A 103,476-nucleotide genomic window follows, 5' to 3' on the forward strand; every position below is an offset into this window, starting at 1 on the left:
CGAAGTGGCCGAAGAAGTTCTGTCGACCGGTTGCGCCGACATGGTATCCTTGGCGCGGCCAATGCTGGCGGATGCGGATTTCGTGGACAAGGCCATCGCTGGCGACGGCGCAAAGATCGCGCCCTGTATCGCCTGCAATCAGGCCTGTCTGGATCATACATTCAGCGGCAAGCTGACCACCTGCCTAGTCAACCCGCGTGCCTGCAATGAAACTGAGCTGGTGATTTCCCAGGCGGAGGCGCCAAAAACCGTTGCCATTGTTGGCGCAGGGCCTGCCGGACTGTCCACCGCGATGACCGCCGCCCAGCGTGGTCACGACGTGACGCTGTTCGACCGCGCCGCCGAAATCGGCGGCCAGCTGAACATGGCAAAGCAGGTTCCGGGGAAAGAAGAATTCTGGGGCCTCGTCGACTGGTACCGCACCATGATGAGCGATCTTGGCGTGAAGCTGGAACTGAACCGCGAGGTGGAGGCAGAGGACCTGACCGGATATGACGAAGTGGTGATTGCCACCGGCGTCACCCCGCGCGATCCGCAGATTCCGGGGCAGGATCGGGTCAATGTCCTCAGCTATGTCGACGTATTGCGCAACAAGGCCAAGGTCGGGAAGTCCGTGGCCGTGATCGGCGCGGGCGGCATCGGGTTCGACGTGTCTGAGTATCTGGTCGAAGAGGGCCACAGCCCGACCACTGACCTGCCCGCTTGGATGAAGGAATGGGGTGTTACTGACCCGGCCAAGCACCGCTCGGGCCTTGCGCCGGAAGGGCCGCAACCCGAAGCGCCAAAACGTCAGGTCACGCTGCTGCAGCGCAAAAAACAGGCGCATGGCAAAGGTTTGGGCAAAACTACCGGCTGGATTCATCGAACGACACTGAAAATGAAGGACGTCAATTTCGTGGGCGGCGTGAACTATGAGCGCATCGATGATGAGGGCCTGCATGTCAGCTTTGGCGAAGAACGCGCCGACCCGACGGTGATTGCAGCGGACACGATCGTTCTGTGTTCCGGTCAGGTGTCCGAGCGTAGTCTGGCGGATGCGCTGATCGAACGCGGGATTACGCCACATGTCATCGGCGGCGCGGATGTGGCCGCCGAACTGGACGCCAAACGGGCAATCAATCAGGGCACGCGGCTGGCTGCGGCGTTCTAAGGAGACGACCCTTCGTTCGGCCTTTGTGGAAATTGGCCGCACACAGGTTTCGGTCTATATCTTAGGTTCTGTGCCCGTCTGCCGGGGCGCGGACCTGACCGGGTGCAACTGTGGAGAAGGCCATGGCAACGGGCGAAGACAATCGGCGCGGGTTTCTCACCGGCGCGGTCACTTTTTTCGGGGCGATCTGGGTTGCAGGGCGCACCGCTGCCGCGCAACTGACGCCGAATGCGGCAGAGGGTCCGTTCTACCCTACGGAACCGATGCGCGTCGCCGATGCGGATAACGATCTGGTCAAAGTCGTCGGTCTGGTTCGGGAAGCCGGAGGTGAGGTGATCACCCTAAAAGGACGGATCTCAGACAAGGCCGGGCGTCCCCGGGCAGGATACCGGATCGAGATTTGGCAATGCGACGTGAATGGAAAATACATTCACCCCGGCGACAGGCGGACTGTGCAATACGACCGGGGGTTTCAGGGCTTTGGACACGACATCACGGACGCGCAGGGTCGCTATAGTTTCCGGACAATCAAGCCAGGCAGCTATCCGGGCCGGACGCCGCATATCCATGTCAAGGTTTTAGAAAGAGACCGCGAGGTTCTGACCACGCAGTTCTACGAGGCGGGAAACCCCGGCAATAAGCGGGATTCGCTCTATCGGCGTATGTCCCCGGCCGAGGCCCGCAACGTTTCGATGACATATGTCGAGGTCTCGGGCGGGATAGAAACGACAGTCAACATAGTTGTCTGACAGGCAACGTTGTCAGCATTGCATGGCTCTGCGCGCCAAAAATTTGCCCGCCGTGGTTAACGGTGACTACCGCAAAGTTCGGGGTAAGGCGGTTACTCCACCGTAATCGTAATCACCTCGGACACAATCGGGGTCGCATGCGGTACGTGGCCCGCATCGCCCAAAACCAGTTGCAGCGTGTGTTCGCCCGGCGCAAGGTCCAGTGTTACCTGGGTCTGGCCGCCACCGAAATGCAGGTGATTGTCGTCAGCGGGCAGGCCATAGGACAGCTCGTCCGCTCCGTCCTCGCCCTCACCCAATGGCGGGCGGTCGATCAGCAGGTGGTGATGGCCGGTGTTTTCCTTTTCCGTCCCCGCAGGGGCAACCCCCATGCCGCTGAGGCCAAACACCACCGTGACCGGCGACTGGACGGTGTCACCATCTGCGAGATTGACAAAATAGACCCGGGCGTCGGGGTTTGACGGCGTCTCACCCTGGGCCAGCGCAAGCGAAGCGGACAGGCAAAGCGCGGCAACACCAAAAAATGTTTTCATGATTCCCTCCCTGGACACAAATTTGCCATTCTCAACATAGCACGATTGGGCAATTGCCCCCTGATTTGCTGACAATGCACGTCCTGTAGCGTGCATGGAAACCACTGTTTCAGCGTTTCCCATGTGCAAACGATCCGAATCAAATCCCAGATATTATCCCATGTCTGCCCCGTTTCCGCCCAAGTTCAGGGCCATGGTCAGGCAAAGAACCAAGACCTGGGGTACGCGAATGGACCGATTGACCGAAATGGAAGCCTTTTCCAATGTAGTGGATCAGGGCGGCTTTACAGATGCGGCCAAAAAGATGGGCATCTCCAAATCGGCTGTCTCCAAGCATGTATCGAGCCTTGAGGCACGATTGGGTGCTAGACTGCTGAACCGGACAACGCGCCGCGTTTCGCCCACCGAGATCGGGCTGGCTTATTACGACCGCGCCCGCCGGGTGCTGAATGACGCAGGCGAAGCGGACGCGTTGGTGACATCGATGCAGTCCGCCCCGTCGGGTCTGCTGCGGATCAGCGTGGCCACGGATTTTGGCGTGAATCACCTGTCGCCTGTGTTGTCCGGCTTTTTGTCGGCCTATCCCGACATCACCGTGAACATGGTGCTGAACAACCGGTACGTGGAGCTGATCTCAGAGGGGTTCGACGTCGCAGTGCGAATCGGAGAGCTGGAAGACAGCACGCTGCGCGCGCGCAAGCTGACCGAAACCGTCAAACGGATGGTTGCGGCCCCCAGCTATATCGAGAAATACGGACGCCCGCAGAAGATTGACGATCTGAACGAACACAAGTTGCTGCATTATTCCAGCCAGTCATCAGGCAATGTCTGGAAACTGACTGCACCTTCGGGCGAAAAGCGGCAGGTTCGCACCGCCGGATGGCTGAGCGTCAATGACGGGCAATCCCTGCTGAACGCCGCCATCTCAGGGTTGGGTATCGCCTATCTGCCCAGCTATCTTTATGCCGACGCGATGAAGTCCGGAGCGGTACAGGACGCGATGCCGTCCCTGCCGGATGAAGTACAGGGCGTCTATGCCGTCTACCCGCCCGGCCGCTTCACGCAGCCCAAGGTAAGGGCATTCATTGATTTTCTGGCTGATTCATTCAGCGACAAGGGTCCGATGGACTGGTAAATTCTCCCCGTGGAAACTGAACGGCCCGCACGCCTTTTGTGCGGGCCTTTTTTTGTCGCAGCCTAGGCAGGTCTGTTTGACACCTAATTGATCAGCAAAACCGCCTCGACCCGGCGATTTAGATCGCGGCCTTCCGGCGTTGCATTCGAGGTGATTGGTGCCAGATATCCAACCCCTTCCGCCTCGATCCGGTCCGGCGCGACGCCATGTGCCTCGATCAGGCGGGTACGGACCGACTGGGCGCGTTTTGTGCTGACCGAGATATTGGCTTGCAGGTCGCCGGTGTCATCGGTGTTGCCCACAAGCGCCAGGCGCAGGTCGGGATTGTCGCCCAGAAACCCCGCCAGCAGCGCCAACGAGGCAAACGGACCCTCACCCAAGGCAACTTCCCCTGTGTTGAAATGCAGGTCGTCCAGAATGACATGCCCATTCTGCTGCAAGTCCGCCAGCAGGCCACCTTCGGTTTCGACGGTTTCCTCGACCACGACCGGGGGCGGCGCGGTTTCCGCCACTGGTGTAACACGGATCATCTGCACGTACCCGTCGGGCGGATTGCGGCTGACCAGCAGGCTCAGCACTTCCTGATCGCGCGAGGCGGACAGAAAACGATAATCCTGAATGGCGACATACATGTCGGGTGTCGGAACCACTTCGATGCCAAAGCGGAAATCGAAACCGCCACAGGCGCGGGCCTCACATTCGAACCCAATATCAAATCCCTGCGCGACGAGCTGATCCCTGAGCGGGGCCAGAATCTGCAACGTCGTGCTGGATCCGGCCTGAAGCTTCCAGGTAAAGCGTTCGACCCGCCCCTCGACCTCGCGTGTCGGGACTGCGCCATCGGCGAACGGACCGGTCGGCAGCGCGTAACTGTCCAGCGGGCTGGTACGGTCGCTGATCTGACGGGCACCGGTAGGCATCGTCAGGTCCTGCGCCGCTGCCGGAGCGGCCAGCATCAACAGGCAAAGGGCAACGCGGCGGGTCATCTGAACTGGGAGTGGTATTCGTCGTTCGGGACCATACCCGTGGCGCTGGCCACCCGGTTCGACATGTTGAAAAAGCCGGTCACGTTGGCGATGTCCCAGATATCACGATCCGAGAAACCAACGTCACGCAGCCGCTGGCGGTCGGTTTCCTCGATCTCAGCGCTGGCTGTCGTCATTCTGGCGGCGAAATCCAGCATCGCACGCTGCTTGTCGTCCAACGGCGCCACGCGGTAGTTCATCACCAGCATCTCGCCCAACTGCGGGTTGCCGGACAATTGCCGGACGGCTGCGCCATGGGCCACAAGGCAGTAGAAACACTTGTTGATGGACGAGACCACAACCGCGATCATCTCGCGTTCCAGCTTGGTCAGCCCGCTGTCGGCCAGCATCAGATCGTTGTACATCGCGGTGAACGCGTTCAGCTTGTCGATATCAAACGCATTGGCCTTCAGCACGTTTGGCACCATGCCCAGCTTTTCGACGCAGATGTCGAAATACTTCTGTGTCTCGGGCGGCAGCGGGTCGACCATGGGCAGGTTCAGCGCTGTGGGCATGTCTTGATCGGGCACGGCTGTCTTTCTCCTCAGGCCAGCTGGCGGTAGTGATACTCTCCGGCGATCTCCATCCCAAGCGAGTGATAGAGACGATTGGCGCCGGTATTTGCCTTGGTGCAGATCACGCTAAAGGTATGGGCGCCGTTGTCCAGCGCCCAAAAGGCCGCGGCGCGCATGGCCCATTGTCCCAGACCCTGTCGGCGATGAGCGGGCAGGATTTCCAAAGCATGCATCATGGCAACCCCTTCATGTACAGCCACGAATCCAACTCCCGCCGGTTGGTCCTTGCGCCGCAGAAGCAGGCCGGTCTTCGGGCCATCCGCCCGATCCATGACGGCCAGACGCTGCGGCCCGATACTGGCCGTCGCCCAAATCTCGCACATGATCGCAAGCGGTTTCCAGATGGTAAACACGGTCACGCGCGGCACCGGCACGTCCGTCAAATGCCCGACCGGGCAGGCGTAGATGTTGACCGGATCAAGCACCGTGTAGCCGCGTCCGGCAAGCTGGGCATCCAGCGCGTCGTCCCCCGGAAGCAGACAGAAGAGGCGTTTCTGCCCGAGTGCCAGAATGGCTTTCTCGGCCGCATCAATATCGGCTTCGGTCGCGGAAGAGGTCGCACTGGCAGCGGACACCCGAGAGCCGCCCCCCTGCCCTTGCCGCAGCCGGAACGGCCCGATTGTTTCGTACGCGGCGGCTGGCCATGTGCCGTCCACCACGGCCTCCCAGTTGACGCTCAAAGCTGAAGCTCTTTCGCCAGGCGGGTGGTTGCGGCGTCGATGCGGGCACCGTCGGTGCCGCGCACAACGACGTTGGCACCAAAGACCCCGTTGATCTGGAACGGGTAGCAGCCGATGGTCAGATCGGAGAACTCCTCGGCCAGCGACGCCAAGGTTTGCGCGATGTCCCCTTCACCGCGGTCGATGCGCAGGGTCTGCGACAGCAACGGGCTGCCGCCGGTCAGCGTGGGCAGAACACTGGCCACCATGGCCTGAAAGACGGAGGGCACCCCAGCCATCACATGCACGTTTTCGATGGTGAAACCGGGCGCCGTCGAAACCGGGTTTTCGATCAGTGCGGCACCGTCCGGAACGCGCGCCATGCGCAGACGGGCAGCGTTCAGGTCCAGCCCCGACTTGTCGTAATGCGCCTCGAGCAGGGCACGTGCGTCGGCGCGAATATCAATTGGGGTTTCAAACGCGCGGGCGATGCAATCGGCGGTGATATCGTCATGGGTCGGGCCGATACCACCGCTGGTGAAGACATGATCGTGCGCATCGGACAGCGCCCTGACCGCCGCCTCGATGGCCGGTGCCTCATCTGAAACGATGCGGACCTCTTTCAGGTCGATGCCGTGCTTGGTCAGCTCCTGAGCAAGATAGTGCATATTGGCGTCGCGGGTGCGGCCGGACAGGATTTCATCCCCGATCACCAGCATTGCGGCGGTTGGATTGGCCATGTGCGCTCCCCTCTTGATCGACCGTTTGGGCAGGTATAGGCCGTGAGACATGCGATTTGAAACCCCTCTTGTCCCCGCCCGCCTGATCCGCCGATACAAACGCTTCTTGGCCGACTGCACGCTTGAGGACGGGCGCGAGGTTACAGCCCATTGCGCCAACCCAGGCTCGATGATGGGGCTGGCCGAACCGGGTGAGCAAATCTGGCTGGAGCCCAATGACGATCCGAAGAAAAAGCTGAAATACGGCTGGCGGCTGGTCGATCACGAAAACGGACATTTCACCGGGGTCGATACATCGGTTCCGAATAAAGCCCTGCGCGCAGCACTGAACGCCGGTGAAATCCGGGAACTGGCGGCATATGAAACCATCCGAGCCGAGGTGAAATACGGCCAGAACAGCCGCATCGATTTCCTTCTGACCGGGCCTGGCCTGCCGGACGCCTATGTCGAGGTCAAAAGTGTCACCCTGTCCCGCAAGCCCAGTCTGGCCGAGTTCCCAGACAGCGTAACCGCGCGCGGCACCAAACATCTGGGCGAGCTGGCGGCGATGGCCACACAAGGACACCGCGCCATTATGCTTTATCTGGTGCAGCGCACCGATTGCGACCGGTTTGCGCTGGCCGACGATATTGACCCCGCCTATGCGGCAGCCTTCGAGGCCGCGCAGGCGCAGGGCGTCGAGCGGCTGGTTTACGGAACGCGGATTTCGCCGGAAGGTGTTTGGGTAAACCTGGCATCCATTCGCACATAAGGACGCCTTGCACGGCGCAGGCGTTTCGTTTCAACCCAGATTTGGATCACCACAAAGATACCGACGGGTTACCTGCGTTTCCTGACACGGTGGAGTTCATAGGTCTCCTTGAATTTGGGCCTCTTACTTCACGGCGTCTTGAGCCTCTTCGTGCACATCCGGCCAAAGCTCCGCATCCAGTCGCTTCACAAATGGCGCCAAGTGATCCGCCACCTCGCGCCAACGACCGACCGACGACGTGCTGACGGGCCGGCGGACCTGAAGGCTGCTGGCGGTTTTGACCGCGTCCGATGAGGATTGCGGCGTCAGCATGCTTTCTTCGAACGACAGGTCGCAAACTTGGGCAAGCTCTGCTGCGGCGTCCTGCAGATTGTTGACCAGATACTCGTACCGGATGTCGTGAATACGGCCCGGCAGTTCCTTGTGCCAGTGCTGCATGTAGCGGCGGTAACGGTTGGCCTCGGCCGCCATCCATTTGAAGTCATGGGTGAAATACATCCCCTGCGCACCGAAATTCTCGCGCCACATCGACAGGGCGACGTCCCTTGGATCGCGCTGGACGTTCAGGATCAGCGCATTGGGAAAGGCCTGTGCAATCGCGCCGAGATAGGCGTAGTTGCCCGGCATCTTGTCCACAAAGGCTGTGGCGTCCCGGTTCAACTCGGGCAGGCGCTCGACATAGTAATCCGCCAGTGGTTGCGCCTGTGAATGCAGGCTTTCCTCTTTCATCACCCAGAACTGAACGGTGGCAAGCTCTCCCAGCCCCTGTACCTGTGAATGTGCCGACAGGATACGCTCGACCAGAGTTGTGCCCGATCTGGCAAGGCCGACAACGAAGATCGGGCGTGGAATGTCGGTTCGCGGGTCCGAAGATTCCTTCGGCAAAGGCGCAGCAAGACGGTCGCGGCATTCCTTCTCGCGGCTCTCCTCCAGACTTTCCAAACCGTCGCGCCGCAGTTTGTGCGCCTCGTCCAGATGATGCATTTCCTGCGCCAGGTCCTTGTCCAGACGCGCAAGGCTTGCGGCAGCGAAGTGAATCAGCGAGGCACTTTCACGGTTGGCGATCGGCCCCTCGCCGAAGAATTTTGAGACCTGAGCCCGCAAGGCAGGCAGATCGTCCTGCTTCAGGCCCGGCAGCTTGCAAATGAACTCCAGTGTTTCCGGATGACCGGGCGCCAAGGCAAGCGCGAGACCTGCGTGTTTCAGGGCTTCGTCCAGCCGACCGACCCCGGCCAGAGCCTTGGACAGGCGCAATTGCCCGTACTGAAATTTGGGATGCTGTTTGACAAGCGCCGTCAGGAGCCCGACCGCATCGTCCCAGCGGCGCAATTCGTCCAGAATATCGGCTTTCAGGCATTGCGCCTCGAGATTGCCGGGCTGGCGCTTCAGCACCAGATCAACGGCTTCCAACGCCTTTTGTTCCTTCTGCTCTCGCAGAAACGCCATCGCGCGAATGAACTGCTGGGGTGGCGTCAGGGGTGCGCGCGCGCCGATTTTGTCAATGAACGCCAGCGCCTTGCCAGCGTCGCCACCCTGAACAAGGCTCATGCCGTAATTCTGGATCAAATCCGCGTTTCCGGGTTCCAGCCGCCATGCCCGTTCGAAATAAGTCTGGGCCAGAGGGAACTTGCCCTGCTGGATCGCACACAGACCGGCAAGTCTTGGCAATGCCGACACGTTCGGCCATTTCTTGGCGGCCTTGGTTGCCCGTTTGAAAGCCCGATCGGCCCGGCCTTTCCTGAGCAGATCGCTGATGCTGGCGATTTCGGCCCTCAGCTGATCAGCTTTTTGCATTGCCATGCCTTTCTGTCATTTGCACAAACCCGGCGGCTTGCCATGTGCTATTTCATTCTGCCCGCGGGGTCTACCAGAGATAAGGCAACCCTCCGACTGCAGGTGCTACCCTGCACCCTCTGGTACTTTCTGCACAAGCAGCGTAAAAGGAATGCTGCGCGACATATTTGGAGCTTAGCGTCGATGAAAGAGCATCGTGGCCGTCTGACCAAGGACGGCATCCGCATTTATGAACAGGGTGACTTTGCCGGGATGCATGCGGCAGGGGCGCTGGCGGCGCGGATTCTCGACGACATTGCCGACCATGTTTTTCCGGGCCAGACGACGGGCGCGATTGACGGTCTCATCACGCAGATGGTCGAAGATGCGGGCGCGACTTCGGCCACTATCGGTTACAAGGGCTATCAGCACGCAAGCTGCATCAGCGTGAACCACGTGGTCTGCCACGGCATCCCCGGCGACAAAAAGCTGAAAGACGGCGATATCCTCAATGTCGACGTCACCGTCATTGTTGATGGCTGGTTCGGCGACACGTCTCGCATGTATGTTGCGGGCAAACTGCCGCGCAAGGCGGAACGGCTGATCCAGGTAACCCATGACGCATTGTTCAAGGGCATCGAAATGGTCAAGCCCGGCAATACGTTCGGCGATATCGGCCATGCCATTCAGACCTATGTCGAGGCCCATCGGATGAGTGTTGTCCGCGATTTCTGCGGCCACGGTCTGGGCCGGGTCTTCCATGCGCCGCCGAACGTTCTGCATTACGGTCGTCCGGGTACCGGAGCCAAACTGGAAGAGGGGATGTTCTTTACCATCGAGCCGATGGTGAACCTGGGCCGCCCCGAGACAAAGACCCTGGCCGATGACTGGACCGCCGTGACCCGCGACAAGTCTCTGTCGGCGCAATTCGAGCATTCGGTAGGGGTGACCTCGGACGGGGTCGAGATCTTTACCCTGTCGCCGGGCGGAAAGTTCCACCCGACCTATTCTTCCTGATCGGCAGCCTGCTCGCGCAGCAGTTTCAGCAGCATCGTCTCGTCACCCCATGGGGTGATTGCGTCATGGATAAACACGGGCGCGCGACGCGGTTTTGGCGGCGGGCCGGTCGTTGTGTCGGTATCGGATGTGATCGTCCAGAACGGAGACGGTAAGGCGCGGTCCATATCAGGGATGGTAGCACGCCCGGCTCAAATTCCCAAAAGCCGCGGGGCGTCGGCCATGTCGTGAAACACCTCTGCCCCCAGTTGCGCCAGGGATGCCCCGTCGTCATGGGCGGCAAACCCCAGGCACCGCATTCCGGCACGAATGGCGGCAGTGACGCCATTCACACTGTCTTCGATCACCACCGGGGACATCGAACCGAAACGTTCTGCGGCGGCCAGAAACATATCCGGCTCGGGTTTGCCGGTTCCCAGCACATGGGCGGAATACATCACATCGCTGAACCGGTCCCACAATCCATTCTGGCCCAATGTGATCCGCATCTTGTACGGGCTTCCATTGGACGCGACACAGAACGGAATGCCCTTCTGATCCAAAAGCGTCAGCAGGCTTTGCACACCTGCCACCAACGGCACGCCCGCTCGCAGCTTTTCGTATGTTTCCGCATAAACCTGATCGGTCCAGTCCTCGGGCAGGTCCGCGCCCAAAGCCTGCGCTTTGTCCCGGACACCTGCCATGGTTCCACCCACGAACAGAGACATACAATCCGGCAGTGAAAGGCTCAGCCCGTATCGCGCCAGATTTTCCATCAAGACCCGGTTCGAGATGACCTCACTATCAACCAGAACTCCGTCGCAATCGAAAATGACCAGATCGTGCATACGGTCCTCCGCCTGTTTTCGGTTGAGCTAGCCGAGGATCGACCAGCCTGCAAACCTGTAATCCGCGCAGGTCGTTTCAATCCGAAAAGCCACGCTGCATCAATGAGATATGGGTGTCGCCGTATTTCCGTGCATCCAGCAGGCTGAACCCCTCAGGTATAACCATGGCAGAGTTTTCTTCCCAGACCAGAACCGCGTGGTCGCTGATCCAGCCGCCGGTCAGGGCAGCGGCGATTGCCTTCTGGCCCAGCGCCTTGCCGTAGGGCGGATCCAGAAAGATCAGATCACAGGGTGCGCCGGGGTTTTCCTCCAACCGGGTCGCATCGCGGCGGATCAGGTTGGTGCGGTCGACACTGCGGGTCAGGTCGATATTACGTCGGATCAGCCCCTGCGCCACGCGCCCGTCATCGACAAAGGTCACATGAGATGCACCGCGTGACAGCGCCTCGAGCCCCAATGCGCCTGTGCCCGCGAACAGGTCCAGCACCCGCAGACCGTCAAAATCGATCTTGTGGGCCAGAACGTTGAACAGGCTTTCGCGGACCCGGTCCGTGGTGGGGCGCAAATGCGCGCCTGCGTCCCCCTTGCCGACCGGGGCCAGCGCGCGGCCCCGGAAGTCTCCGGCGATGATCCTCACGCCTTGAGCAGCGGTTTCAAGTCCGCGTCGGGGTCGGCCACAGTCGCCGGATCCGCCGTCTTGCCCATTTCGATCAGGCGCTTGCCGACCATGTAGGCGCGCGGGTCGTTCATCGCATCAACAGCAATCAGCCGATCCCCGCTGTAATACCAGAACGAAACGGTCTGACCCTCGCCCTTGCGGGTCACAACGCGGTCATAACCGGTGTTCAGCCCCGCGATTTGCAGTTTCACATCGTACTGGTCTGACCAGAACCACGGCGTTGCAACATAGTCCTTTGCAGCCCCCAGCATGTTCTGGGCCACGATCTCGGCCTGATCGATGGCGTTGGGTACGCTTTCCAGGCGGATTCGGTCGCCCTTGTGCGGGAAGGACGCGCAGTCGCCCGCCGCCCAGATCGACGGGTCCGAGGTGCGGCCATGGGCGTCGGTTTTTATGCCGTTGTCCAGTTCCAGGCCTGCCATTTCAGCCAGTTGGGTCGAGGGGGCGATACCAACGCCGACCACCACGAAATCAACCGCAAGCTCGGTACCGTCGGTCAGTACCGCGCCGGTGACCTTGCCGTTGTCGCCAACCAGACGGTCCAGCCCGACGCCTTCGCGGATGTCGGCGCCATATTCACTGTGCAGGGCGCGGAAATAGTCGCTGGTCTCGCGGGCAGCGACCCGTTGCAGGATGCGGTCGGCCATCTCGACCAGCGTCACCTTGACCCCGCGCTTGGCGCAGACCGCCGCAGCCTCGAGGCCAATGTAACCGCCGCCCACGATCAACGCGCGTGCGCCGTCTGTCACACGGGGCTCCATCTCGTCGATATGGGCCAGATCACGCACCACGTGCACGCCGTCCAGATCCCCGCCTATGGATGCGGGCAGGCGGCGCGGGTCCGATCCGGTGGTCAGTGCCAGCTCGTCGTAAGGAATGACCTCATCGCCCAGGGTCACGGTTTTTGCCTTTGGGTCGATGGCGGTGACACGCTGGCCAAGACGCAGGGTGATATTGTTCTCGGCATAGAAGCTTTCGGGTCGCAGGAACAGGCGTTCCAGCTCCATCTCACCCAACAGGTAGGCTTTGGACAATGGCGGGCGCTGGTAGGGCAGATGCGGCTCGGCCCCGATCAGGGTAATGTCCCCCTCAAACCCGTCCTTGCGCAGTCTGGCAACAAGCGAAGATCCGGCCTGACCGGCACCAATCACGACAATATGGCTCATGTTCCTCCCACCCTGTCGAATTCCCGTGGTTAACTTGATCCGCTCACCTATATTGCGGCAGGGACCGACTCTGCAAATCCAAATGACAGGAGCGCTAAAATGATTTCAACAGGTGATATGCTGCCCGAAGCCACGCTGACCCAGATCGGTGCGGAAGGCCCGGAAGAGGTTCGGGTGTCGGACAAGACCAAAGGGCGCAAGGTGGTGATCTTTGCCGTGCCGGGCGCGTTCACGCCGACCTGCCATTCGGCGCATGTGCCCAGCTTCATGCGCACCAAGGATCAGTTCAGCGCCAAAGGCGTCGACGAGATTATTTGCATCTCGGTCAACGATCCGTTCGTGATGAAAGCATGGGGCGAGGCGACGGGCGCCTCGGATGCGGGCCTGACCATGCTGGCCGATGCTGCATCCGAGTTCACGAAAGCCATCGGAATGGATTTCGACGCCCCGCCCGCCGGTCTGATCGCACGATCGAAACGTTATGCGATGCTGGTCGAAGATGGCCGGGTCGTGGCACTGAACCTCGAAGAAAGCCCGGGCGCATGTGAAATTTCGGCCGGCGAAGGTCTGCTGGACGTCATCTGAAATTGGCTGGCCCCGGGGGCAAGCCGGGGCCGGTTAAAGTGCATTTTACTTGATGCAAAGCCCCGAAGTGCGAATACTTGGCACATATAACCGGGGAGTTTGTTTATGATGCTAAAGATTTTTCCTTTGATTTTAGGTGGCGCAGGCTTGTTGGCGGCCTGTGGACCGGCCCCCACACCGCAGCAGCAAGCCGCACGGCAGCATGAGATTGCGTGCCTCAGCGGGACCTTGGGTGGTGCGCTGATTGGCGGGGCCATCGGCAATCAGTTTGGCGGCGGGTCGGGCCAGACGATTCTGACGGCAGCCGGCGCGGCAGCCGGTGGCGTGTCCGGTCAACGTTACGCGTGCTGAGGAGAGGCGGAATGAAACGTGGTATTATAGTGATCATGGCCATGATGATGGCCGGTGCCGTTTCCGCAGAAAGCGTCGCCGAATTGCATGAGGGCGAGTTGAACGCAATCGACGGAAACAACGACGGCTTCCTGTCGCGGGACGAGTTCAACGCCTTTTCCGACTATGCCTTTCAGGCAATGGATGAGGACAAGAATGGCACCCTGGGTCAGGCCGAAGCGAAACCCTTTCTAAGTCTCGACATGTTCCGGAAAGTGGACCGCAACAACGATAGCCAGGTTTCTCGTGCCGAATATGACGCACAGATGAACGAAGATTTTCTGGCCGCCGACCAGGACGGCAATGGCCAGCTGGACTGAAACGGACCGGCCCCGGAACAACCGGGGCTGATCTGATGGGACGGGAGCCTTTGATGAACAAATGGATTGGCCTTGGGATTCTGAGCGTGATGGCGGCCTGTGACGTCCCGCAGGCCCCGGTGGTGACGGGTCCCGACGGGCAGGCGCGTATCCAGATCAACACCAATGGTCTGACCTGTTATCAGACACGTTGTCTCGATATTAACCCGGCGGCGCGCAGCGTCCGGTCGATCGGCAACAAGACAACCCGGATTCCCGGCGGCATCAATGTCAGCGATGGCACGGTTACTCCGGCTGAATTCGAACAGATGGGCGTAGCCGCGTCATTGGCGGGCGGTGTGGGCTCGGGCAGTGACCGGGGCTAGAGCAGACTGTCCATCTTGCGCGCCAGCTTGGCATCCAGCGCGGAAAGGCCGCCTACGTCATGGGTGGACAGGACCACTTCGACGGTGCGGTAGATATTCGACCATTCGGGGTGGTGGTTCCACTTTTCCGCAAAGATCGCCACCTGCGTCATCCAGCCAAAAGCGTGGACAAAATCCTCGAAGATAAAGGTTTTTGTGATTGCATCCCGGTCATCGACCATCGTCCAGCCGTTCCTGAACAACGGATCCAGTAGCGGGCCGCGTGTCTCGGTCGACAGTAGTTCGGTCATTGCTGTTCCTCCGGGTTCGATTTTCTGAACGGGCCATAGTCCGTCAGAATCTCAATCTCTTCTCCCACCGCGCGGGCTTCGGCGTCCAGATAATTCTGCACAGCGTCCGCAAATCCCGGATCGCCGATCCAGTGCAGACTGTGCGTACGCGTGGGCAAATAGCCGCGGGCCAGCTTATGCTCGCCCTGCGCGCCCGCCTCGACCCGTTTGAGGCCATGAGCGATGGCGAAGTCGATAGCTCTATAATAGCACAACTCGAAATGCAGACAGGGGTGATGCTCGACACAGCCCCAATAGCGTCCGAACAGCGTTTCACGCCCGATGAAGTTCAGCGCCCCGGCAACCGGATACCCATCGCGTTCAGCCAACACCAATGCCATGTCATCTGCCATGGTTTCCTGTGCAATATCAAAGAACTGGCGCGTCAGATAGGGTGCCCCCCATTTGCGCGAACCGGTATCCTGGTAAAAGCGCCAGAAAGCGTCCCAGTACTCGGGGTGCAGATCCGCGCCTGTCAGTGTGCGAATGTCTCCGCCGAAGCCGTTTGCCTGTGCCCGTTCTTTGCGGATGTTCTTGCGCTTGCGGGACGACAGCGCCCTCAGAAACGCATCGAAATCGGTGTAGTCATCGTTGAGCCAGTGAAACTGCTGCGAGGTCCGGTGCATCAGTCCCATCTGCTCACCTGCACGCGCCTCATCATCGGTACAAAAGGTTATGTGAATTGACGAGATCCGGTTGTCGGCTGCCAGCTGCACCGCGCCCTGAACCAGCGCCGACGTGCCGACACCTTCATAGCCGGGGCGCACCAGAAAACGGCGCCCGGTTGCCGGGGTAAAAGGTACTGCGATTTGCAGCTTCGGATAGTAGCGCCCGCGGGCATTCTCATAGGCATGGGCCCAGCTATGGTCGAAGATATACTCGCCCTGGCTGTGCGATTTGGCATACATCGGGGCGGCAGCAATCAGCATCCCGTCCAGATAAGCCGTCAGATATTGCGGCTGCCAGCCGGTACCGCGCCCGACCGAGCCGCTTTCTTCGAGCGCCAGCAGGAACCGGTGCGTGGTGAACGGGTCCAGCGGACGCCCACCATCATCAGTCTCGGGACAAGCGCAACTGTCCCACTCGACCGCAGGTATCTGCGAGAGCGACCCAAGAACCCGAACCTCAATCTGTGCCTGATCCATATCCCCTCCCGCGTCTGTTCTTTATCTGTGACGGCCCGGGGCGGGATCAACCCGGATGTGCCGCCAGATACCCCTCGAAGGTCACGTTGTCGGCAACCTTGCGCGCCTCGGCCTCCTGCCCGGGCGCACGAACGGTCCAGCACAGGATCGGCACGCCACGCGCCTTGAGTTCAGCCACGCGGGGGCGGGAAAGATCCTCGGCCTCGTGACTGATGAAAGCGGCACCGACCCGGTCGAAATCCGGGATTTCGCGCAAGTGGTCGCAAACCTTTTGCGGCAGAAGCTCCACCTTTGGATCGTAGGAACACGTAACCAGACCACGTGGCAGATGCGGGGCAAGCCGCGCCAGTTCCGCAACGCTGTTGGGGTTGAAGGACATCAGCGCCACGGGGCCTTCATACCCGCGCAGTGCCCGCACGGTGTCGCGTTCCAACGGTCCGATATCAGTGCCCATGGCACCGTCCTGATCCTTGAGCTCGATCAGCAGTGGTACCTTGCCCCCAATCAGCTCCAGCACTTCGTCCAGCGTGGGAATACCGTCATCGCCATGCAGCAGATGCATGGCCTTCGCCTGAGCGCAGGTGGTCTGGCGTATCGGGCCAGGCTGCCCGGTCAGCCGGGTCATGTCATAGTCGTGAAATACCATGGCCCGGTCATCGGCCGTCAGTTGCAGATCAACCTCGATGCCGTACCCGGCCGCGACAGCCGCGCAAATGGCCGCCCGGCTGTTTTCCGGGCGGTGATCCGCAATGTCGTGCAACGCCCGATGTGCAATCGGGGCTCGCAGGAACTCTGCTGGCAGAGATGGCGTCATTGGACTTCGAAAATGCCTTCGATCTCGACCGCGACACCCAGCGGCAGGGATGCCGCACTGACAGCCGAGCGCGAGTGGCGGCCGGCTTCGCCCAGCGCCTCGACCAGAAAATCGGACGCGCCGTTGATGACCTGCGGCTGGGCCGTGAAATCAGCGGTCGAGTTCACAAAGCCGGTCAGCTTGATAACGCGCACGAGTTTCTCGATATCGCCACCACAAGCCGCCTTGACTTGGGCCAGCAGGTTAATGGCGCACACCCTGGCTGCGGCTGCGCCTGCCTCGACATCCATGTCGTCACCCAGTTTGCCGGTGATCAGATCGTCGGCCTTGGAAATCTGACCCGAGACATAGACGATGTTGCCAACACGTACGAAGGGCACGTAGTTCGCGGCCGGTGCGGGTGCGTCGGGAAGGGCAACGCCCAGGCTTTCCAGTTTCGCTGCAATGCTCATGTGATGATCCTCACCTTGTTTGACTCGGGCGGACGCTAACCGCGAACACGCGGTTGGGAAAGCTGGAAACCGTCATTTTTCATCGCTGAACGGCCTTGGCGAAACTTTTCTTATTCTGAACTGTTGAACTTGAGTCACTTTACCTACTTCCTTTCGGCGGGTTAAACGCTATGTGTTTCAAAGTGATTGCGAAACACATATGTGACGGCGAATTGGGCCTTGAAGCGCTGAAAAAGGCCACATTGATTAAGTATCCGGTGTACCCGCAACGGATGTATTGGAGTAACGAAGACCGTGTCGAGTAAATTCAGCCTGAAACCTCTGATCCTGCTGTCTGTGTTTGCTGTCCTGAGCGCCTGCGCATCCCAACCGCAGGACGAAGCCGCACGCGGAGAAATCTTTGATCCGTATGAAAACGCCAACCGGGGTATCCACAAATTCAACCTTGGCGTTGACCGGTTTCTGTTTCGTCCCGCCTCGAAAGGCTACGTGAAGATCGTGCCCGACCCGATGGTTACAAGCTTCAACCATTTCGCCGAGAACCTGACCATGCCCGGTCAGGCCCTGGACTATCTTTTGCAGGGCAATATCAAACAGTCCGGCAATGCGCTGTTGCGGTTTCTGATCAATACGACAGTGGGCGGTGTGGGCCTGTCCGACCCGGCAAGCGAATTGAACCTGCCGCCAGTTGACACGGATTTCGGTGAAACCCTGCATGTCTGGGGGGTCGGTGAAGGCGCCTATGTCGAACTGCCCTTCTATGGTCCGTCGACCGCGCGGGACTCGGTCGGTGTGATCGTCAACCTGTTCTCGAACCCGATCAATTTCAGCCCGGTCCGCCCGGTGGACAACATCGGCGTCTATGCCGAAGTTGTGCGCCGGATGGGCGACCGGGGTCGGTTTGCAGACACGGTCGACTCGATCCTGTATGAAAGCGCCGACAGCTATGCCCAGGCGCGCACGATCTACCTGCAAAATCGCCGCTTTGAACTGGCCAGAGACGATGAGGACGCCTATCTGGGTCTTTATACCGACCCCTATGCCGAAACCGGAACCGACCCTGTCAGGGACCCCTATCTAGACCCTTACGAGGACCCCTATGCCGAATAACCCTCTGAACAGACGCGATTTTGTTGCCACCGGATTAGCAGGCCTTGCGCTTGCCCTAGTCCCCCTGCCCGCGCTTGCCCAGACCGAAGCCAGTGCCAAGGCTTTGGTTGTCAGCGTTGTTGACGACATCAATCGCGTGATCGCCTCGGGCAAATCCGAAAATGCCATGTTGCGCGATTTTGAAAAGATCTTCGTGCAATATGCCGATGTGCCGATCATGGCGCGTTATGTGCTGGGCGCCGACGGCCGCGCGGCCAGCCCAACGCAGCTGAAACAGTTCACCAAGGCGTTTCAGGGCTACATTTCCACCAAATACGGACGCCGGTTCCGCGAATTCATCGGCGGCGAAGTGACTGTTCGCGACGCGCGGAAAATCAAGGCTGGCTACGAGGTCAGAACCTCTGTCAAGCTAAAGGGATCCGCGCCGTTCGATGTAACCTTTCTGGTCTCGGACAAATCCGGGCGTGACCGGTTCTTCAATATGTTCATCGAAGGGGTGAACATGCTGCTGACCGAACGGACCGAAGTCGGAGCGATGCTGGATGCGCGTGGCGGCGACCTGAACAGGCTGATCAAAGACATGAACCGGCTCAGCTGATCCCATTCGAGAGATCAAAAAAGCGCCGCGCGAAACACTCGCGCGGCGCTTTTTCATTTCAGTTGAGGCGTTCGCCGGTCTCTTCGGCGAAATAAGACACTTTGCTCATGTCGAAGGCCAGGTTCAGCATCTGACCAGCCTGTGCGCTGGTTTCCGCATGCAGGCGCGCCGTGACCTGTTTGCCGCCCAGTTCCGAGACCACATAAGTGTCCGCGCCTGCCGGTTCGACCATATCGACCATGCACGCGGCCTCCTGTACGCCCGCTCCGGCACGAAAGCCTGCTTCGGCGATATCCTCGGGGCGCAGGCCAAGGATCACATCCGTTGGCAGGGACAAGTCGCGGGCATCGTTCAACACCAGCGTCTCGCCCGCTCCGCGCGAGATAGCGATCTGGGTGCCTGACCCAGTGTTCGATGCTTTGGCCGGGATCAGGTTCATCGCGGGCGAGCCCATGAAGTCAGCGACAAACAGGTTGGCCGGATTGTTGTAGATCTCGGCCGGGCTGCCGATCTGCTGCACGATGCCGCCTTTCAGAACGACGATCTTGGTGGCCAGCGTCATCGCCTCGATCTGATCATGGGTCACATAGACGATTGAGGCATCCAGCGTCTGGTGCAACTTCTTGATCTCGGTCCGCATCTCGACCCGCAGCTTGGCGTCAAGGTTGGACAGGGGTTCATCAAAGAGAAACAGCTTGGGATCGCGCACCAGCGCCCGCCCCATCGCCACACGCTGACGTTGGCCACCAGACAACTGGCTGGGACGACGGTTCAGCAACTGCTCGATTTGCAGCAGTGACGCGACATCTTTCAGTTTCGCGTCCTGCGTGGCCTGGTCGACGCCTCGCACCTTCATACCAAAGGTGATGTTTTTGGCGACAGTCATGGTCGGATACAGAGCGTATGATTGGAACACCATCGCGATGTCGCGATCCTTGGGGCTGACATGGGTCATGTCGTTGCCACCGATGGAAAGGGTGCCGCCCGAGATCGGCTCCAGACCTGCAATGCAGTTCAACAGGGTGGACTTGCCGCAGCCCGAGGGGCCGACCAGCACCAGGAAATCGCCCGGTTCGATCGAGATGTTGATGTCCTTCAGAATCTCGGTCGCACCGTAATTCTTATACAGGTTGTTGATATCGAGGATGGGAGCCATGGGTTATCCCTTCACGGAACCGGCGGTCAGGCCGCGGATGAAATACTTACCGGCAACGACATAGACGAGCAGCGTCGGCAGCCCCGCGATGATCGCGGCAGCCATGTCGACGTTGTACTCTTTGACGCCGGTGGTGGAGTTTACGATGTTGTTGAGCGCCACGGTCACGGGCTGCGTTCCCGCCTGGCTGAACGACACGCCGAACAGGAAGTCGTTCCAGATTTGGGTGAACTGCCAGATCACGGTCACCACGATGATGGGCAGCGACAGCGGCAGGAAGATCGACCAGAAGATCCGCAGGAACCCGGCACCGTCGACCCGAGCCGCTTTGGTCAGTTCGGACGGAATGGTGACATAGTAATTGCGGAAGAACAGCGTGGTGAAGCCCAGCCCGTAGATCACGTGCACAAAGATCAGGCCCGGAATGGTCCCGGCAATCCCCATCATGCCCAACAGGCGCGCCATCGGCAGCAGGACGACCTGAAACGGGATGAAGCAGCCAAACAGCATCAGCGAGAAGATGATATTCGCGCCTTTGAACCGCCATTGCGCCACGACATAGCCGTTCAGCGCGCCCAGCAGGGTCGAGATGGCCACTGCGGGCACCGCGATCAGGACCGAGTTCCAGAAATAGGGCCGCAGACCCTCGCACTGGATACCAGTGCAGGCGCCGGACCACGCGGTTTTCCAGGCCTCAAAACTGACCTCGCGCGGTAAGGAAATCAGGCTGCCCGTGCGAATTTCCTCAAGGCTTTTCAGCGATGTGGTCAACATCACGAAAAGCGGCATCAGGTAATAGAGCGCGAACAGGCCCAGCAGGACATAAAGCAGCCAACGCAGGGCAATCTTGCCGGTGGCACTTTGGGTGCGGGTTTGGGTTTGGGGCATCGACAGATCAGTCATTTTTCGCCCTCAGCTCTGAGTAAAGGTAGGGAACCACGATCGCAAAGACGACCAGCATCATGATCATCGCAGAGGAAGCCGCCTGACCGATATCGCCACGCGAAAACGCCATGGCGTACATGTAGGTTGCGGGCAGATCGGTCGCGTAGCCCGGACCGCCACCCGTCAGGGCGATGACAAGGTCAAAGCTCTTGATCGCAAGGTGCGCCAGCACGATGAAGGCGGACAGGAAGATCGGGGCCATCGAGGGGATGATAATCGCCGTATAGATGCGCCATGTGGGGATACCATCGACCTGCGCGGCCTTGATGATCTCACCATCCACCGAACGCAAACCGGCCAGGAACAGCGCCATGACAAAGCCCGAGCTCTGCCAGATCGCAGCAATGACGATGGTGTAGATGGCGTAATCCGGGTTCACCAGCCAGTCGAATTCGAAGTTCGGAAAGCCCCAGCCCTGCACCATCGCCTCGATACCCAGGCCCGGGTTGAGGATCCACTTCCACGCGGTACCGGTCACAATCATCGACAGCGCCATGGGGTACAGGTAGATCGTGCGAATGGCCCCTTCGACGCGGATCTTCTGATCCAGCAGAATAGCCAGCAACAGGCCCAGCATCATCGCGATCACGATGAACAGCGCGCCAAAGATATAAAGGTTGTTGATCGCCGTATCCCAACGGGGCGAGTCGAACAGGCGTTCGTATTGAATGAAGCCCTTGATCTCGTATTTTGGCAACAGTTTCGATCGGGTCAGCGACACCCACGCGGTCCATCCGATAAATCCGTAGACAAAGATCAATACGGCGATGAACGACGGTGTAAGCACCACCTTGGGCAGGTGGTTTTCCAGCCATTCGGACATTTTTTCCTCCGGGGAAAGATGCTCTGCCCCGCAGTATAGGGGGCAGAGCGTGTTGGATCAGTAGCTGTTTGCCACCGCGTCCGCCAGTTGCTGAACCGCGTCAGCCGAGGACATATCCGAGTTGAAATGCGCGGTCACAACGTCGGTGATCGCACCAGCCTGCGCACCGCGCAGAGCCATACCATGCGCGTAAGACGGCAGCAGAGAACCTCCTGCCGAGGTCGAGCCCATGTCTTCGGCCGAAATCTGCGCGCAGATGTCGAACGCATCCAGTGCAACATCCGTACGGGCCGGGATCGAGCCTTTGTTCAGGTTGAACACTTCCTGAAAGTTCGGCGCAACGATCAGCTTGGCCAGCAGTTCCTGACCGGCGCGCTTGTCGTCACCTTCCACGTCAAACATGGCAAAGCTGTCGACGTTGTACAGATAACCGTCGCCGGGGGTCGAGGCGCACAGGAAGTCCTCGCCGGGCTTCTTGCCAGCCGCCAGGAATTCGCCCTTGGCCCAGTCACCCATGATCTGAAACGCCGCTTCGCCGTTCATGACCATGGCGGTGGCCAGGTTCCAGTCACGGCCCGAAAAGTTTTCGTCCACGAACCCGCGCAGGGTGCGCATCTGGTCAAAGACCTGAACCATGGTATCCGAGGTCAGCGTTTCAGGGTCCAGATCAACAAAGGCCTTCTTATAGAATTCGGGTCCACCCAGACCCAAAGCAACCGCTTCGAACACGGTCGCGTCCTGCCAGGACTGACCACCATGGGCCAGCGGGATCACACCGGCGGCCTGCAGTTTCTCGGCTGCAGCGTTGAACTCTTCCCATGTCGTGGGCATTTCGATGCCGTTGGCAGCCAGCACGTCAGCGTTCGCCCAGATCCAGTCGATGCGGTGAACGTTCACAGGAGCGGCGCACCATGTACCTTCGCACATCATGTGACCGGCGATCGACGCGGGCAGGACATCCGCCCAGCCTTCGGCCTCGGCCACGTTCGAGATGTCAGCCAGAACGCCTTCTTCGTACCATTCCTGAATGGCCGGGCCTTTCAACTGAACTGCAGTCGGAGCGTTACCGGCCAGAACACGGGCCCGCAGCGCGGTCATTGCCGCATCACCACCGCCGCCGGCAACGGGCATGTCAGTCCAGGTACCGCCATTTGAGGCGAATTCTTCCTGCAGAACGGCGACCGATTTGGCCTCGCCGCCGGATGTCCACCAGTGCAGAACTTCGGCCTGCGGCTCGGCCGTAACCGAGGTGCCTGCGACCACAGCCAGAGTCGAAACTGCGGACAATGCAAAACGTTTCATAAAGGGATCCTCCCAGATACTTTTTTAGCCACCGGACCGGCGGCGATGCGCGATACTACGAATAGCGGATGGCCGTCTGGCAATGATTATCCGGGGTAAATCCCGGCAATGGTGGAATTTTTCCCACCATTTGTTACAGCCTGTTACGTTGGACTTGAATCTGTTGCCGTTCGTTACAATTGGCGAGCCGGACAGAAACCGTGACAGGGAGGAGAAGCGTGACCATTTCGCGCTTGTTGGTGGTGGATGACGACCCGGAAATGCGGTCGATGATGACCCAGTTTCTGCAACAGAACGGGTTCATCGCACTTCCCGCCAGTTCGGACATGGAAATCCGCACGCACATGTCCTCGGGGCGCATCGACCTTATTCTGCTCGATGTCATGCTGGGGGATGAGAACGGCGTGGACATCTGCGCCCGATTGCGGCGCGAACAGGATGTCCCGATCATATTCGTGTCCGCCTTGTCCGCAGATCATCAGCGCATGGCCGGGTACGAGGTGGGCGCGGACGACTATATCGCCAAGCCTTTCAACCCGCATCTGCTGCTGGCGCGGGTGCGGGCCGTGATGCAGCGGACTCGGCGCACGCCGTCTTTGGCCTATCGGCGCCGCACCCGGACCTTTCGCTTTGCAGGCTGGGTATATGACGGCAAACGGGACGAGGTTTTTTCGCCCGAGGGCTATCTGGTGCCCCTTTCTCAGCGCGAAAGCGCATTGCTCAAGGTGTTGCTGGCCAATCCGCATATCCCGCTGACCCGGGGCGAGATCGCCGCAGCGTTGGACGTCACCGGTGATGGCGACAAGAGCGAGGCACAGGGCCGCGCCATCGATATGCTGGTGGGACGTCTGCGTTCGAAGATCGAGGCCAATCCCAAAGAACCGCAAATGCTGCGGACCGAACGGGGGCTGGGATATGTCTTTGCCACGGATGTTTCGGTGGAAGAGGACGCATGAACAGGCCTGCGTTGCGTCTGCGCAGCCTGGGCTGGATCTGGACAATCGCCGCGTTTTCCGCCGGTTTGGTTTCAGCCGGACTGTGGTTTGCGTCTGCGCAGGCGTGGGAGGGCTTCCTGACGCGGGCGCAAGTTGCGGGCTTCGCGGTCTATGAGGACCTGCGTGTCGGCAAAACCCCGCCCTCCGGCATCACGATAACCCGATTGCCCGTGCCAAGCGCCGCCCTGGCCGAGGTCGGCCGGTTCGAACAACTGCCCGGCATGTCGGACCGCAGTTTTGTCACCAACCTGTCGATCTTCACCGACAGTTCCGCCCCGCTGAGCGGGCGCGAACTGACCCTGACCGTCATGTCTGACCGCCTGGTTTACCCCGTTTCGGACATTCTCTCGGGCAGTGATCAGACTGGGCCGGAAAAGATGGGCAGCCTGACCCGGCTGCTGGCGACCTATTGCAGCGAACCGGTTCTGATCGCCCGCTTTGGGCGCAGTGCGTGGCAGATGGTGGACGGAACCGACGTCTGGGGCTGCGGTGCCGCACCAGCTGATCTCCGGCTGCCTGCAATTCTGGTGGCCGTTGTTGCGTTGGCGATCCTTCTCACTTCGGTCGGGAATGTCAGCGACACATTTACCCGGTTCTCACACGCACTGCGCGACCGAAAGCGGCGCGGCGGGCCGAACAGCTACGATACCGAGGGTCCCGGCGAACTGCGCGAAATCGTCGAGGCCGTGAACGACCATCTTGATGCGGAACGGGCGCAGCTGGAAAAGCGCGCCATTGTCTTGTCTGGCGTCAGTCACGATCTGGGCACACCGGCTACGCGCGTTCGGTTGCGCGCCGCCCTGATCCCCGACCGCGACCTGCGCGAGAAACTCGAGGCTGACGTGGACCAGATGACCGGAATGATCGAAAGCGTCCTGACATTGACACGGTCCGAACTCAGTGTCGAGGAACCACGTCAGATCTCGCTGACGGCGCTGGTTGAATCCGTGGTGGCCGATTACCAGGACATGGACCGGCCCGTCACCCTGAAACAGGCCGCCCCGGTTCTGGTCGAAGGCGGGCGTTCGGTTTTCATGTCGCGCCGCGGCCATGGCTCGATGCCCGAAACGCGGCGCATTCTGGTTATCGGGCGGCCAATTTCGCTGAAACGCGCATTGACCAATCTGATCGACAATGCGCTGAAATACGGGCGGCAGGCCGAGGTCGAGCTTGCGACAGATGCGCAGACGGCCACCATCACGGTCGAGGACAAAGGCGCCGACCTGACCGCCGCGGATATCGAGGCACTGATGGCACCGTTCCGGCGCGGGTCGAATATCGGATCCTCTGACGGCTATGGCCTGGGCCTGACGATCGCCGCAACCATCGCCGAACAGCATGGTGGGACACTTAGCTTCGAGGCCGGAGAACAGGGATTGCGCGCCCGCCTGCACATCACACGTCAATAGTGGTTCATGTCAGATCGCGTAACTGCGCACCAATGCGCCTGCGATCAGGGACCACCCGTCAGCGATCACAAAAAAGGACAGTTTAAACGGCAGTGACACGGTAGCCGGGGGAACCATCATCATGCCCATCGACATGAGAACCGCTGCGACCACAAGATCAATGATCAGCAACGGCAGGAAAATCAGAAATCCGATCTGAAAGGCCCGCGCAATTTCCGACAGCATGAAAGACGGCATCAGAACCGATACCGGCGCGTCCGGCGACAGCGCAATCGTGTCGCCGCCCGGACGCAGGGCCGCCATGGCGTGAAACGTGTCCGGGTCGAGTCGTGCGGCCATGAAGGCGCGAAATGGAACCAACGCACGTTCCAGCGCCGGTTCCACATCCATTGTCTCTTCAACCATCGGGCGTATTCCGGTTTCCCAGGCCTCGGTGAAAACCGGCTCCATGATGAAATAGGTCAGGAACAGGGCCAAGCTGACAATCAACATGTTCGGCGGTGACTGCTGCAGGCCGATGCCCTATCGCAATATGGCCAGAACCGTAACCAGAAACGGAAAGCAGGTGATCATGATGGCCAGTCCGGGCGCCAGACTCAGCACGGTGATCAACAGGATCAGCTGCACTGTGCGCGCCGAGATCGATCCACCCTCACCCAGCGACAAGGTCACATCCTGCGCCGCCGCCAAAGACGGGGTCAGCAGCGCCAGCGCCAAGGCAAGCCAGACCAGCGGACGCATCAACCGATCCCGCGCTGAAGGTCCGATATCTCGGTCAGGCGCACGGCCAGTTGACCGGCCTGATCGCCCTCCAATTCTTCCAGAAGCCCCCGCGCAACCAGCTGGTCGCCAACATACAGGTCAACGGGATCCTCGATACGCTTGTCCAGGGTCAGTACCGCGTTTTCGCCCAACGCCAGCAGGTCGCGGATCAATGGCCGCGCCCGACCGACCGAGACCGTCACTTCGATCGGGACGGTTTCAAACGGATTTGATTTGCCATTATTTAGGGTCTGATTTTCACTCATTTGACAATCCCTTTCTTGCCTCGAACAGATAAGCGTCGAATGCGTTGGAAATCGACGCCAGCAAGGCGTTGCAATCCACCTCCTGCTGCGACATGCCAACCTGCAGCCGCGCCTTCCCCGGTTCCAACGATGAATCCTCGATCACTTTTGGGGGTGGGCTCAGACCCGGCGGCACAAGAGCACCGACACCATCCGCCTGCCCCACAGGAACCAGTACTTGCATAGGCTGACCGATCTGCTCGCCAGCCAATTCGCACAACTGCTCCACCAGACGGGTACCAAAGCCCCGCTCCAGCGTTTCTGGCAGAACAAGACGGACGAGCCCCTCGAACATCGTCTCAAGTGACAGCGACATCCGGTTCAGCGCCTCGTGATAGGTGAAGGACATGTCTTCAAGCGACGCGGCCAGCGCAGCGGACGCCTGATCAAGGCTTTGCTCCTGCGCGGTCAGGGCATCCTCCCAACCTGCCTTGTAGCCGTGTTCAAATGCGGCAAGGCGATGCTCTTCCAATGCCTCCTCGTCCAGCAGATGCACCTGAGCACCACTGGCCTGTGCCGAGAAGTCTTCGAGAAGATGGGCAATGGACATCACACAGCCTCCTCACCTTCTTCAAGCCAGCTACGCAGAATTTCGACGGTTTCTTCCTGCTTTTCACCGATCATTGCGCGCAAGCGGTCAACCGGGTCAGCGCCGGCAGGCGACCCCAGCGCGGGAACCTCTGCCTGCTTCGCCTGACCGAGTATTTGCGCAAACTCTGCCCCATCCGCCGTCGCGATTTCACCAACAAGAAATGGAGCGGCCTCTGTCTCGAGCGTACGGTCCGCAGGCAAAAGCGCGGCGGCCGCAACCGGCTTTGTCAGAATCGGGCGGATGACAAACAACCCCAGGATCAGAGAGACAATCGCCAGCACCGCCATCTGAATCAGAGACATGGCGTCCAGATGGAGTTTCGGCCAGAAGGAACCGGAAACCAGCACTCCTTGCGGCTCTATCAAAGGCATATCCATCGATTTGAGTGTAATCACGTCGCCCCGCGCAGCGTCGAAACCAACGGCAGACGCGACCAGCTCGCGAAGCGCGTCCAGCTCGGTCTGCGGCAGTGGCACAAAGCTTTCCGCCCCTTCATCCGTCACTTCCCTGGAACCGTTGACGAGAACTGCCACTGTCAGTCTTTTGACCGCACCAGGGGCGTTATGCACTTCCAGTTCGGTCTCGGACACTTCGTAATTCACCCGTTCCCGGGTCTGGGTCGCAGTGGAGTTAGATTCGTCACCGCCCGCCGCGTCGCCATCCGGAAGGTTCGACGCGACGGTCACATCCGAGAACTGGTTTCGCGCACTGTCTGAACGTTCTTCTACATCCGTGCTGATCGCCACGCGCGTTTCAGGGTCGATGCGGCGTTCGCGGATCGATTCAGTTCTTGTCACCGTATCGACACTGACTTCGACCACTGCGTTTCCCGCACCAACGCGGGCCTCGACCAGGCGCAAAACCCGCTCGCGCAGGGTTCGGGCCTTGTCATAAGCCGTGTCTGCCGCGGCCTGACTTTCCTGGGCGCCGATCACCGCTCCGTTTGAATCGATAACCGCCACGTTTTCCGGGGTCAGGCCACTGACCGCCGACGACACCAGAAAGCGAATGGCACGGGCCTGATCTGCCGTAATCTGACCACCCGAAGGCACCAGATACACCGATGCTGTTGGCGCGGCGCGGCGCTGGAACGGGTTGGAAGAGCTGTTGGCGATATGAACACGGGCCTGACTGACATAGGCACTGCCGACGATGGTCCGGGCAAGCTCACCTTCCTTGGCGCGCCAGTAGGCGGCATCGAACATCTGCGACGTGGTGCCGAACCCGCTAAGCGAGTCGAGCAGTTCGTACCCGCGATTGCCGTTTGCAGGCAACCCCTCGCTGGCGAGCGTCATGCGCAGTTCATCCCGCTGCGTTCCGGGGACATAGATCGAACCACCGCGAATCTCGAATGCAACCCCGCGCTGATCCAGAGCCCGGACAATATCGCCAGCGGCCCCACTTTCGAGTCCGGCGTATAGCAATGTCATCGACGGTGCCGTCACCAGCCGGGACATGGCAAGAACCCCAAGAAAAACCAGCACCACCGCGCCGGCGACGACAATTTGCTTACGCCTGTCCAAATTTGCCCAGACAGTTCCGATCTGCTGCACGCTCACCTCCGACTCGCCGACATTCTGCCCGGCGCAACCTCTGTTTGGACGATTGCCCTTAACAATCGGTTAGTCACTGCGGGGTTATGACGGTGGCCGAACGGATGGATGAGGACGCCATGGCTGACGCAACGGCTGAAGAAAGCGAAGCATCGGTAAAACCCGGTAAAACAGGCCTGATAGTCGGGGCGGTTTTGGCCGTGCTCGGTACGGCCGGCGGGTATTATCTGGCAACGTCCGGCCTGCTACCGCTTGGTGACGACCGTACCGAATCCGATGAGGAAATGGCTGAAATCTCTGCCGAAGCAGTGCCCGAGATTGGCTTTGTCGACCTGCCACCCGCGATCATTTCGGTGGATGTCGGCGATTCGCGTCATCTGAGGTTTCATGCCCAGCTTGAAGTGAATGCACCCTACATCGGTGATGTCGAAAAGATGAAGCCCCGCATCATGGACGTTCTCAATGGTTATCTCCGCGCGATCGAAGTCGAAGATTTGGAGGATTCGCTGGCCTTGATCCGCATCCGGGGACACCTGCTGCGACGTATCGAAATTGTCGTGGGCAAAGGGCGCGTCCGCGATGTTCTGGTGATGGAATTTGTACTGAATTAGGAGGCGAAATTGGAGCTGATTGCGGATATTTTGCTTGTTGCAGGCGCTCTTGGCGCCGGTCTGTATTGTTTTGTGCTGTCGCGGCGGCTCCGGAAATTCACTGATCTGGAGCGGGGTGTCGGTGGTGCCGTGGCGGTTCTGTCCTCGCAGGCGGACGCGCTAAAAAGATCGCTTGAGTCGGCCCGGTCTGCCTCCGATCAGTCCGGAGTTGCTTTACAGGAGCTGACCCAGCGTGCCGAGTCCGTAGCCGGGCGGCTCGAACTGATGATGGCCTCGATGCATGATATTATCCCGGACAAGGGCAACGTTGGCCCGGATCCGGAAGACCCTGGGCCCAGAGAAGCCGAGCCAGAAAACTCCGCGGTTGAACCGGCGGTGGATTCGGAGACCCCGGCGCCACAGGGTCCCACAAAACAACCGGATACGGAGAAACACGAGGATATCGTGGTCGCACCTCAGCCTAAGGGTAACCCGGAAGGTCTGATGTTTTTCAGGCATGCCCGCAAATCAGGCGAGGCTACGCCATGAAACAACGAAAAACGCCAAGCAGGCGGGGTCGGTCTCGTGGCGGAGTATTGACTGTGATTTCCTTGCTGATGGTCGGGTCCGCTGTGATCCGATTGGGTCTGGAAGCCGGCCCCGCCCTTGCAAAGGCTGCCGACCCGTCTCAGCCACTGCTGCAACCTGCTTCTCAAAAGGCACCGGATGTTCAGGTTCTGCTGACCGAACTGCTTCGCCGGGAAGAACAGCTGGTACAACGTGAAAACACCCTTCTGAATAGGGGAAAAGGCCTTGGAAATAGCAGATCAGGCCATCGAATCCCGCCTGATTGCCCTGCAGCAGGCAGAACAGGACCTGCGAGCCACTTTGGCCATCGCCGACACAGCCGCCGAAAGCGATCTGAGCAAGCTTACGGACATGTACCAAAGCATGAAGCCGAAAGACGCCGCCGCATTATTCGAAACTATGGACCCGGTGTTCTCTGCAGGTTTTCTGGCCCGAATGCCTTCCGATGCTGCGGCCGGCATTCTTTCCGGGCTCCCACCCGAGGTCGCCTACACGGTGAGCGTCGTGATGGCAGGTCGCAACGCTTCGGCCCCCGAAGAATGATGAAACTATTGGTCGCACCCAAAACACATTTTGCCGGAGAACGCAGATGATCGGACTTGTAGGAATCATCGTCATTTTCGTCATGGTTTTCGGCGGTTATCTCGCAGCTGGCGGCAAGATGGCTATCATTATGAAATCATTGCCTTTTGAAATGATGATGATCGGCGGAGCCGCTGTTGGGGCATTTCTGATCAGCAACGACATGAGCGCAGTCAAGCATACCGCCAAAGACATGGGAAAGGTATTCAAGGGACCCAAATGGAAACCGCAGGATTACCGCGACCTGCTGTGCCTGTTGTTTTCCCTGATCCGCATGGCCAAAGCCAACCCGGTCGAGGTTGAACAGCATATAGAAGAACCCGAAAACTCTACTTTGTTTTCCGCATATCCGAAAATTCAGGCAGACCGGGAAGCGGTGGATCTGATCTCTGACACGATGCGATCAGCGGCCATGAATTATGACGATCCGCATCAGGTGGAAGAAGTGCTGGAAAAACGGATGGAGGCCAATTTCCACCATGCCATGCATTCCAGCTACGCGTTGCAGACCGTGGCGGACGGGCTGCCAGCATTGGGAATTGTCGCGGCGGTTCTGGGTGTGATCAAGACGATGGGATCGATCGACCAGCCACCCGAAGTTCTGGGAAAGCTGATCGGCGGCGCCCTGGTCGGCACGTTTCTGGGTGTCTTTCTTGCCTATGGCCTGGTCGGACCGTTCGCGGGGAAACTGAAAGCCGTGGTCGAGGAGGACAACCATTTCTACCAACTGACAAAAGAGGTTCTGGTTGCCAACCTGCACAACCATAACGCTGCAATGTGTATTGAAGTCGGACGACAAAACACGCCAACGCACAACCGCCCCGGCTTTGCCGAACTGGAGGATGCGCTGAAGGAACTCAAACAGGCGGCGGCATGATCCGGGGTGCTCTTCTCGCTATTTCTCTGTTCGTGGTCGCCAATTGTGCCGCGGCACAATCCGTCACGGTTCGATCCGGCGAACATGACGGGCACACGCGGCTTGTCGCGCAGGTGCCTCATGGAACCGAGTGGGCTTTGACCCAGAAAAAGAACGGTGCGCGTCTGAAGGTGACCATTGACGATGTCAGGTTTGAAACAGGGTCTGTCTTTGCCCGACTCTCAAGCGCCCGTTTGAGAACGCTTTCTCAGGCGCAGCCCGGTGCCGAACTGGACATGGAATTCGGGTGCGACTGTGCCGCGTCCGCCTTTCTGTATCAGAACACGATGATCGTCATCGATATTGCCCCGGTGGATATCCTGCCACCACTTGGCCCATTGTTGGTGTCCTTGCCAGACATCTCGCAGGGTTTCGAGCAAGAACAATCCGCGTCTGACCGGGCGCCAGAGCCATTTGCACTGCCGCTTCTTGAACAGGGATTGCAAAGAATAGAAGAACGGCTTTCTACGCGGTTCGTGCAAGGCGCGGATCGCGACATCCTTGACCTGAACCTTGCCGGTCAGGGACCGCGCCGGGTGCCTGAGGTTCACGATTTGGAAGATTTGCCGGACCTGGAGCCGAACTTCCGGGTTTCGTCAGTGCTGGAGGACTTGCCGGGCTTTCCGGTGCCGGACATTCCACCGGTGCCATCGCGCCCGCCCTGCCTGACACGCGCGGAAATCGGGTTTGATAGCTGGTCAGAGGGGCGTTCCTTTTCCGAACAGATAGCCGATCTGCGAGTCGGACTCTTTGAAGAGTTTGATCGTGTGGATTCGGAAACTGTCATTAAGCTGGCAAAACTATACGCTTTCCACGGTTTCGGAATCGAGGCTTTACAGGTGCTGGATCTGACCAGCCCGCAATCTTCCGATGGGGACCGGATCGCGGCCATTGCCCGGATCATTGACGATCAGACAGTCGCGGAACCGAACCCGTTCGAAGATCTTCAAGGGTGCGCCAGTGACGCCGCGCTCTGGTCGGTATTAAGTGAACAGACATTGCGGGCCGACGCTGATCTGAAGGCCATTGAACAAGCTTTTCCGCGCCTGCCAAACCATCTTCAGCGCCACTTCGGCCCTTCATTGGCGAATATCCTGGTGGAAGGCCAGAAACTTGAGGCGGCGCGGCGGATCCTGCGGACAATCGACAGAGTTGAGCCCGAAAGCCGGCCTGAGGTCAGTCGCGCGAAAGCTGCGGTTGCCAGTGCTGAAGGGGATGACCCGCAAACAGAGGCTTTACTGAACGAAGTCATCTCGTCACCAGATGCCGTGCTGGAAGCCCCGCTGGCGCTGGCGCAACTGATAGAAAAACGCTGGGGGGAAAGGGGTGCGGTCTCGGCTCAGGACGTCGATCTGGCGGCGGCATATGTGCGGGAGTTCCGGAGATCCGAAATTGGGTCAATGGTGATGCAGGCCCATGCAGTGGCGTTGAGCCTGAGTGACCAGTACGATGCGGCGGTGGATCTTGCCGAAAGCCTGCCTGCGGGTGAAGGCAGGGCGGGAACGCTGAACCAGGTTATGTTGATGGTGGCGGAACGCTCGGATGACGTGACATTCCTGCGTCGAACCCTAGGCTTGGCGGATGACTTCGTGTCGGATCTGAGCACCGAAACCGCCATCGCACTTTCCGATCGGTTGGCGACGCTCGGGTTTGCGTCAAAGGCCCATTTCTTCGCCAGCCGCCCGCAAGACAGTATCAAACGGTCGGAGCGTGCAAGTCTGAGGGCTCGCGCGGCCTTGCTGGGCGGGCGTCCTCATCAAGCCATGCTCGAGCTTGCCGACGATGATAGCGTTCAAGCCGACCTTCTTCGGATTGAGGCGGCCCGTACTGTCGGAGATTTCGTAAAAGCCGGTGAACTATCGAAGAAGCTTGGGACGCTGAATGAAGCCGATAGATATTTCTGGCTGGCCAATCTGACAGATCAAACAGCAGATCAAAACGGGCAGTTCGCAAAGATTGCCGCAACGACGCGGGCTTTGGCAAAACAACCAGCACGAAACCCGGCCAAACCGCTGGCAGATGCGGCATATCTTTTGAAAGATAGTGAAGATACGCGCCAAAAGATTGCCGAGTTGCTTGCCGCGCTTGATCCCTAACGAAAGCCACTGCCCACGATTGCATGAGTGGTTCGAGGGAATAGACGCATCGGCTGTTCGATCACAAACAGCACTGTAATGCCGTGGGAAAGGTAACTTTAGTCTTACCGGGCTTAATCTCTCCTTGCCTTTTCGGCAGCACTTTCTCGGTCGATTGATCTTGATGTACAGAGTCTGAGATTTCGAGAAACCGAGAGCTCCGGTCTTTTTTCATTTAGCAGACTGATCAAAAACGGGCCGATCCGGGCGCAATACAATTCGCGCGCATTGTCGCCGTTCAACCTGCCACTATCGGCGACGTGACCGAACATGGGTTGAATTCACACCGAATCGTTCCTTCATTTCCATTGGACGCAAAAAAAACGCGCCAAATTGCTCGCATGGCGAGGGGACAGGCTGGACAAATATCGGCTCAATCAGAAGCCGGTCAGCGGAAATCTTGAAAAGTTCCTAAAATGTTCTATATTTGTTCTCATGTTGAACGGAGGTTTTCGAGCTATGACCAACGCTGCCCGCCAAAGCTGGTTTGATGCGCCCAGCAACGACTATCACATGCTGCCGGTGACGGACCGGCAGATGCGCTATGCCCGTGCCATTGCGGAAAAGTCTGCTCTGGAAATTCCGGTTGAGGCGCAGCGGGACCGAAAATCAATGTCGGACTGGATTTCGGCACACAAACCTAACGATCCTTCACCCTTCGCCAATTACCCGACAGGCAAGCAGGTGGCCTTTGCAGAACGTATTTCACGCAGCAAACGCCGGCCTATTCCTTCCGAGTGCTTTCGCGACAAGCAACGCATGTCGCAGTGGATTGACAGCAACAAATAGACTCTGTTGCGAGGGTAATCAGGGGTCAGTGCGGATGCCTGTTGTGTTCGCGCCCATACAGCCCAACTGCCGCGGCCACGAACAGGCCCAGCAGAATGTAGCCGGTGATCGCCTCGGCCACTGCCAGGCCGCGGCACAGACCGGCGGGCTTCAGGTCTCCAAACCCAACGGTCGTGAAAGTCACATAGGAGAAATACAGCACATCGGCCGGACCTTTTGCGCCGACAACACACAGGTCATAATAGCCGAACGCGCCGTAAACCGCAGCGAACAGGAACGGCACCACCTGTATGAACGATATTCCCATCAACAACAGCTGACGACGGGGAGACGTGACCTGAGTCATGTAGTACCAGGTCTGCGAGATCAGCCACAGCACCAGCGCGCCCGAAGCAATCGTGCCAATTGTGTTCCCTGCCGTGGCCTCGTTGAGACTGGAAAGAGCGTACCAGGCCAGAAAGCTGACCAGAACCAGCCCGAAGGCGGCGGCCAAAGTCGATTTCCATTCTTCCAGCGTTCTTGGTTCGGTCGACATGGGTGTTCCGGACAGTTGCGTATGCGCGATCATCAGCGTTCCGGCGGAAATCGACAACCCTTAACGCGTGGCGATCAGTTTGCGCCCAAATGCGCGTCCCCACGGGCGCGGGCCAGTGCAATCTGTTTCTGCCGTTCGCGAAAGCGCATCTTGTCCGCCTCCGAGGTCTCACCGATGCAATGATGGCATGAAACGCCATGCTCGTATTCCGGCCGCTTCGTGTCATCCGGCAGAATCGGGCGTCGGCAGCCATGACACAGGTTATGCGGCCCTTCGACCAACCCGTGCCCGACTGAGACACGGTTGTCGAACACAAAACATTCCCCCTGCCAGGTGCTGTCTTCGGCCGGAACCTCTTCGAGATACCGCAGAATCCCACCTTTCAGGTGATAGACATCGTCGACCCCCTGTCCCAGCAGGTAGTTGGTGGATTTTTCGCATCGGATACCACCAGTGCAGAACATGGCGACACGTTTGTTGTGGAAACGGTCCTTGTTCGCCTCCCACCAATCTGGAAAATCGCGAAAACTGGCTGTTTTAGGGTCTATTGCGCCCTCAAAAGTGCCGATCGCCACCTCATAGTCGTTTCGCGTATCGATCAGTACAACGTCATCCGAGCGGATCAGGTCGTTCCAGTCTTCAGGTTCGACATAGTGACCGACGCGGGCCTGCGGATCGACATCCGGCTGGCCCATTGTCACGATCTCTTTCTTAAGGCGCACTTTCATCCGGCCAAAGGGCGGGTGATCCGACGAAGCCTCTTTCCATTCCAGATCGGCGCAGCCCGGAAGGGCGCGGATATGGGCCAGAACAGCATCGATCCCGGTTCGCGGGCCTGCAATTGTGCCATTGATCCCTTCTTGCGCCAGTAGCAGGATTCCTTTGACGGACTGCGCCTGACACAGTCCCAGCAATGGCTCACGCAGTGCGGCGTGATCGGCGAATCGGGTAAAGTGATAGAGAGCGGCGATTGTGTACATGCGCGCGATCTAATACCACCCGCGCAGAGTCGCAAGAGAACGGATTGACGCCCCCCATCTGCCCGCCTACCGATAGATCGACGGAAGGAGGTCCGCATGACTCATGCCCTGATCGTGATCGATGTTCAGAACGATTTCTGCCCCGGCGGCGCGCTTGCTGTTCCCGGCGGCGACGAAGTGGTTGTCCCAATAAATGACATGATGGACGATTTCGACGCGGTCATTCTGACCCAGGACTGGCACCCGGAGGGGCATTCGTCATTTGCAAGTTCGCATCCCGGACGGAACCCATTTGAATCGGTCGAAATGCCTTATGGCCCCCAGGTTTTGTGGCCGGATCATTGCATTCAGGGCAGCCAGGGCAGCGCGTTTCATGCGGAGCTCAGAACCGATGCAGATTTGATCATTCGCAAAGGATTTCGCCCTGCCGTCGACAGCTATTCGGCCTTTTTTGAGAACGACCAGAAAACACCCACCGGCCTGGAGGGGTATCTGAACACCCGTGGCATCACCAAACTGACGCTTGTCGGGTTGGCCACTGATTTTTGTGTTCAATTTTCAGCACTTGACGCGGCGCGTCTGGGATTTGGCGTGACTGTCAGGATGGCGGCCTGTCGCGCCATTGATCTGGACGGATCCTTGAAGGCGGCGGAAAGCGCGATGCACAAGGCCGGCGTCACCCTGATCTAAGGCGTCGCGCCGGCTGCTGCCAAAAATCTGAGCAAGACAATCAACAGCACAGCCAGACCCAGCGCGATTCCAATGCGCCAGGGCAGCGTCCGCCGTTTGGGCGGCACCGGTTGCGGTGCGCTTTCCGGTTCAGGCTGAATGTAGGGCAGCAACTGTATTGGTGGTTTTCGGCGGCGTTTTCCTTGTGGGCGGGCGGTTTTGATGCCGTTCAGAAACGCCCACAAATCAAATTCACCACAATACTCGCCCGCCAGGCCCGTGGCCTTGATATTGGCAAAAAGGCGCTGGATGACGAGGTTTCGCAAATCCTCGTCTTCTGCCCGGTAGATACCATTGGGCAAACTGCTGCTCCGGGTTTCAAAATCGAACCCGGCGTCCACAAACATTTTGCGGATATTCGGTGACGTGTCGCGCAGGGCTTCTGCCGTCTGAAAGTCGCGGAACAAGGCTCGGGCCCGCGTCTTCCCATTTTGCAAAGCTACTGTGTCCGCCTGAGCTGGCTCCACTTCGTCCTGTGCAATCGTTACAATATCAAAGTCGTACTCGAGACCCATTCACTAAACTCAACTCACATGTCCATCCCCTCTTTTCACTAACCCGTGAAAAGCACACACAATTTGCCCGCAATGTGACTGGACCTTGTCATTGTCACCAATTGGGCGACTCTTGCCATTCATCGTTCCGATTGATCTAACAATGGAAATCGCAGGAGTTCCACATGGTCGATATTGCGACACGCGTGTACAATCACAAATGGAAGATCGACCCGATTGTCCGGTCTTTGATCGACACGGACTTCTACAAACTTCTGATGTGCCAGTCAGTGTTTCGAAATAAGCCCCAAACGGACGTCGTTTTTTCGCTGATCAACCGGTCGAATCACATTCCGCTGGCGAAACTCATCGATGAAGGCGAACTGCGCGAGCAACTGGATCATATCCGCTCGCTCAGCCTCAGCCGCGGCGAAAGCACATGGCTGCGCGGCAATACTTTCTACGGAAAGCGGCAGATGTTCCGGTCGGATTTCATGGAATGGTTCGAAAACCTGCGCCTGCCGCCCTATCACCTGGAACGCAAAGGCGATCAGTACGAGCTGACCTTTGAGGGCAAATGGCACGAGGTCATGCTGTGGGAAATCCCGGCGCTGGCGGTGTTGATGGAACTGCGGTCGCGCGCGGTTCTGAATGACATGCGCCGGTTCGAACTGCAGGTACTATATGCCCGAGCGATGACACGGGTCTGGGAAAAGATCGAACAACTGCGCGGTATTGGCGGCTTGGGGATCGCCGACTTCGGAACCCGCCGGCGTCATTCCTTCCTGTGGCAGGACTGGTGCGTTCAAGCGATGATCGAAGGGCTGGGCAGTTCGTTCACCGGCACGTCGAACTGCCTGATCGCGATGCGGCGCGAGGTCGAGGCCATCGGCACCAATGCCCATGAACTGCCCATGGTTTATTCCGCACTGGCCGATAGCGATGCGAACCTGGCCCAGGCGCCTTATGACGTCCTGAGCGACTGGCACGAGGAACATGACGGCAACCTGCGGATCATTCTGCCCGATACCTATGGCACCAAGGGGTTTCTGGACAGCGCGCCCGACTGGCTGGCCGGATGGACCGGCATTCGTATCGACAGCGGCGATCCGGCCGCCGGTGCCGAGATTGCCATCGACTGGTGGAAATCCCGCGGCGAAGATCCGCGCCAGAAACGTATCATTTTTTCAGACGGGCTGGATGTTGCAAAAATTCAGGAATTGCACGGCCAGTTTGCGGAACGGGTCAACGTGTCCTTCGGTTGGGGGACCCTGTTGACCAATGATTTCCGGGGGCTCGTGCCAGATGATGCGCTGGCGCCGTTTTCGCTGGTGTGCAAGGCAGTTTCTGCCAATGGCCGACCGACAGTGAAGCTATCGGACAATCCCGAAAAGGCTATGGGTCCGGCGGATCAGATCGAGCGCTACAAGCGTGTATTCGGTGTTGGCGCGCAAAAGGCGATCGAAGTGATTGTCTAGATCATCGCCCGTGGAAAGCCGCCACTGTTTTCAGTTGCGAGAACCCGTACAGCGCCTCGAACCCTTTTTCGCGTCCGTGACCGGATTTTCCCACCCCGCCAAAGGGCAATTCGACCCCGCCACCTGCACCGTAATTGTTGATGAACACCTGTCCCGAACGCAATTGTTTCGCCAGCCGCATCTGCCGCGCCCCGTCGCGGGTCCAGATGCTGGCAACCAGACCATAATCGGTGCTGTTTGCTATATTTAGAGCCTGTTCCTCGGTGTCGAAAGGGATCAGAACCTGTACCGGGCCAAATATCTCGTCCCGGGCCAGGACGTGATCCGGCGGCACGTCCGAGAACAGGGTCGGGCGAACATAAGCGCCACTTTCCGGCGCACCCTCAGCGATCCGCCCCTGCGCCGCGATGTTCAGATCGGTACCTTTTTCAAGAAACCCGGTCACGATCTGCTTTTGCCGGTCCGAAATCAATGGGCCAACCCGCAAATCCTGCATCGCCGGTCCGACGGACAACTGTTCATAAGCTTCGGCCATACGCGACCGGACCTGATCGTAAATACCGCGCTGCACCAATATGCGAGACGAGGCGGAACAGGTCTGGCCAGCATTCTGAATCCCTGCGTTCACCAGAAACGGCAGCGCAGCATCCAGATCGGCATCGTCAAACACCAGTTGAGGGGACTTTCCGCCCAGTTCCAGCGTCACCGGCACCACGTTGCGCCCCGCCGCCTGCTGCACCAATGCGCCCGTGGCAACGGATCCGGTAAATGAGATGTGGTCGACATCCGGATGTGCCGACAGCGCCGCTCCGGCCTCGGTCCCAAGCCCGGGCACGACGTTCAGCGCACCGGGCGGCAAGCCGGCTTCAATCGCCAGATGCGCAAAAGCCAGCGCGGTCAGGCATGCCTCTTCTGCGGGTTTCAGAACACAGGCATTGCCCATCGCCAACGCGGCGCCCACAGACCGGCCGATGATCTGCATCGGGTAGTTCCAGGGCACGATGTGGCCGGTAACCCCGTGCGGCTCGCGCAGCGTGTAGACAGTATAGCCGTCCAGATACGGAATCGTCTGGCCCATGACCTTGTCTGCTGCGCCACCGTAGAACTCGCAATAGCGCGCCAATGCAACCGCATCTGCGCGAGCCTGGGTCAGAGGTTTGCCGACATCCATCGCCTCGAGAGCGGCAAGGTCTTCGACCTTTTCCAGAGCCAGTTGCCCCAAGCGAGTCAGAATACGTCCTCGGTCCAGCGCCGTCATTCGGCCCCACGCTCCATTCGAAGCGGACCGGGCCGCGCCAACAGCAGCATCGATATCCTGCTTCGTGCCGCGCGCAATCCGGCAGATTTCTGATCCGTCCGAAGGATTGGTCAGGGGCAAGGTGCCGCCGCTGATCGGTAATATCCACTCGCCTGCTATCAGACACCGAGTTGGGTCAAACCAGATCTGATCAGTCATTCAATGTCTCCAATTCAGGCTCTAACACGGCAGTTCACGCGGCACCCCGATTGTAATCCGGCAGCTTTGGCGCAGCGGAAATCAGCTTTTGCGTATAAGGATGCTGCGGATTGCTGAAGACGGCTTCAGTCTCACCCTGTTCAACAATTCGTCCGGATTGCATCACCATGACCCGATCCGTGACCGTGCGAACGACGCTCAGATCGTGGCTTATGAACAGATAGGTCAGATCATAGGTCGCACAAAGCTCGGCCAGCAGGTCAAGGATTTGCGCCCGAACCGATACATCCAGCGCCGAAACCGCCTCGTCAAACAGGATCAGCTCCGGCCGAATGATCAGCGCACGGGCGATGGCGATCCGCTGACGCTGCCCGCCCGAGAATTCATGTATGTATTTTCCGGCGTCACCGGGGCTGAGGCCAACGGCCGTCAGCATCTCGGAAATCCTGTCCTGCCGCTCTGATCCCGTCGGAGGGGTGTCCAGCATGTGAAACGGCTCGGTGATCAGCCGCCCGACACGATGGCGTGGGTTGAAGCTGCCAAAGGGGTCCTGAAACACCACCTGCATGTTACGGCGCACCGCAAGATTGGGCTTGTGGGCCGCAAAAACAGGCTGCCCGTTCAACAGAACCTGCCCACCCTGAACATCTTCAAGCCCTAGAATTGCCCGTGTTAGTGTCGATTTTCCACAACCGGACTCTCCAACCAGACCAAGGCGCTCACCCCGGCTGAGGGTAAAGCTGACGTCATCCACCGCCCGGTGGCGAGCCGGTGTTTCGAATAACCGCCTGCGGGGCAAACGGTAGTCACGAACGACATTTGTCACCTCCAGCAGCGGGCCCGGTCGAACGGGATCGGGAAGTGTGACCTGATGGTCCGAGGCTTCGAACAACATACGGGTATAGGGGTGCTGCATGTTCCGCAGCAGATCGTTCGTTGCACCCCTTTCCACCACTTCGCCATGGCGCATGACAATAATCTGGTCCGCCATGTCGGCGACAACCGCCAGGTCATGGGTGATCATCAGTAATCCCATGCCGTATTCGCGAACCAGCCCTTTCAGAAGGTCCAGAATCTGTGCCTGCGTGGTGACATCCAGTGCGGTGGTCGGTTCATCGGCGATCAGAAGCCGAGGGCGCAAGGCGATTGCCATTGCGATCACAACGCGCTGACGCTGACCGCCAGATAGTTCGTGCGGATAGCGCGACAGCGGAAACCGGTCGGGCGGCAGGCCGACGCGGGTCAGAACCTCTTGCGTTTGCTCACGGGTTTTGGCGGGTGACATCGCTTTGTGGATCAGAATCGTTTCCGTCACCTGATCACCGATCGTCATGACCGGGTTGAGCGCAGTCATCGGTTCCTGGAACACCATGCCGATGGCCGCGCCACGCAGGGCGCACATTTGGCTCTCGGATCGTTGCATCAGATCCTGTCCGTCCAGCTGAATGGTGCCGTTGGCCACCGCTCCGTTCGGCAACAACTGCATCACGGCCAGCGCGGTCATGGATTTGCCGGATCCACTTTCACCAGTTACGGCCACGATCTGTCCGGGATCAATTGTCAGGCCGACTTGTCTGAGGATCGGCGCGCCATGAATCGACAATGACAGGTTTTCGATTTGCAACAGGCTCATGTGCGGGCCACCCGAATACGTGGGTCCAGAAAGTCGCGCAGACCATCGCCCAGCAGGTTCAGCCCCAGAACCGTGACAATGATCGCCACCCCCGGAATCAGAGCCAAATGCGGGGCAAAACTGACCATCGTCTGCGCATCCGCCAGCATCCGCCCCCAGCTTGGCGTGGGCGGTTGCGCACCCAGTCCGACATAGGACAGGCCCGCCTCGGCCAGGATGCCAAGGCTGAACTGGATCGTGCCCTGCACGATCAGCAGATTTGCGACGTTGGGCAGGATATGTTCGATCGATATCCGCGCCGCACCCTTGCCCGAGACACGGGCGGCGAGAATAAACTCCCGCTCCCACAGCGACAGAGCCGCGCCGCGGGTAATTCGGGCGAAGACCGGGATGTTGAAGATACCAATGGCGATGATCGCGTTGATCGCACCGGCGCCAAAAACAGCGGTGATCAGGATGGCAATGACCAGCGAAGGGAAGGCAAAGACCAGATCGTTGCCGCGCATGATCACCTCGTCCAGCCAGGATCCTTTGCGGGCGGCCGCCGCCAGTCCCAAGGGCACGCCCAGCGCCATGCCGATGCCGACGGCCACCAGCGCCACCGCAATCGACGTGCGCGCACCGACCATGATCATCGAAAACATGTCGCGCCCGAAATGGTCGGTTCCGAACCAGTGCATTGAGTCCGGAGTCTGCAACTTGCCGGGGATGTTCAGCGTGGCGTGGTCGTAAGGCGTCCAGACAAATGACAAAAGGGCCGCCAGCAGAACCAGCGAGGACAGCGCAGTGCCGAGGATCAGGTTGCGGCTCATGTCCGGCTCCTTAACCTTGGATCAACAGCGGCGTAGGCCAGGTCGACCAGGAAATTGACGGTGATGACGGCGAAGACCAGCAGCATGACCACGGATTCCACTACGATCAGGTCGCGCGCCGAGATGGCCTGAAACACCAGTCGCCCTAGGCCGGGCAGATAGAACACTTGCTCGATGATGATCGAGCCAGCCAGAAGGAAGGAAAACTGCAGCCCGATGATGGTCAATACCGGGATCAGCGCGTTTCTAACCCCATGCCGCCACAGCGCCCGGCGGCGGGTCAGCCCCTTGGCCCGGGCAGTGCGCATGAAATCCTCGCCCAGAATGTCCAGAAGGGCCGACCGCATCACACGCGCCAGAATCGCCGCCTGCGGCAAGGCCAGCGCAATTGCAGGCAGGGTCAGGGAATGCAGGCCGGTCCAAAGGCCATCCTTCCATCCTGCAAACCCCCCGGCATTGAACCAGCGCAGGTTGATGGCGAAGATCAGCACCAGCATCATCGCAAACCAGAAATTCGGCACCGCGATGCCCAGCTGCGTGGCACCCATAACGGCCAGTTCACCCGGCTTGCCACGGCGGGATGCTGCGTAGATTCCGGCGGGAAAGGCGATCAGGGTAGACAGCGTCAACGCATAGAGCGCGAGGGGGAGCGACACCCAAAGACGATCCGCGATCATCTGGGAAACAGGTGTGCGATACGTGTAGGACGTGCCGAAATCCCCCACCAGCATGCCGCCGACCCAGTTCAGATACCGTTGCAGCTTTGTCCCATCCAGCCCAAGTTCAGCCCGCAGCGCCGCCAAAGTATCGGGCTGTGCATTCACGCCTAGCATGAAAGAGGCCGGATCACCCGGCGCGACTTCGATCACCGCGAAGATGACGACCGAGGCGACGGCGAGGCTGATCAGCAAAGAAATCAGACGTTTGAGGGCATAGCGCAGCATCAGGACCACGTTAGGGGCGCATACCGCACGGGTCCAGCACCTAAGGTGTCATCAGAAAGGCAAAAACCGCATAGCCGACGATGGCTGCGTAACCCAGCGGGTAGATCCACTTGATCGCATAGTTGTCCAGGTTTCGTGCCGCGTCCTCGCGACCGGACACTTTCAGTTTGCGCAGCGCAACATTGAACACGATCAGTGCCCCGGTCATCAGGAACATGCATTGCAATATGAAGTCCAGAAAAGTCAGGTAGCCCAGCTTGGGCAGGTCGGCAGAAATGGCCCAGTTGAAGGCCACGAATACCAGCAGGTTACCCCCGGCGATCTCGATCCGGCGGCGGTATTCATCCAGAAAAAACAGCGCCCAGCCGACAGAGATCAGCACCAGCATCGGCAGGAATACCCGGATCACATAATAGGTCAGGTGCCGGTGACCCTCGAAGGCAAGCGCGATCTGGTCACTGTCCCGGCCGGACAGTCCGATCACGGTCGAGTGCTCGACCCGGGCGTTGTCCAAAATCCACTCTTCCTCGCCCAGCAGATCGCCGAGGCCTGAATACGCCTCGAGCGGGTAATAGGACACGTATTCAGTCGGAAAAACCGAGACGACTTCGAAATAGAACTGCTGCGTGTCGAAGGGGTATTTCCGGAAATCGAAATGCGGGGCCTGCAAGGTCAGCGAGGATTTCTCGGCATAGACAACATGCCCGTCATGGCGCACCGAGGCGGCGGCTTCATGGACCCACTTGTTGGATTGCTGATTATGCACCACAAACGCAGGCAAAACCGCCCCCAGTTCGCGGGCGTGATTGGCCAGCACCGAAGGGTTGAACACCTGAATTTCTCGTCCGACGTCATCCCGGTCAAAGGCCAGCGTCGGATCGGTCCATTCGGCCCTCAATATGACGACGGCCCCATAATTTTCAGCCTTCTGATCCACGCTTGTGATCTGATCGATCCGGATACCGATCCCGACCTGGAGCGGGTTTTCCGGTGTCCCCTTCAGCGCGTGAAGCCCGCCGCCCAGCGTGTTCTGCGCCAATGCCGGCCCGCCCCCGATCAAAGAGAGGTATGTCATCACAGCCAGGAGACATATGACGCGGACCAGTTTCACATTCGGGCTCGCTTTGAGTTGAGGATCACCGAGGCCGCCAGACGCGGCCCCGGCGTGATATTATTCTGACCAGCTGATCCCGGTCAGATCAATTGCGGCGGTGGGCGCATTCTGCCACAGCCCTTGCACTCCGGCCCGGGCCACGCCCAGCTTTGCCAGCTGGAACAGATATCCATTGACGTAGTCATTGGAAATCAGCCGTTGCGCCTCGCCCAGAAGCCGTGCGCGTTCGTCAGGATCGGTCGTGGAATTCAAGGTATCCATCAGAGCCTGAAAATCAGTGCTGTCATACTGGAAATAATAGTCGGGGCGCGCATAGATACCGATATCCATCGGTTCCGTGTGGCTTACGATGGTCAGGCCGAACTCTTTGCCTTTGAACACCGTCTCAAGCCATTGCGCCCATTCCACGTTGATGATTTCGGCCGTTATACCGACCTCGGCCAGCTGCGCGGCAATGATTTCACCGCCACGGCGGGCATAAGATGGCGGCGGCAGATGCAGCGTGGTTTCGAACCCGTTTTCCAGACCCGCCTCGGCCAGAAGCGCCTTTGCCTTTTCAGGGTCGTAGGCAGAATTGCCGGTCAGATCCACATAAGCCGGGTTGTGCGGCGCGAAATGAGTGCCGATTGGCGTGCCGTATCCGAACATGGCGCCGTCAATGATGGCCTGACGATCAATAGCATGAGCCAGCGCCTGGCGAACGCGAATGTCATCGAACGGGGTCAGCTTGTTGTTCGTCGACAGAATCGTCTCGCCCTCGGTCGAGCCGACCAGAACCTGAAACCGCGGATCGGCCTCGAACTGAGGCAGATTCTCGGGAGCCGGGTAAATGTCGAAAACGTCCACATCCTCGGCCATCATGGCGGCAAAGGCAGCGGTCGGGTCCGAGATAAACTTGAAGGTGGCCGTTTCCAGCGCGGGCTGGTCACCCCAGTAATCAGGATTGCGGTTCAGCGTAATGCTGTCGCCCTGAACCCAATTGCCAAAGGTATAAGCGCCGGTGCCGACCGGATTTGTCTTGATGTTTTCTATGCTTTCGGGCGCAACGATCACCGCGTCGCCCCAGGCCATGTTGAACAGAAAATTGCCATTGGGTTCCGACAAGGTGACTTTGACGGTCAGCGGGTCAACAACCTCGACATCCTGAATTCCGGCGAACAACGCCTTCTGCGCATTGGCGCTGTCTTCGGCGCGGGCGCGATCCAGGCTGAATTTGACGTCCTCGGCATCCATGGTCGTGCCGTCATGGAACGTCACCCCGTCGCGCAGCGTGAAGGTGTATTCGGTGCCATCATCCGAAATCTCCCAGCTTTCCGCCAAACCCGGGACAACAGATCCGTCACCCATGAAACGGGTCAGGCCCTCGAAGATATTGGTGTAAACGACCGAATCTATCGCTTGTGCTGCCGCGCTTGTCGGGTCCAGATGCGGCGGCTCAAGCTGCATCGCTATTGTGATATCTGATTTGGCCAGAGCCTGGCTGGCAAACAAGCTGGCACTGACGGCCAGTGCTGACACAAAGGGTCGAAACATCTGTATTGTCACGAAATTCACTCCCCACTGAAAACAGACCGGCTCATGCTGTCACCGGCTTTATTGATAACAATGTCACTCTAAACCTCGGGTCATTCAAGGAAATGTTCGCGCAACCGGGGTTTCTTCGCCAGCGCGCGATCTGCTATGCTGCACTGCAACATTGACCCTGCAGGAACGAGCATGAGCGCCACAGCCCGCAAAAAAGCCCCAAATGCCGAGGATATTCGCGCCCGAAAAGGCGGTGATCCGTTGGTCAGCCTGACCGCCTATACCACTCCGATGGCGCGGCTGATGGATGCCCATTGCGATTTTGTTCTGGTGGGCGACAGCGTCGGCATGGTGCTGCACGGGCTGGAATCGACCCTTGGGGTAACGATGGAGATGATGATCCTGCATGGCCAGGCCGTCGCGCGCGGGTTGGAGACGGCCTTGATGGTCATCGACATGCCCTTTGCCAGCTACGAACACGACCCGGCACAGGCGTTCAAGAACGCGGCCCGCCTGATGGCAGAGACCGGCGCGGGCGCAGTCAAGCTGGAAGGCGGCGTTGAGATGGCCGAGACGATCCGCTTTCTGGTCAGGCGTGGCATCCCGGTGATGGCTCATATCGGCCTGACGCCGCAATCGATCAACACTCTGGGCGGCTACAAGGTACAGGGCCGAGATGATCAGGCCCACGCCGTGCTGGCCGACGCCCATGCCGTCGCCGAAGCCGGCGCATTTTCCGTCGTGTTAGAGAAAGTCCCGCAAGGGTTGGCCGACCGCATTACGGCTGAGATTGCGATACCGACAATTGGTATCGGTGCGTCCGCCGGGTGCGATGGGCAGATCCTCGTGGTAGACGACATGGTGGGCTTTTTCACCGCTTTCAAACCGAAATTCGTCAAACGGTATGCCGAGCTTGGCCCTCTGGCCGAGGCTGCCATTGCCGAATACGCCGCCGAAGTGCGGGCGCGGACTTTTCCGGCGGACGAACATGTCTTTGCCGACCGGGCGCCGTCCAAAGGACCCGGGAAATGACCGCTCCAATCCTTCGCCGTCTGGCGGATTTGCGCGCGCTGACCACCGATTGGCGCCGCAAGGGCGAGGTGATCGGGGTTGTTCCCACCATGGGTGCGTTGCACCAAGGGCATCTGTCACTGGTCGAGGCCGCGAAGGCGGGCACCGACAGGGTGATCGTCACGATCTTTGTGAACCCCAAACAGTTCAACAACCCCGAGGATCTGGCCAATTATCCGCGCACCGAAATCGAGGACGCGCAGAAACTGGCCCCATTGCGTGTCGACGCGATCTATGTGCCCGAGCCCGAGGAAATCTACCCGCAGGGCTTCGCCACCAATGTATCTGTCATGGGTCTGACCAATGTGCTTGAGGGCGAATTCCGCCCCGGTCACTTCGACGGAGTCGCCACGGTGGTCGCAAAACTGTTCCTTCAAACACAGTCAGATCGAGCCTATTTCGGGGAAAAAGACTATCAGCAACTGTTGGTCGTTCGCCGGATGGCACGGGATCTGGATATCCCCATCGAGGTGATCGGCTGCCCCACGGTCCGCGAACCCTCGGGTCTTGCCATGTCCTCGCGCAATCTGCGCCTGTCACCCGAAGGGCTGAAAACTGCCGCGAACATGAGCAGGGTCATGCAGGAACTGGCGGACGCGCTGGATGGCGGGGTAGCTTTCGATCCGCTGGCTTCGAAGGCGCGCACTGCCCTGCTGGCTGCTGGCTTTGCGCAGGTGGAATATTTGAAACTGCACTGCGCCGAGACACTGGAACCCTTGAGCCATGCTGAGCGGCCTGCCCGTCTGCTGGCAGCGGCCTGGCTTGAAGGTGTTCGGCTGATCGACAACATTCCTGTCTGAACGCTCTGGCACGATTGTCATTGTTTGCGCTAAAGTCCTGCAAAACCAAACGGGAGAGGGCGCAGGCTTGACCTATATTCTTGCCATTGATCAGGGCACCACATCATCGCGGGCCATTTTGTTCGACACGGGTATGCAGCGCGTCGGCACCGCGCAGCACGAATTTACCCAGCACTTCCCGCAGGAGGGCTGGGTCGAGCATGATGCCGAGGAAATTTGGGAAAGCGTCCTGCGTGTCTGCCGCGAGGTGATGGACAACACCGGCGTAGCCGCAGATCAGATCGCGGGCATCGGTATCACCAATCAGCGCGAAACCACCGTCGTCTGGGACCGCGCCACAGGCAAACCCATTCACAACGCCATCGTCTGGCAGGACCGCCGGACCGCCGAGATTTGCGCCCGCTACAAGCAGGCCGGTTGTGAAGATGACGTCACCGCCCAGACCGGTCTGCTGCTTGATCCCTATTTTTCGGGCACCAAGGTAAAATGGCTGCTGGACACCGTAACCGGCGCGCGGGAACGGGCCGAAGCCGGAGAGTTGATGTTCGGCACCATCGACTGCTTCCTGATCTGGCGCCTGACGGAAGGACGCAGCCACGCCACTGACGCAACCAACGCCGCACGCACTCTGCTATTTGACATTCACAAGGGTGAGTGGAGCGCCGAGATCTGCGATCTGCTGGATGTACCGATGAATATGCTGCCGAAAGTACATGATTGCGCGTCGGACTTCGGAAATACGTCTCTATTTGGTGGCAATATTCCAATCCTGGGCGTGGCCGGGGACCAGCAGGCCGCCACCATCGGACAAGCCTGTTTCCAGCCCGGGATGATGAAGTCAACCTATGGCACGGGTTGCTTTGCGCTGCTGAACACCGGACCAACGCCGGTCAAATCCAACAATCGCCTGTTGACCACCATCGCTTATCAGCTGGACGGTCAGCGGACTTACGCGCTGGAAGGGTCGATCTTTGTCGCCGGGGCGGCGGTTCAATGGCTGCGCGACGCGCTCAAGATTATCGACTCGGCGCCGGAAAGCGGAGAACTGGCACAGCAGGCCGATCCCAACCAGCATGTTGTGCTGGTTCCGGCCTTTACCGGCCTTGGGGCACCCTATTGGAAGCCGGATTGCCGCGGCGCGGTGTTTGGCCTGACCCGCAATTCAGGCCGCGCCGAGTTTGCCAAGGCTACGCTGGAAAGCATCGCCTACCAGACGCGCGACCTGTGGCATGCCATGCAGGGTGATTGGGGCGCGGATACTGATGTCACCCTGCGCGTCGATGGCGGGGCGAGTGCATCGGATTGGGCGATGCAGGGCCTGTCGGATTATCTCGGCGCCGAGGTTGACCGCCCTGTGATGCAGGAAACCACCGCCCTGGGTGCTGCCTGGCTGGCCGGGATGCGCGCCGGCATCTACCCGGAGCAGCAGGGATTCTCGGAAACCTGGGCGCTGGATCGCCGGTTTGAACCGGAAATGTCCGCCGAAGACCGCGATGCTGCCTATGACCGTTGGAAACGTGCCGTTTCTGCCGCAATGGCGTTCTGAAACCAGTGAAGGATCAGCTGTGATCCTTCATCAACCGCTGCTTCTGCCGTGACCAATCGCGCTTGGCCTGGGTTTCGCGCTTGTCGTGCAGCTTCTTGCCCTTGGCGATGCCGATCTTCAGCTTCGCGCGGCCCTTGTGGTTGAAATACAGAACCAGCGGCACCAGTGTCATGCCTTTGCGCTGGGTCGCGTTCCACAGGTTCGACAATTCCTTGCGCGAAACCAGCAGCTTACGCCGGCGGCGTTCTTCGTGTTTGAAGACCTTGGCCTGTTCGTAGGGCGCGATGTAACTGTTGATCAGCCACAATTCTCCGTCATCGACCGAAGCATAGCTTTCGGCGATGTTCGATCCGCCAGCGCGCAGGGACTTGACCTCGGACCCCTCCAGCACGATGCCGCACTCGAGATCGTCCTCGATCGCGTAATCGAAGCGGGCACGCCGGTTTTCGGCGATGACTTTGTAGTTCGGGTCTGTCTTCTGTTTGGCCATGACGCGTTGATTTAGGCGGCTTGGGCGGACCTTGCAAGCCGTAGACGTCAGGATGGCGCCGAGATGATCAGATCGGGGCCAAAAATCGTGTCAGAGTGGTTGTGCAGATAAATCTTCAGCCACGGCGTAAACCGGGATGGGTGGCGCTGCACCTCGGCCAGAAGATCGTGATAATCGATCCAGCGGATCTCCATGACTTCTTCCGGATTAGGCTCGATTTTCAGAGAACCACGAGCCCTGGCCAGAAACACGTCGACCACTTCATGTTCGATCATGTTATTGCCGACATCGGCGTGGTATTCCAGCCGATGACGGTATTCCGGGTATAGCCCTGTAATCCCAAGTTCCTCGCGCAGACGGCGCACAGCGCATTTGGATGCGGTTTCACCCCAGTCAGGATGTGTGCAACAGGTGTTCGCCCACAGGCCCGGCGTGTGGTACTTTCCCAACGCCCTGCGCTGCAGCAGAATCTCGGTCCCGCGCACGACAAAGACCGACACCGCCTTGTGCCGCAGGCCCTTTTCATGCGCCTCAAGCTTGTCGACGGGGGTCAGTTCGCCATCGACCCATGCCGGGATCATGATACCCATTTGTTGTCTCCTGCTGCCAATCCGCCTGTGTGACGGGACGTTGCGGATTACCTTTGGCCGGATCGGCTTGACGTCGCGGCATCACATGTTCAGAGCGTGACTGGCCGCGCATTCCCAACGTGGCGCTGATCGTACCCGTTATCAACCGCACGAAAGGCCGCAGGGGCTGCGGCCTTTTGTACTCACACAGGTCGTCTGATGGCTGGAGATTATTCGCCCGAAACGCTGACGATATAAGCGTAGACGTCTTCGCCGCCGCTTTTCAGTTTGAAGGTCATCTTGGACTTGGCAGCTGTGTCATCCAGATAGGATTTCAAAAAGGTCTTGGGATCTTGCGAATACTCGACAAAGGTCGCTTCATCCCAAACTAACCCGTTTTCACCTGCAGCAACGATGCTGTCGCCGTATTTGAACCCTTCGACGGTGCCTGCGGTCCGACCCGCGATTCCATACAGGTTCGGGCCGGTCTTGCCGCCCTTGACGATCACTTCGCCAGCAGGATCGGCGATCTGGTGGCAGGATTTGCATTTGTTAAAGGTCTTTTTGCCGGCCTCGGCGTCGCCTTCTGCATATGCGGGTAGGGCCATCAGGCCGACGATTGCGGTTGCGAGGATGCGATTCATAGCTTTTGCTCCGATACGAATTGGCTGCACCGAATGGATCGTCGGCGCAAAAAAGAGTCAACGCGCAGATTGCCGCGCGCGGCCACTGTGCCACTGCGGCATAGTGGCCGTCCTTAACTTATGTCATGTGACCCGGACCAACAGGGCAAAAGATCGCCAGCCGCTGGTGTTGCCAGATAAATCGCCCGCGCAATGGCGCGCGCCAGACATAGCGAGGCGGCGTGACCGATCATTCCCAGCTCTGCTTCGTTCTCCAAAGGCATTGACCCGGTACTGACACCAAAGACCAGATCACCGTCACCCGGCGTATGGGCGGGCAGGATGGCGCGGGCAATCCCATCATGCGCGGCCACGGCCAGCCTTTGGCATTGCGGTTTGGTCAAAGCGGCGTCCGTCGCCACGACAGCGATGGTTGTGTTGGTCTTGTCCGGCTCGGCCGGGCGCATGGCCTGCGCCTTGAGGCTGACTTGAGGCGCTCCTAGGCCTGCGCTGGAATCAGGCCCTAAACAGCCGAATTCGTCGCCAATTTCATAAGGCGCGGCCCAGAAATGACGGTCGCCGGGCGTGGTGACACTGCCCAGCGGGTTGGCTGCGACCAGAGCCCCGACGGTGACGCCCGTGTCCAGAACAAGCGATGCAGACCCAAGCCCGCCCTTGTGCATAGCGGCCAGGGCTCCGGTCCCTGCACCGGCCGTGCCCAGCGCAAAGTCCTTTGAGGCCGCGTCAAAAGCGGCGCGCCCCAAGGCACGGTACGGGTTCTCGGTCCAGCTTTTGTCACCGCCGTTGAGCAGATCGAACAGGATTGCCCCGGGCACGATCGGGACCACGGTATGGCCGACCGGATACCCCCGGCCTTGCGACCGAAGCGCATCCGACACGCCGGAACTGGCATCCAGTCCAAAAGCCGATCCGCCGGACAGGGCGATGGCATCTATCTTTGTCACCGTTTTGTCCGGGGCCAGAAGATCGGTTTCGCGCGTACCCGGCGCGCCGCCCATCACGTGCACAGACGCGGTGAAAGGTACATCGGCGGTCATAACGGTCGTGCCGGATTTCAACCGGTCATCCTGCGCGTTTCCAACCAGTAGGCCGGAAATATCGGTGATCAGGTTCTTAGGTCCGGGTTTCATCGAGATGGTTTCCCTTGTCTCAGCAAAGCGCTGCCCCCGGTGGAGGTGCTTTTCAAAAAAGAGGGCGCAGGTCAGATACAGCGGCCACCGTCAACCTCCAGCGCGGTTCCGGTAATCATGCTGGCCTCGTCCGAGCACAGGAAACAGGCGGCGTTTGCCATGTCCTGAGGCGTGGAAAACCGGCCCAGTGGAATGGTCGACAGGAACTTGGCGCGAATCTCGGGTGTGTCTTCGCCCATGAAGGATTTCAGCAAGGGGGTTTCTCCGGCCACCGGACAGATCGCATTCACGCGAACGCCAAAGGGCGCCAGTTCGACGGCCATCGTCTTGGTTGCGGTGATCATCCAACCCTTTGAGGCGTTGTACCAGTTGAGGTTCGGGCGCGGCGACAGACCAGCTGTGGAAGCAACGTTCAGGATCGCGCCCGAGCCTCGCGCCTTCATTGCCGGTACAAATGCCCGCGCGGTGTGAAAGACCGATTTCATGTTAACGCTGAAGACGCGGTCGAAATCCTCCTCGCTCACTTCCTCCAGCGGTGTCGGCAGATGCGTCACGCCTGCGTTGTTCACCAGAATATCAACCTGCCCAAACTGGGCGATGGCGGCGTCTGCCATTGTTTGAACGGAAATCGCGTCGGCGACATCAACGTGCTGGGCGACGGCTGCCGCGCCAAGGGTCGCGGCCATTTGCTTTGCCGCATCCTTGTTGATATCGGCGATCATCACGCGCGCGCCCTCGTCAAGAAACTTCTGGGCAATCCCGGCCCCAAACCCCGAGGCGCCGCCAGTCACGATTGCGGTTTTATCCTTAAGCCTCATCGCGTTACCCCTCTGCCGATGCTCCGGGTCAGACTATCAACGCCCCGGCAAGATACCAGATTAATCTTCGGACACCTTGCCCCGCAGCGCTTTGACGTCGCCACGCGCCTTTTTTGCCGCAAGCCGACGCTTGACCGAACCGTAGGTGGGCTTGGTTGCAATACGCCGCTTGGGCTTGACCAATGCGCGGGTGATCAGTTCGGCCAGTCTGGCGCGCGCGATTTCACGGTTGCGCGCCTGCGAGCGGGTCTCTTCGCACTGGATGATGATCGCGCCCTCTTTGGTCCAGCGTCGCCCGGCGAGCCGTTTCAGCCGGGCTTTGACCGGATCCGGCAGAGACGGGGAGCGCGCCGCCTCAAACCGCAGCTCGACAGCGGTGGAAACCTTGTTGACGTTTTGCCCGCCTGGACCGGACGAGCGCACAAAGCTCTCGGTCATTTCCCAGTCCTGCAGGATGATATCGTCCGTAACGCGCAACATGCGCGCGACCTTACAGGTGGCGCGCAGAAACAAAAAGGGCCGCCCCGGCGGGACGGCCCTTCGAAAGTTCAGGAGGTCGGGTCGGTTAGATCAAACGACCAGCCGGAGCGAGCGCTCCGCCAAGGGCTGCCTTAACAGGCGATCCCCCCGGTTGTTCCGACACCTCTCTCCAATCTCTTTCTCGACACTGGATCACCTCCTTTTCTATCTGTTGCGGTTGAAAAGAAGCGTGACACAAGTTGTGCCAATCTCAAAGCACTTTTTTACACAGGCTGAGCGGTCAGTCGCGCAACGATCACTTTGAACGGGATCAGTGCGATCATCGCCAGCGACAGTTTCACCAGCCAGTCGGCAAAGGCCAGCGTTACCCACAAAGGTGCCATTGGACCGGACAGCATGAAGGGAACAGGTTCCCATGCCCAGCTGATGGCCGCATCGGCATTGGCGCCGAAGAACGTGACCGACGCCGAGAATGCGATGGTGAAGAACAACGCGGTGTCCAGCGCCGAGCCGACCAAAGTCGAGACCAGCGGCGCGCGCCACCAGCGGCCGCCGCGCATCGCGTTGAACACAGTAACGTCCGTCAGCTGCGCGATCAGGAAGGCGGTTCCGGACGCGACGGCAATCCGCAGCGGCACTGCGGCATAGGTGAAGCCATCGCCCTGCAGCATGATCTGGCTGCCGATGAGCGAGCAGATGATACCGGTGACAAACCCGGCAAACACGACCTTGCGGGCCGGACCCACGCCATAGACGCGGTTCATGATGTCAGTGACCAGAAAGGCCAGCGGATATGTGAAGGCACCCCAGGTCAGCAGGCCGTCAAGGATCAGGAACTGGACCAGGATGTTCGAGGCCACAACGATAGTGGCCATGGCAATAATGCCGGGAATAAAGCTGCGTTGCATTTTCAGATGCCCGTTTTGACAAGGTAGCGGCGACTTGGCCAAGGGTTCATCCCAAGGCAAGCCGCGCTTCTAGCGAGTCGAATCGTGTTTGGCAAGTCATTCGGGCAGCAGGTATTCCACCAGTTCGGTACGCTGCAGGGCCAGAAAATTGTCGTCCGAGATCATCGTCGCCCGCAGACGCCCCTGACCGTCGCGCCAGACCGACAACCCTTCGAGGTTATCATGCGTTCCGGTACCGGTTTCAAACAGGGTCTCTTCGGACATGGGTGTGTCTGCATTGATCTGCCAACGGCGCAGGCGCGAGCGGAAGCCGGTCAGCGATACGGCGCGTTCGAGAACATACAATCGGCCATCCGGGCCGAAATCTGCGGACACAGGCAGGAACCGGCCCCGCTGCGGCAGGACAAACGGTGTAGACCACGCCTGACCGTTCCAGCGATAGACCGGGATATTGCCTTCGGCGGTGCGGTTCTTTTCCGGCAGGGTATACAGCCGCCCCTGAGTGTCGATCGCCAACCCCTCGAACGATCCGTTGCCATCCAAACCGTCGAACGCCTTGGGGCGTGGCAGAACGCGCGCAGCACCGCCAGGGCCCGAATAGCGGGCAATGCGGTGAATGCCTTCGAAAGAGATATAGAAGCTTTCGTCAGGCGCGACGGCGAGTCCTTCGGAATCACCTGTGTAACCGGGCAAGGCGCGCCCTGTGCTGGACAGGACAGGCCAATGCCCCAATATTTTGACCTCGCTGATACGGTCCCCGTCCCGGTCAATCCGCGCGGCCACAAGGACGGCCCGGTCGCTGAGCGCGATCAGCTTGCGACCGTTCTCGGACATATGGATCGCCGAAAAACCGCCAAACCAGTCCGACCCGTGGGTCCACGTAAAACTGCCCAGATGGGTGGCGGCAGGACCCTCGGCTGCCCGAAGAGGCCCCGCCAGCACCAGTGTCGCAATCAGTTGGACTGCAAGACGGCGGTGCATTGCTGGGGCAGATCGGCCAACCGGTATTCGCGGCGTTTCTTGGGGGCGGGCGCGTTTGGATCAGGCGGCGGCGGGTTGAGGATATTCTGCACCCATTGCTGCGCTTCGGCACAGCCATCACCTTTGGGCGGCGTATCCTGATTGACGCAGCCACGCGATCCTCTGGGGCATTTCAGCCGGACATGGAAGTGATAGTGATGCCCCCACCATGGCCTGATCTTGCGCAGATAGGCGCGGTTGCCCTTTTCGTCGTTGCACATCTGAACTTTGGCGCCCGGGAAGACGAATATCCGGGCCACGCGCTTGTCCTTGGCGGCCTCTCGCAGAACGGCATGGTGCTGTTTGGTCCAGTTGCCGTTCACATACGCCCCGTTCGAGCGGCGCAGGGAAATCGACGAGATATTCTCGCGTGCCTTGCGGGACAGCCTCATGTCGTTGCCCGGCAGCATCCATATATCGATGTCCAGACCCAGCTGATGGCTGCGGTGGCCGGATGTCATCGGACCGCCACGCGGCTGGCTGATATCCCCGACATAGAGACCATTCCAACCTGGTTGCTTCGCCGCAAAACGGCTGAGGTCCTGCACGTAATCGATCGCTTCAGGATGCCCCCAATTTCGATTTCGCGACAGACGCATGGCCTGCCATGTCGGCCCGGTTTCGGGCAATTGCACCGACCCGGCCGCACATCCGCGCGAATAACTGCCGAAGGCGGCGGGTTTTTGTTGTGAACTGACTCTCTGCGCCCCGAACAACTGCTTGGCCAGGGGTTGCGCCCCCGCCGCGCCTGCCAGCGTCAAAGTCGCAAGAATTGCCAAAAAACGTAATAAAATCATCTGCTCTGATCCCCTTCCGGTTTAACCCAGCGCATTAGGAACAGGCCCAGAATAAACAACAGAACGATGGGTGACACCCCCAGTCTTGCGCTGCCCGTCGCGGCGGTTGCGATCCCGATCAGCAGGGGCGCGGCAAAGGCAGTGGCGCGACCGGACAGCCCGTAAAGCCCGAAGCTCTCGACCGGCGCCTCGGGATCGGTATGGCGCACCATCATGGATCGGCTGGCCGATTGCAGGATACCGCCCATGCCACCGATCAGAACACCGCAACCGAAGAAGACCAGATCTGGCAGGTTTGATCCCTCGGGCAACGCAATGCCGTAGATCTGCGTCCGGTCCATCAGAACGACAGTGACGCAGACAAAGATCAGAACCCAAATAGCGGTCAAAATAACCGGTTTAGGGCCGTATTTCCGGTCCAACTTGCCGCCGATCCAGGCAAAGATGGCCGAGGCCAGAACGCTGACGATTCCAAACACGCCGATCTTGATCAGGTCCCATTCCAGCACCAGGCGAGCGTAAACGCCGCCAAAACTGTAAAGCCCGTTCAGCGCGTCACGGTAAAACATGGACGAGCCCAGATAGGCCGCAAGACTGCCCCGGTGCCGCAGGGCGGCAATTGACTTCCCGAGCAGCCGCAATGCCTCGCCGAAACTGCCCTTCTTGTTCGTTTGTGCATCGTCGCGTACCCACAGGAAATAGGGCACCATGAACAGAACGAACCACCCGGCGGTGAAAGGCCCGACAAAGCGCGTGCCCCCGCGCGCGGCGGCGTCCAGCCCGAACAACGGCTCCATCCCGATCAACGTCTTGCCGTTGGGTTGTTCGACAAACAGCAACAGCATGATCGCCAGCGAGATCAGACCGCCAAAATATCCAAAGGCAAAGCCCGAGCCTGAAATCTCTCCGACTTCATTGTCATCGCCCAGATCGGGAAGCTGCGAGTTGATGAAGATCAGCGCATATTCCGCACCAACAAACCCCAATCCGAAGGCCGACAGCATCAGCCACATGTTCGAACCATCCGGCAGCGTGTACCATAGCGCGGCGGACCCCACCGCATACATCACCGAAAACGCGAAAATCCACGGGATGCGGCGGCCGGACACATCTGCCATGGCCCCCAACAAAGGCGCGCCAAACGCGATGATCAACCCGGTGATGGTCAGGCAGTTCGCCCAAACCGTCTGCGCTTGCGCGGCGGCGGCTTCTGTTTCCAGCCCGGTATTGGCATAGTATCCGGCTGCGACCCCTGCAAAATAGGGGCCGAACACGAATGTCACCAGCAGCGTATGATATGGCTGACTGGCCCAATCGAAAAACCACCATCCCCAGATGCGCTTGCGCTTGGAAATCTCTGCCATCACTGCCTCTTTGTGCGTTTTGCTTCATAAGACGGGGCTTCGCGGCATTTCGCAAGCGTTCTGTTGGCCTGCACTTGCTCTTTGCGGCCGGGGCGCTTAGGTCTCAGCAAACGCGCAAACGGAGTGCCCATGCTGTCGCTGATCCAAATCCTTCTGCTGATCCTGGACATTGTCTGGTTCATCATCCTGGCCCATGTGATCATGAGCTGGCTGATCAACTTTCAGGTGCTCAACCTGCATCAACAGCTAGTGGCGCAGATCTGGTATGGCCTGAACCGACTGTTGGAACCGATCTATGGCCCGATCAGGCGCGTTCTGCCCAACATGGGCGGACTGGACCTGACACCATTGGTGGTGCTGATCGCGGTCTATGCGCTGCGGATCATCCTGATCAACAATGCGGTCTATTTCGTCTGACCTCTTGTTCACCGAATCTTAGTGTGTGATTGTCCTGTCTTAAGAGCAGATAAACCTTAAAACAGGGCGCCCCCGCACATGTTCGACGCCGCACCCTTGTTGCGAGATGTCTTTGGATTCGACGATTTCCGCCCCGGGCAGGAAGAGATCGTCGATGCCGTGACCGCAGGCGAAAACGTGCTGGCGATCATGCCCACTGGCGGTGGTAAATCCCTGTGTTATCAGCTTCCTGCCCTGCTGCGCGACGGGGTGACGGTGGTGATCTCCCCTCTGATCGCCCTGATGCGCGACCAGGTGCGCGGGCTGCAAGAGGCTGGAGTCGAAGCGGGTGCACTGACATCCGGCAACACGCCCGAGGAAACCGACGCCGTGTGGGAGGCGCTGGAAGCCGGGCGGCTCAAGCTGCTTTACATGGCACCGGAACGGCTGGCGACAGGATCTGCGCTGGGGATGCTGCGGCGGATCAATGTCAGCCTGATCGCCGTGGACGAAGCGCATTGCGTCAGTCAGTGGGGGCATGACTTCCGCCCCGACTATCTGCGGATCGGAGAGTTGCGGCGCGCGTTGGATGTGCCGCTGGCCGCCTTCACCGCGACGGCGGATGCGGAAACGCAGGACGAGATCGTCGAGAAACTGTTTGACGGCACCGCTCCGCGTAAGTTTCTGCGTGGCTTCGACAGGCCGAACATCCATCTGGCCTTTGCCGCCAAGGACGGGCCGCGAAAGCAGGTGCTCGACTTCGCCGCCGCCCGAAAAGGGCAATCGGGCATTGTCTATTGCGGCACTCGCAACAAGACCGAAGTTCTGGCGCAGGCCCTGCGGGCTGAAGGCCATTCTGCCTGCCACTATCACGGTGGCATGGAGGCCGAAGATCGCCGCATCGTCGAAACCCGCTTTGCCCGTGAAGACGGCCTTATCGTGGTCGCCACCGTGGCGTTCGGCATGGGGATCGACAAACCCGATATCCGTTGGGTCGCCCACGCGGACCTGCCCAAATCCATCGAAGCCTACTACCAGGAAATCGGCCGTGCTGGGCGCGACGGCAGCCCTGCGGAAACCCTGACCCTGTTCGGCCCCGACGACATCCGCCTGCGCCGTTCGCAAATCGACGAAGGGCTGGCCCCGCCTGAACGGCGCATGGCCGATCACGCACGCCTGAACGCCCTGTTAGGACTGGCCGAAGCGCTGGAATGCCGCCGCCGGAGCCTTCTGAGTTATTTTGGCGAACAGGCTGAACCCTGCGGTAAATGCGATCTGTGTGACAGCCCACCTGAAGTGTTCGACGGCACCACACCTGTTCGCATGGCCTTGTCCGCGATCCTGCGGGCCGAGGAATGGTTTGGCTCGGGTCATCTGATCGACATTCTGCTGGGCAACGAGACCGACAAGATCCGTGCCCGCCGCCACGATGATCTGTCGACATGGGGTATCGGCAAGGACTGGTCACGCCCGCAATGGCAGGCGATTTTCCGGCAGATGATGGGCCATGATCTGGTTCGACCCGATCCTGAACGCCACGGCGCGCTGCGCATGACCGAGGCCGCAAAGCCGATCCTGAAGGGCGAGGCGCAGATCAACTTGCGTAAGGATACAATACGCAAGGCGACCCGTCGGCCAGCGGTCAAGATGATGGTGTCGGAAGAAGATGCGCCTCTGCTGTCTGCGCTGAAGGCCAAACGACGGGCGCTGGCGGAATCAGCCCGGGTTCCGGCCTATGTGATCTTCCCCGATCGGACCCTGATCGAGATGGCAGAAAAGCGCCCCGCCACGCTGGATGACATGGCCCGGATCGGTGGCGTCGGCGCGAAGAAACTGGAGCGGTACGGCGACACCTTTCTTGAGGTGATCGCGGGTGTGGTCGAAACCGTGCATCCCGCGCGGCGCAAGCTGGCCGGGCGCGATCAGGGCGACATCTACGATCGCCTGCTTGAAATTCAGACACGCTTATCACGCGGTCCGGACGGGATCGACAAACCGCTGACTTGCTCGGCTTCTCAACTGGCAAAGGTGGCGCAACTCCGCTCGGACGATCCAAGAGCGATCGAGCAGGTTCTGGGAGACCGCCGTCACGAAAGGTTTGGCGCTGCCTTTCTGGACGTGCTGCGTCAGGCGGGCTAGATACCCTGCATCAGGCAAGAAACGAGGGCGGATATGCTGGTAGTCATTTCCCCGGCCAAGCGGCTGGACTGGGCAGAGCGGGATGTCGATGTCACGCAACCGGACTTTCAGGTTGACGCGATCCGCCTTTCGAAGACCGCCAGAAACTTGACTCTGGGCGATCTGAAGAAACTGATGGACCTGAGCGACGATCTGGCCCGGTTGAACCGCGACCGGTACCGTTTTTTTTCCGATGCGCCGGACGCAGAAGTGACCCGCCCCGCCGCATTGGCATTTGCCGGTGACACCTATCAAGGGCTCGAAGCAACCTCATTGGACGCCGAGGAATTGGTCTGGGCGCAGGATCATCTGCGCATTCTGTCCGGCCTTTACGGTGTGCTGCGACCGTTGGATGCCATTCAGGCCTATCGGCTGGAAATGGGCAGCAAGCTTAAGACCCGGCGCGGCAAAAACCTTTATGAATACTGGCGCGACCAGTTGAGCAAGGCCCTTAACGCGCAAGGTAGCGCTATTGGGTCTGACATTCTGATCAACTGCGCCAGTCAGGAATATTTCGGCGCTGTCGACCCGAAGGCGCTTAAACTGCGGGTCATCACACCGGTGTTCATGGAAGACAAAGCCGGTAAGCCGAAGATCGTCAGTTTCTTTGCCAAAAAGGCGCGCGGTGCCATGGCGCGGTATGTTATCCAGCACCGGCTGACCGATCCCAAGGGGTTGCTGGATTTCGATACCGGAGGTTATCAATACCGTCCCGACCTATCGGAACAGGACAAACCGGTCTTTGTGCGCCCCTATCAGGCCTGATCCAGCATTGAAGGATCAAAAGCCACCAGTTCAACGGTGTTGCCTTCGGGGTCCTCTGTGAAGACTCCACGCCAGCCGATCCAGCCGAATTCTTCGACGCGGTAGGGTTGTCCTAAATCGGTGTACCAGCGCATGACGGCCTCCTGCTCGGAAAACGGCAGCGAAAGGGCAATGTGATGCAAGGATGACCTGCCTCCGGTCACGGGCTTGTTTGCGCTGTTCGGGTGCAACCCGGGCCGCGGAGCCGCCGTGTGATGAAACAACGCCAGCACCTGTGTATGTCCGCCAAACCCGTCGGCGATGCGAAAAAAGGTAATGGCGCTGTTGTGATCGCCCGATAGACGCTCAAGCCCGATCACATTTTCATAGAACGCAACCATCGCGGGCATGTCGGCGCAGCGGATCGCAATCTCGCCCAACGCACGAGGGCGAAATCCGCGGTGATCCGAGGTTTGCTTGCGGGTCATGCGATCAGGCTATTCGACATGTCCGGGTTCGGCAATGACCGGGCAGGCGCCATCGGGCCAGTGGTCGTGGATCCTCTGAAGTATGCGCTGCTTGTGTAGCGGTTTCGTCAGATAGTGATCCAGCCCGGCGGACAAAATTCCGGTGTCGTCCCCGTCCATCGCGTGGGCGGTCAGGGCGACAATGGGCACATGGCGTCCTGTCCCAACCTCGCGCCGCCGAATTTCAGCCGTAGCCTGTTTGCCATCCATTTTCGGCATCGAGATGTCCATGAAGATCAGGTCCGGGTCAAAATCCAGATGGGCCTGCACCGCATCAATCCCGTTATCTGCAAATCGCAGATCGATATTCGCATCCTTGACCATCTTTTTCAGGATCAGTTGATTGGTACGATTGTCCTCGGCCGCCAAAACCCGCATCAGACGCTGCCCGGAAGGCATATTGACCCGGCTGGGTGCCTCGGTGACCGAGACCGCTTCGACTGTTTTGCTGGCTTTGCCAAGCGCCATCAGCTGGGAATACAGTTCGGCCCGGGGAATCGGTTTCTGCAAGACACCTTCAACCAGGTGCCGGGACGCGCTGGCGTGGATCAAAGCCGGGTTGGCGGACATGACGACGACGGGTGCGTCACCCAGTCCGCGTTCCTTCAGGATTGCCGCCAATTCAAGCCCGTCCATATCGGGCAGGTCATGGTCGCATAGTAGCAGGTCGACCGTCTCATCCACGATTTTCAAGGCCTCTGATCCGGTCTCGCAAACTGTGACCCTGAATCCCAGGCGCCCCAGCTGCTTGCTCAGGATGGCTCGATTTACAGCCAGATCCTCAACCACGACCACATGACGCAAACGTCCCCCCAGATCAGGTGGCTCCGGCTGTGGTCCCGGCATGGTCGGCAAAGAGATGCGAAACCCAAAACACGACCCCTTACCAGGATCGCTCTCGACCCAGATGGTCCCATCCATCAGGGTGATCAGTCGCTTGGTAATGGCAAGCCCCAGCCCGGTCCCCTCGAACAGCCGGTTTCTTTCATCTTCCACCTGGTTGAATTCACCGAATATGTGGCCGATCTTGTCTTCGGCAATTCCGATCCCGGTATCTTCGATCGCGACATGGATGTCGCACGTCTGCGCCTTGGCATTAGGGACTCCGGTTACGCGGATCAGGACGTGGCCCTGTGCGGTGAATTTCACCGCGTTGCCCACCAGATTGGTCAGAACCTGCCGAATACGTCCCGGATCGCCCATGAACAACGTTGGAAGAAACAGATCATAATCCACCAGCAAGGTCAGACCTTTTTCCCGGACGCCGGGCTGCAGCAGCATCGCCATTTCGAGAATGCACCGTTCGAAGTCGAACTGCTCGGGGTGCAGGGTCAGCCTGTCCGCTTCGATCTTTGAATAATCCAGCACATCATTGATGATGACCAGCAGCGCCTCGCCCGAGTTCCGGATGGTGTTGACGTATAAACGCTGCTCTTCCCCAAGCTGCGTCTCGGCCAGCAACTCGGTCATTCCGACGATGCCGTTCATCGGGGTTCTGATCTCGTGGCTCATATTGGCCAGAAACGAGGATTTGGCGCGGTTGGCGGCTTCGGCCCGTTCCCGCGCCGCCGTCAGTTCGGCCTCATGCCGGACCGAGGAAGTTATGTTCAACGCAAGGCTGACCACGTCCCCGCCGTTGCCGCGTTGATCGATCAGCTTGATATACTGGCCATTCCAAAGCTGAATGACCACCGGTTCGGGGTTTGCCTGCATCCACCGCGACTGCATCCGCGCCTGCCAGTCGGCCGCGTACTCGGGTCCGGTATCGACGATCCCCTCGGTGGTCAGGATCTCGAGGATACGCGCGTAGGATATGCCCGAAGCGATCTCTTCCAAGCCTTCGAACACGCTCAGATACGCGGCATTGGCCCCAATCAGGCTGTGGTTTGCGTCAAAGAAGGCAAACCCGTCCTGAATGGTCTGGATCGAATGCCACAGACGCCGCTCGGCCACTTCGATCTTGGCGTGGGCGACGGTCAGGTCGGACTTGACCCGTTCGTTCTCGCCGCGAACCGTCTCAACCTCGGCCTGGGTTTCACCGATGCGTCTGGTCAGGGCGATGGCGTGCTGGCCCAGTTTGCGGTTCGCGGCTGACAGTTCTGCCTGTTTCAACTCCAACAACCGTTCGGCTGCCAGCCGCGCACGCCGTTCCTGCGCCAGTTTGTTTGCAAGACTCATTTCAGGTGATCCCGGAACACATTCCCGCACCATCCCGCCAGACCGTGAAGAAGTGTTTAAGCCGTTGCCAAACAAGCGGGCCACATGCGAGGGTTGCTGCAAATAGGAGGTTGCGATGCACCGCTTGGTTTTGATTGCAATAGTTTATTTTCTTTCACATTTTTTCCAGCCAGCCCCAGGTCAGGCACAAACTGCCGCGCCAGAGTTCCGATACATCACGACCCGCGACGCTGATTTTATCGGAACCGATCTGAATGCGCTGTTCGACACGGATCTGAAAACCTGCATTCAGGCGTGTTCGGCCATCCAAAGCTGCACCGCATTTACCTTCAACACTCGTTCGGATGCCTGCTTTCCAAAGAAGGACATAGCCCGGCAGGAACCCTACAACGGCGCTTTGTCCGCACAGAAGGTTTCAACGCCAGATTCGACCCTAACACTGGCAGAAACCCGCAAAGGTACGCTGGATTTCCTGCGACCGACCGATTTTGAACGGGCGCGTGATCAGGCCAGGAACCTTGGATTTCTGCACTCGGCCGGCGGATTCAATGTCGAAGACGCGATGAACGCCGCCCGCGCCGCCAATACGCCGGCACTGGCCATGCAGTGGACCGGTGTGGCCCTGTCGATCAATGATGCCTCTGACCTGTGGACAGATTACGCCCGCCTGCTGCTTGCCATCGAAGCGTCGGGTTGGAACGAAAAAAATGTCCTTCACGATCAAGCGCTTGGCGCCGCCATCAACGGATACTTGCGCGCGGAATCAGAGGGCGCTCAGGTATCAGCACTAATAGTCTTGTCGAACGCGCTTGAAGCTGTCGAACGCGGGCGTGACATGATCCCGGCGCTGCGACTGGCCAAGCAGCTTCAGCCGCGCGAGGAGGTTCTGGCCGCTCTGGATCATGCGATCGGCAAATACGGGTTCCGGGTTTTGGACAGCAGCGTTGAAAGCGATGCCGCTGCGCCGCGCATCTGCGTTGAATTCTCGGAACCGCTTGTCAAAGCCGGTGTCGACTATGACCCCTTTGTTCAGCGCAGCGACGATGGTCTGGTGGTGCAGGCAGACGAGAAGCAGCTTTGCGTCGATGGTGTCGCGCATGGTGCGCGGTATCAGTTCACCTTGCGCGAGGGGTTGCCAGCCGCCTCGGGAGAAGTGCTGAACCGCAATGTCAGCCTGACCCACTACGTGCGCGACCGTTCGCCAACGGCCCGGTTTCCCGGGCGCGGATATGTGCTGCCTAAGTCAGCGGATGCGGCCTTGCCCGTTGAAACGGTCAACGTCGCCGAACTGGATCTGACCTTGCGCCGGATCAGCGACCGTAACCTGTTGCGTGCGGTTCAGCAGGGCTTTTTCGGCCGCCCCCTCAGCGAATGGGAAGAACGCGAGTTCAGCAACGAGATTGCCGAGGATATCTGGACAGGTACAGCGGAAGTCAAAAACCAGCTGAACCAGACCATGACAGCGCGCCTGCCGCTGGCTGAGGCGATTGCTGATCAACCGGCCGGTATCTACACGCTGTCCGCGCGGGTGCCCGGCAGTGACCCTTACGACGACCCGTCAGCCACGCAGTGGTTCGTTCTGTCTGATCTGGGTCTTTCAACTGCTCAAGGCACGGACGGCCTGCATGTCACGGTCCGTGGCCTGCCCAACGCCGTACCCCGCGAAGGGATCGAGGTTTCGGTGATCTCGAATGCAAATGCGGTTATTGCCCGGGCCAAGACGGATGCCGAAGGCCATGTCCTGTTTGATGCCGGTCTTGTTCGGGGAACGGGAGCAAGCTCGCCCGCGCTGGTCGTGGCTGTCGATGGTGACAGCGATATCGGGTTCCTGTCGCTAACCAACCCGGCCTTTGACTTGTCCGACCGTGGTGTCGAGGGTCGGGCACCAGCAGGACCAATCGATGTCTTTCTGACCACCGACCGGGGCGCCTACCGCGCCGGTGAAACGATTCACCTGACGGCCCTGACGCGTGACGATCAGGCGCAGGCCATCGAGGGTTTGCCGCTGACTGCTATACTGCACCGCCCGGACGGGGTTGAGTACCGACGCGCCGTGTCGGACGGCGGTGTTGCCGGAGGTCATGTTTTTGCGTTGCCCGTGGCTGTGGATGCACCGCGCGGAACATGGCGGATCGAAGTCAAGTCGGACCCGAAGGCTGATGCGCTGGCGCAGCAGACCGTTTTGATCGAAGACTTCCTGCCCGAGCGGATCGACTTCGACCTGTCCTTGCCGGACGCCCCGTTGCATCCCGGCGACAACCCGCCTCTGCGGATCGAAGCCCGCTATCTGTTCGGCGCACCGGGGTCGGATCTGAGCATCGACGGCCAGGTCCTCGCGCGCCCGGCGGAAGCGGTTTCTGGATATGACGGATATCGGTTTGGCCGCTATGACGCAGCGGTTTCCACCAAAAGCACCTATTTTGGCAATACGCGCACCGACGCCACCGGTCTGGCAACTGTCGCGGTGGAATTCCCTGTATTAGAGACTGAAGGGAAGCCCGTTGAAGCCACGGTGATTGCCCGGCTGGCAGACGGGTCAGGGCGACCGGTCGAGCGCCGGCTGACGGCTCCGGTCCGGCCAACGCAGCCGGTCATAGGAATCAAACCACTGTTTGACGGTGTTGTGCCTGAAGGCACCGAAGCCGGATTTCAGGTCGTCGGACTGTCGCCGGACCTGTCGACCACCCCGATGCGCTTGCGCTGGACCCTGAACCGGATTGAAACCCGGTATCAGTGGTACCAGCTGTACGGAGAATGGAAGTGGGAACCCACCACCCGGCGCACCCGGATCGCCACCGGAGAGGCCGAGTTTCAGTCAGACCCGCTGACTTTGACATCCGCGGTCGACTGGGGCCGGTACGAGCTTGTGGTGCAGCGCATCGATGGCGCATACGCCGAAGCGGCCTTCGATTTCTACGCGGGCTGGTACCAGGCCGCCGACGCCACAAGCACTCCGGACAGGTTGGACATGTCATTGGACCGTGACAGCTATCGCCCCGGTGACACGGCGCAGCTAAGGATTGTGGCCCGCATGGCAGGTGTTGCGCAGATCGACGTTCTGTCGAACCGGCTGATCCAACGCCAGATGATCCAAGTCCCTGAAGGGGAAACCGTTTTTCCCATCGACGTCACGCCGGAATGGGGCGCGGGCGCCTATGTCGCAGCCACACTCATCCGGCCGATGGACGTATCCGCCGGCCAGAACCCGGCCAGGGCCATGGGGATCGCTCACGCCAGTGTTGAACCGGTCGGGCGCAGGCTGCAGGTCGGGATTGAGGTGCCCGAACTTACGACGCCAAGACAGGTGCAAAAGACCCGCATCAGGGTCGAGAACGCCCCGGCCAATGATCCCGTCTGGCTGACGCTGGCAGCGGTAGATGTCGGTATCCTGAACTTGACAGGTTTTGAATCACCGGACCCGCAATCCTATTACTTCGGACAACGCCGTCTGGGCGTCGAATTGCGGGACGTCTATGGCCGACTGATCGACGGGATGAACGGGACCATGGGTCTCGTTCGTTCTGGTGGTGACAGCGACGCTGGTATGCGGCGGCAGGCGCCGCCGCCGACACAGGATCTGATGGCCGTTTTCAGCGGTCCGGTTCAGGTCGATGAAGCAGGCGAAGTCGAACTGGACATTCCTCTGCCCGATTTTAACGGCACCGTGCGTCTGATGGCCGTCGCCTGGTCGCGCAGCGCAGTCGGTCAGGCCGAAGCTGAGATGGTCGTTCGCGACCCGGTTATCGTATCGGCCAGCTTGCCACGTTTTCTGGCCCCTGGCGACCAAAGCCGGATGCTGCTGGAGATCGTGCATGCCGACGGTCCGGCAGGTGAAATGGCACTGGGTCTGGCGGCTTCGGCCGGGCTGGAACTGGCCGCAACCCCGACCAGTTTCACGTTGCAACCCGGCGGCAAGACCGTTTTGGAAGTTCCAATTCGCGCAACTGCGGTTGGTGACCCTGAGATCAACCTGTCAATCACAACACCGGACGGCCGCGATCTGCCTCAGACGTTGCGGATGCCGGTTCGCGCAAACGATCCTGCCGTTGCTCTGACACGCCGATTTTCGCTGGGCGAGGGTGACAGCTTTCTGTTTTCGCAGGATGTCTTCGACGGATTCCGGCCCGGATCGGTCAAGGCGATCCTGTCCGCCGGTCCGCTGGCGAAATTCGACACGCCCGGCCTGCTGGATTGGTTGAACAGGTACCCATATGGCTGCACCGAACAGATCACCAGTCAGGCGCTGCCGCTGCTGTATCTGTCTTCGGTCGCCCAGGCCTCGGGGCTGGGGAACGGACCGGCGATCGAAGCGCGGATCAGCACGGCCATCCGCAGCATACTGACCCGGCAAACCTCGAATGGTGCCTTTGGGCTGTGGCGCGCCCAGGGCGGCGATTTCTGGCTGGATGCATTTGTCACCGACTTTCTGTCCCGCGCCCGTGCGCAGGGCCATACAGTGCCGGACCGTGCCTTTGCACAGGCGATGGACAACCTGCGAAACAGGATCAGCTATGCCCCTGATTTCGATGAAGGCGGGCAAGACATCGCTTATGCGCTGATGGTTCTGGCCCGCGAAAGCGCGGCATCCATGGGCGATCTGCGCTATTACGCCGACGTCAAAGGTGATGCCTTCGCCACGCCTCTGGCAGCCGCTCAGCTTGGGGCGGCGCTGGCCTCTTACGGGGATCAGACACGAGCGGACAGGATGTTTGCACGCGCTGCCCAGCTGCTGGCCGAGCGGCCGGATCAAAATCAAAGCTACTGGCGCACCGATTACGGAACCGAACTGCGCGATGCGGCCGGACTGCTGACGCTGGCCGTGGACGCAGGCAGCGAGGTGATCGACCGGGACGATCTGATCCGGCGGATCAGTTCCGCCCCGGCGCATTTGTCAACGCAGGAGGCATCATGGTCGCTGCTGGCGGCGCATGCGCTGATCTCGAACCCGGAAAGCGCCGGGCTGCGTGTAAACGGTGCGTCGATCGAGGGGCCGTTTGTGCAGGTCCTGCATTCGGACAGCGACGATGTACTGAACATAACTTCCACGGACGGGCAGGCCACGGACATCACGATGACGGTGACGGGAATACCCGACGTGCCGCCTGCGGCGGGCGGAACCGGATATGCGATCGAGCGGGTGTATTTCTCAATGGAAGGTGAACCGCTGGACCAACCCGCACTTTCGGTGGGCACGCGATTTGTCACGGTTCTGACCGTCACGCCCTTCGAGGATGGCGGTGCGCGCCTGATGATCGACGACCCGCTGGCCGCTGGTATCGAGATCGACATTCCCAACCTGTTGCGTTCAGGTGATGTGCGGTCGCTGGACTGGCTGGATTTGTCCGAAGCCAGGCATACCGAATTCCGGTCTGACCGGTTTTTGGCAGCGGTTGACTTGCAGGACCGCAAGCCGGTCACGCTTGCGTATGTGGCACGTGCCGTAACACCCGGTGCCTTTCATCACCCGGCGGCCTCGGTCGAGGATATGTACCGCCCGCAGAACCGGGCGCACACCAACACTGGGCGCGTTGTGGTCGAATGATCGGGGGTCAAACATATCGAAGTTTTGGCAAGGCCGATGCCTAGGGTCAGCCTTCTGCTCTTGGCACTTGCGGGGCTTTTGTATGTGACCGGCTTTGCCCGCGACCGCTTTGCGGACTGGGTCGACGCCACATCGCTGCCTGCGGTTCTGACAGAAACCTCGGTCGAGATGCGGGACCAGAACGGCGATCTGCTGCGCGCATTTCCGGTGGCGGACGGTATCTGGCGGATGCAGCATGGCCCGGTCGATCCGGGTTTTGTCAACATGCTGATCCGGTACGAAGACAAACGGTTTCGCGCTCACTCCGGCATCGATCCGCTGGCCATGGCGCGGGCGGGGGCGCAGTCGCTTTGGAACGGCCGACCTGTTTCTGGCGGATCGACCCTGACCATGCAGGTTGCCCGCCTGATCGAGGATGGCCCGACAGGTCGGTGGAGCGGCAAACTCCGCCAGATCCGGGTGGCCCTGGCGCTGGAACAACGTCTGAACAAGGATCAGATCCTGTCGCTGTATCTTACCCACGCCCCTTATGGTGGCAATCTTGAAGGGGTCCGGGCGGGCAGTCGGGCGTGGTTCGGCAAGGATCCGTCCCGTTTGACGCCTGCGCAGGCGGCCTTGTTGATCGCCCTGCCACAATCCCCCGAGGCACGGCGACCCGACCGCAATCTTCAAGCAGGGCGCAAAGCCCGCGACCGGGTTTTGCAACGGCTACATCGCAATGGTCTTTTGTCCAGACCCGAGATGCAAAGCGCCATGGCAGACCCGGTGCCAACCAGAATGCGGCCCTTTCCCCGGCTGGCACCCCATCTGACGGACCGGGCTCGTGCGGGGTTGCCCGAAGCTCTGGCGCAGGACCTGACCCTGGACGGGGCGTTGCAGGCAAAGTTGGAACCGCTGATCGCGCAGGCCGCCAAACGGGCCGGACCCCGCGTTTCCGGCGCAATGATCGTGGCTGACCATGAAACCGGCGCGATTCTGGCTTCGGTCGGGTCGGCGGGTTATCAGGACGCGCGTCAGGGGTTTGTGGACATGACGCAGGCGTTGCGTTCACCCGGATCAACCTTGAAACCCCTGATCTATGGACTGGCCTTCGACCAGGGTCTGGCGCATCCGGAAACCCTGATCAGCGACAGCCCGGTGATGTTCGGGCGATATGCACCCCGCAACTTCGACGGCGTGTTCAGGGGTGACGTGCGTATTCGCGATGCGCTGCAACTGTCGCTGAACATCCCCGTGGTGCGCCTGACGCAAGAACTGGGACCTGCCCGCGTCATGGACGCCCTGCAGCGTGCCAACACCGAACCGCGCCTCAACGGAGGCGCACCGGGTCTGGCGATCTCGCTTGGCGGTGTCGGGCTTAGCCTGCACGATCTTGTGCAGCTTTTTGCGGTGGTGGCGGCAGGTGGCCAAGGCCCCGTCTTGCACTATCGGGCATTGGATGGCGACGATTATACGCGACGTGTCCTGTCGGAACCGGCGGCCTGGCAGGTTGGCAATATTCTGACCGGACTGACCCCGCCATCAGGTGCGCAATCCGGTGTATTGGCATATAAGACCGGAACCTCTTACGGGCACCGGGACGCCTGGGCGATCGGCTATGACGGCCGTCACGTCATCGGTGTCTGGCTGGGGCGGGCAGACGGCACACCGGTGCCCGGTGCGTTTGGCGGCGCACTTGCGGCCCCAGTTTTGTTTGAAGCCTTAGGTCTTCTGAAACCCAAATTCACTCCGATGCCGCCGCCGCCGCCATCAACCCTGCTGGTCGGTGCCGCGCAACTGCCCCAGCCTTTGCAAAGGTTCCGCCCCCGCGAGGCGGCTTTTGAGGCGGATTCTTCTGCGCCGCAACTATTGTTTCCGCCCAAGGATGCCTTGTTAGAGACAAATGGAGCCTCCCTTACGCTGAAGCTGAGGGGCGGAACCGGGCCGTTTTCCGTCCTGTCTGACGGCGTGCCCGTCGTAACCGGCCAGCACCACAGAGAGTTTGAAATTCCCAACCCCGGGCCCGGACACACCGCCCTTGTCGTGTTGGATGCACTGGGCAAATCCGACAGGGTTTCGTTCAAGATCAGATGACGGGAGAAAACGAATGCGCAATTGGCTTATTTTTGTTCTTGCTTTGACGGCCACTCAGACAGCGGCTGAATGCGCGTCTGACGCCCAGATCGACCGGTTTGTTCAGGACTATCTTACGAACACACCTACCGTTGCTCTGACCCCGGACGGAAGCATGGCGGATGCGCTTTGCACGCAGGCGAAACTTGTCACTGCGATGCAGCCGCATCTTGGACCGTTGATTGGCTACAAGGCGGGCCTGACCAGCAAACCCGCGCAGGACAGGTTTGGAGCAAGTGAACCGGTTCAGGGTATTCTGTATCGCGACATGATGCTGGATGACGGGGCAAGTGTTTCAGAAAATTGGGGGGCCCGTCCGGTATTCGAGGCGGACCTGATCCTGGTGGTCGGCGACGCCGCGATCAATCAGGCAACCACACCTGGCGAAGTGATGGAACATGTCTCGTCTGTTCGCCCCTTCATCGAACTGCCTGACCTGACCCTGGCCGACGGAGAACCCATTACCCCCGTCACCCTGACCGCAATCGGGGTTGCGCCTAAACTCGGCGTTTTAGGGTCTGAAATCGCCGTCACCGATCCCGCCGGCATGTCGCAGGCTTTGATGGGCATGACTGTCACGCTGAGTGCTGCCGACGGTGAGGTTCTGGCAGAGGCGCCTGGCACAGCCGTTTTGGGCCATCCGGCAAACGCGGCACTCTGGCTGATGTCAAAAGGGATCGAATTTGCACACGGCGATCTGATTTCGGTTGGCTCGTTCGGTCCGCTGTTTCCGCCTGCCAAAGGCAAAGGCGGTGCGTCCGTCAGGTATGACGGCCTGCCCGGCAATCCTACCGTCAGCGTGACATTCGAGTAGCCTATCGCCGCCCCTCACGCAGCCAGCCAGCCAGCAGGAACCCGCCAGCCAGCAGCAAGACCAGCCAGGGCGGCAGCAACCCGGCCTGCGTGACATCGCGCGTCTCATAAGCGTCTCTTGGGGTCAGACCGATCCAGCCGCGCCCCGAGGCCGGCCGCCCGACGCGCACATTGCGGATCGACGGCAGCCCGTCCTCCAGACGGACAACACCACCGCGCAAATCTGCCAGAAGCGGTTCCAGCAGGTCGCCGGTTGCTATGGTCTGCTCGAACTCTTTCGGCGCAGCGGGCCCAAGACCGATCACCGCTGAATTCTCACCTTCTTCAAGGCGGTAGAGCCCGATCTCAGGTCCGATATATTGGGCCTCGAACCGTCCCGGTGACACCTCCTCAAGCGTCATGTCCAGCGTTTCGCCATTTGGGCGTGTCACGGTCACGGTCCCAACCTCATCGCTGAGCGTCTGGCGGATGATGCGCATGACCTGACCGTTAGCTTCGGCCCACAGGGCTTCTTCCTCAAGTTCGGGTTCTTTCATCATCCAATGCGCAAGCCTGCGCAGCAGTTCCAGTTGTGGGCCACCGCCTTCGAAGCCCCGGCTCCACAGCCAGGCGTGGTCCGAGGCCAAAAGCGCCACGCGCCCTTCGCCCACACGGTCGAGCACCAGCAACGGCCGATCATCAACCCCGGACATCAACGCCTCACCTGACCGGTGCTTGACATCGATCTGACGCAGCCACGCGCCCCAGGTTTCGGGATCGCCGAGATCGGTTGTAACCGGGTGGCGCTGACCAAGATCCGTGACTTTCGGCACATAGCGTTCCTCAATCACACGCGCGGTCGGCTGCGCGGGCAGGATCGGAGCAAGCGGAGATCGGAAAATGCTGTCAGCCGTCGCAAAATCCGGCCCGGCCGCAATTAGAACCGCACCACCTTCGTTGATGTAGTTGGTGACATTGTCCAGATAGATCGCGGGCAGGATGCCTCGACGCTTGTAGCGGTCAAAGATAATCAGGTCGAAATCGTTGATCTTCTCAAGAAACAGCTCGCGCGTCGGGAAGGCGATCAAAGACAGCTCGTCCACCGGCACCCCGTCCTGTTTTTCCGGCGGGCGCAGGATGGTGAAATGGACAAGGTCGACAGAACTGTCCGATTTCAGAAGGTTACGCCATGTCCGCCCGCCCGGATGCGGTTCTCCGGAAACAAGCAAAACCCGCAGCCGATCACGGACACCGTTCATCTGAATCAGCGCGGTATTGTTGCGATCGGTCAGCTCGCCCTCGGCCTGCGGCACCGAGAACTGGATGACGTTCCGCCCGCCATGCGGCAGCGTTATGGGAAGCTCGACATCCACCCCGATGGGAATGCTGAAGCTTTCCGGCGCGGCCCCGTCGACCGAGATTTCAAGCGGCGCGGTGGCTGCTCCGGCAGGTGCGGCGCCGCTGTCCTCGACCCGCAAGGTCAGCGTCACGGGCTCTCCGATAATGGCAAAGGCAGGCGCGTTGCGGACAATCAGTCGACGGTCCCAATCGCTGGCACGGCCGGTTTGCAGCAGATGCAATGGCGCGGGCAGGTTCGGGGCCTGATCGACGTCATGCACGATACCGTCCGAGACCACCAGTATCCCGGCGATACGCGCACGGGGTTCTTCCGCCAGCGCCTCGTTGAGGGCAGCCATCACCCGCGTGCCTTCATCCCCGTCACCGTCGCCGACGGCGATGCGGCGCAGTTCGGTATTGTCGCGGGATTCGATTTCTGCCGCCAGTTCCTCTGCGGCCCGTGCCGTCTGATCGGCGCGATCCGACAGGGTCTGACTGGCGCTTTCATCCTCGATCATCAGGACGATATCCGTCAGAGGCGCGCGATCCTCGACCTGATAGACCGGACCGGACAGCGCCGCGACAACGACCAAAGCCGCCAACCCGCGCAAGGCCCAGCCGGACAGTCCGCGCCACAGCGCAAGAATGACGCCGCCCAGCGCAACCCCGGCGACAATGGCCAATACCGGCCATGGGATCAGCGGATCAAAGATGACGGTTCCGGTCATTGCCCCAACCTGTCTAGCAAAGCGGGCACATGGACCTGATCGGATTTATAGTTCCCGGTCAGAACGTGCATCACCAGGTTCACACCAAAACGGTTGGCCAGTTCGCGCTGACGTTCGCCGGCATAACCGCGCCCAACCGGCAGCAGGGCCTGCCCGTTTCGGTCGATGGCCCAGGCACCGGCCCAGTCATTGCCGCCGATCACCACCGGGGTGACATTGTCGTTGAGGTTTCGGAACGGCATCCCTTCGATCTGTTCCGCATCCGGCGGCGCGGCTTCGACCCAGACCTCTGCCCCGCCATATCGTCCCGGAAAATCCTGCAGCAGATAAAAGGCACGTGTCAGAACATGATCGCGCGGAACAGGCTCTAACGACGGGATGTTTAAAGGTCCGGCCAATTGTTGAAGCTTGCGCCCGTTAGGACTGGCGGCGCCAAAACGGGCCACATCCGAGTCGCGTGTATCGAACAGGATCATTCCGCCCGAGCGCAGATACGCATTGAGCTTTGCGTACGCCTCGGAGGAAGGCTGAGGCTGATCCGGTGTGATGGGCCAGTACAGAAGTGGAAAGAACGCAAGTTCGTCGCGTTCCAGATCGACGCCGATTGGCTCGGCTGGTTCCACGGAGGTTCGGAACAACAGTGTTTGCGAAAGCCCGCGCATACCGGCCCCTGCAACGGCATCCACATTCTCGTCACCCGTCAGTACATGAGCCAGAACCAACTCCTGCGTGGCGCTTAGCGCAAATTCGGTGTCTTCGGGGGATTGGGCCTGCGCCTCGGGGGTCAGCATCAATGCGCCAAGGGCCACCACCGCCGTACGCGCCAAGCCCAACCGCCCGGACAAGGCCAGCGAGGCGATCACGTCCACCGTCAGCAACAGCAGCGCGAGGCTCAGCAACAGGCCCCCGATCGGGGTTTCCGTGTTAACTTCCTGCCCCCTGATCGTCACATCCCCAGACCAAACCACCGGCTGGAATGTCGCGTCCTCGGTCAGCGCGTTCAGCGCCAGTTTCTGTTTACCGCTTTCATACAGTCCCGGCCGCAATTCCGGACCGACCGCCCGGGACAACAGATCAACACCGTCCACCCCGGCCAGATTGCCCGCATCCGAAAGCGACCCGAACCCGTCCAGAACTTGAATCGGCTCCCAGACGGTGCCCTGCAACTGAGCCTCCTGCCGGGATTTTGCGGCCGAGGCCACGGCCAGACGGTCCAGCATTTCGACAAACAAACCGGACAGAGGAACGGTCGACCATTCCGCGTCAGCCGTGACGTGAAACAGCACGACCTGGCCCAGACCCAATGTCTTTCGGGTGACCAGCGGCGTTCCGTCAGACAGCGATGCAATCACCCGATCGGCCAGATTAGGGTCTGGTTGGGCCATGACCTGCGTAGTGACAGTCACATCACCGGGGATCTGCAGGCCATAGAATGGCGAGCCTTCGACAAATGGCGCCAACCCCTTGGCTTCTCCCCAACTCATCGCGCCACCGACCGAACGCCCGCCGCTGCGCAGACGAACCGGCAACAAGGCGTCTTCATCCTTGCGGCCCAGATCACTTGCCGCCATGCGCGGGCCCGCAAAGCGCAGCAACAGCCCACCCTCTTCGACCCATTGAACCAATTCAGCCTGTTCCGTGTCAGAGAGTTTGGCCACATCCGCCAGCACGATCACATCAGGGTTGGCAGGCAACACATCCAGCAAACCGCCATCGACAAAATCAGCGGTCGGTCTGAGAACCTGTGTGAGATAATGCAGCGGCGACAGCAGTTCCAGCCCCTCGCGGTTCAGCGTACCGGCAATCAGGGCAACCTCGCGCCGCCGCAGGCTGTCATCGGTCAGCGTCGTGGTCCCGGCTGAGCGCTGGCCTTGAATTTCGAACCGCGTAATCCGGGCGCGCAACTCGGAAGGCAGTGACAGATCAACCTGCGCCTGGCTTTCACCATCCTCGAACGTCACATCGACCGATTGCAGAACACGCATTGCACCTGCGGGGTCGCGGCCCTGAGCCAGGATCGTCAGCGACATGGCCGGTCCGGGTTCCGAGCGCAGCGCTGTCACCTGAATAACGCCGTCCTGATACGCTGCGGGCAATAGTGCAAGAACCGGCGCAGACGGACGGTAGACCGTAACGCTCCCGCGCGCCTGCAGGGCGGATAACATCCGGTCGTGGCCGGGGTAGTTCAGCCGGTCGCTGAACCAGCGTGTCTCGAACCCGCCATCGACCTCGGCCAGCGCCGCCAACACCTGATCCAACTGTTTCGGGCTGGGCTGCCAAGGCATCGGCATCAGGCCCGGCAGGCGCCCGCGCCATGCCTCAGCGGCCTGAAAAACCGGTGTTTCCGGGTCGGTCAAGCGCAAAATCGATACGGGGCGACCGGCACGACCAGCCTCGGTCAATTGCGCGTCGATCTGATCCAGCGTAGCTGACCAACGCGTTCCTCCGGCCCAACTGGCGTCCAGAACCATCAGAAGCGGACCCGATCCTGCCTGATCACGCGACGGGTTCAGAACCGGCCCGGCCAGCCCGATGATGATCGCCGCCGCCGCCAGCATCCGTAACAGCAGCAGCCACCACGGGGTTCGGTCCGAGACGCTTTCGTCATCCTTCAACCCAAGCAGCAATGTAACCGCCGGGAACAGTCGGCGAATGGGTGCCGGTGGCACGGCGCGCAGAATCAGCCACAGGATCGGCAGGGTCAGAAGGCCCAGCAGCACCCATGGGGCTGTAAATCCGATGCCTGCCAGAACCGTCATTGCGTACCTCCGTCCAACGCACGATAGAGCCACAACAGAGCCGCTTGCGCGCTTTCACCGGTGTGGTGCTGACCCAGTTGCCAGCCAGTTGCACGACAAAGCTGCGTCAGCGCATCCTTGCGCTCGGCCAACCTGCCAAGATAGCGGTCGCGCAGATCTCCGGCCTTCAGGGTTTCATGCCGGACCGAGCCGCCGACGCTTTCGAAAATGGTGCGCCCCTGGAAGGGAAAGGTCTCCTCGCCGGGGTCCAGAACCTGCAGCAAAACACCGCGAACACCGCGATCCGCAGCCTTGGTCAGCGCCAGTTCAACCTCATCCAGCGGACCCAGGAAATCAGAGATGAACACAGCCCGGGCATGCGGAACCATGGCCCGGTGTTCCGGTGGTGCATAGTCGACCTCGGTGTCCTCGGACCAGGCTTGCGCCAGCCGGATGATCTGGGCGTTGCCCCGCCGCGGCGGCAGCGTGGTGCCGGTCAGTCCGACGCGCTCACCACCCCGCACCAGCAAGATCGCTGTCGCCAGACCCAGCAGTCGCGCCCGGTCCGCCTTGGTCGGCAGCGCCCTGTCCGAGGCAAACCGCATCGATGCGCCCTGATCGACCCACAGCATGATCGACTGGGCGATCTGCCATTCCCGCTCGCGCACGAACTGCTGATCCCCCCGCGCCGAGCGTCGGTGGTCGATCAGACGGCGACTGTCACCGGCCTGCGCCGGGCGGTATTGCCAGAAATCGTCGCCCAGGCCCGAACGCCGTCGCCCGTGGTCACCCAGCAGGACGGTTCCGGCCAGATGTTCGGCCCGCGCCAAAAGGGGCGGCAGCCGGGACGCCTCGGCCTCGGATTTTTCACGAAGGGTCAGCGCGGCATTCACGCCGCGGCCTCGGTACGCACCAATCCGGCGGCGGTGGTGTCGATCAGGCTGGCCAGACTGTCACCACGCGCACGCGCTGCAAAGTTCAGCGCCATGCGATGGCTGAGCACCGGACGCGCCATGTCCAGCACATCCTCGGCATTGGGCGCCAGACGCCCCTGCAACATCGCGCGGGCGCGCACGGTCATCATCAGCGCCTGTGCCGCCCGGGGGCCAGGGCCCCAGGCGACTGTTTCAGAAACACGGTCCGAAACGCCCGGTTCTTCGGGGCGGAAGGCGCGGACCAGATCAAGGATCAGTTCGACCACCGATTCACCCACCGGCATCCGGCGCAACAGGACCTGTGCCGCCAGCAATTCCTCTTTGGTGAAAATCTGGTTGGCCTCGTCTTCTTCCACGCCCGTCGTCGCCAACAGAATGTCCCGTTCGGTTTGACGATCCGGGTATTCGACATCGATCTGAACCAAGAACCGGTCCAGCTGCGCTTCGGGCAATGGATAGGTGCCTTCCTGTTCGATTGGGTTCTGCGTTGCCAGCACATGGAACGGAACACCCAGCGAGCGATCTTCGCCCGCGACCGTCACCGTGCGCTCCTGCATCGCCTGCAGCAGCGCCGACTGGGTGCGCGGGCTGGCGCGGTTGATCTCGTCCGCCATCAGCAATTCGCAGAAAATCGGGCCGGGGATGAACCGGAAATGACGGCTGCCATCATCGGCGGTATCCAGAACTTCGGACCCCAGAATATCGGCAGGCATCAGGTCAGGCGTGAACTGGATGCGATTGCCATGCAGGCCCATCACGGTCGACAGCGTTTCCACCAGCCGCGTTTTACCCAGCCCGGGCAGACCGATCAACAATGCGTGACCACCACATAAAAGCGCCGTCAGGGTCAGGTCCACGACCCTCTCCTGCCCGATAAAGCGGCGGGTGATCGAGGTCTTGGCCTCTTGCAGCTTGTTTTCCAGCGCTTCGATCTCGGCGACGAGGTCGGCAGGTTCGGACATGGTTTTCCCTTCCGTGGACGAATATGATTGAAGTGTATCGCGCTGACAGGAAATGGCAAAAGCAATGAGCGGACAAAAACCTGTGACACCTTCTCCCGATGGTCTTGCAGCCTCGGTCAAATCGGTCAAAAGGCGGGGTTTACCGCCCGTTCACCTTTGGAATCCTCCGTTTTGCGGCGATCTGGACATCCGTATCGCCAAAGATGGTTCGTGGAGTTATTTAGGCTCACCCATCAACCGTTTCGAGCTTGTGAAGCTTTTTTCCTCAATTCTTAAGAAAGAAGACGGGGAGTATTTTCTGGTGACCCCGGTCGAAAAGGTGGGAATCACCGTCGAGGATGCACCCTTTGTCGCCGTGGACTTTGACAACACCGATGAAAGCGGTGCGCAAGTCCTGACGTTCACAACCCAGGTGGGCGATACGGCTGCCGCAGGGCCCGATCACCCGATCCGCATTGTCATCGATCCGGAAACGAATGAACCGTCCCTTTACATATTGATGCGCGCAAACCTTGAGGCGCGCGTTGACCGCAAAAGCTTTTACCGCCTTGTCGACATCGGCACTGACCATGATGGCTGGTTCGGCGTCTGGTCAGGGGGCGTTTTCTTTCCCTTGATCCAGTCTGATGCGCTGGAGCGTAACTAGGCCAGGCGCACCGATCTTCGGTCTTGTGCCAGCACAACCGCCAGCGCGACGATGCCCGCGCCCAGCGCGCGGGTCCAGTTCCACTCTTCCCCAAGCATCACCATGATCAGCATTACGTAGAACGGCGCGATGTTGATGTGAAACGAGGCCAGCGCGACGCCCAGCCTTGCGATGGAGCCAACAAACAGAATCTGACTGATCCCCATCGAAATCAGCGCATAGATCGCCAGCATCCCGACCTGATCAACGTCAATCGGAGCAGACAGCAGAATATCCATCCCCAACTGATGCGACAGGATCATCAGAATGGTGGCCATGACCAGACCACCGACAAAAACGATCGTGGTGCGCCCGGTCTGGCTCAGTTCGGGGAAATCCCTCGCCGTTGCCTGACTGGCCCAGCAGAACAGAACCGTTGAAAGAACGGCGCAGACCGCGCCCAAGCCCAGCTGCGCCGGGGCGATTGAACTGGTGGCGATCAGGCCTCCGATAATCGATACAGCAACGCCAAGGGCAAAGTTCCACTTCAGACGCCGCGTACCTGCGGCAAGCTCGAGCAAGGTTGCCGTCAGCGGGGCGCAGGACGCGATGATCGCGACGGTGACGGGATCCGTCAGTTTCTGTGCGAGGATGATCAGGAACATGCCGGTGCCTATGCCAAGCCCGCCCACCAACAGCGCGTGCCGCCACCGTGCGCGAAGAACACGTGTCGGACCGTCTATCAGGATCCAGACCGGCACCAGAACAAGCACCGCCAAAGCCAGGCGCGCCGCCAACAGGGCGACCGGGGGCCAGCTTTGAAGCAATACCTCAGCCGCCGGAAACCCGGCAGCCCAGCACAGCATAGACGCAACCGCCAGACCATTGCCCGACAAGGCAGAGCTCTGGCCTTGGGGTACAGAAGCGGATTGACCGCGAACGGTTTCAGAGCTCATCGCCATGAATTTCAGACCTTCTGTTGGCAGGGCGTCGCAAAATTGATTCGCCGCACAGGCCCGACGGTCGGCGATGTGCCACCGCTATTCTGGTCGATTTTCGACAATCTGTCGTTTTCAGTCCCTTTCCCGGACATCACCCCGGGTCTAAGGTCCCGGTAAAAGGAACACCGAGCACATGCCAAGATTTGCCGCAAATATCTCGCTTCTGTTTGCCGAACTTCCCTATCTGGACAGGTTCGAGGCGGCCGCGCGTGCCGGGTTTTCGGCCGTGGAGATACTGTTTCCATACGATCTCGCGGCCCGTGAAACCAGCCGCGCCCTGCTGGAAAACGGGCTTGAGCTGTTGCTGATCAACGCCCCACCGCCCAACTACACGGGCGGTCAGCCCGGCTATGCCGCCGTTCTGGGCGGCGAGGCCCGCTTTCAGACCGATATCCGCCGGGTCCTGAGATATGCGCAGGTGCTGCGCGCGGGTCAGATGCACATCATGTCCGGCTATGCAGAAGGCTCAGCAGCGTTTGAGACCTTTGTGCGAAATCTTCAATGGGCCGCTGATTTCGCGCCCACGCAGAAATTCACGATCGAACCGCTGAATACGACGTCGCAACCCGGATATTTTCTGAATGACTATGATCTGGCCGCCAATGTGCTGGACCGCGTGGATCGCCCAAATCTCGGCCTGCAATATGACAGCTTTCACGCAGAAATGATCCACGGTGATGCGCTTGCCATCTGGGACCGTTTTCACCCCCTTGTCACTCATGCACAGATCGGTGCGGCCCCAGACCGCGCTGAACCGGGGCGCGGTGACACGGATTTTCCTGCGCTTTTCGATGCCATGGATCGCTGCGGCTATACCGGGTGGGTCAGCGCCGAATACACCCCGTCAACCGACCGAACCGCAGCCTCGCTGGGCTGGATGCAGGGATGGGGTACTGGAATTCAGGCCTGAAATGCCACACATGGGGGGCAATCAACTGACAGGATAACCGGATGATACCCGCTCGTTACGCTCATGCCATGTACGGACTTATCATGTCTGGTCTGATGTCCTGCATGGTGACCGGCATTGCCACGGTCAAGGCGGTGGGGTTTGGGCCGGGCACACTGAGCGACTGGATCGCATCCTGGATGTTTTGCTGGCCAATCGCCTTTACCGTGATCCTGCTGCTTGGTCCCGCAGTGAAACGGCTGGTAGAACGACTGGTCAGGCCCGAAGCCTGACCCGCCGCAAAGATGGCCCGCCGGGCCTGATGCGCGGCGCGTTCCCCGGGTTAGTGCGCCTCGGCCCAGTTGGCGCCCTTCCCTGCATCGACAACCAGTTTGACATCCAGCCTGACCGCGGGATCGGACGCGCCTTCCATCACATCGCGCGCGATACGGATCGTTTCGTCCACAGCGTCTTCGGCCACTTCGAACAACAATTCGTCATGCACCTGCAGTAGCATCTTGGCCGGCAACCCCCTGATCGCTTCCGGCATCCGCACCATAGCGCGGCGGATTACGTCCGCCGCCGTGCCCTGAATCGGCGCATTGATCGCCGCGCGGCGCGAAAACCCGGCATGCGGCCCTTTGGCGTTGATCTCGGGCGTATGGATTTTGCGCCCGAACAAGGTCTGAACGTAGCCATGCTCTTTGGCAAAAGCGACCGTGTCATCCATGTATTTCCGTATCCCGGGGAAGCGTTCGAAATAGCGGTCGATAAACCCCTGCGCCTCGGCCCTTGGGATACGCAGATTGCGGGCCAGACCAAAGCCCGAGATGCCGTAGATCACGCCAAAGTTGATCGCCTTGGCCTGACGGCGAATATCCGGTGTCATTTCGTCCAGCGGCACGTCGAACATTTCGGACGCGGTCATGGCGTGAATGTCCAGCCCATCAGAAAACGCCTGTTTCAAGGCGGGGATATCGGCAATATGCGCCAGAATCCGCAGTTCGATCTGACTATAATCGAGGCTGACCATCACATTTCCGGGCTCGGCGATGAACGCCTCGCGAATGCGCCGCCCTTCCTCGGTCCGCACCGGAATGTTCTGCAGGTTCGGATCGGTCGAGGCCAGACGACCCGTATTGGCCCCGGTGATCGAATATGACGTATGCACCCGGCCTGTATCCGGGTTGATATGGGTTTGCAGCGCGTCGGTGTAGGTCGATTTCAGTTTGGACAACTGCCGCCAGTCCAACACCCGGCGCGGCAACTCGTGCTCGGTCGCGAGATCCTCCAGAATATCGGCCCCAGTCGAATACTTCCCGGTCTTGCCCTTTTTGCCGCCCTCAAGCCCCATCTTGTCGAACAGGATTTCGCCCAGCTGGGCAGGAGAACCGACGTTGAAATTCTCTCCCGCCAGTTCGTGAATATCAGCCTCTAACCCGGCCATTTTCTGTGCAAATGCATTGGACATTCGGCTCAGAACATCGCGGTCGACCTTGATTCCATGCATTTCCATTTCGGCCAATACCGGGACCAGCGGGCGTTCCAGCGTTTCATAAACCGTCGTCACCTGAACCTGATGCAGTTGCGGCTTGAACAGCTTCCACAGGCGCAAGGTTATGTCCGCATCCTCGGCGGCATAAGCCGTCGCCTCGTCAATCGGCACCTTGTCAAAGGTAATCGCCGATTTTCCGGACCCCAGCAGCGGTTTGATCGGGATCGGTGTGTGGCTCAGATACCGTTCGGACAGCGTATCCATACCATGACCGTGCTCTCCGCCATGCATGGAGTAGGACATCAGCATCGTGTCATCGATCGGCGAAACGTTGACACCATAGCGCGCAAAGATCTTGGCATCGTATTTCATGTTCTGCCCGATTTTCAGGATCGAGGGGTCCTCGAGCATCGGTTTCAGCAGGGTCAGAGCCTCATCCAGCGGCATCTGTCCCTCGGCCAGTGCATCCGAACCGAACAGATCATCAGCGGATCCATCGCGGTGCGTCAGCGGAATGTAACAGGCCTCGCCCGCCTCTATGCACAGCGATATGCCAACCAGACCGGCAATCATTTCATTGAGGCCGGTGGTTTCGGTGTCCACGGCGACCCAGCCGCGTTCATAGCCTTGATCGATCCATTTCAGAAGCGCGCCTGCGTCCCTGACGCATTCGTATTTCGACGCATCGAACGGAACCGCTTCGGCTTCCTCAACCTCGGCGGCAGGCGCGGGCGCATCAGCGATGACCGGAGCCTCGGCCCCCAGCTTGTCAGCAATACGCTTGGTAAGCGTCCGAAACTCCATCTCGGCCAGAAAACCCAGCAGAGTTTCGGCATCCGGGTCCTTCACCTCCAGATCGTCCAGCGAGAAATCCAGCGGCGTGTTTTCGTCCAGTTGCACCAGTTTCTTCGACAACTCGATCTGGTCACGCTTCTCGATCAGGGTCTGGCGGCGTTTGGGTTGTTTGATCTCTTCGGCCCGGTCCAGCAGGGTTTCCAGATCACCGTATTCGTTGATCAGCAGCGCCGCGGTCTTGACCCCGATCCCCGGCGCGCCTGGTACGTTGTCGACCGAATCCCCGGCCAGCGCCTGCACATCCACCACGCGCTCGGGCCCGACGCCGAATTTTTCGACTACGCCGTCGCGGTCGATACGCTTGTTTTTCATCGCATCAAGCATCTCGACCCCGTCACCGACTAGTTGCATCAGGTCCTTGTCAGAGCTGACGATGGTCACACGGCCCCCCGCCGCACGCGCCTGAACGGCCAGCGTTGCGATGATGTCATCCGCCTCATAACCCTCCAGTTCCTTGCAAGCGATATTGAAGGCGCGCGTCGCTTCACGGGTCAGAGGCATCTGCGGGCGCAGGTCTTCGGGCATTGCCTCGCGGTTGGCCTTGTACTGATCATAAAGATCATTCCGGAACGTGTGCGAACCCTTGTCGAAGATCACCGCCACATGAGTCGGCGCATCCGGCCCGGCGTTCCCTTCCACATATTTCTGCAGCATGTTGCAAAAGCCCGACACAGCACCGATCGGCAAGCCATCGGATTTCCGCGTCAGCGGCGGCAGCGCGTGGTAAGCCCTGAAAATAAAGGCCGATCCATCGATCAGATGCAGGTGACACCCTTTTCCGAAATTGCTCATGCGCGCTCTCCCTGTCGGTCAGGGATGGTTCTGCCACAGGGGCGCTCGGGTGGCCAGTCAAGAAGGCGATCTATCTGGCGCAGATATGTCGACCTACGCTGTGCTGAATGCCCTGCGTGCCTTGTCCCAACGCAACCCCGTGCGATCTGCGATCATCTGCATCTGCTTGTTCAGCGAGCGATCATTCAATCGGCGGTTCAGCGTGCGCAAGGGAATGAGGTTACGTTCCCCGTACCCATCAATCAAAAGAAACATGCGGACCTGACCACGCAGCCCGTAGACGATGTTCTGTTCGTGGATATCGCGCCCCACGATCTGATATTCGAACAGCTTTTGAACAAATCGATTGAGGTCGGCCAAGACTTCCTCGGTCAGCTTGTGCTGCTCACACATCCACAACAGATGTTTTGCCAGTTTGGAGTCTTCGGATTGAACACGCTCCACCACAACCCCCGGCCCGACATCCGTCTGTACGACGCCAAACGACCGCGCCAAAGGCAGTTGCGCAATGTCCTCACCGCTTTTCAACGCGGCTTTCAGCTCACACTCGATCTCTTTCAGGGCGTTGCGATATGCGGTGTCCGGCATGATCCGCCTGATCAACCGCTTGGAAAAGGAACGGTTTCGACGTGTTCGCGGGCGCGTTACCTTGATCAACAGGTCAGGCTGGCCCGGATACGCGTATACGTTTCTGTGGCCGCCTTTTGCCAAGGGCTCCTGATCCGACAGGTGCAAAAGCTGTACTGCACAAAGCATCCGGCCTCCGTTCCGCGCGGCACGTGTCACGCTGTCAGCTTGATGCCTCGCTGCCAGACAGCACGTATTTGCAGTCGCAATAGGGGCATTCAACCCAGCCGGTATCCTCGGGGATCTGCAACCAGACGCGCGGATGGCCCAATGCCCCCTCGCCGCCATCGCAGGCGACACGAGCGGTTTCGACGATCTTGGTTTCCGGCGCTTCGATGGTCACGGCTGGCGATCCTTCTTCGGTTGTCGGCCTCGCGGGCATGTATTAGGTGCGTTTATGAGCGATGAGCAAACCGGGGGCAAGAGCCACATGAGCGATGCGGCAATCAGGATCGAAGGGTTGCGCAAGACCTATCGCGGCGGCAAGGGCCAGCCCGAAAAGCAGGCGCTGAAAGGTATTGATCTTACGGTTCCGCGTGGATCGGTTTTTGGTCTGCTGGGACCGAACGGGGCCGGGAAGTCCACCCTGATCAATATTCTGGCCGGGTTGGTGATAAAATCCGCGGGCAACGTGTCGATCTGGGGCTTTGATCAGGATCAGCATCCCCGCCAGTCGCGGGCGGCCATCGGCGTGATGCCGCAGGAATTGAACCTTGACCCCTTCTTCACACCACGCGGCGCTTTGGAGGTTCAGGCAGGTCTATATGGCGTGCCCAGGGCGCAGCGCCGCAGCGATGAGATCCTCGAACTGGTTGGCCTGAGCGACAAGGCCGAAGCCTACGCCCGCACCCTGTCGGGTGGTATGCGGCGGCGGTTGTTGCTGGCTAAGGCACTGGTCCACCACCCCAGGATTCTGGTTTTGGATGAACCGACGGCGGGCGTGGATATCGAACTGCGCCAGATGCTTTGGGCCAATGTTCGAAAGCTGAACGAGCAGGGCATGACCATTATCCTGACCACGCACTACCTGGAAGAAGCGCAGGAGATGTGTGACGAGATCGCCATCATCAACCATGGCGAAAAGATCGCGCAGGACAGCACCGCGAACCTGCTGGGCCGTATGGACAGCCGCACCATGGTGATTGTGCCGGACAACCCGGTCGCCGACCTGCCCGCGACGCCGGGGGTTGAGGCCACGCTGCGCGAAGATGGCAACCTTGTCCTTCAGTATCGAAGCGCCCAGACCAGCGCCGAACAGGTTCTGGAATCGGTGCGCGCGGCCAATATTCGTATCCGCGATGTCCGTACCGAAGAGGCCGATCTCGAGGATGTGTTCCTCGCGCTGACGTCCAGCCGCACGGATGATCCCCCGGCTGCCGATCAGGACCAGCCGCGCCGGGGCATGCACCGGGTCAAGCTTTAGGCCCGGTCTATCCGCGCCTGATAGCAGTTGTTTCGTGCAGACCGGACGTGGATATATGCAACGTCCGGGCGGGTGAAAATCTCCCTGACTTTTTCGCTGATCTGATCCGTTGCAGTGATCGCGCCGGTGCCATAGACGATCCGGTCGTCCTGCCCGTAGCCCTTGATCAGATAGTCGGGCGATGTGGTCAGAATCTCGGGCAGCGCTTCACCCCCGTACTGCTCGCAAGGGGCGGCACATAAGAAGATCGGGCCGGTTTCGGCGTAGGGATGTGTCTCTAAAAAAGGCCGATGTGCCAATATCAGCATTTCTTCGCCCTCAGGAATGTTCTGCAGGCAGTGTCGGCAGGGATTCCCAGCCCCGGTGGAAACTACACGTTCCGGGGTGGCGCCATAGGCATCCGGTCCTCCTTTCTGAAGGGCGCGTACATCTTCGGTCGGTAATGCGGTGATTTTGAACATTTCGGTTCTCCTTTTGGCAACCATGCCCGTGACCTCAAGCCCAGGCGACCCGTTTCCTGCGCAAAGGACTCGAAAAAGAACAAAACGTGAATATAATATGGAATCGCCATGTATGCCGAACTGTCGATCACATCGAATTTCACCTTCCTCACCGGGGCTTCGCACCCCGAGGAGTACATGGAACGTGCCGTCACCCTGGGCCTGTCCACCATCGCGATTGCCGATGACAACTCGGTCGCCGGCATCGTCCGCGCCCACACGCAGGGACGCGAGATCGCCCGCAAGGTGCGTGAACGGCTGGACTGGGAGGCGCAGAACACCTCGATCGGCCCGCCCTGCCCCGATCACATCCCCAAACCGCCCTCTTATCAGGTCCATGCAGTGCCGCGCCTGATCCCGGCGGCGCGGCTGATTTTCACTGACGCGCCCACCGTCACCGCCCTGCCCCTGAACCGGCAGGGTTGGGCCAACCTGTGCCGTATCCTGTCGGCAGGTCGCCTGCGCGCCGAAAAGGGCGACTGCATCCTGCATCTGTCAGACCTTCTGGAGTTCTCCGACGGTCTCCACCTGCTGCTCTGGCCACTGGCGATCCGGTCCCGGGGCGGCGCGAACGCATGGCGGACACAGGCACAACAGCTGACGCGCCGCTTTGCCGGGCGCATACACCTGTTGATGCACCCCCGATATGATGGCGCGGATAGCGCATATTTCTCTGTGTTAGAGACTAAATCCAAGCAACTTGACCTCCCCACACTTGCCAGCGCCACACCGATGATGCATCACGGTGCACGCCGCAAGCTGGCCGATGTGGTGACCGCCATCCGCCTGCGCCGCAAGGTCGACGAACTGGGCCGCGATGCGCTGGCCAACGGGGAACAGCGCCTGCGATCCGAGGCCGAGATGCTGCGGATCTTCAAAGGCTATGAGGGCGCCGTCGCCCGCGCCCATGCACTCAGCGAGCAACTCACCTTCTCGCTGGATGAGTTGCGCTATGAATATCCCAGTGAGGGCAGCGAACAGGAAACCCCGACCCAGCGCCTGCACCGTCTGGCACATGAAGGGCTGAAATGGCGCTATCCGGCAGGCGCGTCGAAGAAGGCGCAAAATATGCTGGCGCATGAGCTCACCCTGATCGGCAAGCTGAAATACGAACCCTATTTTCTGACCGTCCGCGACATCGTCCATTTCGCCCGCTCCCGCGGCATCCTCTGCCAGGGGCGCGGGTCTGCGGCCAATTCGGTGGTCTGTTTCTGCCTCGGCATCACCGAAGTCAGCCCCGAGATGGGCACAATGGTCTTCGAACGTTTTGTCTCGGAAGCTCGCGATGAGCCACCCGATATCGACGTGGATTTCGAACATGAACGCCGTGAAGAGGTGATTCAGCACATATATGACCGCTATGGCCGCGAACGCGCAGGCCTCTGCGCGACGGTCGTGCATTATCGCGGCAAGCGCGCCATACGCGAGGTCGGCCGCGCCATGGGCCTGACCGAAGACACCATATCTGCGCTCTCGTCACAGCTCTGGGGATTCTTCTCGGCTGCAGGGCTCGAGGCGCACCGGATGCGCGAAATCGGCCTCGATCCCGAAGATCGACGGCTAAAACAGACTCTAATGTTGGTATATGAGATCGATGGCTTCCCCCGCCACCTGTCACAGCACGTGGGCGGTTTCATCATTACCGAGGGGCGGCTGGACGAACTTGTCCCCATCGAAAACGCCACCATGGAAGGCCGTACGGTTATCTGCTGGGATAAGGATGATATCGACAGCCTGGGCATCCTAAAGGTCGATGTGCTCAGCCTCGGGATGCTGACCTGTATCCGCAAGGCGTTTGATCTGATCGGGCAGCATCATCAGACCGATTACACATTAGCCACCCTGCCGCCCGAAGACCCGGCGGTTTATGACATGCTGTGTGTGGCCGACAGTGTGGGCGTGTTTCAGGTGGAAAGCCGGGCGCAGATGAACTTTCTGCCGCGGATGAAGCCGCGCAAATTTTATGATCTGGTGATCGAGGTCGCCATCATCCGCCCCGGCCCCATTCAGGGCGACATGGTCCATCCCTATATCCGGCGGCGGAATGGCGAAGAGCCGGTTGTTTTCCCGTCTGATGCGTTGGGTGAGGTGCTGGGCAAGACCATGGGCGTGCCGCTGTTTCAGGAACAGGCGATGCAGATCGCCATCGTGGGCGCGGGTTTCACCCCGGAACAGGCTGACCGATTGCGCCGTTCACTGGCAACATTCAAGAAACATGGCAATGTCAGTGAATTCCGCGCCCTGTTTCTGCGCGGCATGAAGCGCAACGGCTATGAGGATGATTTTGCCGAACGCTGCTTCTCGCAGATCGAAGGCTTCGGCTCATACGGCTTCCCCGAAAGCCACGCGGCCAGCTTTGCGCTGCTGGTCTATGCTTCGGCCTGGATCAAATGCCACCATCCGGGCATTTTCGCCTGCGCGCTGCTGAACTCGCAGCCGATGGGATTCTATGCCCCGGCCCAGATCGTGCGTGATGCGCGCGAGCACGGGGTTCAGGTCCGCCCGGTCTGCATCAATGCCAGTTTCTGGGACAATGTGATGGAACCCGATGGCCATGGTGGGTTGGCCCTGCGGCTGGGGTTCCGCCAGATCAAGGGGCTCAGCGAGGAAGACGCCAGTTGGCTCACCGCCGCGCGCGGCAATGGCTATCATCAGGTCGACGATGTCTGGCGTCGTGCGGGCCTTGGCCCCTCGGTGATCGAACGCCTGGCCGAGGCCGACGCCTTCGCCGCCTGCGATCTGACCCGGCGCGAAGCGCTGTGGCAAGCCAAGGCGATTGCGACCGCCAAACCCTTGCCGCTGTTCTCGCAGGATCTGGAAGGTGAGGCGCTGGATGAGCCCGAAGCCTACCTGCCACAGATGACATTGGGCGAGCAGGTGGTCGAGGACTACGTCGCCACCCGTCTCAGCCTCAAGGCGCATCCGGTGGCCTTGCTGCGGCACCTGCTGACGCCGGGCCAGCGCGACAAAACCACCCCTGTAGCCTGACCAGATAACCGGATATTGCCCAAGAACAGAGTCGAATCCCAGGATCGTCATGACCCGCCCCACCCTGCCCCCACGCTTTCCGGCGACACCGGACCAGATCAACGCGCAAGTCCGCGCTTTCTATGCACGTGTGCGCGAGGATGCCGTGCTTGGCCCGGTCTTTGCCAACCATGTCGACGACTGGCCCGCGCACGAGGAAAAGATCGCCGCCTTCTGGCGCAATGCCATCCTGTTCGAGCGCAGCTATGACGGTAACCCGCAGCGAGTCCATATCGAACGACCCGATGTGAAACCCGAACTTTTCGCCCGCTGGCTCGACCTGTTCGAAGAAGTCGCCACCCAAACGCTACCGCCTGAAACCGCCACGCCGTGGGTCGCATTGGCTCGTCGCATCGGCGTGGGGATGAAGGCCGGAGTGCAATCGGCACGCCAGCCCAAGGACGCGCCGCCGATCCTGCAATGACCTCCGATCATGGCGGCTTTGCCATGTTAGCGGTAAAATAGGGGCTATCCGCCCCCGGAAAATGTGTTTAGTCAAAGGAAAAGCCAGCCCGAGAATTCATCCGGGCTGCCGCGTCGATCGCAACCACACCGACCCACGACCCGAGGCCAACTGATGAGCACTCAAAACTCCACCCTTCGGGGACTTGGCTACGCGTTTCTGGGCTTTGCGGTCTTTGCCAGCCATGACGCGCTGATCAAGGTCCTGGGCGGCACCTATTCGGTGATGCAGATCATCTTTTTCGCCACGCTGTTTTCCTTTGTCCCCATGGCGGTCACGATCCTGACCGACCGGACGACAGGAAACTTTCTACCCCATCATCCATGGCTGGTCCTGCTGCGGTCCGGACTGATGGTCACGGCCATGTCCTGCGCGTTCTATGCCTTCTCGGTCCTCCCGCTGGCCGAGGTCTATTCGCTGCTGTTTTCCTTCCCGCTGATCGTCACGGTCCTGTCGATTCCGATTCTGGGCGAGGTGGTTCGCGCGCAACGCTGGGCCGCGGTCGGCGTGGGCCTGATCGGCGTGCTGATCGTTCTGCGCCCGGGCACAACGGATATCACGCTGGGCCATCTGGCCGCCCTGACGGCCGCCTTCTGCAGCGCCTTTGCCTCGGTCCTGGTACGCAAGATCGGAAACGAAGAACGCTCGGCCGTTCTGATCCTCTACCCTATGCTGCTGGCCATCGTTGTGATGAGCCTCGCCCAACCGGCGGTGTATCTGCCTCCATCGCTGCTGCACCTGGCGATGATGGCCCTTGTCGGCGTTTTCTCGGTGATCGCGCAACATCTGATCATCATGGCCTATCGTTCAGCACCTGCAGGGGTGGTTGCACCCAGCCAGTACAGCCAGATCATCTGGGCCACGATATTCGGAATGGCGTTCTTTGGCGAACAGCCCGACGGCTGGGTCGCTGTCGGCGCCAGCATCATCATTGCATCAGGCGTTTTTGTGGTCTGGCGCGAAAGCCGGTCCAATACCACTTCGGCTAACACACCCGTTCTGCGGGTCCGATCGCCAAGGTCGGATACGGGGGCGTCGAGACCGGGGGAGTAGCGCCACCGCGCACATGAATCTTTACCTGTCGTTGGGCCTGATCTTCAGGCCTCCGTTTACGCCTGCCTCTTCAAATTTTCCTGTCGCGCGAACAAGATCACTCAAGCGTCCGAACCCGTATGATCGCGTGTCGAAAGAGGGGTAATTCTTGAGCAGTTGATTTCCGAGCCAGCCAAGCTCAGCCCATCCGTCGGGTTCTGCAGATTTGAGCACAACATTCCGAATGAGTTGAGAGGCGTGGTTGATTTCCTTTATTGGCGCCAAATTCTTTCCCTTGGTGTCGCTCGCAGCCTGCGGTTCATCCTTCTTGATGTTTTCGATTGAAATGTAGCGGTTGCACGCTGCCTTGAATGCCCAAGGTGCCTTCTCCTCGCCAACCCCGAACACGCTCAACCCCTGTTCACGGATGCGACTGGCAAGCCGCGTGAAATCGCTGTCCGAGGATACTAGAACGAACCCGTCGAACCGGCCCGAATGTAAAATGTCCATCGCTTCTATCACCAGGGCGATGTCTCCGGCGTTCTTCCTAGTAGTGTTGGCGAACTGCTGATGAGGAACGATGGCGTATTTCGCCAGTTTCTCTGCGCTCCATCCCTGTGGAGCGTCACCCGAGAAATCTCCGTAGATCCGGCGCAGACTGGCTTCACCCAATGTAGCGACTTCCTCGAAAATCTCGACAACATGCTTTGCCGGAACATTCTCCGCATCAATCAAAACCGCCAGCCGGTCCGTACTCCCTGTCGTCACTTCAATTCCTCAACTCACAAATCAATTCGTAGTGAGGAATGTATGAACGAAAAGAGGCGGGAAAATGCCCGCCCCGTGATTATTTTTAATCTGATCAGTAAACTACGACCGACCGGATACTCTCACCCTTATGCATCAGGTCGAAGCCGTGGTTGATGTCATCCAGCCCCATGGTGTGGGTGATCATCGGGTCGATCTCGATCTTACCTTCCATGTACCAATCGACGATCTTGGGCACGTCGGTCCGGCCACGGGCGCCACCAAAGGCGGTGCCGCGCCATGAACGACCAGTGACCAGTTGGAACGGACGGGTCGAGATTTCGGCCCCCGCGGGCGCCACGCCGATGATGATCGACTCACCCCAGCCCTTATGCGCCGATTCCAGTGCTGCGCGCATCACGCCGACATTGCCGGTGGCGTCGAAGGTGTAGTCCGCACCGCCCTTGGTCAGGTTGACCAGATAGGGGACCAGATCGCCTTCGACCTCTTTCGGGTTCACGAAATCGGTCATGCCGAACTTCGTGGCCATCTCGACCTTGGACGGGTTCAGGTCGACGCCGACGATCTGATCCGCTCCGGCCAGACGCAGGCCCTGAATCACGTTCAGGCCGATACCGCCCAGACCGAACACGATGGCACGGCTGCCGATTTCGACCTTGGCAGTGTTGATCACCGCGCCGATGCCGGTGGTCACACCACAGCCGATATAACAGATCTTGTCGAAGGGTGCGTCCTCGCGCACCTTGGCCAGCGCGATTTCCGGCAGAACCGTGTGGTTCGAGAAGGTCGAACAGCCCATGTAGTGCAGGATCGGATCGCCATCCAGCGTCGAAAAGCGCGAGGTGCCGTCGGGCATCAGGCCCTGACCTTGCGTGCTGCGGATCGCCTGGCACAGGTTTGTTTTGGGATGCAGACAGTATTCACACTCACGACATTCCGGAGTGTAAAGCGGGATCACGTGGTCGCCCGGCTTCAGGCTGGTCACACCCGGACCAACCTCGACCACAACACCTGCGCCTTCGTGGCCCAGAATGGCCGGGAACAGGCCTTCGGGGTCAGCACCTGAAAGGGTGAATTCGTCTGTATGGCAGATGCCGGTGGCTTTGATTTCAACCAGAACCTCGCCCGCCTTGGGGCCTTCAAGGTTCACGTCCATCACTTCCAAAGGTTTGCCCGCCTGAACGGCAACGGCGGCACGGGTACGCATGGTGTTTGTCTCCCTGTCTTAAATTGCCCCGACCCTGCGTCAATTGCAGAGCGTTTTCAACTGCGCTTTGATGGCAAATTGGCTAATTGTTTGATATTGCAGAAACGACATTGTCAGAAAGAGGAACGCCAATGCTTCGATTAATCCCGCTTGTGATCCTTCTGGCAGCCTGTACCGACACCAGCATTCCCGAAGATGTCGCCGCCACCCCCCAAGCCGCTTCGGTGGAACTGGCCTTTTGCAAGGGGGAATCCTTTGCCGATTCCGTTGGCCAGCCGGTCTCGAGCATTCAGGCGGACCTGCCCGAGCGAGCCCGTGTACTGGGCCCGGATGACATCGCCACACAGGATTACCGCATCGACCGACTGAACGTTTACGTGAACGGGGCCGGGATCGTTCAGCGGCTGGCCTGCGGGTAGGGGTCGGACTCGACTCTGGCATCGATTCTCAGATAAGAACAAAATGAGAACACTTTGATGTCTGCCGATGCCCAAACGCCGAATACTCTCGCTGTGGTTCCCCCGTCTGGGGGCTGAACGGCTGGTCCGCGCCGCGCGGGGCCTGCAGGATGGGCCTTTGGCCGTGGTGGCCGAGCAGTCCAATATGCAGGTCGTCACCTCGCTGAACGCCGAAGCCCAGGCCGCCGGTCTGCGCGTGGGTCAGCCGGTGCGCGACGCCCATGCCATGTGTGCAGCACTTGTGACACGCCCCCGTAATGCCCCGGCCGAGGCCGCGTTTCTGACCGCGCTGCGCCGCTGGGTGGGCAAGTTCAGCCCTTGGGTGGCCGAGGAATCACCGGACGGGCTGATTGTCGACCTGTCGGGCTGCGCGCATCTGTTCGGTGGCGAAGAAGCGTTGCTGAGCGTGATCGAGACCGACTGCGCCGATATGGGGCTGAGCGTGCAGATGGGCATCGCCGACACGTTGGGGGCCGCCTGGGCTTTGGCGCGCTATGCCGGGCAAGAGGCCACGTCCGACCGCAACGGTGACGCCATCAGCCAAGAGGCCCGCGCCACCCGCGCCCGTGCAGGAAAGCGACGGCACTGGACCAAAGGCGGGGCCGCGCCGCAGGTGATGGCACTGGGTGGCGGCGCACGGATCGCAGCACCGGGGCAATCCTATGGCGCGCTCAGCCCCCTGCCCATCGCAGCGTTGAGGCTCGAGGATCAGGTGGTGGCGCAGCTGAACCGGCTGGGCCTGCGCCGGATCGGCGATCTGCTGGGCCAGCCCCGCGCCTCTCTGGCGCGGCGGTTCGGGCGAGGGCTGGTGCTGCGGCTGGATCAGGCGATGGGCAGCGCCCCCGAGCCGGTCTCACCCGCCCGTCCGCCGCACCACTTTGCGGTGCGGATGACCCTGCCCAACCCGATCGGATTGGTCGAGGACGTGATGGCCGCCATCGATCGTATTCTGCCCACGCTCTGCGCCAGGTTGGAAGAGAAGGGCCGCGGCGTCCGTACCCTACGGCTCGAAGCGCATCGTGCGGATCAGGCGGCCGAGATCATCGAGGTCGGTCTGGCCCGCCCAACCTTTGATAAACACCGTATTCGCCCTTTGTTAGAGATGAAAGTCAACAAGATCGACGCAGGTTATGGCATCGACATGCTGCGGCTTGAGGCGGTTCAGTCCGAGCCCATCCACGCCCGGACCCGAACCGGCCATGCCGAAGCCAGCCGCGCCGCCCGGGAACGGCTGGAGGGCAACAGAGCCGTCGAAGACCTGATCGGAAAACTGGGCGCGCGGGTGGGTCTGGAGGCGATCACACGGCGCCACCCGGCGGCTTCTCACATCCCCGAGAAAACGGCTCAGACCCTGGCCGCCGCGTGGTCTGAACCCGCCCGCAACTGGCCCGTTCCGCCACGCCCCCGGCCTTTGCAGATGTGGCAACCCGAACCGGTAATGGCCCCGGAAACCCCAGAAGTGCCCGGCGCCTTTCGCTGGCGCGGGCGGGACTGGCAGTTGGCGCAGGCCACCGGCCCGGAACGCATCGCGCCCGAGTGGTGGCTGGACGACCCAAACTGGCGCAGCGGGGTGCGCGATTACTGGGTGGTGGTGACGGAACAGGGTGAGCGGCTTTGGCTATTTTATGGCCATGGCGGCACCATGTCGGCGGGCTGGTTCTGTCAGGGGCAGTTCGGCTGACCCTACCTGCCACGAAACACCAGAAAGTCCGGCAGATAATCAAACAACCGGACCAGCCAGGAAAACGGAGCCGGAAAATCGGTGCGAAACCGGCGTCGCGACATCGCCTTGACCACACGGTTTGCCGCGTCTTCCGGCGTCATCAGCATCGGCATCTTGAATTTGTTCTTCTCGGTCAGCCGGGTCTTGATGAAACCGGGGTTGACGATGCGCACGGTCACACCGGTGCCGGCAAGATCAAGCCGCATGGATTCCGCCAACGAAATCAGCGCTGCCTTGCTGGCGCCGTAACCAATCGCCGCCGGTAACCCACGATAACCCGACAACGACCCGATCAGCGTGATATCCCCGCGACCAGCCTGAACAAAGCCCGGCACTGTTTCGCCAAGAACCCGCAGGGCACCCGTGAAATTCACGTCATTCATCGCAAGAACGGCCTCGGTATCCCAGTGTTTTGCGGGCATCGGCTCGTAGATGCCGGCATTGTAAACCAGTCCGTCGACCTCTCCGACCTGTTGCCGCGCACGGCGAACTGCCTCAAGGTCCGCGACATCAAATGGAACGGCGCGCGCATTGGGCAGCGACCCGCAGATTTCTTGCAGACGTTCGGCGTTGCGGGCGGACAGGACCAGATGCGCCCCTTTGTTGCTCAGCGCCTCGGCCAGCGAGCGGCCCAGCCCTTCACTTGCGCCAATGATCCAATAGGTCTTTCCATCAAAATCGATCATGCCTTTTCATTCCGGTTGTGACAGTCGTTTTACGCACCGGTGACCCGAAAGGATCACCCACCGTCCGGACCTGGGGATGCCACCTCAAACAGCCTTGGGATGCTAAGATACAGCAAAGTATTGCTTTTTATTGATCCACTGTCTTTGGCCCCGCGTATCTCAGTAAATAACGCATAACGAGGATGGAATGTTCGACGAAACCCCGCGTGTACGCAAGAAAATCGCAGTCATCGGCGCAGGCATTTCAGGCCTCTCTGCAGCTTATTACCTTTCCGAAGACAACGACGTAACCGTGTTCGAGGCCGAGCCCCGGCTGGGTGGTCACGCCCGAACGGTTATGGCTGGAAGGAACGGCGACCAGCCCGTCGACACCGGGTTCATTGTATTCAACTACGTCACCTACCCGCATCTGACGCGCCTGTTCGATGAACTGAACGTTCCCGTCAGCAAAAGTGAGATGAGCTTCGGGGCAACCATCGACAACGGCCGGATCGAGTACGGGCTGAACAACCTGCGAACCTTGACGGCGCAGAAACGTAACCTGACACGCCCTGCCTATTACAAGATGATTGCGGACATTTTGCGCTTTGGAAAAGAAGCACCCGATGCGGCCAAGGATGACGACACCACAATTGGCGAACTGGTTGACCAGTTGCGCCTGGGTCACTGGTTCCGCCACAACTATCTGATGCCAATGTGTGGCGCGATCTGGTCCACCCCGGTCGAGTTCGTCGACCAGTTCCCGGCCCGTTCACTGGTTCAGTTTTTCCGCAACCACGCACTTTTGGCCTCTGGCCGCGCCAATCAGCATCAATGGTACACGGTCACGGGCGGAAGTATCGAATATGTCCGCCGGATCGATGCAGCTTTGCGTGCGCGTGGCTGTGAGATCCGCCTGGCCGCACCGGTTGATCACATTCAGCGCAGCGATCTGGGGGTTACAATTCACAGCCATGGTGTCTCGGACCTGTTTGACGAGGTGATACTGGCCACGCATTCGGATCAGTCGCTTGCCATTCTGGGCCAGGGCGCCACTGCATCAGAGAAGGCTGCATTGGGCGCAATCCGGTATCAGCCGAATGTCGCAACGCTTCACTGCGACCCCGCCCAGATGCCGCGTCGGCGCGCCTGCTGGTCCAGCTGGACCTACCGGTCGCAAGCCGGACAGGTAGGCGTGACATACTGGATGAACCGGCTTCAGAACATTCCTGATAGCGATCCTCTGTTCGTTACGCTGAATGCGCCGACCGAAATCGGCGACGACAAGATCTATGATCAGGTGGAATTCGCGCATCCGGTCTTCGACAAGGCCGCCATAAAGGCGCAGGCGCAGATCCGAAACATGCAGGGGCAAAACCGGACATGGTTTGCCGGAGCCTACAATCGACATGGGTTCCATGAAGACGGGATTGCCAGCGCAATGCATGTTGTCGGGCTGATCAAAGGAAACTCGCAAACACCCGGAGCTGAACATGGCGTTCCTGAAGAAGCTGCCATCCCTGTTTCAACCGACGCATAACAGCTGGCGTGCCGCGCTGTTGTCCGTTGCAATGCTTGCCCCGGGCGGGCTGGCGGCCTCTCCGGTCTTTGGTGTTCTGGACAATGCTCAGACGCGCGGCGCGGCGACCTTCCGGTACCTGGGCTTTCCTCTGTATGACGCGCAACTGTTCACGCGAGGTGGGGCGCCGCTCAGCTGGAGCAGAGATTTTGGCCTGGAACTGCGTTATCGGCGGAACCTGACAAAGAAGGCGCTCGTGAACTCGACACTGGATGAAATGAAACGCATCGGACGCGCCGCCCCGGTTCGGCAACAGCTGGATGGTTGTTTCGACGCCGTCAGCAAAGGCGACACCTTTCTGGCCGTGTCCCAGGGCCCGGACAAAGTGAGCTTCTGGCTGAACGGTCGCAAGACATGCACGATGGCTTACCCGGGGATCACACGCAGCTTTATGTCGATCTTCGTTGGGGACAACACGCGCTCTGCCGCTTTCACCCAGTCGCTGTTGGGGAAATGATGCTTTATCCGCGGGTCAGCCTGTATGCGCTGATGCTTGCTGCGGCCGGTATCCCGCTGTACATACATTTGCCTCGGTTTGCGGCTGTCAATCTGGGCATTGGACTGGCCACGATCGGCACGGTACTTCTGGCGATCCGCCTGATCGATCTGGTGCAGGATCCACTGATCGGCTGGGCCATAGACCGTTGGCCAGGTGCGCAGGTTCTGTTCGCGGCCATGGCCATGGCGGGTCTGGCGGTCGGATTTCCCCTGCTATTCTCATTGCCTCAGGGCGCAAGTGTGGCGGCTTTGGTCGCCATTCTGATCCTGTTGTTTTCAGCCTATAGCCTTGGCACTATCCTGCTTTATGGCCGCAGCGCGACACTTGCCAAACGGCCTGACCCGAAAGAGCTGATGACGCTGGCCGCCTATCGGGAAAGCGGGCAATTGGCCGGAGTGATCCTTGCCGCAGGTGCGCCGGCATTGCTGGCGGCCCTTGGGGCGCAATCGCAAGGATATCCCGCATTTGGGCTGTTCCTTGGGATAATGGCTATCCTGTCAATAGTTTTGACTTTCCCCATGTGGCGGCGACCGCCGATAACCGGAGAAGGGCTGACATATTCCGGCCTGGGCCAGGCTGGTGCGCTCAGGCTGCTGGTGCTTGCTCTTGTAAACAGCCTGCCTGTGGCAATAACATCCACACTCTTTCTTTTCTTTGTCGAAGACCGGCTGCAACTGCCTGGTAAAGCGGGACCTCTTTTGATCCTGTTTTTCCTTAGCGCGGGCGCAAGTGTTCCGTTCTGGGCGCGTCTCAGCAACCGAATTGGCCCTAAACAGACTCTGATTATTGCGATGCCTCTGTCGATTGCCAGCTTTGTCGGGGCGGCCCTTCTGGCTACCGGGAACCTCACGGGGTTTGCGTTGATCTGCATGACCTCGGGCGCGGCGCTGGGGGCAGACATGGTGGTCTTGCCCGCCATGTTCTCGGTGGTTCTGACACGTGCCGGGCTGAATGCTTCGGCTGCGTTTGGCATCTGGTCTTTCGCTGGAAAACTGGGTCTGGCCTTGGCCGCCTTCTTCACACTGCCCCTGCTTGAACGCAGTGGATTCACCCCCGGACAGGCTAACTCGGCCCAGGCATTGAAAACACTCAACCTGGCTTACGCCGTGCTGCCCTGCATTCTGAAACTTGGCGCGTTCGGATTGGTCCTGACGTTGCCCTCAAAGGAGCCCGTCCAATGAAACTCCTTGCAATTCTCCTGTTTGCCCTGCTTGCCCTGTTGTTTGCAAAAAGGCGCTACTTCAGCTTTCGGTCTCAATCACCCGCAGACTATTCCGACACAGGTCCGAAGTTTTCGCTGAAAGAGCAACTGAACGGGGAAATCCTGTCCGAAGGGCTGATCTTTGGGCCAAACGGAAAGATGTCCAACAGCTTTGTCGCGCGCATGGTGGGGGAATGGACCGGAAATTCCGGGACGCTGACCGAGCATTTCAGCTATTCCAACGGCAAACAAATTACCCGCAAATGGTACCTGACCCTGGGCGCCGGCAACACTTTCACGGCAACCGCAGACGATATTGTCGGAGAAGGAAAGGGCGTTATCGCAGGCTCGACCGTCAGACTTTCCTACCGGATCGTGCTGCCTGAAGACGCCGGCGGGCATATTCTGGACGTCACAGACTGGATGTATCTCACCGAAAACGGCGCGATCATGAACCGGTCCGAGATGCGGAAATTTGGGGTGAAGGTCGTCGAGTTGATAGCGACCATGCGCCCCGCCCCAGCGGTCAAGACCAAGCACCTGAACGGTGCACATGGTCGCGACACGACAACCGAGGCGAGGCCACTGCAATGACCTTTCGCCGCTTTCTGGCAGGCTGTATGGCCATTGCCGCGCTTATGATCCTTGCCGCCTGTTCCGCCAAGCCAAAGGTTCCCAAGACCTTTCTTTCTGATCGCCAACTGAACCTTGAGGAATTCTTTGACGGTCAGACGGTGGCCTATGGGCAGTTTCAGGATGTTTTGGGCAATGTCTCGCGCCGCTTCACGGTCGATATTGAAGGCAGGTGGACCGGCGAAACACTGACATTGGTCGAAGACTTCACTTATGACGACGGCGCGACCGAGCAACGTGTCTGGACCCTGACAAAGACAGGTGAGGATACCTGGACCGGAACAGCCCCGGGTGTGCTGGGCACCGCATCAGGCATAGAGCGGGGCGACACATTCAACTGGAAGTACAGCATCGACCTGCCGGTCAAAGACGGCACGATGCGGGCCGATTTCGATGACTGGATGTGGCTGCTGGACGACGACAGGCTTCTCAATCGTGCGTACCTGTCACGATTTGGCGTCCGTTTGGGCGAGGTTATCCTGTTCTTCGAAAAGAAGTAGTTCGGGGATGAGCGGCCACGGTCATGCAACCGCAGCCTAACGCCCCAAACGGCTGGGCACCGCATTCTGTCTGAACACTAGGCCGACTTTTCGGTTTTGTCCTCGACTGGCTCAGCATCCATTTCGATCACTTCCGCCTCGTCACTCGAAACATCCACAACGTCTTGTTCCGGCTCGGATTTATCCTCGAGCGCACCGACGATCAGAGGCAGCATGTGCACCCCTGTGGCACTGGCGATTTCCGGTGTTTGCGGCGTTTGCCAGCTGAGCGTATCAAAGCTGTGACAGTTCTGGCAGACCGGGGCCCACTCAGCCTGAATGTCGTGACAGTTGTCACAGACCCATTGCGGACCACGCGGCGCGTTCAGCGCCTTGGCCAGCCACCCCTGCACCACCGCGTCCGACGAACCCTCGCCGCGCTCGATTGCAGCCATCAGCGTATAGGCCCGGGCATCTGCCTGTTTTTCCACCACATCGCCCAGCGCGCGGCGGGCTTCGGGGAAATCTTCGGCAACGATATTGAGTTCCGCCAGTATCAGCCGGGTTTCCTGATGCTGAGGATGAATGCGGGTCAGTGCCGTAAAGCGCTTGATCCGTTCGGATGGCGTTTCATCCGGCACGATCTCGGCAAAGGCATGCGCCAGATCGGGGTGAGGCTGAACCTCCCAGGCTTTTTTCAGAATCTTGGTTGCCGCCCGGGGCTTGCCCTTGGCGATATAGGCCCGCGCAGCCATTGCAGCGGCCGGAACCAGATCGGGTGACAGCCTGTTGGCTTCTATCGCGTGCTCCTGCTGTTCGAGAGTCGCATCTTCGTCCAGAATATCCTTGGCCTCGGACAGGGCCAGAACTGCATCGCGGCGCTTGAACACGTCACGCGGCAGTTGGCCCGCTTTCAGTTTGGCCGTCAGTGTGGAACGCGCGCCAGCCCAGTCCTGGGCCTTGGTCTGAAGGCCCAGCAGAATATCCTGCGTTTCCTGATGCCGCGGTTTGATCGCCAGCGCCTTTTCGGCCAGCTTTCGCGCGGTTTCATCATCACCTTCGGCAAGTTTCTGTTTCATGATGCCGCGTACACCGACAAAACGGGTCGAATTGTTCGTAACCAGTTTCTTGTAGGTCTCTGACGCCTTTTTGGTGTCGCCATTCAATTCGGCCGCCTGCGCCACCAGCAGGTTCGTCAGCTCGGGCTTGTTCAACAGTTTTTCGGCCTTTGTGGCCTTGTTCAATGCTATGCGTCCTTCCCCCGAAGCCAGCGCCATCAGGCCATCAGCCAGTGCCTGATAGCCGCGCTGTTCGCGACTGCGGTCGAAATAGCGCGACAAGGCGGTTTCGTCGCCATTCAGGAATTTCAGCGTCGCAACCAAAAGGCTGAGCAACTTGAAGAACAGCCAGACACCCAGGACCAGCAGACCCAGCCCAATCACCGATTGAAGCGGCCCTAACGTGTATTCCGTGCCCCCGGCCGTGATCTGAACACCGCCGCTGGTTTCCATAAGGAACCCTGCGCCCATGGCCAGCAAACCGATAATCGCAACAAAAACAAGAATCTTAAACAATGACCACAGCATGGCAGGCCCTTCAGTTCGAGTTTGCGCTTGGTTGAAGCGCATTTGCGGCGGCTACAGCAGCGACCCGTGTCTGAGCCGCCTGTTCCCAGTCTGCCATTGCCGATTGTCCGGCTTCAGGCAGGGATTTGAGTTCATTCAGCGCCGCCGGCAGGTCCCCGCTGGCCAAAGCGGCCTGCGCCCGCGACAGGATCGCGTCCGGGCTGTCCCCATCCTGCGGTGTAACTGACCGGGCGCCGGTCTGGCGCTGCAAAAATGCAATCACGCCCGCACCTTTGTCCGCATCACGAGCGTCCGCCAGCGCCGCCCGGGCCGCCGGATCAAACGAGGCCCGCAGGCTGGACAGGCTGTCCACACCCTTGTCCGCCGGACCCGACAAGGCGTCAGGCACATCCACGCCATTGGCTTTCAGTTCGGCCACCAGATCGGCATAAGGCTGGCCCGCATCCAGTTGGCCCTGCAGGCGCGACACGATCGTTGCGTTTGTCGCAGCCAGTGCTTCGGCCGAAGCTTTCGCCTCGAGCGCCTGTGCGTCGCTTACCATCTTCTCGACCTCGGCGCGCTGTGCGGCCAGGGAATCCTGCAGCTTTTTCAGCTCAGCCTCGAAGGCAGCTGATGTTTCCTGAGATGCCCCCTGGGTCAGAGCGTTGCTTTCAAGATCACTCAGGCGGGTATCCAGAGGAGCCAGCTTGCTGCTGAGTGTGTCGACACTGGATTTCAGGGCACCCAAATCCGTTTCGACCGGGGCCAGCTTGTCAGCCAGAGCCGTCATCTGATCGGAAAGACCGGTAACATCTGGAGCGTCCGCAAGAGATTTCGAAAGCTTCGCAATCTGGTCTGACTGTTCGGCCAGTTTCGCCTCAAGCGCGGAAAGGGCGTCTTCTGAACCCGAGCCATTGGTCAGATACCCGCTGCCCACGACATAGCCGATAGCCGCCGCGACCACGCCGCCGATCAGGGCTGGCACGAACCCGCCCTTTTTTTCCGCAACCCGTTCGACAGTTTTTTCTGCAACCGGCGCAAGCGCGGCTTCGGCTTCGGCTTCGGCTTCGGCTTCGGCTTCGGCTTCGGCTTCGGCTTCGGCTTCGGCTTCGGCTTCGGCTTCGGCTTCGGCTTC

99 protein-coding genes and 2 pseudogenes (1 of these 101 running past the window's edge) are annotated in these 103,476 nt (G+C 59.9%); 44 read left to right on the forward strand and 57 right to left on the reverse strand.

Annotated features, from left to right (window positions below):
- Together ACR0J8_RS13960 and ACR0J8_RS13965 are read left to right on the forward strand one after the other, a co-directional pair.
- Positions 1 to 1,150 carry the 3' portion of a 2,4-dienoyl-CoA reductase FMN-binding domain-containing protein gene (locus tag ACR0J8_RS13960; protein ID WP_480522959.1) on the forward strand. It extends 878 nt beyond the left edge of the window, so 1,150 of the gene's 2,028 nt are visible here — the last part of the coding sequence; its start codon lies beyond the left edge, outside the window; its stop codon occupies positions 1,148 to 1,150.
- 122 nt (positions 1,151 to 1,272) lie between these two features.
- Positions 1,273 to 1,899: a dioxygenase family protein gene (locus ACR0J8_RS13965; protein ID WP_480890744.1), complete on the forward strand. Its 627-nt coding sequence runs from the start codon at positions 1,273 to 1,275 to the stop codon at positions 1,897 to 1,899.
- 92 nt (positions 1,900 to 1,991) lie between these two features.
- Here ACR0J8_RS13965 and ACR0J8_RS13970 read toward each other — a convergent pair whose 3' ends face one another.
- Complete coding sequence (locus ACR0J8_RS13970) at positions 1,992 to 2,432, reverse strand: DUF4399 domain-containing protein (RefSeq protein WP_480890747.1); 441 nt, start codon at positions 2,430 to 2,432, stop codon at positions 1,992 to 1,994.
- A 229-nt stretch (positions 2,433 to 2,661) separates the two neighbouring features.
- Between ACR0J8_RS13970 and ACR0J8_RS13975 the strand changes: the two genes are divergently transcribed.
- Positions 2,662 to 3,567, forward strand: a complete 906-nt coding sequence (locus ACR0J8_RS13975; protein WP_170679902.1) for a LysR family transcriptional regulator — start codon at positions 2,662 to 2,664, stop codon at positions 3,565 to 3,567.
- Positions 3,568 to 3,650: 83 nt separating this feature from the next.
- Here ACR0J8_RS13975 and ACR0J8_RS13980 read toward each other — a convergent pair whose 3' ends face one another.
- The 4 genes from ACR0J8_RS13980 to ACR0J8_RS13995 are packed head-to-tail and all read right to left on the reverse strand — an operon-like array spanning position 3,651 to position 6,566.
- Positions 3,651 to 4,553 carry an OmpA family protein gene (locus ACR0J8_RS13980; protein WP_480890750.1) on the reverse strand — a complete coding sequence of 301 codons (903 nt, stop codon included), beginning with the start codon at positions 4,551 to 4,553 and terminating at the stop codon, positions 3,651 to 3,653.
- Complete coding sequence (locus ACR0J8_RS13985) at positions 4,550 to 5,122, reverse strand: peroxidase-related enzyme (protein ID WP_480491089.1); 573 nt, start codon at positions 5,120 to 5,122, stop codon at positions 4,550 to 4,552. Before ACR0J8_RS13985 ends, ACR0J8_RS13980 begins: the two co-directional genes overlap by 4 nt.
- A gap of 14 nt (positions 5,123 to 5,136) precedes the next feature.
- Entirely contained in the window at positions 5,137 to 5,847 is a 711-nt protein-coding gene (locus ACR0J8_RS13990; RefSeq protein ID WP_480890753.1) for a GNAT family N-acetyltransferase, read from the reverse strand.
- On the reverse strand, positions 5,844 to 6,566 hold the full coding sequence (locus ACR0J8_RS13995) for a competence/damage-inducible protein A (protein WP_480890755.1): 723 nt from the start codon (positions 6,564 to 6,566) through the stop codon (positions 5,844 to 5,846). Before ACR0J8_RS13995 ends, ACR0J8_RS13990 begins: the two co-directional genes overlap by 4 nt.
- Positions 6,567 to 6,615: 49 nt before the next feature.
- On the opposite strand from ACR0J8_RS13995, the gene sfsA reads away from it, so the two are divergent.
- Positions 6,616 to 7,317, forward strand: a complete 702-nt coding sequence (sfsA, locus tag ACR0J8_RS14000; RefSeq protein WP_480522966.1) for a DNA/RNA nuclease SfsA — start codon at positions 6,616 to 6,618, stop codon at positions 7,315 to 7,317.
- Between the two features lie 123 nt (positions 7,318 to 7,440).
- Here the strand turns inward: sfsA and ACR0J8_RS14005 are convergent, their stop codons facing one another.
- Positions 7,441 to 9,117 (reverse strand): tetratricopeptide repeat-containing sulfotransferase family protein, encoded by a 1,677-nt coding sequence (locus ACR0J8_RS14005; RefSeq protein WP_480522967.1) that lies wholly within the window; start codon positions 9,115 to 9,117, stop codon positions 7,441 to 7,443.
- Positions 9,118 to 9,294: 177 nt separating this feature from the next.
- Between ACR0J8_RS14005 and map the strand changes: the two genes are divergently transcribed.
- A complete protein-coding gene (map, locus tag ACR0J8_RS14010; protein WP_170613008.1) occupies positions 9,295 to 10,107 on the forward strand; it encodes a type I methionyl aminopeptidase in 813 nt (270 codons plus the stop codon).
- Here the strand turns inward: map and ACR0J8_RS14015 are convergent.
- The 4 genes from ACR0J8_RS14015 to ACR0J8_RS14030 all read right to left on the reverse strand — a co-directional run bounded on the left by ACR0J8_RS14015 (position 10,095) and on the right by ACR0J8_RS14030 (position 12,779).
- Positions 10,095 to 10,274 (reverse strand): hypothetical protein, encoded by a 180-nt coding sequence (locus ACR0J8_RS14015; RefSeq protein WP_170613006.1) that lies wholly within the window; start codon positions 10,272 to 10,274, stop codon positions 10,095 to 10,097. The two genes, map and ACR0J8_RS14015, sit on opposite strands and share 13 nt — an antisense overlap.
- Positions 10,275 to 10,298: 24 nt before the next feature.
- Positions 10,299 to 10,934, reverse strand: coding sequence for an HAD family hydrolase (locus tag ACR0J8_RS14020; protein ID WP_480522968.1), 636 nt, complete (start codon positions 10,932 to 10,934; stop codon positions 10,299 to 10,301).
- Positions 10,935 to 11,010: 76 nt separating this feature from the next.
- The gene (gene rsmD / locus ACR0J8_RS14025; RefSeq protein WP_480522969.1) at positions 11,011 to 11,571 is read right to left on the reverse strand and encodes a 16S rRNA (guanine(966)-N(2))-methyltransferase RsmD; all 561 of its coding nucleotides are present in this window, start codon (positions 11,569 to 11,571) and stop codon (positions 11,011 to 11,013) included.
- A complete protein-coding gene (locus ACR0J8_RS14030) occupies positions 11,568 to 12,779 on the reverse strand; it encodes an NAD(P)/FAD-dependent oxidoreductase (protein ID WP_170824946.1) in 1,212 nt (403 codons plus the stop codon). Before ACR0J8_RS14030 ends, rsmD begins: the two co-directional genes overlap by 4 nt.
- A 99-nt stretch (positions 12,780 to 12,878) precedes the next feature.
- On the opposite strand from ACR0J8_RS14030, the gene ACR0J8_RS14035 reads away from it, so the two are divergent.
- From ACR0J8_RS14035 to ACR0J8_RS14050, 4 genes are all read left to right on the forward strand, one after another.
- Entirely contained in the window at positions 12,879 to 13,364 is a 486-nt protein-coding gene (locus tag ACR0J8_RS14035) for a peroxiredoxin family protein (RefSeq protein ID WP_170612998.1), read from the forward strand.
- Positions 13,365 to 13,469: 105 nt separating this feature from the next.
- Positions 13,470 to 13,715: a glycine zipper 2TM domain-containing protein gene (locus ACR0J8_RS14040; protein WP_170612996.1), complete on the forward strand. Its 246-nt coding sequence runs from the start codon at positions 13,470 to 13,472 to the stop codon at positions 13,713 to 13,715.
- An 11-nt stretch (positions 13,716 to 13,726) separates the two neighbouring features.
- The gene (locus ACR0J8_RS14045; protein ID WP_321249801.1) at positions 13,727 to 14,074 is read left to right on the forward strand and encodes a hypothetical protein; all 348 of its coding nucleotides are present in this window, start codon (positions 13,727 to 13,729) and stop codon (positions 14,072 to 14,074) included.
- 53 nt (positions 14,075 to 14,127) lie between these two features.
- A complete protein-coding gene (locus ACR0J8_RS14050; RefSeq protein WP_170807028.1) occupies positions 14,128 to 14,439 on the forward strand; it encodes a hypothetical protein in 312 nt (103 codons plus the stop codon).
- On the opposite strand, the gene ACR0J8_RS14055 is transcribed toward ACR0J8_RS14050, so the two are convergent.
- Genes ACR0J8_RS14055 through ACR0J8_RS14070 form a run of 4 tightly spaced genes read right to left on the reverse strand, consistent with a single transcriptional unit; the run spans position 14,436 to position 17,179 of the window.
- Positions 14,436 to 14,729: a 4a-hydroxytetrahydrobiopterin dehydratase gene (locus ACR0J8_RS14055; RefSeq protein WP_170612990.1), complete on the reverse strand. Its 294-nt coding sequence runs from the start codon at positions 14,727 to 14,729 to the stop codon at positions 14,436 to 14,438. The two genes, ACR0J8_RS14050 and ACR0J8_RS14055, sit on opposite strands and share 4 nt — an antisense overlap.
- Positions 14,726 to 15,913, reverse strand: coding sequence for a GNAT family N-acetyltransferase (locus ACR0J8_RS14060; RefSeq protein ID WP_480522971.1), 1,188 nt, complete (start codon positions 15,911 to 15,913; stop codon positions 14,726 to 14,728). Before ACR0J8_RS14060 ends, ACR0J8_RS14055 begins: the two co-directional genes overlap by 4 nt.
- Positions 15,914 to 15,959: 46 nt before the next feature.
- Positions 15,960 to 16,727 (reverse strand): glycerophosphodiester phosphodiesterase family protein, encoded by a 768-nt coding sequence (locus ACR0J8_RS14065; protein ID WP_480522972.1) that lies wholly within the window; start codon positions 16,725 to 16,727, stop codon positions 15,960 to 15,962.
- On the reverse strand, positions 16,724 to 17,179 hold the full coding sequence (locus ACR0J8_RS14070) for a RidA family protein (protein WP_170612984.1): 456 nt from the start codon (positions 17,177 to 17,179) through the stop codon (positions 16,724 to 16,726). The genes ACR0J8_RS14065 and ACR0J8_RS14070 overlap by 4 nt, the downstream gene beginning before the upstream one ends.
- Before the next feature lie 294 nt (positions 17,180 to 17,473).
- Here ACR0J8_RS14070 and ACR0J8_RS14075 point away from each other — a divergent pair, with 294 nt between their 5' ends.
- Positions 17,474 to 18,289 carry an MlaA family lipoprotein gene (locus ACR0J8_RS14075; protein WP_480522973.1) on the forward strand — a complete coding sequence of 272 codons (816 nt, stop codon included), beginning with the start codon at positions 17,474 to 17,476 and terminating at the stop codon, positions 18,287 to 18,289.
- Positions 18,279 to 18,887, forward strand: a complete 609-nt coding sequence (locus tag ACR0J8_RS14080) for an MlaC/ttg2D family ABC transporter substrate-binding protein (RefSeq protein ID WP_170612982.1) — start codon at positions 18,279 to 18,281, stop codon at positions 18,885 to 18,887. Before ACR0J8_RS14075 ends, ACR0J8_RS14080 begins: the two co-directional genes overlap by 11 nt.
- Positions 18,888 to 18,945: 58 nt before the next feature.
- Here the strand turns inward: ACR0J8_RS14080 and ACR0J8_RS14085 are convergent, their stop codons facing one another.
- The 4 genes from ACR0J8_RS14085 to ACR0J8_RS14100 are packed head-to-tail and all read right to left on the reverse strand — an operon-like array spanning position 18,946 to position 23,113.
- Entirely contained in the window at positions 18,946 to 20,043 is a 1,098-nt protein-coding gene (locus ACR0J8_RS14085) for an ABC transporter ATP-binding protein (protein WP_480522974.1), read from the reverse strand.
- A 3-nt stretch (positions 20,044 to 20,046) separates the two neighbouring features.
- Positions 20,047 to 20,946, reverse strand: a complete 900-nt coding sequence (locus ACR0J8_RS14090) for a carbohydrate ABC transporter permease (RefSeq protein ID WP_170444061.1) — start codon at positions 20,944 to 20,946, stop codon at positions 20,047 to 20,049.
- Positions 20,939 to 21,811 carry a carbohydrate ABC transporter permease gene (locus tag ACR0J8_RS14095; protein ID WP_480522975.1) on the reverse strand — a complete coding sequence of 291 codons (873 nt, stop codon included), beginning with the start codon at positions 21,809 to 21,811 and terminating at the stop codon, positions 20,939 to 20,941. The genes ACR0J8_RS14090 and ACR0J8_RS14095 overlap by 8 nt, the downstream gene beginning before the upstream one ends.
- Before the next feature lie 57 nt (positions 21,812 to 21,868).
- Complete coding sequence (locus tag ACR0J8_RS14100) at positions 21,869 to 23,113, reverse strand: ABC transporter substrate-binding protein (RefSeq protein WP_480522976.1); 1,245 nt, start codon at positions 23,111 to 23,113, stop codon at positions 21,869 to 21,871.
- A gap of 218 nt (positions 23,114 to 23,331) precedes the next feature.
- Here ACR0J8_RS14100 and ACR0J8_RS14105 point away from each other — a divergent pair, with 218 nt between their 5' ends.
- Together ACR0J8_RS14105 and ACR0J8_RS14110 are read left to right on the forward strand one after the other, a co-directional pair.
- Complete coding sequence (locus tag ACR0J8_RS14105) at positions 23,332 to 24,069, forward strand: response regulator transcription factor (protein ID WP_480522977.1); 738 nt, start codon at positions 23,332 to 23,334, stop codon at positions 24,067 to 24,069.
- A complete protein-coding gene (locus ACR0J8_RS14110) occupies positions 24,066 to 25,517 on the forward strand; it encodes a sensor histidine kinase (protein WP_480890768.1) in 1,452 nt (483 codons plus the stop codon). Before ACR0J8_RS14105 ends, ACR0J8_RS14110 begins: the two co-directional genes overlap by 4 nt.
- A gap of 9 nt (positions 25,518 to 25,526) precedes the next feature.
- Here ACR0J8_RS14110 and fliP read toward each other — a convergent pair.
- The 4 genes and pseudogenes from fliP to fliF form a co-directional block, all read right to left on the reverse strand.
- Positions 25,527 to 26,258 (reverse strand): annotated as a pseudogene (gene fliP, locus ACR0J8_RS14115) (flagellar type III secretion system pore protein FliP).
- Positions 26,258 to 26,545, reverse strand: a complete 288-nt coding sequence (locus tag ACR0J8_RS14120; protein WP_480522979.1) for a FliM/FliN family flagellar motor switch protein — start codon at positions 26,543 to 26,545, stop codon at positions 26,258 to 26,260. The pseudogene fliP and the gene ACR0J8_RS14120 overlap by 1 nt, the downstream one beginning before the upstream one ends.
- Entirely contained in the window at positions 26,538 to 27,134 is a 597-nt protein-coding gene (locus tag ACR0J8_RS14125; protein ID WP_480522980.1) for a FliH/SctL family protein, read from the reverse strand. Before ACR0J8_RS14125 ends, ACR0J8_RS14120 begins: the two co-directional genes overlap by 8 nt.
- Positions 27,134 to 28,729 (reverse strand): flagellar basal-body MS-ring/collar protein FliF, encoded by a 1,596-nt coding sequence (fliF, locus tag ACR0J8_RS14130; protein ID WP_480890773.1) that lies wholly within the window; start codon positions 28,727 to 28,729, stop codon positions 27,134 to 27,136. The genes ACR0J8_RS14125 and fliF overlap by 1 nt, the downstream gene beginning before the upstream one ends.
- Before the next feature lie 119 nt (positions 28,730 to 28,848).
- Here fliF and ACR0J8_RS14135 point away from each other — a divergent pair, with 119 nt between their 5' ends.
- The 6 genes and pseudogenes from ACR0J8_RS14135 (at position 28,849) to ACR0J8_RS14160 (ending at position 34,329) form a co-directional block, all read left to right on the forward strand.
- Complete coding sequence (locus ACR0J8_RS14135; RefSeq protein WP_480522982.1) at positions 28,849 to 29,340, forward strand: flagellar basal body-associated FliL family protein; 492 nt, start codon at positions 28,849 to 28,851, stop codon at positions 29,338 to 29,340.
- 9 nt (positions 29,341 to 29,349) lie between these two features.
- On the forward strand, positions 29,350 to 29,868 hold the full coding sequence (locus tag ACR0J8_RS14140; RefSeq protein ID WP_480890775.1) for a hypothetical protein: 519 nt from the start codon (positions 29,350 to 29,352) through the stop codon (positions 29,866 to 29,868).
- Positions 29,865 to 30,450, forward strand: a pseudogene (locus ACR0J8_RS14145) (MotE family protein). Before ACR0J8_RS14140 ends, ACR0J8_RS14145 begins: the two are co-directional and overlap by 4 nt.
- A gap of 46 nt (positions 30,451 to 30,496) precedes the next feature.
- Complete coding sequence (gene motA / locus ACR0J8_RS14150; protein ID WP_480890778.1) at positions 30,497 to 31,366, forward strand: flagellar motor stator protein MotA; 870 nt, start codon at positions 30,497 to 30,499, stop codon at positions 31,364 to 31,366.
- Complete coding sequence (locus ACR0J8_RS14155; RefSeq protein ID WP_480890780.1) at positions 31,363 to 33,501, forward strand: hypothetical protein; 2,139 nt, start codon at positions 31,363 to 31,365, stop codon at positions 33,499 to 33,501. The genes motA and ACR0J8_RS14155 overlap by 4 nt, the downstream gene beginning before the upstream one ends.
- A 498-nt stretch (positions 33,502 to 33,999) precedes the next feature.
- Positions 34,000 to 34,329 (forward strand): hypothetical protein, encoded by a 330-nt coding sequence (locus tag ACR0J8_RS14160; protein WP_170612952.1) that lies wholly within the window; start codon positions 34,000 to 34,002, stop codon positions 34,327 to 34,329.
- 25 nt (positions 34,330 to 34,354) lie between these two features.
- On the opposite strand, the gene ACR0J8_RS14165 is transcribed toward ACR0J8_RS14160, so the two are convergent.
- Together ACR0J8_RS14165 and trhO are read right to left on the reverse strand one after the other, a co-directional pair.
- On the reverse strand, positions 34,355 to 34,897 hold the full coding sequence (locus tag ACR0J8_RS14165; RefSeq protein ID WP_480522987.1) for an ion channel: 543 nt from the start codon (positions 34,895 to 34,897) through the stop codon (positions 34,355 to 34,357).
- Between the two features lie 41 nt (positions 34,898 to 34,938).
- Positions 34,939 to 35,844, reverse strand: coding sequence for an oxygen-dependent tRNA uridine(34) hydroxylase TrhO (trhO, locus tag ACR0J8_RS14170; RefSeq protein WP_480890784.1), 906 nt, complete (start codon positions 35,842 to 35,844; stop codon positions 34,939 to 34,941).
- Positions 35,845 to 35,940: 96 nt separating this feature from the next.
- Between trhO and pncA the strand changes: the two genes are divergently transcribed.
- A complete protein-coding gene (gene pncA, locus ACR0J8_RS14175; RefSeq protein WP_480522989.1) occupies positions 35,941 to 36,534 on the forward strand; it encodes a bifunctional nicotinamidase/pyrazinamidase in 594 nt (197 codons plus the stop codon).
- Here the strand turns inward: pncA and ACR0J8_RS14180 are convergent.
- Positions 36,531 to 36,980 carry a hypothetical protein gene (locus tag ACR0J8_RS14180; RefSeq protein ID WP_480890787.1) on the reverse strand — a complete coding sequence of 150 codons (450 nt, stop codon included), beginning with the start codon at positions 36,978 to 36,980 and terminating at the stop codon, positions 36,531 to 36,533. The two genes, pncA and ACR0J8_RS14180, sit on opposite strands and share 4 nt — an antisense overlap.
- Positions 36,981 to 37,252: 272 nt before the next feature.
- On the opposite strand from ACR0J8_RS14180, the gene pncB reads away from it, so the two are divergent.
- A complete protein-coding gene (gene pncB, locus ACR0J8_RS14185; protein WP_480522991.1) occupies positions 37,253 to 38,545 on the forward strand; it encodes a nicotinate phosphoribosyltransferase in 1,293 nt (430 codons plus the stop codon).
- A gap of 1 nt (position 38,546) precedes the next feature.
- On the opposite strand, the gene ACR0J8_RS14190 is transcribed toward pncB, so the two are convergent.
- From ACR0J8_RS14190 to ACR0J8_RS14215, 6 genes are all read right to left on the reverse strand, one after another.
- Positions 38,547 to 40,001, reverse strand: coding sequence for an aldehyde dehydrogenase family protein (locus ACR0J8_RS14190; RefSeq protein WP_480522992.1), 1,455 nt, complete (start codon positions 39,999 to 40,001; stop codon positions 38,547 to 38,549).
- A gap of 34 nt (positions 40,002 to 40,035) precedes the next feature.
- Positions 40,036 to 41,634 (reverse strand): ABC transporter ATP-binding protein, encoded by a 1,599-nt coding sequence (locus tag ACR0J8_RS14195; protein ID WP_480522993.1) that lies wholly within the window; start codon positions 41,632 to 41,634, stop codon positions 40,036 to 40,038.
- Positions 41,631 to 42,446, reverse strand: a complete 816-nt coding sequence (locus ACR0J8_RS14200) for an ABC transporter permease (RefSeq protein ID WP_170824956.1) — start codon at positions 42,444 to 42,446, stop codon at positions 41,631 to 41,633. Before ACR0J8_RS14200 ends, ACR0J8_RS14195 begins: the two co-directional genes overlap by 4 nt.
- A complete protein-coding gene (locus tag ACR0J8_RS14205; RefSeq protein WP_480522994.1) occupies positions 42,443 to 43,390 on the reverse strand; it encodes an ABC transporter permease in 948 nt (315 codons plus the stop codon). Before ACR0J8_RS14205 ends, ACR0J8_RS14200 begins: the two co-directional genes overlap by 4 nt.
- A 40-nt stretch (positions 43,391 to 43,430) precedes the next feature.
- Positions 43,431 to 44,465 (reverse strand): ligand-gated ion channel, encoded by a 1,035-nt coding sequence (locus ACR0J8_RS14210; protein WP_480890792.1) that lies wholly within the window; start codon positions 44,463 to 44,465, stop codon positions 43,431 to 43,433.
- Between the two features lie 96 nt (positions 44,466 to 44,561).
- Entirely contained in the window at positions 44,562 to 46,037 is a 1,476-nt protein-coding gene (locus tag ACR0J8_RS14215; RefSeq protein ID WP_480523170.1) for an ABC transporter substrate-binding protein, read from the reverse strand.
- Positions 46,038 to 46,220: 183 nt separating this feature from the next.
- On the opposite strand from ACR0J8_RS14215, the gene panB reads away from it, so the two are divergent.
- From panB to glpK, 3 genes are all read left to right on the forward strand, one after another.
- On the forward strand, positions 46,221 to 47,060 hold the full coding sequence (panB, locus tag ACR0J8_RS14220; protein ID WP_170807053.1) for a 3-methyl-2-oxobutanoate hydroxymethyltransferase: 840 nt from the start codon (positions 46,221 to 46,223) through the stop codon (positions 47,058 to 47,060).
- Positions 47,057 to 47,899: a pantoate--beta-alanine ligase gene (panC, locus tag ACR0J8_RS14225; protein WP_480890795.1), complete on the forward strand. Its 843-nt coding sequence runs from the start codon at positions 47,057 to 47,059 to the stop codon at positions 47,897 to 47,899. The genes panB and panC overlap by 4 nt, the downstream gene beginning before the upstream one ends.
- Before the next feature lie 67 nt (positions 47,900 to 47,966).
- Entirely contained in the window at positions 47,967 to 49,445 is a 1,479-nt protein-coding gene (gene glpK, locus ACR0J8_RS14230; RefSeq protein ID WP_480522997.1) for a glycerol kinase GlpK, read from the forward strand.
- Between the two features lie 13 nt (positions 49,446 to 49,458).
- On the opposite strand, the gene smpB is transcribed toward glpK, so the two are convergent.
- From smpB to ACR0J8_RS14280, 10 genes are all read right to left on the reverse strand, one after another.
- Positions 49,459 to 49,935 (reverse strand): SsrA-binding protein SmpB, encoded by a 477-nt coding sequence (gene smpB / locus ACR0J8_RS14235; RefSeq protein WP_170679982.1) that lies wholly within the window; start codon positions 49,933 to 49,935, stop codon positions 49,459 to 49,461.
- 47 nt (positions 49,936 to 49,982) lie between these two features.
- On the reverse strand, positions 49,983 to 50,525 hold the full coding sequence (idi, locus tag ACR0J8_RS14240; RefSeq protein ID WP_170612928.1) for an isopentenyl-diphosphate Delta-isomerase: 543 nt from the start codon (positions 50,523 to 50,525) through the stop codon (positions 49,983 to 49,985).
- 209 nt (positions 50,526 to 50,734) lie between these two features.
- Positions 50,735 to 51,148, reverse strand: coding sequence for a c-type cytochrome (locus tag ACR0J8_RS14245; protein WP_170612926.1), 414 nt, complete (start codon positions 51,146 to 51,148; stop codon positions 50,735 to 50,737).
- 113 nt (positions 51,149 to 51,261) lie between these two features.
- On the reverse strand, positions 51,262 to 52,278 hold the full coding sequence (locus ACR0J8_RS14250) for a P1 family peptidase (RefSeq protein ID WP_480522998.1): 1,017 nt from the start codon (positions 52,276 to 52,278) through the stop codon (positions 51,262 to 51,264).
- Between the two features lie 71 nt (positions 52,279 to 52,349).
- Positions 52,350 to 53,096 (reverse strand): SDR family oxidoreductase, encoded by a 747-nt coding sequence (locus tag ACR0J8_RS14255; RefSeq protein WP_480522999.1) that lies wholly within the window; start codon positions 53,094 to 53,096, stop codon positions 52,350 to 52,352.
- 60 nt (positions 53,097 to 53,156) lie between these two features.
- Positions 53,157 to 53,576 carry an alternative ribosome rescue aminoacyl-tRNA hydrolase ArfB gene (gene arfB / locus ACR0J8_RS14260; RefSeq protein ID WP_170612920.1) on the reverse strand — a complete coding sequence of 140 codons (420 nt, stop codon included), beginning with the start codon at positions 53,574 to 53,576 and terminating at the stop codon, positions 53,157 to 53,159.
- A gap of 263 nt (positions 53,577 to 53,839) precedes the next feature.
- A complete protein-coding gene (locus tag ACR0J8_RS14265; protein ID WP_170679990.1) occupies positions 53,840 to 54,484 on the reverse strand; it encodes a queuosine precursor transporter in 645 nt (214 codons plus the stop codon).
- A 96-nt stretch (positions 54,485 to 54,580) separates the two neighbouring features.
- The gene (locus ACR0J8_RS14270) at positions 54,581 to 55,465 is read right to left on the reverse strand and encodes an esterase-like activity of phytase family protein (protein WP_480523000.1); all 885 of its coding nucleotides are present in this window, start codon (positions 55,463 to 55,465) and stop codon (positions 54,581 to 54,583) included.
- Complete coding sequence (gene mepA / locus ACR0J8_RS14275) at positions 55,438 to 56,301, reverse strand: penicillin-insensitive murein endopeptidase (protein WP_170807062.1); 864 nt, start codon at positions 56,299 to 56,301, stop codon at positions 55,438 to 55,440. The genes ACR0J8_RS14270 and mepA overlap by 28 nt, the downstream gene beginning before the upstream one ends.
- On the reverse strand, positions 56,298 to 57,665 hold the full coding sequence (locus tag ACR0J8_RS14280) for an MFS transporter (RefSeq protein WP_480523001.1): 1,368 nt from the start codon (positions 57,663 to 57,665) through the stop codon (positions 56,298 to 56,300). The genes mepA and ACR0J8_RS14280 overlap by 4 nt, the downstream gene beginning before the upstream one ends.
- A gap of 129 nt (positions 57,666 to 57,794) precedes the next feature.
- Here ACR0J8_RS14280 and ACR0J8_RS14285 point away from each other — a divergent pair, with 129 nt between their 5' ends.
- From ACR0J8_RS14285 to yaaA, 3 genes are all read left to right on the forward strand, one after another.
- The gene (locus ACR0J8_RS14285; protein ID WP_480523002.1) at positions 57,795 to 58,082 is read left to right on the forward strand and encodes a YggT family protein; all 288 of its coding nucleotides are present in this window, start codon (positions 57,795 to 57,797) and stop codon (positions 58,080 to 58,082) included.
- Between the two features lie 78 nt (positions 58,083 to 58,160).
- Complete coding sequence (gene recQ, locus ACR0J8_RS14290; RefSeq protein ID WP_480523003.1) at positions 58,161 to 60,200, forward strand: DNA helicase RecQ; 2,040 nt, start codon at positions 58,161 to 58,163, stop codon at positions 60,198 to 60,200.
- Positions 60,201 to 60,233: 33 nt separating this feature from the next.
- Complete coding sequence (gene yaaA / locus ACR0J8_RS14295; protein ID WP_480523004.1) at positions 60,234 to 61,004, forward strand: peroxide stress protein YaaA; 771 nt, start codon at positions 60,234 to 60,236, stop codon at positions 61,002 to 61,004.
- On the opposite strand, the gene ACR0J8_RS14300 is transcribed toward yaaA, so the two are convergent.
- Both ACR0J8_RS14300 and ACR0J8_RS14305 read right to left on the reverse strand, forming a co-directional pair.
- Entirely contained in the window at positions 60,995 to 61,471 is a 477-nt protein-coding gene (locus ACR0J8_RS14300; RefSeq protein ID WP_480523005.1) for a VOC family protein, read from the reverse strand. The genes yaaA and ACR0J8_RS14300 overlap by 10 nt on opposite strands.
- A gap of 9 nt (positions 61,472 to 61,480) precedes the next feature.
- A complete protein-coding gene (locus ACR0J8_RS14305) occupies positions 61,481 to 63,688 on the reverse strand; it encodes a response regulator (RefSeq protein WP_480890805.1) in 2,208 nt (735 codons plus the stop codon).
- Between the two features lie 115 nt (positions 63,689 to 63,803).
- On the opposite strand from ACR0J8_RS14305, the gene ACR0J8_RS14310 reads away from it, so the two are divergent.
- The 3 genes from ACR0J8_RS14310 to ACR0J8_RS14320 are packed head-to-tail and all read left to right on the forward strand — an operon-like array spanning position 63,804 to position 72,156.
- Positions 63,804 to 69,230: an alpha-2-macroglobulin family protein gene (locus tag ACR0J8_RS14310; RefSeq protein WP_480523007.1), complete on the forward strand. Its 5,427-nt coding sequence runs from the start codon at positions 63,804 to 63,806 to the stop codon at positions 69,228 to 69,230.
- Between the two features lie 36 nt (positions 69,231 to 69,266).
- A complete protein-coding gene (gene pbpC, locus ACR0J8_RS14315; RefSeq protein ID WP_480890808.1) occupies positions 69,267 to 71,303 on the forward strand; it encodes a penicillin-binding protein 1C in 2,037 nt (678 codons plus the stop codon).
- A 13-nt stretch (positions 71,304 to 71,316) separates the two neighbouring features.
- The gene (locus tag ACR0J8_RS14320) at positions 71,317 to 72,156 is read left to right on the forward strand and encodes a 2-keto-4-pentenoate hydratase (protein ID WP_480890811.1); all 840 of its coding nucleotides are present in this window, start codon (positions 71,317 to 71,319) and stop codon (positions 72,154 to 72,156) included.
- 1 nt (position 72,157) lies between these two features.
- On the opposite strand, the gene ACR0J8_RS14325 is transcribed toward ACR0J8_RS14320, so the two are convergent.
- Genes ACR0J8_RS14325 through ACR0J8_RS14340 form a run of 4 tightly spaced genes read right to left on the reverse strand, consistent with a single transcriptional unit; the run spans position 72,158 to position 78,835 of the window.
- Positions 72,158 to 74,200 carry a DUF7408 domain-containing protein gene (locus tag ACR0J8_RS14325; RefSeq protein ID WP_480523010.1) on the reverse strand — a complete coding sequence of 681 codons (2,043 nt, stop codon included), beginning with the start codon at positions 74,198 to 74,200 and terminating at the stop codon, positions 72,158 to 72,160.
- A complete protein-coding gene (locus ACR0J8_RS14330; protein ID WP_480523011.1) occupies positions 74,197 to 76,959 on the reverse strand; it encodes a DUF4159 domain-containing protein in 2,763 nt (920 codons plus the stop codon). The genes ACR0J8_RS14325 and ACR0J8_RS14330 overlap by 4 nt, the downstream gene beginning before the upstream one ends.
- A complete protein-coding gene (locus tag ACR0J8_RS14335; RefSeq protein WP_480523012.1) occupies positions 76,956 to 77,831 on the reverse strand; it encodes a DUF58 domain-containing protein in 876 nt (291 codons plus the stop codon). The genes ACR0J8_RS14330 and ACR0J8_RS14335 overlap by 4 nt, the downstream gene beginning before the upstream one ends.
- Entirely contained in the window at positions 77,828 to 78,835 is a 1,008-nt protein-coding gene (locus tag ACR0J8_RS14340; RefSeq protein ID WP_480523013.1) for an AAA family ATPase, read from the reverse strand. The genes ACR0J8_RS14335 and ACR0J8_RS14340 overlap by 4 nt, the downstream gene beginning before the upstream one ends.
- Positions 78,836 to 78,899: 64 nt before the next feature.
- Between ACR0J8_RS14340 and ACR0J8_RS14345 the strand changes: the two genes are divergently transcribed.
- A complete protein-coding gene (locus ACR0J8_RS14345) occupies positions 78,900 to 79,481 on the forward strand; it encodes a DUF1285 domain-containing protein (RefSeq protein WP_480523014.1) in 582 nt (193 codons plus the stop codon).
- On the opposite strand, the gene ACR0J8_RS14350 is transcribed toward ACR0J8_RS14345, so the two are convergent.
- Positions 79,478 to 80,416: a DMT family transporter gene (locus tag ACR0J8_RS14350; RefSeq protein ID WP_480890815.1), complete on the reverse strand. Its 939-nt coding sequence runs from the start codon at positions 80,414 to 80,416 to the stop codon at positions 79,478 to 79,480. The genes ACR0J8_RS14345 and ACR0J8_RS14350 overlap by 4 nt on opposite strands.
- 178 nt (positions 80,417 to 80,594) lie before the next feature.
- Between ACR0J8_RS14350 and ACR0J8_RS14355 the strand changes: the two genes are divergently transcribed.
- Positions 80,595 to 81,371 (forward strand): hydroxypyruvate isomerase family protein, encoded by a 777-nt coding sequence (locus tag ACR0J8_RS14355; RefSeq protein ID WP_480523016.1) that lies wholly within the window; start codon positions 80,595 to 80,597, stop codon positions 81,369 to 81,371.
- A gap of 41 nt (positions 81,372 to 81,412) precedes the next feature.
- Positions 81,413 to 81,643: a DUF2798 domain-containing protein gene (locus ACR0J8_RS14360; RefSeq protein WP_480523017.1), complete on the forward strand. Its 231-nt coding sequence runs from the start codon at positions 81,413 to 81,415 to the stop codon at positions 81,641 to 81,643.
- A gap of 50 nt (positions 81,644 to 81,693) precedes the next feature.
- Here ACR0J8_RS14360 and polA read toward each other — a convergent pair whose 3' ends face one another.
- The 3 genes from polA to ACR0J8_RS14375 form a co-directional block, all read right to left on the reverse strand.
- Positions 81,694 to 84,492: a DNA polymerase I gene (gene polA / locus ACR0J8_RS14365; protein ID WP_170680029.1), complete on the reverse strand. Its 2,799-nt coding sequence runs from the start codon at positions 84,490 to 84,492 to the stop codon at positions 81,694 to 81,696.
- A gap of 93 nt (positions 84,493 to 84,585) precedes the next feature.
- A complete protein-coding gene (locus tag ACR0J8_RS14370) occupies positions 84,586 to 85,248 on the reverse strand; it encodes a YrbL family protein (RefSeq protein WP_170612880.1) in 663 nt (220 codons plus the stop codon).
- Between the two features lie 34 nt (positions 85,249 to 85,282).
- Entirely contained in the window at positions 85,283 to 85,462 is a 180-nt protein-coding gene (locus ACR0J8_RS14375; protein WP_170612878.1) for a zinc-finger domain-containing protein, read from the reverse strand.
- A gap of 87 nt (positions 85,463 to 85,549) precedes the next feature.
- On the opposite strand from ACR0J8_RS14375, the gene ACR0J8_RS14380 reads away from it, so the two are divergent.
- The gene (locus tag ACR0J8_RS14380; RefSeq protein ID WP_170619097.1) at positions 85,550 to 86,542 is read left to right on the forward strand and encodes an ABC transporter ATP-binding protein; all 993 of its coding nucleotides are present in this window, start codon (positions 85,550 to 85,552) and stop codon (positions 86,540 to 86,542) included.
- On the opposite strand, the gene ACR0J8_RS14385 is transcribed toward ACR0J8_RS14380, so the two are convergent.
- Positions 86,539 to 87,003 carry a DUF1203 domain-containing protein gene (locus ACR0J8_RS14385; RefSeq protein ID WP_480523018.1) on the reverse strand — a complete coding sequence of 155 codons (465 nt, stop codon included), beginning with the start codon at positions 87,001 to 87,003 and terminating at the stop codon, positions 86,539 to 86,541. The genes ACR0J8_RS14380 and ACR0J8_RS14385 overlap by 4 nt on opposite strands.
- 108 nt (positions 87,004 to 87,111) lie before the next feature.
- Between ACR0J8_RS14385 and ACR0J8_RS14390 the strand changes: the two genes are divergently transcribed.
- The 3 genes from ACR0J8_RS14390 (at position 87,112) to ACR0J8_RS14400 (ending at position 91,585) form a co-directional block, all read left to right on the forward strand.
- Positions 87,112 to 90,030 carry an error-prone DNA polymerase gene (locus ACR0J8_RS14390; protein WP_480523019.1) on the forward strand — a complete coding sequence of 973 codons (2,919 nt, stop codon included), beginning with the start codon at positions 87,112 to 87,114 and terminating at the stop codon, positions 90,028 to 90,030.
- A gap of 49 nt (positions 90,031 to 90,079) precedes the next feature.
- Positions 90,080 to 90,493, forward strand: a complete 414-nt coding sequence (locus ACR0J8_RS14395; RefSeq protein WP_480523020.1) for a group III truncated hemoglobin — start codon at positions 90,080 to 90,082, stop codon at positions 90,491 to 90,493.
- Positions 90,494 to 90,646: 153 nt separating this feature from the next.
- Complete coding sequence (locus tag ACR0J8_RS14400) at positions 90,647 to 91,585, forward strand: DMT family transporter (protein ID WP_480523021.1); 939 nt, start codon at positions 90,647 to 90,649, stop codon at positions 91,583 to 91,585.
- Positions 91,586 to 91,606: 21 nt separating this feature from the next.
- On the opposite strand, the gene ACR0J8_RS14405 is transcribed toward ACR0J8_RS14400, so the two are convergent.
- Both ACR0J8_RS14405 and ACR0J8_RS14410 read right to left on the reverse strand, forming a co-directional pair.
- Complete coding sequence (locus tag ACR0J8_RS14405) at positions 91,607 to 92,332, reverse strand: NYN domain-containing protein (RefSeq protein ID WP_480890820.1); 726 nt, start codon at positions 92,330 to 92,332, stop codon at positions 91,607 to 91,609.
- A gap of 94 nt (positions 92,333 to 92,426) precedes the next feature.
- Complete coding sequence (locus ACR0J8_RS14410; RefSeq protein ID WP_480523023.1) at positions 92,427 to 93,539, reverse strand: S-(hydroxymethyl)glutathione dehydrogenase/class III alcohol dehydrogenase; 1,113 nt, start codon at positions 93,537 to 93,539, stop codon at positions 92,427 to 92,429.
- Positions 93,540 to 93,670: 131 nt separating this feature from the next.
- Between ACR0J8_RS14410 and ACR0J8_RS14415 the strand changes: the two genes are divergently transcribed.
- Together ACR0J8_RS14415 and ACR0J8_RS14420 are read left to right on the forward strand one after the other, a co-directional pair.
- On the forward strand, positions 93,671 to 93,958 hold the full coding sequence (locus ACR0J8_RS14415; protein ID WP_480523024.1) for an I78 family peptidase inhibitor: 288 nt from the start codon (positions 93,671 to 93,673) through the stop codon (positions 93,956 to 93,958).
- Positions 93,959 to 94,025: 67 nt separating this feature from the next.
- Entirely contained in the window at positions 94,026 to 95,678 is a 1,653-nt protein-coding gene (locus ACR0J8_RS14420) for a DUF6504 family protein (protein ID WP_480890825.1), read from the forward strand.
- 2 nt (positions 95,679 to 95,680) lie between these two features.
- On the opposite strand, the gene ACR0J8_RS14425 is transcribed toward ACR0J8_RS14420, so the two are convergent.
- Positions 95,681 to 96,406, reverse strand: a complete 726-nt coding sequence (locus tag ACR0J8_RS14425) for an SDR family NAD(P)-dependent oxidoreductase (protein WP_480890828.1) — start codon at positions 96,404 to 96,406, stop codon at positions 95,681 to 95,683.
- Positions 96,407 to 96,593: 187 nt separating this feature from the next.
- Here ACR0J8_RS14425 and ACR0J8_RS14430 point away from each other — a divergent pair, with 187 nt between their 5' ends.
- The 5 genes from ACR0J8_RS14430 to ACR0J8_RS14450 are packed head-to-tail and all read left to right on the forward strand — an operon-like array spanning position 96,594 to position 100,797.
- Complete coding sequence (locus ACR0J8_RS14430; protein WP_480890830.1) at positions 96,594 to 97,925, forward strand: NAD(P)/FAD-dependent oxidoreductase; 1,332 nt, start codon at positions 96,594 to 96,596, stop codon at positions 97,923 to 97,925.
- Complete coding sequence (locus ACR0J8_RS14435) at positions 97,879 to 98,421, forward strand: hypothetical protein (RefSeq protein ID WP_480523028.1); 543 nt, start codon at positions 97,879 to 97,881, stop codon at positions 98,419 to 98,421. Before ACR0J8_RS14430 ends, ACR0J8_RS14435 begins: the two co-directional genes overlap by 47 nt.
- A complete protein-coding gene (locus tag ACR0J8_RS14440; protein ID WP_170612854.1) occupies positions 98,421 to 99,644 on the forward strand; it encodes an MFS transporter in 1,224 nt (407 codons plus the stop codon). Before ACR0J8_RS14435 ends, ACR0J8_RS14440 begins: the two co-directional genes overlap by 1 nt.
- The gene (locus ACR0J8_RS14445) at positions 99,641 to 100,258 is read left to right on the forward strand and encodes a DUF3833 domain-containing protein (protein WP_480523029.1); all 618 of its coding nucleotides are present in this window, start codon (positions 99,641 to 99,643) and stop codon (positions 100,256 to 100,258) included. Before ACR0J8_RS14440 ends, ACR0J8_RS14445 begins: the two co-directional genes overlap by 4 nt.
- Positions 100,255 to 100,797: a DUF3833 family protein gene (locus ACR0J8_RS14450; RefSeq protein WP_170680051.1), complete on the forward strand. Its 543-nt coding sequence runs from the start codon at positions 100,255 to 100,257 to the stop codon at positions 100,795 to 100,797. Before ACR0J8_RS14445 ends, ACR0J8_RS14450 begins: the two co-directional genes overlap by 4 nt.
- A 77-nt stretch (positions 100,798 to 100,874) precedes the next feature.
- Here the strand turns inward: ACR0J8_RS14450 and ACR0J8_RS14455 are convergent, their stop codons facing one another.
- Positions 100,875 to 102,362 (reverse strand): heme biosynthesis HemY N-terminal domain-containing protein, encoded by a 1,488-nt coding sequence (locus ACR0J8_RS14455; RefSeq protein ID WP_480523030.1) that lies wholly within the window; start codon positions 102,360 to 102,362, stop codon positions 100,875 to 100,877.
- 10 nt (positions 102,363 to 102,372) lie between these two features.
- Positions 102,373 to 103,476, reverse strand: a 1,104-nt coding sequence (locus tag ACR0J8_RS14460; protein ID WP_480890835.1) for a COG4223 family protein, incomplete at its 5' end; no start/stop codon positions are given.

The organism is Ruegeria sp. N11 (assembly GCF_056531525.1).

What these genes read in the sequence shown, in the direction of transcription:
- ACR0J8_RS13965 (WP_480890744.1), top strand. Translation starts at nt 1,273, where the DNA reads ATGGCAACGGGCGAAGACAATCGGCGCGGGTTTCTCACCGGCGCGGTC.
- ACR0J8_RS13970 (WP_480890747.1), bottom strand. Translation starts at nt 2,432, where the DNA reads ATGAAAACATTTTTTGGTGTTGCCGCGCTTTGCCTGTCCGCTTCGCTT.
- ACR0J8_RS13975 (WP_170679902.1), top strand. Translation starts at nt 2,662, where the DNA reads ATGGACCGATTGACCGAAATGGAAGCCTTTTCCAATGTAGTGGATCAG.
- ACR0J8_RS13980 (WP_480890750.1), bottom strand. Translation starts at nt 4,553, where the DNA reads ATGACCCGCCGCGTTGCCCTTTGCCTGTTGATGCTGGCCGCTCCGGCA.
- ACR0J8_RS13995 (WP_480890755.1), bottom strand. Translation starts at nt 6,566, where the DNA reads ATGGCCAATCCAACCGCCGCAATGCTGGTGATCGGGGATGAAATCCTG.
- sfsA (WP_480522966.1), top strand. Translation starts at nt 6,616, where the DNA reads ATGCGATTTGAAACCCCTCTTGTCCCCGCCCGCCTGATCCGCCGATAC.
- ACR0J8_RS14005 (WP_480522967.1), bottom strand. Translation starts at nt 9,117, where the DNA reads ATGGCAATGCAAAAAGCTGATCAGCTGAGGGCCGAAATCGCCAGCATC.
- map (WP_170613008.1), top strand. Translation starts at nt 9,295, where the DNA reads ATGAAAGAGCATCGTGGCCGTCTGACCAAGGACGGCATCCGCATTTAT.
- ACR0J8_RS14015 (WP_170613006.1), bottom strand. Translation starts at nt 10,274, where the DNA reads ATGGACCGCGCCTTACCGTCTCCGTTCTGGACGATCACATCCGATACC.
- ACR0J8_RS14020 (WP_480522968.1), bottom strand. Translation starts at nt 10,934, where the DNA reads ATGCACGATCTGGTCATTTTCGATTGCGACGGAGTTCTGGTTGATAGT.
- ACR0J8_RS14030 (WP_170824946.1), bottom strand. Translation starts at nt 12,779, where the DNA reads ATGAGCCATATTGTCGTGATTGGTGCCGGTCAGGCCGGATCTTCGCTT.
- ACR0J8_RS14035 (WP_170612998.1), top strand. Translation starts at nt 12,879, where the DNA reads ATGATTTCAACAGGTGATATGCTGCCCGAAGCCACGCTGACCCAGATC.
- ACR0J8_RS14040 (WP_170612996.1), top strand. Translation starts at nt 13,470, where the DNA reads ATGATGCTAAAGATTTTTCCTTTGATTTTAGGTGGCGCAGGCTTGTTG.
- ACR0J8_RS14045 (WP_321249801.1), top strand. Translation starts at nt 13,727, where the DNA reads ATGAAACGTGGTATTATAGTGATCATGGCCATGATGATGGCCGGTGCC.
- ACR0J8_RS14050 (WP_170807028.1), top strand. Translation starts at nt 14,128, where the DNA reads ATGAACAAATGGATTGGCCTTGGGATTCTGAGCGTGATGGCGGCCTGT.
- ACR0J8_RS14055 (WP_170612990.1), bottom strand. Translation starts at nt 14,729, where the DNA reads ATGACCGAACTACTGTCGACCGAGACACGCGGCCCGCTACTGGATCCG.
- ACR0J8_RS14060 (WP_480522971.1), bottom strand. Translation starts at nt 15,913, where the DNA reads ATGGATCAGGCACAGATTGAGGTTCGGGTTCTTGGGTCGCTCTCGCAG.
- ACR0J8_RS14065 (WP_480522972.1), bottom strand. Translation starts at nt 16,727, where the DNA reads ATGACGCCATCTCTGCCAGCAGAGTTCCTGCGAGCCCCGATTGCACAT.
- ACR0J8_RS14070 (WP_170612984.1), bottom strand. Translation starts at nt 17,179, where the DNA reads ATGAGCATTGCAGCGAAACTGGAAAGCCTGGGCGTTGCCCTTCCCGAC.
- ACR0J8_RS14080 (WP_170612982.1), top strand. Translation starts at nt 18,279, where the DNA reads ATGCCGAATAACCCTCTGAACAGACGCGATTTTGTTGCCACCGGATTA.
- ACR0J8_RS14085 (WP_480522974.1), bottom strand. Translation starts at nt 20,043, where the DNA reads ATGGCTCCCATCCTCGATATCAACAACCTGTATAAGAATTACGGTGCG.
- ACR0J8_RS14090 (WP_170444061.1), bottom strand. Translation starts at nt 20,946, where the DNA reads ATGACTGATCTGTCGATGCCCCAAACCCAAACCCGCACCCAAAGTGCC.
- ACR0J8_RS14095 (WP_480522975.1), bottom strand. Translation starts at nt 21,811, where the DNA reads ATGTCCGAATGGCTGGAAAACCACCTGCCCAAGGTGGTGCTTACACCG.
- ACR0J8_RS14100 (WP_480522976.1), bottom strand. Translation starts at nt 23,113, where the DNA reads ATGAAACGTTTTGCATTGTCCGCAGTTTCGACTCTGGCTGTGGTCGCA.
- ACR0J8_RS14110 (WP_480890768.1), top strand. Translation starts at nt 24,066, where the DNA reads ATGAACAGGCCTGCGTTGCGTCTGCGCAGCCTGGGCTGGATCTGGACA.
- ACR0J8_RS14120 (WP_480522979.1), bottom strand. Translation starts at nt 26,545, where the DNA reads ATGAGTGAAAATCAGACCCTAAATAATGGCAAATCAAATCCGTTTGAA.
- ACR0J8_RS14125 (WP_480522980.1), bottom strand. Translation starts at nt 27,134, where the DNA reads ATGTCCATTGCCCATCTTCTCGAAGACTTCTCGGCACAGGCCAGTGGT.
- ACR0J8_RS14135 (WP_480522982.1), top strand. Translation starts at nt 28,849, where the DNA reads ATGGCTGACGCAACGGCTGAAGAAAGCGAAGCATCGGTAAAACCCGGT.
- motA (WP_480890778.1), top strand. Translation starts at nt 30,497, where the DNA reads ATGATCGGACTTGTAGGAATCATCGTCATTTTCGTCATGGTTTTCGGC.
- ACR0J8_RS14155 (WP_480890780.1), top strand. Translation starts at nt 31,363, where the DNA reads ATGATCCGGGGTGCTCTTCTCGCTATTTCTCTGTTCGTGGTCGCCAAT.
- ACR0J8_RS14160 (WP_170612952.1), top strand. Translation starts at nt 34,000, where the DNA reads ATGACCAACGCTGCCCGCCAAAGCTGGTTTGATGCGCCCAGCAACGAC.
- ACR0J8_RS14165 (WP_480522987.1), bottom strand. Translation starts at nt 34,897, where the DNA reads ATGATCGCGCATACGCAACTGTCCGGAACACCCATGTCGACCGAACCA.
- trhO (WP_480890784.1), bottom strand. Translation starts at nt 35,844, where the DNA reads ATGTACACAATCGCCGCTCTCTATCACTTTACCCGATTCGCCGATCAC.
- pncA (WP_480522989.1), top strand. Translation starts at nt 35,941, where the DNA reads ATGACTCATGCCCTGATCGTGATCGATGTTCAGAACGATTTCTGCCCC.
- pncB (WP_480522991.1), top strand. Translation starts at nt 37,253, where the DNA reads ATGGTCGATATTGCGACACGCGTGTACAATCACAAATGGAAGATCGAC.
- ACR0J8_RS14190 (WP_480522992.1), bottom strand. Translation starts at nt 40,001, where the DNA reads ATGACTGATCAGATCTGGTTTGACCCAACTCGGTGTCTGATAGCAGGC.
- ACR0J8_RS14195 (WP_480522993.1), bottom strand. Translation starts at nt 41,634, where the DNA reads ATGAGCCTGTTGCAAATCGAAAACCTGTCATTGTCGATTCATGGCGCG.
- ACR0J8_RS14200 (WP_170824956.1), bottom strand. Translation starts at nt 42,446, where the DNA reads ATGAGCCGCAACCTGATCCTCGGCACTGCGCTGTCCTCGCTGGTTCTG.
- ACR0J8_RS14205 (WP_480522994.1), bottom strand. Translation starts at nt 43,390, where the DNA reads ATGCTGCGCTATGCCCTCAAACGTCTGATTTCTTTGCTGATCAGCCTC.
- ACR0J8_RS14210 (WP_480890792.1), bottom strand. Translation starts at nt 44,465, where the DNA reads ATGACATACCTCTCTTTGATCGGGGGCGGGCCGGCATTGGCGCAGAAC.
- ACR0J8_RS14215 (WP_480523170.1), bottom strand. Translation starts at nt 46,037, where the DNA reads ATGTTTCGACCCTTTGTGTCAGCACTGGCCGTCAGTGCCAGCTTGTTT.
- panB (WP_170807053.1), top strand. Translation starts at nt 46,221, where the DNA reads ATGAGCGCCACAGCCCGCAAAAAAGCCCCAAATGCCGAGGATATTCGC.
- panC (WP_480890795.1), top strand. Translation starts at nt 47,057, where the DNA reads ATGACCGCTCCAATCCTTCGCCGTCTGGCGGATTTGCGCGCGCTGACC.
- smpB (WP_170679982.1), bottom strand. Translation starts at nt 49,935, where the DNA reads ATGGCCAAACAGAAGACAGACCCGAACTACAAAGTCATCGCCGAAAAC.
- idi (WP_170612928.1), bottom strand. Translation starts at nt 50,525, where the DNA reads ATGGGTATCATGATCCCGGCATGGGTCGATGGCGAACTGACCCCCGTC.
- ACR0J8_RS14245 (WP_170612926.1), bottom strand. Translation starts at nt 51,148, where the DNA reads ATGAATCGCATCCTCGCAACCGCAATCGTCGGCCTGATGGCCCTACCC.
- ACR0J8_RS14250 (WP_480522998.1), bottom strand. Translation starts at nt 52,278, where the DNA reads ATGAAACCCGGACCTAAGAACCTGATCACCGATATTTCCGGCCTACTG.
- ACR0J8_RS14255 (WP_480522999.1), bottom strand. Translation starts at nt 53,096, where the DNA reads ATGAGGCTTAAGGATAAAACCGCAATCGTGACTGGCGGCGCCTCGGGG.
- arfB (WP_170612920.1), bottom strand. Translation starts at nt 53,576, where the DNA reads ATGTTGCGCGTTACGGACGATATCATCCTGCAGGACTGGGAAATGACC.
- ACR0J8_RS14265 (WP_170679990.1), bottom strand. Translation starts at nt 54,484, where the DNA reads ATGCAACGCAGCTTTATTCCCGGCATTATTGCCATGGCCACTATCGTT.
- ACR0J8_RS14270 (WP_480523000.1), bottom strand. Translation starts at nt 55,465, where the DNA reads ATGCACCGCCGTCTTGCAGTCCAACTGATTGCGACACTGGTGCTGGCG.
- mepA (WP_170807062.1), bottom strand. Translation starts at nt 56,301, where the DNA reads ATGATTTTATTACGTTTTTTGGCAATTCTTGCGACTTTGACGCTGGCA.
- ACR0J8_RS14280 (WP_480523001.1), bottom strand. Translation starts at nt 57,665, where the DNA reads ATGGCAGAGATTTCCAAGCGCAAGCGCATCTGGGGATGGTGGTTTTTC.
- ACR0J8_RS14285 (WP_480523002.1), top strand. Translation starts at nt 57,795, where the DNA reads ATGCTGTCGCTGATCCAAATCCTTCTGCTGATCCTGGACATTGTCTGG.
- recQ (WP_480523003.1), top strand. Translation starts at nt 58,161, where the DNA reads ATGTTCGACGCCGCACCCTTGTTGCGAGATGTCTTTGGATTCGACGAT.
- yaaA (WP_480523004.1), top strand. Translation starts at nt 60,234, where the DNA reads ATGCTGGTAGTCATTTCCCCGGCCAAGCGGCTGGACTGGGCAGAGCGG.
- ACR0J8_RS14300 (WP_480523005.1), bottom strand. Translation starts at nt 61,471, where the DNA reads ATGACCCGCAAGCAAACCTCGGATCACCGCGGATTTCGCCCTCGTGCG.
- ACR0J8_RS14305 (WP_480890805.1), bottom strand. Translation starts at nt 63,688, where the DNA reads ATGAGTCTTGCAAACAAACTGGCGCAGGAACGGCGTGCGCGGCTGGCA.
- ACR0J8_RS14310 (WP_480523007.1), top strand. Translation starts at nt 63,804, where the DNA reads ATGCACCGCTTGGTTTTGATTGCAATAGTTTATTTTCTTTCACATTTT.
- pbpC (WP_480890808.1), top strand. Translation starts at nt 69,267, where the DNA reads ATGCCTAGGGTCAGCCTTCTGCTCTTGGCACTTGCGGGGCTTTTGTAT.
- ACR0J8_RS14320 (WP_480890811.1), top strand. Translation starts at nt 71,317, where the DNA reads ATGCGCAATTGGCTTATTTTTGTTCTTGCTTTGACGGCCACTCAGACA.
- ACR0J8_RS14325 (WP_480523010.1), bottom strand. Translation starts at nt 74,200, where the DNA reads ATGACCGGAACCGTCATCTTTGATCCGCTGATCCCATGGCCGGTATTG.
- ACR0J8_RS14330 (WP_480523011.1), bottom strand. Translation starts at nt 76,959, where the DNA reads ATGACGGTTCTGGCAGGCATCGGATTTACAGCCCCATGGGTGCTGCTG.
- ACR0J8_RS14340 (WP_480523013.1), bottom strand. Translation starts at nt 78,835, where the DNA reads ATGTCCGAACCTGCCGACCTCGTCGCCGAGATCGAAGCGCTGGAAAAC.
- ACR0J8_RS14345 (WP_480523014.1), top strand. Translation starts at nt 78,900, where the DNA reads ATGAGCGGACAAAAACCTGTGACACCTTCTCCCGATGGTCTTGCAGCC.
- ACR0J8_RS14350 (WP_480890815.1), bottom strand. Translation starts at nt 80,416, where the DNA reads ATGAGCTCTGAAACCGTTCGCGGTCAATCCGCTTCTGTACCCCAAGGC.
- ACR0J8_RS14355 (WP_480523016.1), top strand. Translation starts at nt 80,595, where the DNA reads ATGCCAAGATTTGCCGCAAATATCTCGCTTCTGTTTGCCGAACTTCCC.
- ACR0J8_RS14360 (WP_480523017.1), top strand. Translation starts at nt 81,413, where the DNA reads ATGATACCCGCTCGTTACGCTCATGCCATGTACGGACTTATCATGTCT.
- polA (WP_170680029.1), bottom strand. Translation starts at nt 84,492, where the DNA reads ATGAGCAATTTCGGAAAAGGGTGTCACCTGCATCTGATCGATGGATCG.
- ACR0J8_RS14370 (WP_170612880.1), bottom strand. Translation starts at nt 85,248, where the DNA reads ATGCTTTGTGCAGTACAGCTTTTGCACCTGTCGGATCAGGAGCCCTTG.
- ACR0J8_RS14380 (WP_170619097.1), top strand. Translation starts at nt 85,550, where the DNA reads ATGAGCGATGCGGCAATCAGGATCGAAGGGTTGCGCAAGACCTATCGC.
- ACR0J8_RS14385 (WP_480523018.1), bottom strand. Translation starts at nt 87,003, where the DNA reads ATGTTCAAAATCACCGCATTACCGACCGAAGATGTACGCGCCCTTCAG.
- ACR0J8_RS14390 (WP_480523019.1), top strand. Translation starts at nt 87,112, where the DNA reads ATGTATGCCGAACTGTCGATCACATCGAATTTCACCTTCCTCACCGGG.
- ACR0J8_RS14395 (WP_480523020.1), top strand. Translation starts at nt 90,080, where the DNA reads ATGACCCGCCCCACCCTGCCCCCACGCTTTCCGGCGACACCGGACCAG.
- ACR0J8_RS14400 (WP_480523021.1), top strand. Translation starts at nt 90,647, where the DNA reads ATGAGCACTCAAAACTCCACCCTTCGGGGACTTGGCTACGCGTTTCTG.
- ACR0J8_RS14410 (WP_480523023.1), bottom strand. Translation starts at nt 93,539, where the DNA reads ATGCGTACCCGTGCCGCCGTTGCCGTTCAGGCGGGCAAACCTTTGGAA.
- ACR0J8_RS14415 (WP_480523024.1), top strand. Translation starts at nt 93,671, where the DNA reads ATGCTTCGATTAATCCCGCTTGTGATCCTTCTGGCAGCCTGTACCGAC.
- ACR0J8_RS14420 (WP_480890825.1), top strand. Translation starts at nt 94,026, where the DNA reads ATGCCCAAACGCCGAATACTCTCGCTGTGGTTCCCCCGTCTGGGGGCT.
- ACR0J8_RS14425 (WP_480890828.1), bottom strand. Translation starts at nt 96,406, where the DNA reads ATGATCGATTTTGATGGAAAGACCTATTGGATCATTGGCGCAAGTGAA.
- ACR0J8_RS14430 (WP_480890830.1), top strand. Translation starts at nt 96,594, where the DNA reads ATGTTCGACGAAACCCCGCGTGTACGCAAGAAAATCGCAGTCATCGGC.
- ACR0J8_RS14435 (WP_480523028.1), top strand. Translation starts at nt 97,879, where the DNA reads ATGGCGTTCCTGAAGAAGCTGCCATCCCTGTTTCAACCGACGCATAAC.
- ACR0J8_RS14440 (WP_170612854.1), top strand. Translation starts at nt 98,421, where the DNA reads ATGCTTTATCCGCGGGTCAGCCTGTATGCGCTGATGCTTGCTGCGGCC.
- ACR0J8_RS14445 (WP_480523029.1), top strand. Translation starts at nt 99,641, where the DNA reads ATGAAACTCCTTGCAATTCTCCTGTTTGCCCTGCTTGCCCTGTTGTTT.
- ACR0J8_RS14450 (WP_170680051.1), top strand. Translation starts at nt 100,255, where the DNA reads ATGACCTTTCGCCGCTTTCTGGCAGGCTGTATGGCCATTGCCGCGCTT.
- ACR0J8_RS14455 (WP_480523030.1), bottom strand. Translation starts at nt 102,362, where the DNA reads ATGCTGTGGTCATTGTTTAAGATTCTTGTTTTTGTTGCGATTATCGGT.